Origin of the sequence: Streptomyces sp. NBC_01515 (genome assembly GCF_045040345.1) — a bacterium.
Lineage (GTDB): Bacteria > Actinomycetota > Actinomycetes > Streptomycetales > Streptomycetaceae > Streptomyces.
Window position 1 is genome coordinate 3,309,025 of record NZ_CP109416.1, and the last position, 115,343, is coordinate 3,424,367.

Here is a 115,343-nt window from a genome sequence, read left to right on the forward strand (position 1 = left end):
TGGAGCGGCTCTACGGCTCGGCCCCGAGGACTGGTCGGACTCGCTGCTGGACGGTGTCGTACGGCTGCATCTGTCGGGCTATCTGCTGTTCTCCGAGCCGGGCCGGGCGTTGGCGGACGCGGCGGTGGAGTCGGCACGCGCGCGTGGGGTGCCGGTGAGTCTGGATCCGGCGTCGGCGGGGTTCCTGGTGGAACTGGGCGTCGACCGCTTCCTCACACTCGTCGAGGGGGTCGACGTCCTACTGCCGAGCCGTGACGAGGCGTGCCTGCTCACGGGGTTGCCCGACCCGGCGGACGCGGCGGCCAAGCTGAGCCGCCATGTCCCCCTGGTGGTCACCAAGCAGGGCGCCGAGGGAGCCCTGGTCGCCCACTCCGGCACGGTCCACGCACGCGTACCGGCCGAGCCGGCTGTTCCCCTGGACACCACGGGCGCGGGGGACGCCTTCACGGGGGCGTTCCTCGCGACGCTGCTGACGGGCGCCGATCCGGAGGAGGCGGCGAGGGAGGGGTGCCGGGCGGGGGCTCGGGCGGTGGAACTGGTGGGAGGGCGACCGCCTGGGCGGGGGTGAGGGGTGGGTGTCGCGTCAGGCTGTGGTGAGCGGAGAGGTGAGGTCGTCGACCGGCCAAGGGCGCTGGGTGGAGGGTCAACGGTGATTCGGTCAATGGCGTTGGGTGCGAGGCCAGTTGTGGATGGCCCAGTGATGTCGGGCAGAGGGGCGGCTGTACGGGGCTGACAGCCACCGGTGTCGGATGGCGGCCCCGCTCGCACCGGGCGGATGTCTGCCGAGCCGGGCAAACGGCCACCTCGGCCGGGAACGCCTGCGGCCCCGGACACAAACAGCAGCCCCTGCCGCGCAGGCGACGACAGGGCCGAGCGGAAGGTCACCCGAGCCGGACAAGCAGCGGTAAGGGCCGGGCCTACGGCACCCCGTCACCCTCGCCGTTGAAGTCACCGGGCGGCGCGCGCCGGAACGACCGGAGACACGTGCCGGGCCGGCCGTGAACCTGCGTCGAACCCGTGACGACCGGCGTTGAACTCACCGGCGGCCAAGCCGACACCCAGCACTGCCAACCCCAGCGCTGCCAACCCCAGCGCTGGCTACCCGGGTGCTCAATGCCCCTGTGCTCACTGCCCCAGTACCGGCAACGCGTCACCACACCCTGAAGCAGCCGCCGTCTCCCCCGCCCACCCGGCGCCGACTCCCGCCCCCCGTCTACGCCTTCCTCCCCCAAGCCGAGATCATCGGCGCCGTAGCCAGATCCATCGTGCCGGAGGCGACGTTGGCCAGGTGGCGGTCGATGTCCTCGTCCGTGGCCAGGCCGGCGGTGACGAGTTGGTCGCGGATCTGGCGGACCGTGGCGGACTCCAGGGCGGCGCAGGCCGGTGAGGTGACCGGGAAGTACGCGTCGGCCTCGACGCGGCGCAGGCCGGCCTCGCGGAGCAGGCGTGGGAGTCGGCGGCCGTAGGAGAGGTCGGCGCCGCGGTCGGCGAGGAGCTTGCGGAAGCCGTGCCGGAGGCGGTTCGCGAGTTGTTGCTCGGGGCCGTGTTCGTCGGGGCAGAGCAGGGGCTGGAGGGCGGGGTCGGCGTCCTCGATCAGGAGGCGGCCGCCGGAGCGCAGGGACTTGATCATCGAGTGCAACGCCCGTTCCCGGTCCGGCACATGGACGAGGACGAGCCGGGCGTGCACGAGGTCGAAGCCCTCCCCCGGCGGTTCCTCGGCGCCCACGTCATGGACGCGCACTTCGATCGGCGGGCGGGCTGCCGAGGCGACCTGGGACGTGTCGATGTCGGTCGCCACGACCTTCCCCGTCGGGCCGACCTTCTTGGCCAGCCAGGACACCACCGAGGTGCCGCCCACGCCGACCTCCCAGACGCGCCAGCCGGGTCCGACGCCGAACCCCTCCAGGTGCCGGAACGTCGTGGGGTCGAAGAGCGTGGCGAAGGCGTCGAAGCGCTGTCCCGCCTCGGACTGCCGGTTGTCGAGGAGATACCCGTCGGATCGCGTCATGCCGCGATCATCCCAGTTGCCCCGCTTGTCGGAAGGGGGCGACGCTCCGGTTGTCGGGAGGGGCGAAGCTCCGGTTCCGGCGCGGGCGAAGCCCAGCCCAGCGCACCCTTGTCGCGACCGCGCACCGGTTCGTCCACAGCTGGGTCCACGGCTTCGTCCACAGCCGGGAACAAAGCGGAGGATTCCGTTCCCACAGGCTTACCCGCGGCTCACGTCGGCCTGGCAAACTGGCACGCCAAGGCGCAGAAATGCGATGCGAGGGGATCCACCCAAGGAGATCCGGATGTCCATGGCAGGGAATCTTCGGAAGGTCACGGGCCTCGGCAGGGTCGGCGGCCTCCGCAAGGTGGTGCGGCTGGCCCGCCGGCACCCGCGGGTCGACCTGAGCCACCACGCCCGGTCACCGCTGGGCTCCTCGGTGGTGAAGTGCGTCACCTATCAGGACGGCGTCCGCGTCCCGGTCGCGGGCGACCTGGTGGACACCGTCGAGCGGGTGCGCAAGAAGGAGGACGGCTTCGTCTGGCTCGGCCTGCACGAGCCGACGAACGAGGAGTTCGCGGGCATCGCCGAACTCTTCGACCTGCACCCGCTGGCGGTCGAGGACGCGATCGAGGCGCATCAGCGCCCGAAGGTGGAGCGCTACGGCGAGACGCTGTTCGCCGTGTTCAAGACGGTCTGCTACGTCGAGCACGAGAAGCTGACGGCGACGAGCGAGGTCGTGGACACCGGCGAGATCATGGTGTTCGTCGGCGCCGACTTCGTGATCACCGTGCGGCACGGGCGGCACGGCTCACTGGGGCCGCTGCGCGAGGAGTTGGAGTCGAATCCGCGGCAGCTCGCCAAGGGACCGGCCGCGGTGCTGCACGCGATCGCGGACCATGTGGTCGACGACTACCTGAGCGTCACGGACTCGGTGCAGGCGGACATCGACCAGGTCGAGACGGACGTGTTCGCGGAGAACGGCGCGCGGGCGGACCCGGGCCGTATCTACCAACTCAAGCGTGAACTCCTGGAGTTGAAGCGGGCGGTCGTCCCCCTCAGCCGCCCGTTGGAGGAACTCGCCACCCGGCCGATGCGGGTGATCGGACCGGAGATACAGGCCTACTTCCGGGACGTCTCCGACCACTTGCTGCGCGCCAAGGAGCAGATCGCCTCCTTCGACGAACTGCTCAACTCGATTCTGCAGGCGCACCTCGCCCAGGTGACGGTCGCGCAGAACGAGGACATGCGGAAGATCACGGCCTGGGCCGCGGTGATCGCCGTACCGACGATGGTGTGCGGTGTGTACGGCATGAACTTCGACCACATGCCGGAGCTGCACTGGCGGTTCGGCTATCCCCTGGTCATCGGCGTGATAATCGTGGCGTGTCTGGCGCTGTACCGGGGCTTCCGGCGCAACGGCTGGCTGTGAACGGCAGCCGCTGAACCGGAAACGATCCGGCGGATCAGCGCCCGGAAACGATCCGGCGGTTCAGCGCATGCCGCTCCGGGCGTAGACGCTCTCTACCCAGCCGGCGAGCTGTTCCTCCGTCAGATGCTGGGCCAGGTCGGCCTCGCTGATCATGCCGACGAGGCGTTTGTTCTCGATGACGGGGAGCCGGCGGATCTGGTGTCCCTGCATCTCCTGGAGCACCTCGCCGACATCGGCGCCGGAGTCGATCCAGCGGGGTGTGCCCTGGGCCATCTCGCCGGCGGTGATCTTGGCCGGGTCGTGGCCCATGGCCACACAGCCGACGACGATGTCCCGGTCGGTGAGGATGCCGCAGAGCCGTTCGTTCTCGTCGCTGATGGGCAGGGCCCCGACGCCCAGTTCGCGCATCAGCTGGGCGGCGCGGTCCAGGGTTTCATGGGCGGGGATCCACTGGGCGCCCCGGTGCATGATGTCTCCGGCGGTGGTCATGAAGTACCTCCCGGTGCCGGACGGCCGGCGCGGCACAGAACGTTCCGCTAGTCCCGGCGCCCTACATTCTCGCCGCGCGGCCGGGGGAACGCACCCGGACGGTCACGACTTCCGGTGTGCCGGACCCGGTGAATCCCGTGCCACCCCGGGTCCCAGGGGACTCACCGAGTCCGTGGCTCAGCCGTTCCACGCCGGGTGACGTGGGTCGTCGGCGCGCACCAGGACGTCCGCCGTGCCGGCCGGGTCGGTCTCGTCCTCGTAGCGCTCGAAGGCGGGGAGGGTCCAGTGCTCGGGCTCGGGGGTACGGCGGCGCAGGGCGCCCGTCGAGAGGAGGACATGGACGGTCAGATCAAAAGGAAACCAGTGCCGAAGGAGGAGCGGGCCGTGCAGCAACAGGACGGCGCCGGGCGGGAGTTGGACGTAGGGGCTGCGGGTGGCGCGGTCGGCGACCGGGTCCCACAGGTCGGGCAGGACGCGGCCGTCGCCGTCCGGTTCGAGCGGGCCGAAGACCTCACGCCACAGGGCACGGGTGTCGAACCAGCCGTCGTAGTACGCCTCGACGTCCTGGCGCCCGTACTCCAGACGCAGCGAGGCGGGGCGCAGAAACCCCTCGGTGCCGACGACGAGCGAGGAGCGGCCACGGACGCGCAGCGCCTCCGAAACGCGCTCGGCGAGATCGCCGGGGTGACCCGCCGGGGCGCCGTCGAAGGCGACACGCGGCCAGGGGCTGCCGTCGGCCGGCTTCAGGTCGAGCAGACGCTCAGCGAGAAGGTCGCCGAGCCGGTCCCAGGTGATCGCTTCCAGTCGCACAGGGCCCATGATGCGGCAGGCGCCGATCAGGATGCGTCGGGCCGATGGCGCCGACGGGCCGCGAGGAGGTGCGGGAGGTGGGTCTCGCTCCAGGCGCGGACGGCGGGAGAAACAGGAGAGAGAGGCGCGCGGCAGGAGGGAATGCTTCGCATATGGCTCGCACGACTCGCACGACTCGCATGACTGACATAGCTCGTACGACACCCCTCGCGACCCCATCGACCCGTAATGGACTGCTCGTTGTTCAACCGCTCAGGAAGCGGCACTGTGCCGGGTGTCGTCGGGGGCCGTTGGCGTTGCTGGTCGTGGAGGGTGGTGGGCCGCGGTGTCTCGACTGTGTGGATCTCGGGCATCTGGTGTTTCTGCCGCGCGGCGACACGGCGTTGACGCGCAGGGCGCGGGAGGAGAGTGGGCTGTCGGCGGTGGTGGTGCGGTTCGACCGGCGTCGGGGCCGGTACGAGCGGCAGGGCGCTCTCGTCGAGGAGGCGGGGCTCGCGCGGGCCGAGGAGCGGTGTCTCGCGGACGCGGAGGCGCGACGGCGGCGCCGGGCGCGGGACGCGGTGCGGCGGGCCGCGGAGGACGTGCGGTTCACGGAGGCGTTCGCGGCGGAGATACGACGCCTGTTCCCCGCCTGTCCCGAGGCGCGGGCCCGGGCCGTCGCCACGCATGCCTCGGCGCGGGGCAGCGGGCGGGTGGGGCGGAGTGCGGCGGGGCGGGCGTTGTCCGAGGGCCCGGTGGTCTCGGCGGTGGTGGCTTCCGTACGGCATGTGGACACGCCCTACGACCAGTTGCTGATGAGTGGGGTGCCGCGACATGAGGCGCGGCGGCGGATCTCGGTGGGGGTGGAGGGGGTTCTACGGGGGTGGCGCGAGAGCGGGGTTCAAACGGAGATGAGGGAGGAGGTGGAGGCGGATGTCCGGGCGAACGCGGAGGCCGGGTGAGGAGGTCGGCGGGGAACCCGGTTGCCCAGCATGCCGTCGTCACCTCAGAGGGTGCCGCCGTCGGCCCGAAAAGTGTCGTCGTCGGCCCGAAAGGTGTCCTCACCGGCCCGGAGCCTGGCTTCACCGACCCCGAGGGCATCACCACCGACCCGAAAGGCACCGTCACCGACCCGAAAGGCGCCGTCACCGCCCCGGAGCGTGCCGCCACCGCCCCGCAGGGTGCCGTCACCGCCCCGGAAGGTATCGATACCGCCCCGAAGGGCCCCGTGGACGACCGCGTATGCCCCGGCGATTCTCGGCCATGGTGGCCCGGTCGGGGGCGGGGTTGACTTGTCCCGGTGGTCGGTGGTGGGCAGGATCTCGGGTCTACGGGCGGGAGTTGATGTCGGCATGATCGGTGAACCGTATGTGACGCTGACGGTTCTGGGGGTGCTCGTGACCGGCGTGATGGCCGGGGTGTTCTGTGCCTTCTCCGTGCTGGTCATGCGGGGGCTGGCCGGGTTGCCGCCCGCGCAGGGGGTCGCGGCGATGAACGCGATCAACACGGCGGCGATGACGCCGGCCTTCATGCTGCTGTTCGCCGGTTCCGCGGTGGTGTGCGCGGTGATCGCGGTGGTGACGTTCGTGCTGTGGCCGGATCAGGGGACCGTGGAGTTGCTGCTGGGCAGCGCGCTGTATCTGTTCGGCGCGTTCGGGCTCACCCTCGTCGCGAACGTGCCCCGCAACGAGGCGCTGCTGAAGCTGGACCCGGGGACGCCGGAGGCCGCCGCGTACTGGCCGTCGTACGTGCGCGAGTGGACGATGTGGAATCACGTCCGCGCGGTCGCCTCGGCCGCCGCCGCGCTGGTGTACATGCTGGCTCTCACCTGAGAGAAACCGCATGATCACCTGAGCGGGCGCTGGTGAGGGCCCGCGGGGCCGCCCGCGGAACCAGGTGAGAAAGCCGTCTCGCCCCACTCTGCGCACCCGGCCGAGGGGCCTTATCGTGGCTGAAAGAGTGCCGCCCGATGACGCACGGCCTGTCGTACGCGGACGCGAGGAAGACGGCCATGGCCGATCCCAAGGGTTTTATGACCACTCCGCGCGAGGAGTGGCCCCGCAGGCCTGTAGAGGAGCGGGTGCGCGACTGGGACGAGGTGTATGTCCCGGGCGCGCTGCTGCCGATCGTCACGAAGCAGGCCGACCGGTGCATGGACTGCGGTGTCCCGTTCTGCCACGACGCGTGCCCGCTCGGCAATCTGATCCCCGAGTGGAACGATCTGGTCAGCCGGGACGACTGGCGCGCGGCGGCCGACCGGCTGCACGCCACCAACAACTTCCCCGAGTTCACCGGGCGGTTGTGCCCGGCGCCGTGTGAGGCGGGATGTGTACTCGCCATCAACCAGCCCGCCGTCACCATCAAGAACGTCGAGGTCGCCATCGCCGACCGCGCCTGGAGCGACGGTTTCGCGCCACCTCGGCCACCGGACCGGCTGTCGGGGCGGACCGTCGCGGTGATCGGCTCCGGGCCCACCGGCCTCGCCGCGGCACAGCAGTTGACGCGGGCCGGGCACACGGTCGCCGTGTACGAGCGGGACGACCGGCTCGGCGGCCTGATGCGGTACGGCATCCCCGAGTTCAAGATGGAGAAACGGCATCTGGAACGACGGCTTGAGCAGATGCGCGCCGAGGGCACCAAGTTCCGTACGTCGATGACGGTCGGGCGGGACATCGGGGCGGCCGAACTGCGGGCGCGCTACGACGCGGTGGTGATCGCCACCGGAGCAACGGCGTGGCGTGAACTGGCCGTACCAGGGCGGGAGTTGACCGGCATCCACCAGGCGATGGAGTACCTGCCGCTGGCCAACCGGGTGCGCGAGGGCGACTTGGCGGCCTCTCCCCTGTCCGCCGCCGGGAAGCATGTCGTGATCGTCGGCGGCGGCGACACCGGGGCGGACTGCCTCGGCACCGCGGTGCGTGAAGGAGCCGCGTCCGTAACGCAGTTGGACATCTACGCCCAGCCGGACGCCGAGCGCGACGAGGACGTGGAGCCGTGGCCGACGTATCCGAAGATCTACCGGCTCTCGGCCGCGCACGAGGAGGCGCGGGACTTGGAGACGGCTCCGGCGGCGGACGCGGACGCGCGGCTGTTCGCGGCCTCGACGCTCCACTTCGAGGGGGACGGGGACGGGCACGTGCGGTCCCTGCACCTGGTCGAAGTCGACGCGCAGCGGCGGCCGTTGGACGGTTCCGGGCGCAGCCTGCCCGCCGATCTCGTGCTGCTCGCCCTCGGGTTCTCCGGGCCCGACCGGGAGGACGGGCTCATCGATCAGCTGAGGTTGGCCATGGCGCCGCGCGGCACGATCACCCGGGACGCGGACTTCGCGACGAGTACGCGGGGCGTGTTCGTCGCGGGGGACGCGGCGCGCGGGCAGTCGTTGATCGTGTGGGCGATCGCGGAGGGACGGGCGGTGGCGGCGGCCGTCGACCGCTATCTGACGGGAAGTTCCCAACTCCCGGCGCCCATCGGGCCGTACGACCGCCCGATGACCGTGTGAGACAGCGGAGGCGGCGGAGGCAGAGGAGGGAGAGGAGGGAGAGGTCGAGATATCTCTGCTGCCGGATGAGCAGGCGTACGTCCGTCCTCGCTCCTGCGGATGAGGCGGGGCGTACTGCGCCGGTACGAGTCGCCGGTCGGGTTCTCCTCCCGGCTCACGAAATCGTCCGGTGGCGGGCGGGAAAGCGGCTTCCGGCCGACCTGTAGGCCAACGGCGGTGGGATCATCGGCGTAGGAGGCGAGTCGCGGTCGGCCCGGAGTGGGGTCGGGCGCCGCGGCGCCCCCATCCTTCGTTCCGTCGTCAGGCGCAGGGCCACCCCCGCGCGTCCCCCCTGTTGGCGGTCGGTCCTGGAGGGTGTTGATGACGACGCTCGACGAACGTCATGGCGAGGACGCGCGGGAAGCGGCGGGGGCGTACCGCCCGGACGCCGCCGTCCCCCTCGACCAACTCACGGCGACAGAGCCCCTGTTCGCCGGTTCCAAGGCGGCGAACCTCGCCCGCGCGGCCCGGGCCGGACTCCCCGTGCTTCCCGGGTTCGTGATCCCCGAGGGCGCGGGCGACGACCCCGCCGCCCTGCGCCGCGCCTGGCGGGACCTCTCCGATTCCGGCGCGCGCCCCCTCGTCGTACGGTCCTCCTCCCCGCAGGAGGACACCGAACAGTCGTCCCTGGCGGGGCAGTTCGCCTCCGTGCTCGATGTGCGCGGGTGGTCCGACTTCTGTACGGCCGTGCGGACCGTGCTCGATTCGGCGCACCGGCCCGACGGGTCCACCGCGCCGATGGCGGTGCTGGTGCAGCCGATGCTGACGGCGCGGGTCGGCGGGGTGATGTTCGGTGCCGACCCCGTCGAGGGGCGTGCCGACCGGATGCTGGTGAGCGCGGTGCGTGGCGGTCCGGACAGCCTGGTCAGCGGTGAACAGGCGGGCACCAACTACTGGTTGAGCCGTCGGGGCCGACTGCTCCGCACCGAGCCGCCGACCGCCGACGCGCTGCTCACCCCCTCCGAACTACGGCGGTTGGCCCGGCTCGCGCGCCGGGCGCGGCAGGTGTTCGGGGGGCCGCAGGACATCGAGTTCGGGTTCGCCGGAGATGAAGTCGGGGGCGAGGGCGCGGGCGGGAACCACAACAGGGTCGGGGGTGAGCGGCTGTGGTTGTTCCAGAGCCGACCGATCACCGCCATGGCCGCGCGGCCGTCACGCGGGGCACGGCTCCTCGGGCCGGGACCGGTCGCGGAGACGCTGCCGGGCCAACTCCAGCCGCTGGAAGAGGACTTGTGGGTCACACCGATGGCCCATGGGCTGACCGCCGCACTCGACATCGCGGGCAGCGCGCCGCGTCGGCTGCTGCGGACGGCGCCCGTGGTCACGACGGTGGGCGGATGGGCCGCGGCCGATCTACGGCTGCTCGGCGCGGCCCCGCCCACGCACCGGTGGCTGGCCCTGCTCAACCCCGCGCCGGGAGCGCGGCGGCTCGGCGCGGCCTGGCGGGTCGGCCGACTCACCGCGGCGCTGCCCGGGTTGGCCGCGGACCTCGTGGCGGACATCGACCGCCGACTCGCCCAGATCCCGGCCCCCGGCGAACTCCCCGGCCCCGACCTGGCCGCCCAACTCCGCTGGACCCGCACCGCCTTGGTCTCCCTGCACGCCCAAGAGGCCCTCGCCGGAGCCCTGTTGCACGAGCCGCCCAAGTCCCGCACGGCAGCGGGCGCGGCCCTGACCGCCCTCGCGGAGACGCGGGCCCTGGGCATCCCGGACGAGCGGGCAACCGCCGTAGCGCCGACCGTGCTGGCGCTCACGGCACCGAGCCTGCGGGGGCACGGGCGCTTGCCGCAGGGCGCCCCCGCAGGCTCGGTGCCGGGTTCCGCGTTCACATCGGCCCATGACACCAACGACCCCTCACCCTCACCCCCAATCTCCCCCTCTCCCTCGCCGACACCCGCAAGCCACCACTCCCCCACCCCCCTCACCGCCTCCCGCGCCCCCGCCCTCCCCCCAAGAGAATCCCTCCGCCTCCGCATCCGCTGGGTCCAGGAGCTACAGGTACGGCTCGTGCGAGAGGCCGCGCGACGGCTCGGTCCGGCCACCGCGGAGCGCGTAGGGCTGCTGCGCTGGCCGGAGTTGGCCGCCGTACTCGATGGCGAGCCCCTGCCCGGTGATCTCCACGCGCGCGTGCCGCAGGCCGAGTCGCCGCCGTTGCCGGACGCCTTCCGGCTGGCGGCGGAGGGCACGGTGGTCGCCGAACGCACCGGCGGCAAGGCCGACGGTGACAGTGACGGCCGGGGCGTGTCCGGCGGGCGGGCCGTCGGGACGGTCTGGGACGGGACCGGGCCGCGTCCCCCGGACGCCGTGCTCGTCGTCCGCACCCTCGACCCCGCGCTCGCCCCGCTCCTCCCCGAACTCACCGCGCTGGTCGCCCAGACCGGCAGCGCGTTGTCCCATCTCGCGTTGCTGGCAAGGGAGTTCGGGTTGCCCGCCGTGGTCGGCGCGGCCGACGCGGTACGACGCTTCCCACCCGGTTCGCGCGTCGCCGTCGACGGCACCACCGGTGACGTACGGCCGGGCGAGGTACGAACGGGAGAGATGCGAACGGGAGAGGTGCTGACGGGCAACGAGCGGACAGAGGGAGACGGACGATGAGGCGGATCGCGTACGTCTTCGGGAGCCTGGCCGCCGCCGGAGCGGGGACCTATCTCATCGTCTACCTGTACCGCTGGCAGTGGCAGCGCGCCATCCTGTGCGGAATCCTGCTGCTGGTCGTCGAAGTCATGCTGCTCGGCATCGTGCTGCTCGCCCGGCTCACCCGGATCGAGGAGCGGGTGAAGGAAAGCGACGCCAGGCAACGGGAGTTGACGGCACGTCAGGAGGACGTGCTGGCCCGGCTGCGGCAGGGGTCCGTCGAGCGCGAGGGCGCCCGCTTCCGCTGGCTGGAGGAGGACACCGCCGACCGTACGTACGTCTTCGTGCCCGTCCTCATGGTCACCGGGGTGCTGCTGTCCGGGCTCGCCTGGGTGGTGCAGCGGATCGCCTCCGCGACCGGGCGCCCGGCCGAACGGCGCCTCGCGGGGCGCCTCGCCGTCCTCACCGCCCCTGAACCGGGCGCGGTAGTGGGCGAGTTGGAGGACCGGCCCGCGCTGGGCCGGCGCTCCAAGGGCCGCGTCGCCCGCACGGCCGTCGTCGGTGTCGTCGGGGCCGCGCTGCTCGCCGCGCTGGTCGTCGGACTCGCCGATCTCACCCAGACCCGGGAGCAGAGCGCGAGCGGCTCGGAGGCGACCTCGGTGCTCGTCCAAGTCGACGTGCGGGGCGGGGACATGACGGCCGAACGACAGGCGCTCGCCGCCCAACAGGTCTGGGAGCGCTGCCGGGACTCCACCTCCGTGCCGCTGAACCACGCCACGCTCGGCAGCCTCGGCGACGGCATGTTCGCCGGGGTCGTACGGCCCGCGCTCGCCGAACACGACCGTATGCGGCTGCGCGGCTGTCTGGAGGACGCGGCCCTCGACCGCGCCCACCTCACGGTGATGGGCATGGGCGACACGGACGCGGACGACGACTGACCCCACACGCAATCCGGACGTACGATGCCAAGGCGCCCCCGTCCCCGAGCACCCCGGGTCGCCCATGGCAACCGTTCTCGCATCCTCGCCCCGACTCCGCCCGCCCAGACGCGCGTTGAGGCTGCTCCTCGCCGTCGCCCTCGGCTATGTCGCCCTGTGGGCCACCGGCGCGCTGGGCATCCTCGCGTTGTCGTACTGGGCGCGCGAGGAGACCCCGCCGCCTCCGGGGACCCGTACCGTGCAGGGCATTCATCACTTCCAACCCGTGGACACCGACGGGAAGTTGTGGCGAGGCGCCGCTCCCTCGCCCGGCGGCTACCGGGAGTTGGCCCGCCTCGGCTTCACCACGGTCGTGGATCTGCGGGCCGAGGACCTGAGCGCGGCGCAGCTCGCCGAACCGGGCAGGGCCGGGCTGGACGTCGTACGGCTGCCCATTCGGGACGGGCAGACGCCGACTCCCGCGCAGGTGGGGCGGTTTCTCGATGTCGTCGCGTCGGCGGGCGGGCCGGTGTTCGTGCACTGCGGTGCGGGGGTGGGCCGTACGGGGACGATGGCGGCGGCGTATCTCGTGCGGACCGGGGAGGCGTCGTCGGCGCGGGCGGTCCGGCGGAATCTCGCCGTCGGACCGCCGTCGATCGAGCAGGTCTACTACGCGCTGAGCCTCGGTACGGGCCCGGGCCGGCTGGCGCAACCGCCGTTGCCGGTGGTCGCCGTCAGCCGGCTGGTGGACGCGCCACGGCGCATGCTGTCGTGGTTCTGAAACAGCACGTCAAGGGCCTCAGGGCTTGCGGCCCACCGCCCCGTAGCCGGGAATCGTGCCGTCGTCCTGGCCCGGTACCGGTGCGCCCAGTTCCGGATGCCACCGGTCGACCACCGCCACCCCCGGCTCGACCAGGTCGAGGCCGGCGAAGAAGCGGGCGAAGCCGGTGCGGGAGCGGAGGGCCACGGTGCTGCCCGCCGCCGTGAGCCGCTCGACCGCCGCCGTCGACTCCTCCGGGGTGAAGTCGGCGGTGGCGTGGGTCATCATCAGGTAGCTGCCGGTGGGGAGTTGGGACAGCAGGCCGTGGACCAGATCGTGCGCGCCGTCCTCGTCGGGGACGAGGTGCAGCAGCGCGACGAGGGACAGGGCGACGGGCCGGGTGAGGTCGAGGACCTGCCGAGCGCCCTCGATGATCACGTCCGGCTCACGCACGTCGGCCAGCAGATACTCGGTCGCACCCTGGGGTGTGCCGCGCAGCCGGGCCGCCGAATGAGCCAGCGCGACCGGGTCGTTGTCGCAGTAGACGACCCGTGCGTCGGGCGCGACGGCCTGCGCGACCTGGTGCAGGTTCGGCTCGGTCGGGATGCCGGTGCCGATGTCCAGGAACTGCCGTACGCCGTGTTCGGTGAGCCAGCGGGTGGCCCGGTGTGCGAACGCGCGGTTGACACGTGCCATGACCGGCACCCTCGGGTCGAGGGCGAGCATCTGGCGGCCCATCTCGGCGTCGACGGGGTAGTTGTCCTTGCCGCCGAGGTACCAGTCGTGCATGCGGGCGGGGTGGGGTCTGCTGGTGTCGATCCCGACGGTCTCGTCGAGCCTGTCGGTGGGCCGCACGGTCATGGCGTGCTCCATAAGGTCGTACAGAGGATGGTGCGGCAATATGTGATCAAGTCAGTACCAAAATAAGGAGGTTCGGTAAGGAAAAAGCATTCAGCACAGGTCCGTCAGGAGAGCAGGAAATCCGCCTCGCCCGCTTTCGCCCCCTCGATGAAGGCCGTCATCTCGTCGGTCGTGTAGATCAGGGCCGGCCCGTCCGGGTCGGTGGACTGGCGGACGGCGATCCGGCCGTCGGCGAGCTTCATCGCCTCCAGGCAGTTGCCGCCGTTGCCGCCGCTCCACGGCTTGTGCCAGCCTTCGCTTCCCAAGTCCCGCGCGGGCATACCGTTGTAGACGCTCATACGCGGCTTGATGCGATCCATTCACAGCTCCTTGCGGAGATCCTTGAGGATCTCCTTCGTGCGATGTGCCGTAGCGGCCTGTGCCGCCATGCGGTCCATGACCTCAAGGTGGGTTCCCACCTCTTCGCGCGAGTCCAGATAGACGGCGCCGGTCAGGTACTCGCTGTAGACCATGTCCGGCAGTTCTGACATGGCAAATCGGAACAGCACGAAGGGCCCGTACGTGCCCGGGTGCGGCCCCGAGGAGAACGGGGCGACCTGCAGGGTCACGTTGGGCAGCTTCGTGGCGTCGAGCAGTTTGTCGATCTGGGCACGCATGACCTCGGGGCCGCCGACCGGGCGGCGCAGGACGGTCTCGTCCATGACGACCCAGAAGCGGGGCGCGTCGGGACGGGTGAGCAGGCCCTGGCGCTGCATGCGCAGGTCGACGTGGCGCTCGATGTCGTCGGGCTCGGTCTGGCCGATGGCACCGGACTTCAGCACTCCGCGCGCGTAGTCCTCGGTCTGCAGCAATCCGGGCACGAAGTGCGGTTCGTACGACCTGATGAGCGCGGCCGCGCCCTCCAGGCTGACGTGCATCGAGAACCAGCCGGGCAGGATGTCGTGGAAGCGCTGCCACCAGCCGGGCCGGTTCGCATCCTCGGCGAGTTGGACGAAGGCCTCGGCCTCCTCGTCGGAGACGCCGTAGGACTTCAGGAGGAGCTGGAGGTAGGGGATCTTGAGGGAGACCTCCGCCATCTCCATGCGGCGGACCGTGGCGGGGGCGACGCGGAGGACGCGGGCGGCCTCCTCGCGCTTGAGTCCCGCTCGTTCCCGCAGGTCCAGCAGGCGCCGGCCGAGGACGACCTGGCCGACCGTCGGTGCGGACCGCGGCTCGCTCACGCTCCACCTCCACGAATGAGTCACGAATGAGTGATGAGTCCTGACAGCTGGGTACCGGGTACTGACTTGAGTGCCGAGCAATGGCTTGAGTACTGACAGCGCATGCGTCCGTACAGTCCGTCGAGAGGGTTCTCACGGACCTACGAACCGATCCCGGCCCGACGTACCGATCCCGGCGAACCGAATCCTGACAGGCCTGCGGCGCCATTCGAAGACTCATTCGAAGATCGGGACAGACCTCCGGAGATCCCAACTGGCGCCGCGCGACTTTCTGTTGCGAGCAGTGTGCCACGACCGTCCAGACCGTCATACGGCACTCTGCATTTTTCATAGTGACACTTGCCAAGTGTTCACGGCGGGGCGATAGTGGCAAGCGTGATTCCGTCCGCGCCCTTAGGAACAGACGCCGCCGCAGGCCGCCTCGGTCTCGGTGCCGCCGCGGGAGCCGTCCCTGGTGGCGCCGCTGCCGAGCGCCGGTTCCGGTTCGAGCTGGCCGCACATCCGGGTTCCCCTGCCCAGGCGAGACGCCTGACACGGGCCCGGCTGTCCGGCTGGTCCGTCTGCGAGGACACCTGCGACACGGCGGTACTGGTCGTCTCCGAGCTGGTCACCAACGCGATCGTGCACACCGCGAGCAGCCACATAGTCTGCGAGCTGCACGATGGCGACGACCTGGTGCGGATAGCCGTCCGTGACGAGGGCTGTGCTCCCGGTGAGCCTCGCCCGTCGCCGCAGCGGCCGGATGAGGAGCACGGGAGGGGACTGCTTCTCATCGACGGGCTCTGCCGGGCCTGGGGCGCCCAGGAACACGGACCCGGCCTGCTGGTCTGGGCCGACCTGCCGCGGCAGGCGGACCCGGCGCAGGGCCACCACCCGGCCCCCGTCCACGACAGTTCCGTACCGCTCAACGACCTGGGTTGGGGCGCACGACCCAAGCCGGGTCCGTCGGGCGGTTCGGGCGACGAGGACGAGGCGACGGCACACTTCGGGGCCTTCGAGGATCTGGGCGTATTTCCGGGGCGGGGGCATGGGGGTGCCTCCGGCAGCGGGCATGGGGGTGCCGGCGACTTCGGAAATCCGGATCTCGGCGGCTTCGGGGGCCGGGAGCACGAAACCGGAGGCGGCCCTGCTCGTGGTGGGGCCGGCTCCGGTACGCGGGGCCGGGAGGGCGCGGGCCACTTCGGGGGCCTCGGTCAGGAGACCACGGGTCTCTTCAGGGGCCGGGGACACCAGGACGCCGGCGACCTCCCGGACTCCGCGGAGAACGGGGAATCCGGTGGGTTCGCGGATTCCGGCGGGTTCAGGGACACCGGCGGGTTCAGGGAAACCGGTGGACTCGGGGACTTCGGTACGGGGGTCGAATGGGTGTGAGCGGCGGGTCTCGTCCCGGCCAGGTGCTCAGTATCGACACGCTGGTCCGTCTGGGGCGTGCGCTGCACGGGCCCGGTGCGCCGCGCCGTCTGGCCGTTCCCGAGGGCATGACGGCTCCGCTCGGCTGCGACGCGGTGGCGGTGCCCGCGCGTTTCGGACCGCTGGTTCTGCCCCGGCTGCCGCGCGTCGGCTGTGTCTACGCCGACGAGGCGCACTGGTGGTGGATCGTTCCGTCCGACTCGGATTACGCGCTGGACTGGCCTGCGCCGGCGCGGTACACGACGGGGGCGCTGGTTCCGGACTCGCCTCGCGCGCCGGGTCTCATTCACAGGCCGGACGGGAAGCTGCCGTATACGCCGCCGATTCCGTTGTACCTGGCGGTTTGTCGGGTTACGGGGACTACTCCTTCTTGGTCGCGGCCCATCAGCGCGTAGCGCTCCGCGGGTTGAGCGGATTTTTCTGCGGGTTCGGTGGGGCTGGTCGCGTGGTTCCTCGGGGTGGGCGGTTTTGTCTGCGGGCCGGTGGGTTGGTCGCACAGTTTCCCGGGGTGGATCGTTTTTGTCTGCGGGCCCGGTGGGGGCTGGTCGCGCAGTTCCCCGGAGTGGGCGGTTTTGTCTGCGGGCCGGTGGGGCTGCTCGCGTAGTTCCCCGGGGTGGATGGTTTTTGTCTGCGGGCCCGGTGGGGGCTGGTCGCGCAGTTCCCCGGAGTGGGCGGTTTTGTCTGCGAGCCAGTAGGGCTGCTCGCGTAGTTCCCCGGGGTGGATCGTTTTTGTCTGCGGGCCCGGTGGGGGCTGGTCGCGCAGTTCCCCGCGCCCCTTTTGGGCGCGATGCGCCCGGCCGTCGGGCCAAGTGGGCGTCTTCCCGGTGCGCCTGTGCGTCCGCGCCGCACATCGACAGGGTCCCGCCCTGCTCTCGACGAGCGCCGCCCCTCCCCGCGCCCATCCGCGCGGCACAGCCACACACCGACACTGCCCCGCCTCGTATTCGACAGGCGGCGCCCCTCCCCGCACCCAACCCCGCGACACAGCCACACACCGACACAGCCCCGCCTCGCTTTCGACGAGCGCCGCCCCTCCCCGCACCACCCACGCGGCACAGCCACACACCGACACAGCCCCGCCTCGTTTTCGACGGGCGCCGCCCCTCCCCGCACCCGTCCGCGCGGCGGAGCCGCATATCGGTACGGCGCTGCCGCTCCGGCTTCCCGGCGTACGCCCGCGCGTCTCCGTCCCTCCCTCCCGCGCTCTCCCCCGCAACCGCCCCACCCCGCGATAGTGGCCGTTCGTCCACGATCGGGGGAGGTCGGCGGTGGGGAGCAAGGGGCAGGGGGAGTCGGGGCCGGGGGAGGCGTCCGCTTCGGAGCGGCTGCTCTTTGGTGGGCCCTTGCGGTATGACACGGGGTGGAGTCAGCACAATGACGCGTTTCTGGAGCTGAGCTTCCGGTCGATGGTGACGCGGTTGCCGGCGATGCTGCGGTCGAGTTTCCGGCTGGCGTGGCAGGCCGATCCACGGGCCGCGCGGGTCGTGCTGGGCGCCGAGGCGTGCCGGGGTGCCACGCAGGCGGTGAGTCTGCTCGCGGTCAACAGCGTGCTGGGGCGGCTGATCACCGGCGGCGCCATCGCGGACCGGCTGCGCGGTGCCGTCCCCGCGCTGATCACGATGGCCGCCGTGATGCTGGTGGGCGCGCTGCTGCGAGCCGCGTCGACGTACGCGACCGGGCGGCTCGAACCGAAGGTGGAACGCGTCGCCACCGAGCTGTATCTGGAGCGGGCGGCGGCCGTGGAGCTGGCCGCGATCGAGGACCACGCGTTCCACAAGCTGCTGGACACCGCGCAGTACGGCGCCATGTCGGCCCGCCGCATGATCTCGTACGCGACGAACGTCATGAACGCGCTGATCTCGCTGATCGCGGCGGCGAGCGTACTCACCGTGCTGCACCCGGCGCTGCTCCCGCTGCTGGCGACGATGACGCTGCCGAGCGCGTGGGGCGCGCTGACGAACGCGCGGCGCCACTACGAGTCGTTCCACACCTGGGTGCAGCACGTCCGCGCCGGCCGCCTCATCGGTTCACTGCTCACCGAGCCGGAGGCGGCCCCGGAGATCCGCGTGCACGGCGTCGGGCCGTTCCTGCTGCACCACTTCCACGAGATGTCGGAGAGCGCGGAGGCGGAACAGGCCCGGCTGGCCCGGCTCACGGCCCGCACCGGGCTGATCGCGGCGACCTGGACGGGCCTCGCGACGGCGGCGACGTACGCGACGCTGGGCGGGCTGCTGCTGTCCGGGGCGATGGCGCTCTCGGTGGCGGGTACGGCGGTGATCGCGATCCGCACCGGTTCCGCGAGCCTCGACACGCTCGTGCTGGCGGTGAACCAGCTGCACGAGGAGGCCCTGTTCGTGGGCGATCTGCAGAAGCTGTACGAGGAGGCGACCGGGTGGGCGATCCCGGTCGGCGGAGCGGCGCTGCCCGAGGAGCCGGGGGAGATCCGCTTCGAGAACGTCACGTTCAGCTATCCGGGCGAGGCCACCCACCCCGCGCTCGACGACGTCTCCCTAGCCCTGCCGCTCGGCCGGATCATCGCGCTGGTCGGTGAGAACGGCTCCGGCAAGACGACCCTGGTGAAGCTGCTGGCCGGGCTGTACCAGCCGGACCGGGGCCGGATCCTGTGGGACGGCGTCGACGCGGCGGGCGCCGACCGGCAGCAACTGGCCGACCGGATCGCGATGGTGGCGCAGAACTTCAAGCGCTGGCCGTTCACCGCCCGCGTCAACGTGGCCGTCGGACGGTCAGCGGCGCCGCTCACCGACGAGCGGGTGGCCGACGCGGTCGCCGAGGCCGGTGCGCAGGACGTGGTCGCGGATCTGCCGCGCGGTCTGGACACGCTGCTGGCCCGGAACTTCAGCGGCGGGCACGAGCTGTCGGGCGGTCAGTGGCAGCGGCTCGGAATCGCGCGGGCCGCGTACCGCAGGGGCCGCATCCTGATCGTGGACGAGCCGACGGCGGCCCTCGACGCCCAGGCCGAGCTGGAGGTCTTCGAGAAGATCCGCGCGCTGGCCGGCACCGGGCAGACGGTCGTGCTGATCACGCACCGGCTGGCGTCCGTACGCCACGCGGATCTGGTCCATGTCCTGGATCAGGGGCGGCTGGTGGAGTCCGGGACGCCCGACGAGCTGCTCGCGAGCGGCGGGGTGTACGCGGAGCTGTACGCGCTCCAGGCGGACCAGTTCACGGTGAAGGTGCCCGCCCCGAAGGCGGGCTGACCTCTCAGGCGGCGACGTCCACGACGTCGCCGCTGCGCACGATGACCAGGAACGCGTCGGTCGCGATGTCCATGACGACCTCAGCGTGCAGGCCCTCCAGACGGCGCGCCTGCGCGAACTCCTCCGCCGGCCACGAGCCACGCGGCCCGCCGGCGGGAAAGCTCTCAAGCACCGTTCGCCCGTTCACCCATTACCTCCCTGTCGTGCTGAACTCGCAGAGCTTCGTGAAGCCTCGTCAAGGAGACCGTCATGAAGCCTCATGGAGTTAAACGCCGACAGTACGGTGAACGGCTCGCGAAGTGACGGTACTGAGACATAGTCGACACCCGGCCGCGTACTTTCTCCGCACTTTCCGTATCAGTCCTCGTACTCGTCGTGATAAAGCACGCGTGCGCTGCCGGCGGGCGCCCCGAGCGCCGACGCGCGCCCCTTGGGCTCCTCCCACTCCTCCTGCCGCCCCAGTGCGGTCAGATCCAGGAAGGTGGTGGTCGAGCCGAGCCCGTCGAGCCCGCGCTCATAGGCCGAGTAGGTGTGGAACACCCGGTCGCGGTCCCGCAGGAAGCAGCTGACGCCCGGCCGCTCGACGGGTTCCCCGTCTCCGACGAACGTGACCTCGAAGTCCCAGTTGAAGTCCCCGCCGAAGGACGAGTACCAGGGCAGCGTCCACCCCATCCGCGCCTTGAACGGCAGGATCTTCGTGTACGGCGCCCTCGACACGGCGGCGAACGTCGTGCCGCGCGCCTTCAGATGGGCGAGATGCCCGATCTGGTCGAGGAACGCCGAGCAGCTGCGGCAGCCCGCGTCCCACTCGGGCGCGAACATGAAGTGGTAGACGACGAGTTGGCCGCGCCCCTCGAAGAGGTCGAGCAGCGTGGCCTTCCCGTCGCCGCCCTCGAAGAGGTACTCCTTGTCGATCTCCACCATGGGCAGCCCGCGCCGCTCGGCGTTGAGCGCGTCCCGCGCGCGCGTGGCCGCCTTCTCCTTGACCAGCAGTTCCTCGCGCGCAGCGCGCCACTGCGCACGCGAGACGATCTCCGGAAGCGACATGGGGGCCCTCCTGTGACAACGGTCCGTTGAGGGGTGGACCGGAGGGAGGACCGGAACTCATCGCCGCGTCGGAAAGTTTCTCGGAGAGATCTTCAGAGGGCCGGGGATGTTCAGCGGGTCGGGGGACGTTCAGAGGGTCGGGAGATGGTCAGAGGGACTTCGTCGCGTACGTCACCGGCAGCGCGAGCAGTCCCCGGGCGCGCAGCGAAGGCCGCCACCGCACCTCGCCCTCCTCCACCCCCAACTCCAGCCGCGGGAACCGCTCCAGCAGCGCGGCCAGCGCGATCTCCGTCTCGGCACGGGCCAGCGGTGCGCCCAGGCAGTAGTGGATGCCGTGCCCGAGCGCGAGATGCCCGGAGGTGTCACGGGAGAGGTCGAGCCGGTCGGGCTCGGCGAACCGGTCCGGATCACGGTTCGCGGCGGACGCGGACACCCAGACCGTCTCCCCGGCGGGAATGGTGACCCCGCCGATGGTGACGTCCTCGACCGGGAAACGCCGGATGGCGAGCAGCGCGGGCCCTTCGTACCGCAGGAACTCCTCTACGGCGGCCGGGAGTCGGCCTGGGTCCGCGCGCAACGCGGCCAACTGCTCGGGGTGTTGCAGCAGGGCGAGCACGGCGTTGCCGATGAGCTGGACGGTGTTCTCGTACCCGGCGAAGAGGATGAGGAAGGCGAGGGACATCAGCTCGTCCTCGCTGAGCCGGTCCCCTTCGTCGCGCACGGCGATCAGGTCGGAGAGAAGATCGTCGCCGGGCTCTTCCCGTTTGTCGGCGAGGAGTTGGGTGAAGAAGCCGAGCATCGCGACGACCGCGTGCTTGCCGGCCCCGGGCGGTGTCCCCGGGGCGGGCGCGACGAGGGTGTCGGTCCACACCCGGAAGTCCCGGCGGTGACCGGCGGGCACGCCGAGCAGGTCGCAGATGACGGTGATGGGCAGGGGCGCCGCGTAGGAGGCGATGAGGTCGGTGTCGCCCTTCTCCCCGAGCGCGTCGAGGAGTTGGTCGGCGGTGCGCCGAATGGGCTTACGGAGCTGCTCCGTTCGGCGCGGGGTGAACGCGCGGCCGACCAGGCGCCGGATGCGGGTGTGGTCCGGCGGGTCCATGTTGAGGAGGTTCGCGTCGAGCGCGGGCGGCAGCGAGAACCCCTTGTAAGTCCCGGCCGTGGCATGCCTCTTGTCCAGCGAGAGCCGCGGATCGGCCAGCGCCGCCCGCACGTCGTCGTACCGGGTGACGAGCCACGCGGGGGTGCCGTCGGGGCCGGCGATGCGATGCACGGGGGCGCTGTCGCGCAGGCGCCGGTACACGTCGTACGGGTGGTCGAGAAGGCCGTCCGCGAGATCCATGCGCCCAGCGTAGAGGCGCGGCTCAGGTGTCGTATTCCTGGATCCGCCGACCGTGGCTCCGGTCCACGAGGGCGGGCAGTCGCTCCCCCAACTCCCGTACGACAGCGGGCACATCGAGCGTGAGCAGCTCGCGGTCGCGCATGAGAACCCGGCCGTCGACGATCGTGGTGCGCACGTCGGCGGAACGGGCGCTGTGCACGAGGGTGGCCGCGAGATCGTGGACGGGCTGGGTGTGCGGCCCGGTGAGATCGACGAGGACGATGTCGGCCCGGCGACCCGGCGCGATGGACCCGATCGAGTCACCCAGTCCGACCGCCCGCGCACTCTGGAGCGTTGCGTGGTGCAGCGCTTGACGGGACGTCAGCCACCGCGGGTCGCCCTCGGCGGACTTCTGGATCAGCGACGTGAGCGCCATCGACTCCCACACATCGAGGGAGTTGTTGGAGGCGGCACCGTCCGTGGCGAGTCCGACCGGTACGCCGATGGCACGCAGGGCGCGGATCGGAGTGGTGTCCGGCCAGGCGAACTTGAGGTATCCCCGGGGCGCGGTGGCCACTGCCGTACGGCCGCTCGCGCGCTCCAGGACGGGGAGGTCGCGGTCGATGATGCCGGTGCCGTGGGCGATGAGCAGGTCGGTGTCCAACAGGCCCGCGCGGTCGAGGACTTCGATGGGGGTGACGCCGTGGCGGGAGAGGCTGGTGTCGGTCTGGTCGCGGTTCTCGGCGGCGTGGAGGTGGACGGGGAGGCCGTGTTCCAGGGCGAGTCGGGCGGTGGCGGCGAGGTCGGCGTCGGTCACCGTGTAGGGGGCGTGCGGGGCGAGGGCGGTGGTGATGCGGCTGTCGGCGGTGCCCCGGTGCCGTAGCGCGAACTCCAGTGATTTCTCCCGGCCTTGAGGACCCTGGGAGGAGAAGTAGGTCTCGCCGAGATGCGCGCGGATCCCGCACTCGGCGACGACGGCCGCCACCGTGTCCATGGAGAAGTAGTGGTCGGCGAAGCAGGTGACCCCGGCGCGGATCATCTCGGCGCAGGCGAGCCGCGCCCCCAACTCCACGTCTTTTTCAGTGAGGTTGGACTCGACGGGCCACACGACGTCGTTGAACCACTCCTCCGTGGGCAGGTCCTCGGCGAGCCCGCGCAACGCGACCATCGGGGCGTGGGTGTGGCAGTTGATCAGCCCCGGCAGGGCGACCTGGCCGCGCGCGTCGATGCGTTCGACGGCGGCGAGGCCAACCACGTCCGTCACGTGCGCCGCGCTTGTCACCGACTCGACGCGCCCGTCCCGTACGACGATCGCGGCGTCCTGCTCGAAGCGGATGCGTTCCTGGTCGTCGTGGACGAGGACGGTGCAGCCGGTGATCAGCAGATCTGCGGGAGAGTGGCTCACTCTCCCAACGTACGACGTGGTCATCGCCCCGCGTGAGCCGAACCGCGCATCCCGGTGTTGCGCTGTCGCTCGCCGCCCCGGACCAGCACGCTTGCCTCACCACCAAGGCTTCTGGCACACGACCAAGGCTTCACGACCAAGGCTTATGGAAGGGGCCCCGCATGCTCCTCGGCACCTGGAATCTGGAGAACCTGTTCCGTCCCGGCGGCCCGTCCGGACCCAAGGACAAGGCCACCTACGAGACGAAGCTCGCCTCCCTCGCCGCCGTGATCACGGAACTGGACCCGGTGCTGCTCGGCGTCCAGGAGGTCGGCGACCCGGCGGCGCTCGACGACCTCGCCGGGATGCTGGACGGCGAATGGCACACCGCCACCTCCGCGCATCCGGACGTCCGGGGCATCCGCGTCGGCTTCCTCAGCCGTACGGAACCGCGGGTCGTCGCCGACACGAACACGTTCCCGGCTCACCTGCGCCCGGTGCAGTCGGACGACTCGGGCGCCGAGGAACCGAACGCGGGCCGGGGTTTCCTGGCGGTGGAGGTCACGACGGCGACCGGCCCACTGACGGTGGCCGTCGCCCATCTCAAGTCGAAGCTGCTGACCTACCCCGGCGACCGTTTCTTCCCGCACGACGAGGGCGAACGCGCCCGCTACGGCGCCTACGCCCTCTACCGCAGGGCCGCCGAGGCGACGACCCTGCGCGCGCTGGCCGACGAACTGCTCGCCGGTGAGGGCCGTACCCGGGACGTGGCCGTGCTCGGCGACATGAACGACGAGGTGCAGGCCGCGACCACCCAGATCCTGCTCGGCCCGCCCGGTTCGGAGATCGGCACGCCGGGCTACGACCGGGCCGACCAGGGCGACGCGGTCCGCCTGTGGGACGTGGCCCCGCTCATCCCGGCCGACCAGCGCTACTCCCGGATCAACTCCGGGCGCCGCGAGCTGATCGACCACATCCTGCTCAGCCAGCACCTGGTCCACCGGGTGACGGCGGCGGGGACGGGACTGCCGGGTGAGAGTGCGCCTCAACTGCCGTCGGTGGGGCCGGATCCCGCGGAGCGGCGGGAGGCGCCGGGGTCGGATCACGCGCCGGTGTGGGTGCGGATGAACTGACGGGGTCGGTCCAAGTGCCTAGACGGCGATGGTCAGTTCGATGGCACGCAGCCCGACGCGCCCCCGTCCCCGCTCGAACTCCTCCAGCAGCTCGGTGAGTTGCTGGATGTGGCGGGACGTGAGCCGCCCCGTGTCGTCGAGATGGACGGCGCAGGCGGTGGTCGTGTCCACGAGCCGTTCGAGGACGGCCGCGACCTCGTCGGTGCCCTCGGTGTGCCGGGCGAGGGCGGGGAGTTCGGCGGCCGAGACGGCGATGGCGCGGCGGGCCTCGGCGAGCGTGCGGTAGGCCTCTCGGCGGAGGGTCCAGCGCTCGGCACGGTCGTCGGACTCGTTGAGGACGTGCACGAGGTAGGCGTGCGCGGCGGCGCCCGCGGCGGCGAGCCGGGCGCGTACGCCCCCGCCGCGCTCCCCCGGCATCGGCAGATGCCCGACGATCAGCACGATCGCGCAGGCCAGCAGCGTCTCCCCGATCCGGCCGGCGGAGGCCTGCGGCTCCCCGCCCACCATCACGAGGGAGAGCACGAGAACGGTGACGACGGCGGTCTGCGCGGCGAAGTGCCGGGTGGCGACGGGAATGAGCGCACCACTGAGCGCCACGAGCGCGACAAGCCCCTCGGGCCGGGGCAGCACGGCGGCGAACCCGGCAAAGAGAAGCGCACCCAACACGGTCCCCGCCGCCCGGCTCAGCGCCCGGGAGGCGAGCGGCCCGAGGTCGGGCTTGACGAGGAAGACAGCGGTGGCGGGCAGCCAGTACCAGTGCTCGTGCTGCCCGTACCAGCGGGCTTGGTGCAGTGCCTGCGCGACGGCGACACTGGCCCCGAAACAGAGCGCGACCCGCACGCCGTACTCCCGCCCCCCGGCCCCAAAGGCCTTGCGGAGCAGATCAGTTGGCGTACGCCGACGCGTGTGCAGACTCGATTCGCTCCCCTCCGCCTGGTCGAAGGCATCGGCGGCCTGCAGCAGCGCGTCGTCGAGGGCGCGCAGCGCGGGCGCGGAACGGTTGGGCGCGGGCAGCGGCCCGGTGGCCGCGTTGTCACGCACGGCGGCGGCGAGCCGACGCGGCCCTTCACCCGCCCGTGCCGACACCGCCTCCCCCGCCCAGGCGATCGCGGTCGCGGCCTCGGCGAGCGGCAGGGCCGCGGCGTACTGCCCGTGCAGCCGCCGCTCGGCCGCCGAACTGGCGTACCGCCGCAGCCGCGGCCCGGCGAGCGCGTCCTGCGCGTGATCGAGCGCGGCGGTCAGCGCGGCGCGGCGCCCCGTCGCCTCCGCCCCGCCACTGGCGTCGAGCAGCGCGGCGATCGCGTCGTACACGGCGGCTACGGCGTGCCGCTCGCCGTCGAACCGGTAGTCACCGGCGATGGCCCCGGGCGTGGGCAGCGCCAGCCGCAGCAGGACCAGCCAGGCGGCCCCGGCGAGAAAGGCGAGGGCCCGCTCCCACCCCGGTTCGGGCAGGGGCATCCCGGCGCCGATGGCGGAGGCGACAAGCAATTGCGTACCGGCACCGGAAGCGACGGGCCCGATGGCACTGAACCCACCGGCGACCAGGCCGATCCCGGTGAACAGAAGCGTCAGCGCGACGGCCCCGACATGCGCGCCGGTGTACGTCCCGATCAGTAGCCCGGCGGCTCCGGCCAGCGCGGGGCCCCCGAGTCGCTTGACGGAGGCCCGCCGGCTCCCGGGCCGGTCGTTGATCCCGGCGAGCATCGCCCCGAGCGCGGCCAGCACTCCGAGTGACGTACGCCCGACGAGCACGGCGACCATCAGCAGCGGCCCGGCGGCCAGCGCCCCTCGTGTGACCGCGCTCCAGGGGACCGGCCCGCGCTGGGCACGGAGCGTGTGGGCGAGCCAGGGCGGAAGCGAGAACGCGTCGGTACGACGGGACACAGGGCTCCTGTCTTGACGAGGGCGGGGTGTGCCTTCGGGCGACGGTGGCCGGGGCGGTAGCCGTGGTGTCCACGGTAGTTCCCGACCTTGTGCGGAACGGGCCGTGCGCATTTCGGGGATGTGAAGGTTGACCGGAAGCGCGCTTTCTTTATGAACGCAACGCTGAGAACAGCACTCCCACGTCGGCAACCGCACGCCGCTCCAAAAACCGCTTCGCGTTCGTCACCCACTCCCCCGGCGGTGCCGAGCCAACGCCCGGCGGCGGGCCGATTGTCAGTGGCGCGCGCTTCACTGGAGTGGTCACTGAGGGTCACCACGGGGGAGCGGTCGATGGCGGCGCACGAGACGAATGAGAGCGGGCAGGGACAGGAGCAGGGGCGGGACGCGGAGGGTGGCGGCGACGCGCATGCCACTCGTACGCATCTTTCGGCCGCCGGGTTGCGCGCGCGGGGATGGACCGTCGGGATGGTGCGTCAACTGCTCGGTGAACCTGACCTGTTGCGGGTCAATCCGCACTTCCGAGCAGCTCCGCGAATCCGCCTGTACTGCGTCGAGCGGGTCGAGGCCGCTGAGCGGAGTGAGGAATTCCGGGCCGTTGCGGCGGCTGCCGCGCGGAGGTCGGCCGCGGCGCGGGTCGCCGCTCGGCGCAGGCGGCGGGAGGTGCTGGCGCGGATCGCGGCGGAGCCGATCGACGTACCGCGGTTGGCTCCGCAGAAGTTGGCGGCGCTTGCGGTTGAGCACCGCGATCGACGGGACGGGGAGCGGGCGTACGAGCGGCGGGGGACGCTGCCGGATGGCGCCGCCGTCAGGGGTGGGAGTGCCGATGTCGCCGACGTGCCCGACCGGTGGAAGGTCGACTATCTGCTGCACCGACTGGCCCGCCACGACGAGTTGCTGAACGGGCTGCACGGGGGTGCGGGGTGGGTCGCGGCGGAGGAGTTGCTCCGGCGGCGGGTCTACGCGGCCATCACCGAGGCGTACCCGCTCCTTGCGCAGGAGTGCGAACGGCGACTGTCCGGCGGAAATTCGGATGCGGGCGCCTCGTGCATGTGATCGGCTGACGCCCGCACTGCGCCGACCACCGACGGCCGACCGCCGACTATCGGCCTCCGGTGACCGATCGACCGATTCCTGGGAGACCCCGTGCTCGAACGCGTCACCGTCCCCACCCTCTTCCCGCCGCCCACCTACTCCCACGCGACCGTCGTCGAAGCCGGTACGAAGCTCGCCTTTCTCGCCGGGGCGGTGCCGCTCGACGGCGAGGGCAAGGTGGTCGGGGTGGGGGACGCGGTGCGGCAGGCCGAGCAGGTGGTGGTGAATCTCGGGGAGCAACTGCGCGCGGTCGGGAGCGACTTGGGGCATGTCGTCGCTACGGACGTGTACGTCGTGAGTAGCGAGCCCTCGGTATTGTCCGCCGTGTGGGAGGTGGTCGAGGCGTCCGGGCTCAGTGCGGGGCCGCATTCGTCCACGCTCGTCGGCGTGGCCTGTCTCGGGTACACCGGGCAGCTCGTGGAGATCACGGCGACGGCCGTCGTGCCGGAAGAAGCGCCGGCAGAGGAAGAGGTGTCTCAGTCGTGAATCCCGGCTCCGAGGCCGCCGTCACGCTGCGGCGGGCCACCGCACCCGATGCGCGGCCCGCCGCCGATGTGTGGCTGCGTTCGTTCGCCGCCGCGCTGCCGACCGTCGTCAGTCCGCGGTCCGCCGATGACGTGCGGGACTACTTCCGGGACGTCGTCGTGCCGTTGCGGGAGATCTGGGTGGCCGATGCGGGGGACGACGGCGGTGGGGTCGTGGGGCTGATGGTGATCAACGGGGACGAGTTGTCGCAGCTGTATCTCGAACCGGACTGGCGCGGGCGGGGGCTCGGGGACCGGTTCGTCGAGCTGGCGAAGGAGCGGAGTCCGGGGGGCCTGGAGCTGTGGACGTTCCAGGTGAACAAGCCCGCGCACCGGTTCTACGAACGGCACGGCTTCGTCGCCGTCGAGTTCACGGACGGGAGCGGCAACGAGGAGCGGGAGCCGGATGTGCGGTACGTGTGGGAGCCCAAGCCGTAAGCCGCCCGGTCACCCGGTCACCGGGTCGCCAAGTCATGGGTCAGGGGCGGGCGTTGCGGGCCAGTTCTAGGGCGTTCGAGGGCCACCACTGGCCTGCGGCCGGGCCGCCTCGGCAGGTGCCGTCGGACTCGCCGGGGCGTTTGATCCACAGGTAGGCGTCGAGGAGGGGGTTGTCCGTGCGGGTGGTCGGCGGGGTGCCGAGGGCGCGGCCGGGGGGATTGCACCAGGCGTCGGTGCCGGCGTAGGGGCCGTTGCCGTTGCGGCTGGTGTCGATGACGTAGTGCTTGCCGGCGAGGTCTTTGGAGAGTTGGTCGCCGTACGTCGAACTCGCCTGGTTCGTCTGGTAGTTGGAGACGTTCAGGGCTACGCCGTCGGCTCGGTCGACCCCGGACGCCTTGAGCGCGGCGACCAGTCGCCAGGCCTCGGGGATCCAGCTGGAGTTGCCCGCGTCGACGTAGACGTGCGTGTGCGGTTGGCGTTTGAGGTGGTCCACGGCGTAGGCGAGCAGTGCGTAGCGTTCGCTCGCGGTGACCCGGGTGCACCCCGCGACCACCTGGGCGACCGCGTCCGGTTCGACGATCACGTAGGCGCCCCGGTCGCCGAGGGCGGTCGCGAACTCGTCGATCCAGGTGCGGTAGGCGGCCGCGGTGGGGGCGCCGCCCAGGGAGTACTGGCCGCAGTCCCGGTTCGGGATGTAGTACGCGACGAGTACGGCGGTGCGGCCGGCCTGGGTGGCGGCGGTGGTGCGGGCGCGGACGAGTGGGCCGGGGTTGGGGCCGTTGAGCCACTCGGCTTCGGGTCTGGCGGCGATGCGGTCCATCAACGCGGCGTCGGCTGTTCGGCCGGCCCCTCGCCATGTCGCCGCCTGCTGTGCGGCTCGGGAGTCGGGGGCGGTCCAGAACGGTTCCGGTACGTCACGGGTCGCCCCGGCGCAGCAGAGTCCTGCGAGGAGGGTGGCGAGGAGGGCTCGACGTACCGGGGTGGGCAAGGTGCCTCCGTTCTTGCCGCGAGGGGGTAACCGGGCGGCGACTTGTTCCTCCCGGAGTTTGCGGGGCGCTGGAGACTGACCCGGTGCGTGACTTGGCAGGGCGGGGGAAGATCACCCCGACGGGGGTGTGGTGCGGCGGGGGGGGAGCGGCGCGGTAGGGGGTACCGGGATCTGTCGTTTCGCGGGTGCCGCGCCGTCGTGGCTGGTCGCGCAGTTCCCCGCGCCCCTAAAAGCCACTGCACGCGCCCGTGCGACTGCCGCGCCGTCGTGGCCGGTCGCGCAGTTCCCCGCGCCCCTAAAAGCCACTGCACGCGCCCGTGCGACTGCTGCGCCGTCGTGGTTGATCGCACAGTTCCCCGCGCCCCTAAATGCCGCCGCCCCGCCCGTGCGACTGCTCCGTCGGCGTGGCTGGTCGCGCAGTTCGCCGCGCTCCTGAAAAGCCACTACCTCGGGCCCCTTTAGAGCATGGCCCCAACCAACCCGTACCCCTGAGACTCGGCCCAACTGAGCCGCTTTTCAGGGGCGCGGGGAACTGCGCGAGCAACCCCCACGCACCCGCACTCCGAACTCAACCCAGCAACCCGGACCGCACCCCCACCCCCTCAGCACCCCCACCCCCTCAGCGCCCCCACCCCCTCCTCTTCACCACCGGTCGACCAAAACTCCCCACCCGACTCGTCCTCAACCCCAACCCCACCAACGACTCGGCCAACTTCACCCCCGCCCCCACCCCGTCCACCACAGGCAACCCCAGCTTCTCCCCCACCACCCGCTGCAACCCCGTCATCCCGGCACACCCCAGCACCAACACCTCCGCCCCGGCCGCACACACCCGTTCCGCCGCCGCGAGGAACGCCGCCTCCGTGCGGGCCTCGTCGCCGCCCAGGTCGAGGACGCTCAGCCCCGTCCCCACCACCGCCGCGCAGTTCCGGCCGACCCCCGCCAGCTCCAGGCTGTCCTCGATCTGCCCGCAGGAGCGTTCCAGCGTAGTGACGACGCCGTAGCGTCGGCCGAGCAGGCAGGCCAGGTGGGCGGCCGCCTCGGTGATGTCGACGACCGGTACGTCCACCAACTCCCGGACGCCTTCCCGCCCGTGCTCCCCGAAGCCGGCCATGACGACGGCGTCGTAGGCAGGGCCCTCGTACGTCCGGAGGAGGTCCATGACGGCCGCCGCCGAGAGGTAGCTGTCCAGCCAGCCCTCCGCCGACTCGGGGCCCCACTCCGGGGTCAGGCCGGTCACGGTGGTGCCCGGGCCTGCTGCGGCCCGGGCACCTCGTACGATCTCCTCGGTCATCGCCTGCGTGGTGTTGCAGTTGGTGACGACGATGCGCACGCTGGTCAGACCTCCAGGGGCTCGGGAACGGGCTCGGCGGCGGCTCGATCGGTGCGGCAGATCAGTAGGTACAGGCCCGCGCCCAGCGCCGTACCGATGAACCACGAGTACGGGGCCACGTCGCTGAACGTCTTCACCAGCGCGAGCACCGCCGCTACCGCCGCCGCGGGCAGGAACGCCGCGAGGGCCTTGGGGTTGACGCCGCCCCGGTAGTAGTAGCGGGAGCCCGGGGTCGCGTCGAACAACGCCTGCGTATCGACCCGGCCGCGCTTCACCCAGTAGTAGTCGACCATGATCACGCCGAACAGCGGGCCCAGGAAGGCGCCGAGGCCGCCGAGGAAGTAGTTGACGACCGTGGGGTTGGAGAAGAGGTTCCACGGGGTCACGACCAGCGCGGCCACCGTGCTGATCATGCCGCCGATCCTGAAGGTGATCTTCTGCGGCCAGACGTTGGCCAGGTCGTACGCCGGCGAGACGAAGTTGGCCACGATGTTGACGCCCATGGTGGCGACGGCGAACGTCAGCGCACCCAGCACCATCACCCAGGTGTTGCCGACCTTGGCCACCAACTCGGCCGGATCCGTGATGGCCTGGCCCCAGACCTCCAGCGAGCCGGCCGTGACGATCACCGAAACGACCACGAACGCGGTGGAGTTGATGGGCAGGCCCCAGAAGTTGCCGCGGCGGACGGTCTTGTAGTCCGGCGCGAAGCGGGAGAAATCGCAGAAGTTGAGCATCAGCGTGCCGTAGGTGGCGAGGATCAGGCCGATCGCGCCGAACCACTGGCGCCACTGCTCGCCGAACGAGACCGGGTGCGGGGTCGAGGTGAGGGAGATCGACCAACCCGCCTTCGCCAGTACCCAGATGGCCAGCGCGATCATCACCAGCCAGATCGCGGGGCCGCAGAAGTCCTGGAACTTCCGTACGGATTCCATGCCCTGACTGATGATCACCGCCTGGATCAGCCACAGCGACACGAAGGAGACCCAGCCGAGGGCGTCAAGTCCCAGGAAGGAGTGGTGAGTCCAGGATTCCAGGCCCGGCCACGCGGCCAGCAGCATCACGTTGACGGCGACGGAGGCGAGGTAGGTCTGGATGCCGTACCACATGATGGCGATCACGGCCCGGATGAGCGCCGGGATGTTCGCGCCCCACACGCCGAAGCTGATGCGGCTGACGACCGGGAACGGGACGCCGTGCGCCTGCCCGATCCTCCCCATCCAGTTCATGCCGACGTAGATGAGCACGAAGCCGACGAGCAGGGCGGTGAAGACCTGCCAGACGTTCATGCCGAGGACCAACAGGCCTGCGGCGAACGTGTAGTTGCCGAGGTTGTGGACGTCCGACATCCACATGGCGAAGAGGTCGAAGACCTTCCAGTTGCGCTTGTCGGCGGGGGCGAGGTCTTCGTTGGTGAGCCGTGGGTCGGGGACGAACGCTGGTGTGCCGGTGACTTCGGCACGGTCGGCGAGGGACACGGGGCCTCCAGGGCGAGGGGACGGGAGGGGCGGGCAGGACGGCTTCCGGTGTCGTTTGGTATACCAAACTGCCGTCATGGTCCTCCCGTCAACAGTTCCGACCGATGTCTCCGCTGTTAACGCTCCGTAAAAGACCCTCGGAGTCGGCGAAGATAGCCCCATGAGCTCCACGACAGCGAAGATCGAACCCCTCGGAGCGGTGCGCGAGCGCGTCCTGGCCACCCTGCGGCAGGACGTCATCGCCGGTCGCCTCCGCCCCGGTGACCGGCTGGTGGAGCGCGAGCTGGCCGAGCGCTTCGGCATCTCCCGGGTGCCGGTCCGCGAGGCGATCCGCGCGCTGGTCGCCGAGGGGTTCGTCCACTTCGAGACCCCGCGGCGCACGGTCGTCCGCCGTCTCACCCCGAACGACGTGCGGGAACTCTTCGAACTGCGCGAGGCCCTGGAGGTCTACGCGGCCGGGCTCGCCGCGTCCCGCGCGACACCGGAGGAACTGGCCGAGGTGCGGGAACTCCTCGACCGTGCGGCCGCCGCGACCGAGGCGGGGGACGCGGAGGTGATCACGGACATCAACAGCCGCCTGCACGACAGCATCGTGGCGATCGCGGGCAACACGCTGCTGACCGCCGCGCTGGAACCCGTCGCCGGGCGACTGCGCTGGATGACCCGACGGAACGAGGAGTGGCCCCAACTCCTCGTGGAACACCGCGAGTTGTACGAGGCGATCGCGTCCGGTGACCCGGACCGCGCCCGCGCGCACGCACTGGCCCACGTGCGGACCAACTACCGTTCCACGGTCCGGCACCTGTTCGAGGACGACGCGCAGCAGTAGGCAGAGGGAGCGAACATGATCAGCAGACGTGGCCTGTTGAGCGGGGCCGCGCTGGTCGGCGTCGGGGCGATGGCCGGCGGATCGCAGAGGGCGGGGGTGGCCGTGACGGACGTGACGCCGGACACTCCGTTCACGCCGGCCGGGACGCCGCATCTGGCGCAGGCCGAGCAACTGGTGAGATATCAGCGGTTGTTGGCAGCCGGGTATCTGGTGGACGGGCTGGTGGGGCACTGGGCGCTGGACGGCTCGGGCGCGGACCGTTCCGGCCGGGAGCATCCCGTCACGCTCGGCTCCGGCGCGACCTGGACGACGCTGCGCGCGGGCGGCGAGCTGAGCCTCGACGGGGCGTCCGGGGCGTACGCCGCCACGGGCTCGGTCCTGGACACGACACTCCCCTTCACCGTGTCGGCATGGGTGCGGCTGGCGAGCGAAGCCGACCCGGCGACCATGCACACGGCGGTGAGCCAGGACGGGACGACCACCAGCCGCTTCCTCCTCCAGTACGACAACACCGTCTCCACCTGGGCCTTCAAGGTCCGCGGCGAGGACCAGACGACCGAGGCCTCCGCCGTCGCCACGTCACCGGCCGGTCTCGGCAACTGGACCCAGTTGACCGGCGTCTGGGACGGCACGGAGATCCGGCTGTACGTCGACGGGCAACTGCAGGGCAGCGCCGCGACCTCCCTGTCCTGGGCCGCGCCCTCCGGCTTCTCCATCGGCCGGGCCCGCTTCGACGGCGCGCCCGTCAACCGGTTCAAGGGCGCGATCGACGACGTACGGGCGTACGCCCGCGCCCTGACCGCCGACGAGATCGCCGTCGTCAGCGGCCGTACGGCCCGCGAGAACAACGTCTACCTCAAGGGCTCGGCAGCGAAGCTCACTTGGGGCCTCCCCGGCGACCCGGCGAGCTGGGTCGCCCGCGCCCGCTGCGCGTCCTTCGTCACCGGTGTCCTCAAACACACCTACGGCTGGGCGGGCGCCGACTACTTCCTCCAGTACTTCCAGGAGAAGGGCCCGGAGGCCGCCGACTACTGCGCGGCCTTCCTGAACGGCACCGCCGGCCCCCGCTTCCAGCGCGTCCGCAAGGTCGCCGACCTCCAGCCCGGCGACATCATCGCCGTCGACTACAACGGCAGCGACCCCGACAACACCGGCCACATCGTCATGGTCCGCGAGGTCAAGGGCGTCTTCAGCGGCACCGCCGACTTCACCGGCGAGACGCAGTACGCCGTCGAGATCGTCGACTGCACCTCCGCCCCGCACGGCGTCTACGCCCTGACCAACTACCCCAAGTACCCGGACACCCGCATGGTCGGCAGCGTCCCCGGTGAGAACCTCCAGGGCGTCGGCATCGGCCACATGATGTTCTACGCCTCCGACACCACGGGCGAATTCTCGCGGTACCGGTGGAGCGTCAACTCGTCGAAGAAAAGCGGGACTTACGACGTGACGGCCCGACCCGTGGCGGCGGCGCGAGTCGGCTGACCAACTGGGCTAACGGCGGGCGTACTTGTCCGTCGCCGCCACCAGCGCCTCCGCGACACCGGGCGCGCTCGCGTTGTGCCCGGCCTCGTCCACGACCACCAACTCGCTGCCGGGCCAGGCGTGATGGAGCCGCCAGACGACACCGAGGAGATTGCCGAGGTCGAGGCTGCCCTGGACGAGGGTGCCGGGGATGTCCTTGAGAAGGGGCGCGTCCCGCAGTACGACACCGTCCTCGTTTCCCTCTCTCAGGAAGTGGTCGCTACCGAAGTAGTGCGTGACGGTCCGCGCGAAGCACATCCTGAACTCCGGGTCCTCGTACCGCTTTTCGGAGCGCGGCGGCGCCGGGACGATCGCGGTCTCCCAGTCCGTCCAGGCGCGTGCGGCCCGCTCCCGCACCGCGCGGTCGGGCGACTCGATGAGCCGGTTGTAGGCGGCGGCTAGGTTCCCTTCGCGCTCCGCGACGGGGAGTTCGGAGACGAACGCCTCGAACGCCTCCGGGAAGAGCTTCCCAAGTCCCCTGGTCAGCAAGGCCACTTCGGGATTCGACCCGGTGGCAACGCACGTCAGCACCAGCTCCGACACCACACCCGGATGCGTCTGCGCGTACCGCAGCCCGAGTACCGACCCCCACGACGCGCCCCACACCAGCCACCGTTCGATCCCCAACTCCCGCCGCAGCAGCTCCAGATCGGCGATGAGGTGGGCCGTCGTGTTCACGCTCATGTCGGTGTCGTACGCGCTCGCGTGCGGCGTGGAGCGTCCGCACCCGCGCTGGTCGAGCAGCACGATCCGGTAGGCGGCGGGGTCGAAGTACCGCCGGGGGTAAGGGGAACAGCCCGACCCGGGGCCACCGTGCAGCACGACGGCGGGCTTGCCGTGCGGGTTTCCGCAGGTCTCCCAGTAGACGTGGTTGCCGTCGCCGACGTCGAGCATGCCGTGGTCGTACGGTTCGATCTCCGGATACAGGCCCATCCCGCGACCCTAACCTCGTTACGGTTCCGGCGACTCCGGCTCGCTACGGCGTGGTCGGCAGCCCCGCCGCCGCGGCCGCCGTGCGCAGGACGTCCCGCAGCATCGCGGGGGTGAGCTTGCCGGTGAAGGTGTTGCGCTGGCTGACGTGGAAGCAGCCGAAGAGGTCGAGGCCGCCGAGGGAGACCCGGGCGCCGTGCCCGAACGCGGGCCGTGGGCGCGGGACTTGCCACCCCGCCGCCGCGAACGCGGGCAGCGCCGCCTGCCAGCCGAAGGCGCCGAGGACGACCACGGCCCTCAACGTCGGCCGCAGCAGGGTGAGTTCCTCGACCAGCCAGGAACGGCAGGTGTCGCGTTCCTCGGGGGTGGGCTTGTTGGCGGGCGGGGCGCAGCGCACCGGTGAGGTGATGCGCACGCCGTACAGTTCCAGGCCGTCGTCGGCGCTCACGGCGGTCGGCTGCGAGGCGAGCCCGATGTCGTAGAGGGCCTCGTACAGGACGTCCCCGGAGCGGTCGCCGGTGAACATGCGGCCGGTGCGGTTGGCGCCGTGCGCGGCCGGGGCGAGGCCGATGATCAGGAGCGACGCGTCGGCGGGGCCGAAGCCGGGTACCGGGCGGCCCCAGTACGTCCAGTCGGCGAAGGCGGCGCGTTTGGTGCGGGCGACCTCCTCGCGCCAGGCGACCAGGCGGGGGCAGGCCCGGCAGCCGGTGATCCGGTGGTCGAGGTCGGACAGGTTCATCTCGCCACCGTACGGCTCAGGTGAGGATCGCGCCGAACGCCACGAACCCGCAGATCATCAGGAACAGCAGCGCCAGCAACGGCCATACGAACCGCAGGTACTTGTCGTAGCCGACCTTCGCCAGCGCCACCCCGCCGATGGTGACGGCGGTCGTCGGCACCCAGAGGTTCATCCAGCCGCTGGCGGCCTGCCAGGCGGTGACGACGACCGCGCGGGAGACCCCGGCGAAGTCGGCGAGCGGGGCGAGGATCGGCATGGCGAGCGTCGCGTGGCCGGAGGTGGACGGGATCAGGAAGGCGAGCGGCAGGTTCACGACGAAGACGATGATCGCGAAGACGCCGGACGAGGTGCCCTTCACGATGCCCTCGATGGAGTGCAGCACCGTGTCCGTGATCTTCGAGTTGTTCATGATGACGGTGACCCCGCGCGCCAGCACGATCACCAGTGCCGGCGAGATGAAGTCGGCGGCCCCCTGGATGATCATCGAGCTGAGCTTCTGCTCCCCCATCCGCGCCACCAGCCCGATCAGCACGGCCGCGCACAGGAACAGCGCCGCCAACTGCGGGAAGGACCAGCCGAGTTCGAAGCCGTACGGTGTCGCGTCCGCGTCGCCGGTGAGCGCGCTCGCCCAGGGCACCACCGAGAAGATCATGAAAGCGAAGACCAGGCCCATGGTGACCAGAACCGCCTTGTGGAGCCCGGTGAGTTGGGGTTCCTCGGCGGAGGCGGAGGCGGACCCGGAGTCGGCGGTGGCCTCCTGGTTGTTGTCCCGGTCGCCGGGCAGGAACCCGGTGATCGACCGCTCGGGGTTACGCCGCACGCGGCGCGCGTACCGGATGACGTACGCCACCGTCACCGCCGTCAGCACCACCCACATCACGAACCGCAGCACGATGCCGTCGCCGAGCGAGATGTCCGCGGCGGAGGAGGCGACGCCGGTCGCGAAGGGGTTCACCGTCGAGCAGAGCACGCCGATCCCGGCGCCGAGGATGATCGTGCCGACGGCGACCATCCGGTCGTAGCCGAGTGCCAGCATCAGCGGCACGATCAGACCGTAGAAACCGAGGGTCTCCTCGGCGAAGCCCTCGACCGTGCCGAGGATCGAGAAGACCACCATGATCCCGGCGATGAGCAACGCACCGCGCTCGCGCAGCCGGTGGGCGAGCCGGCCGATGCCCCGGTCGAGGGCGCCGGTCGCGAACACCACCGTGATGAACGCCCCGATGGCGAGCACGAAGAGGAACACGCCCGCGCTGCCGTACAGTTCACCGGCCAGATCGGGTCCGACCTGGCCGGTCTTCTCGTCCTGGACACCGTAGAGGCCGTTGACGGGCGCGAGGAACAGGTCGTCGAGGCGGTCGACGAAGCTCTGCCCGGAGTCGACGCGGTGGTAAGTGCCCTGGATCGGGGCGCCGGAGGCGTTGCGGTCGTACTGCCCGGACGGCACGAGGAACGCGAGCAGCCACACGGCGATCGTGACCACCGCGAGGACGGTCAGCGCGCTGGGGAAGGTGAACTTCGGCTTGTGCGGCGGCTGTTCGGTGGTCCGCAGGTCGTCGGCGGTACTCATACGGCCGCCGCCCCACCCTGACTCCGGCTCCGGAAGTCGGCCGCGTATCGCTCGACGAACGCGCACATCGCGACGACCGTGTTCCGCAACTCCGAGAACAACACCCGCTCGTTGGGCGCGTGCAAATTGCACATGCTGTCCTGCGCGCCGAAGAGCAGCACCTCGGCGTCGGGCACGGCACGGTAGGCGGGCCCGCCGGTCGCGGCCTCGTAACCGGGGCCGGTGTCGCCCGGGGTGACGGTGAGCGAAACACCGAAGGGCGTAAGCGAGTTGAGGTGATCGACAAGCCGGGCCCGCGCCTCGTGGGGATCCTGGAGCGGGTGAAACCGGAGGTTCAGCTTGGCCCGCGCATACGGCACGACCGCCGAGGCCGCGTGATCGACACCGGCCCCGCGCAACAACCCGACGAGCAGGTCATGCGCTTCCCGCACCGGCTCGGCCGGAAACCCGGGAAAGGCCACGGCCGGAATCGCGGCGAGCCGCACGAGGTCGGCCCGGAGCCCGTCCATCAACGCGTCGACCTTTGCTGCGATGTCGTGCACGTCCGACCCCTTGTCTCCACGCCTCTACGACCTCTACGCCGACTGCGGCCTCTACGACCTCGGGAAACAGCCTCTGCGGTACGGGGTGGGGGTGCATCCGGGGTGGGCCAGGGGGGTGCCGGACGGGGGCGCGACCCGGGGGGCTGGACGGGGAGTGGGGATCAGGGGGTCTCTGTAGCCTGGCGGCGCTGTGTGTCGGGGGAGCTGATCGCGGCGAACGGCCTGTCCGTGGGCACGCGCCGGAGTCGCTGCCGCAGCCTCTGCCTCCGCCTCTGCCGTGGCCACGCGCCGGAGCGAGGGCCAAGGCCGCGCCGGAGCCAGGGCCGAGGTCAGAGCCCGCAGGCCCGGCGTAGCAACGAGCGTCCGTGTTCAGGTCGGCGGCCGAAACCCGCCGGAGCCGTCCGCCTCGGGGTACTAAAGTCCAACCATGGCTTCCGAGGGTGCGGACGAGACCGACGGCGACAACGGAACCGGCGCGACCACGACGAGCCGGAACACCGACGCGCCCCGGAGCCCCGCGACCGAGCCGCACAGCGACGCCGTGGCCGCGGCCAAGGCCGCCGGTCCCGCCAACGGTGCGGGCGTCCGCGTCGACAGCTGGATCTGGTCCGTCCGCCTGGTCAAGACCCGTTCCATGGGCGCCGCCGCCTGCAAGGGCGGCCACGTCCGGGTCAACGGTGAGCGGGTGAAGCCCGCCCACTCCGTCCACGTCGGCGACGAGGTGCGGCTCCGTCACGAGGGCCACGAGCGTGTCGTCATCGTGAAGCAGGTCATCCGCAAACGGGTCGGCCCTCCGGTCGCCGCCCAGTGCTACGTGGACAACTCCCCACCGCCCCCGCCCCGCGAGGCCGTCGCCCCGGCCGGCATCCGCGACCGCGGCACCGGCCGCCCCACCAAACGCGACCGCCGCGACATGGAGCGCCTGCGCGGCACCCCCGGCGCCGGCCTCGACCCCGCCGCGGCTCCCGATCCCCACCGGGACCGGGACACCCGCCGCGACACACGCCGCGGTACCCGACGCGACCCGCAACGGTGACAACCGGCCCGGGCCCCTCGGCCCACCGGACGCCACCGTCACCCCGTGCTCAGCAATAGCAACAGCCACAGCCGTAGCCGTAGCTGTGGCCGTAGCCGTTAGCCGTACCGCACGGATCACGCCCGTCGTCGCACCACTCGCAGCAACTCCGCGTTCTGCCCCCGCCGTGCCCAGGCGATCAGGGCGAGCGGGATGATGAGGATCAACGGTGTCGCCGCGTTCTCACCGTGGAACGCGGTCATCTGCACGACGAACGCGCCCACCATCAGCGCACTGAGCGCCGTCGCCGCCACCGACTGCAGCACCGGGACCAACAGCCCTATCGCACCGGCCAGTTCGAGCGCGCCGATGGTGTACATCGCCCCGCTCCCCCAGCCGATCTTGTCGAAGGACTCCACGGCCGCCGAGTTCGCGATCAGCTTGGGCAGCGCACTCGCGAGGCCGTAGAACAGGGCGAGCAGCACCTGGAGGGCGCGCAGCGCGATCCGGGCCCGGCGCCCGCGGGTGGTCGCGGACTCGGCGACGACGGTGCGGGACCTCGCCGAAGCCGCCGAGGTCTCCGAGGGCGTCGAGGGCGCGGGGGCCAGGGAGTTGGCGGAAGCGGCGGAGGCTACGGAAGCGGCGGTCTCGGACATGAGGTTCTCCTGTGGGAAGCGGTGGAGCGCTGGGAAGCGGTCCGTGTTGCTGTCACAGGGGTAGACCGGCCCGCGCCCTCGAACTCATCGCCGCCGCACGCGATTTCCTCCGCTAATCCGCCGCCGCCACCGCCCTCACCCATATCCGGTCCGGTGTCAGATAGCTGTCAACCCTCAGTCCCGCCTCCGCCAGCGCCTCCTCGAACTGGTCCTTCGTCAACGGCCGGGACAGGAACGTCTGGGTCCAGACCGCGTCCGGGAACACATACTCCGCACGCACCGAGTCGACCCCGTCCCCGACCGGCTCCGCCGACACCATCCGCACGGTGAAGCCGCTGGGGTCTGCCCGCTCGCGCGGCACGTTCGCGTGGAAGTCCTCGCCCTCCCGCTGGATCAGCACACAGCCGCCCGCCGCGACATGCCGTACGCAGGTCCGCAGCAGTCCGCGCCGCACCTCGGCATCCCCGGCGTGCACCAGGAACGACGCGAGCAACACCACGTCGAAGGTCTCTCCCAGATCGAGGTGCTCGATCGGGCCGCATATCGTTCGCGCGCCCCGGACCCGCTCCAGCATCTCGGCGGAGTCGTCAACCGCTGTGACCTTGAACCCGCGTTCCAGAAGGGGGTGGGTCATCCGCCCTACCCCGCTGCCCAGCTCCAGGATGCGCGCACCCGCCGGCACGGCCGCCGTGATGATGTCCGGTTCCTCTCCCACGGGAAGCCGCGAGTACAGCTCCACCGCGCAGCCGTCCGGGGTGATCGCCCCGGGCCCTGTCCCCTCGTACCCCTCACGCATTTCGATTCGCATGCCCGTCCAACGGCCCGCGTCCGCACGCCCGTTCCCGACTCGCACTGGTTCACCCGTACGAGTCAATTCCCTTCAGAGAGGCAACCGTTGGGGGTCGGAGCCGAGCCAGAACTCAGAGCGGAAACCACCCGTGTCCGATGTACCAGTGCCCGCCCGCCCGCAGATGGTCCCCGACGGCCCGCTCCACGGACGTACCCCGCGGCAGGCTCTCCACCGCCAGATCGGGATGCCCGAAGACGAACTGGACGGGCTCGGTGTCGGCCGGCTCCGTGTCCTCGCGGATCACTCGGAACCGCTCCTGGAAGCGGACGATGTTGGAGTCGGCGAAGAGGTACCGCTTCAACTGCGGGTCGAGCAGCCAGGAGTGGCAGGTCGCGACCTCGTGACGCTCCTCGGGGAAGTGCCGGGCGAAGAACGCGCGGGCCAGTTCCAGCGAGCGCTCGCACGCGGCCGGGGTGAGCGGCCCGGAGAAGTCGGGGATGTGCAGGTTCAGGCAGGGCGTCCCCGGCGCCACGTCCAGCCCCGCCTCGGTGAGCGCCTGCCCACTGCGCTCGCCGAGCCGCGCCCGCTCGAACTGCAGCCGTCCCAGCTGGTACAGCTCGCCGCGGAAGTGCGGGACGAGCCACTGCGGGAACGGCAGCCCTGCCCCGCCGAACCGTCTGTGGTGCACCGCGATGTTGCGCCCCAGGTCGGCGAGGGTGCGCCGGGACACGTCGGCGGGGATGTCGCGTTCGCGGTGGTACGCGCGCGTGTAGGGCAGCGCGGCGACGAACACGTACACGGGGAAGTAGGCGCCGATCTCGGGCGGGGCCTCGGGCAGCCGGGCCAGGAGCAGCTCGGTGAGCCGGGTCCAGTGGCCGTGCTCGCCGATGTCCTTCACCAACTCGCCGACGCACTCCTCCAGGAGCCGCGTCGCTTCGGTGTCCCGCGTCAACACCCGGCGCAGTCGCACCAGTTCGTTGATGTCCTCATGGGGTACGGCGAGGTCGAGCAGGACCTCGGGCAGTTCGTCGGCGTCCGGCAGCACGGTGCGCTTCCCCTCCCTGTGGAGCCTTGTGGAGCCCTGTGCGGAGCCCTGTGCGGAGCCCTGTGCGGAGCCCTGTGCGGAGCCCTGTGGAGAACGTCCGAGCCGAAGAGTACGTTGCAAGGAGGAGTAGTGATCCTGATGCGTACAGGCAGTGAGCCGACGACAGCGCGCAGTCCGCTCCGGACCCGGTTCTGGCTGAGCGTCTGGGGGCTGGTCTGGACGATCTTCGGTACGGTCGCGTTCGCACTCACCGGCCGCCCCGGGTGGGCGGCGGCCTGCGCGGTGCTGTGGCTGATCGTCACGATCGACATGGCCATGATCCTCAGACACATGCGCCAGGGCCCGCACTACCAGCCGGGCCCGGACGTCCCGCCGTACCGGCCGCCGGAACACCGCCACCCGTGACTTACCGGGGCGCGATCTACAGGGATGCGCCTACTCCTCGAACCGGGCCGCCTTCAGATACTGCGGTTTCGGATCGAGCGCGGCGGCCAGCCGGAAGTGGCGCTTGGCCTGGTCGGCGCGGCCCTGTCGCTCGTAGGTGCGGGCGAGCGCGAAGTGCGCGAAGGCGTTGTCCGGCTCACGCTCCAGGACGATGGTGAACTCCAGCTCGGCCGGCCGCAGTTGCGCGGCCGCGAAGAAGGCACGCGCGCGCAGCAGACGCGCGGCCGTGTTCTCCGGGTGCGCGCCGATGACGCGGTCGAGCAGCTTCACCGCGCCCCGCGGGTCCCGCGCGTCGAGCAACTGCTCGGCGGCGCGGAAGTCGATGACGTGCGTCTCCGGAGTACGTCCGGTCGTTCCGCTGTTCTCGGGCACGGCAAAGTCCTTCCCTCACTCGGACGTTTCAACGCCCACAGAAAGGGCCGCTATTCCTGGGGTGGCTGCTGGGGCGCGTGCGCCCTGCGCACGAGTTCGACCCATACGTCCCGTACGCGCCGCTCCAGCGCCTCCAGGGGTACGTCGTTGTCGATGACGATGTCCGCGATGGCGAGCCGCTTCTCGCGGGTCGCCTGGGCGGCCATACGCGCGCGTGCGTCGTCCTCGGTCATCCCCCGCAACCGGACCAGCCGGTCGAGCTGGGTCTCGGGGCTCGCGTCGACGACGATCACCAGGTCGTACAGCGCGGCGAGGGCGTTCTCGGCGAGGAGGGGAACGTCGTGGATCACTACGGAGTCGTCGGCCGCGGCGGTTTCGAGTTCGCGGGAGCGCCTGCCGACCAGGGGGTGCACGATCTCGTTGAGGACGGCCAGCTTCTCGGGGTCGGCGAAGACGATGGAGCCCAGCTTCGGCCGGTCCAGGCCGCCGTCCGGGCCGAGCACGTCCTCTCCGAAGGCCTCGACGACCGCCGCGAGCCCGGGAGTTCCGGGCGCGACGACCTCGCGCGCGATGCGGTCGGCGTCGATCAGCACGGCGCCGTACCCCACGAGCAGCCGCGACACTTCACTCTTACCGGCACCGATGCCCCCGGTGAGGCCGACCTTCAGCATGAGCCGAAGCCTACGGCCTGTCACTGACAGGGCACGCGGCGACCGGCAGTCACCCGGTGATCGTCGGCGACCGCCCAGGACCGGTCCCCGGGACAGGCCCTAGTTGTCGCCCTCGCGCTCCGCCAGGAAGCGCTCGAACTCCTGCCCGATCTCGTCCGCCGACGGGATCTCGACCGGCTCGGCGAGCATGTTGCCGCGGCTCTCGGCGCCCGCGGCGGCGTCGTACTGGTGCTCCAGGCCCTGGACGAGCGCCACGAGCTCCTCGTCGCCCTCCTGGATCTGGCGGTCGATCTCGGTCTGGGTGCGGTGGGCCTCGGTGCGCAGGGAGTGCGCGATGCCCGGGAGGACCAGTCCGGTACCGGCCGTGATGGCCTCCAGGACGGTCAGAGCCGCGTCCGGGTACGGGGACCGGGCGATGTAGTGCGGGACGTGCGCGGCGACGCCCAGGACGTCGTGACCGGCCTCCATGAGGCGGTACTCGACGAGCGCCTCGGCGCTCCCGGGGACCTGCGCCTCGTCGAAGGGGCTGCGGTGCCCGGGGACGAGGTCGTTGCGGTTGCCGTGCGGGGTGACGCCCACGGGGCGGGTGTGCGGGACGCCCATGGGGATGCCGTGGAAGTTCACGGACAGCCGGACGCCGAGCCGCTCCACGATCTGCTGGACGGCCGCCGCGAAGCGCTCCCACTCCACGTCCGGCTCGGGGCCGGAGAGGAGCAGGAAGGGGGCTCCGGTGGCGTCCTGGACGAGTCGCACGTCCAGGGTGGGCTCTTCGTAGTCGGTCCAGCGGTCCCGCTTGAAGGTGAGCAGCGGGCGGCGGGCCCGGTAGTCGACGAGCCGGTCGTGGTCGAAGCTGGCCACGAGCTGGTGGGGCAATGTATCGAGCAGACGTTCGACGATCTGGTCGCCTGTCTCGCCCGCGTCGATGTATCCGTCGAAGTGGTAGAGCATGACAAGACCGGCCGACTCCTGTGCGAGCGCCATGTCGACGACTGCCAGGCCCTTCGGCTCCCATGCGTACAAACCCTGCGGATCAAGCACAGTGACCGCTCCTCCTCGTGTTCGTACTGCACAACGCCCTCCAGGGCATGGGCATTCCCGCCCATGCCCCTGATCAGGCACCTCTTACGGGCTTTTCATGCGCCGCTCCCCTGTGTCACCGGGAGAGTGTCCACGTCACGAGGACAGCACGCGCGCGTGGAGTGCGGTCACGGCCTTGCGGGCGGAGGAGAACGCGCCGTGCTGCCAGGCGTCGGTGTAGCTGAGCCAGTCGCCGGCGAAGTAGACGCGTCCCGTGGGGTCGTTGAGCGGCTTGTAGCGGACGTCGTCGGGGCCACCCGGGGTGTCGTGCCATGCGGCCTCCAGGTGGGGCGTCTGACGCCAGTGGTGGGAGAAGGACGATGCCAGTTCGCTGCGGTACTTCTCCCCGTAGATCTTCACGCCCGCCGCCACCGCACGCTCTTCCCGCCCCTTGGGGGTGAGCTTCGCGTAGGAGTCCGCGTTGTCGTCGTAGTTGTAGTACCCGATCAGGACGCCTCGCTCACCGTGGAAGCCGTAAGAAGGGTGCCAGATGTGGGTGACGTCCTGGTCGGTCTCGGTGATACCGCCGTAGATCCGGTGATCCAGTTCCCACCATCGGGACTTGTACTCCAGGCCGATCTTCGCGGCGGACGACGGAGTGATCGCCTCCAGTGCGGTCTGGACGCCGGTGCCGAGGTTGTGCGGGATCTTGGCGAGGATGTTGGGCGGCAGGGCGCCGACGCAGTAGTCGGCCTCGACGACCTTCGTACGGCCGCCCTGGGTGTAGGTGACCGAAACGCCACTCCCCTTGTCGGTGATTTTCGAGACGGCCGCTCCGGTGCGGATGCGATGTGCGCCGATCGCCCGGGTGAGGGCCTTCGGTATCTGGTCCATGCCGCCGACCGGCTGGAACATCAACATGGCCTGGTCGAAGCCGAATTCGAAGGAGAAGTAGCGGCCGACACCGCTGGCGAAGACCTCGGAGGCGGAGGGCACGTCCCCGAGCAGCACACCGGGAGTGCCCGCGGCGGCCGGAATGGTCGAGTACCCGCGGAAGTCACCGCCTTCATAGGTCAGTTTGTCCCCGAGTTCTCCCCATCCCTTGAGGAACTCGACGAGCTTCTCCTGGTCGGTGGCGGTCAACTCCTTGTCCAGGGCGCCCCTGTCGGTGGCCTTGGCGAGCAACTCCGAGACGTAGCCGTAGACATCGGCCTTGGCGGTGCGGTAGCGCTGGGGCCTGGTCATGCCGGTGGACTCGTTGTAGATGTACGCGTCCGCGTTGACGTTGGTGAACACCTCGATGGGGACGCCGAGTTCACGGCAGTAGTCGAGGGTGACCATCCACTGCGGGATCCGCGCGGGGCCGCAGTTCATGTAGTGGCCGTCGGCGAAACGGGCGGTCTGCCGGTTGCCGTAGAGGTCCATCGTGGTGTCGCCGCCGCGGACGGTGAAGTTGCGGCCTCCGGTACGGTCCCTGGCCTCCAGGATCGTACAGTCGTAGCCGGCCTTGCCCAGTTCGTACGCCGTGGTCAGTCCGGCGATGCCACCGCCGACGATGACGACCTTGGCCGCGCCGCGTCCGGTGAGATGGAAGTCGCCGGCGCTCAGGACACGGAAGGGCTGTTCCCGCTGGGCGGCCTGCGCGGTGGGGGCGAGCCCGAGGGCTCCCATGGTCGCGAACATCGTGCCCGCGCCACCGGTGAGACCCACGTTCCGCAGAAAGGCACGACGGCTCTGGTTACTTGCCAAGGTCCGGCTCCCCTTTTCCGATCATGAATGACCGAGGAAGCGTCCCAACGACCCGTTACGCCACGGCAGTTACTGATGTATCCCGCACGTTTCTGCAAGGCTGAGGTAAAGCGCCCCTTCAGGGGCGCGGGGCTGTATCGATATGTGGCTCCGCCGAGTGGTCGCGACCGGCCACGACGGATCCGCAGCCGAAGTACGTCCGGACACGACTGAGGGACCGCACCCCGAAAGGTACGGCCCCTCAGTTCAAGAGCTACTGCTCAGGTGATCAGCTCTGGCCGCCGGCCAGCTTCTCACGCAGGGCAGCGAGCGCCTCGTCGGACGCCAGCGCACCGGAGGTGTCCGCACCCTCGGAGGAGTACGAACCGCCACCGCCACCGCCACCGCCGGCCGCGGCCGGAGCCGCACCCGCCGTGTCGACGCCCTCGGCCGCCGCCTGGGCGTCGGCCTCGCGGGACTTGATGACCTGCGCCTGGTGCTGCTCGAAGCGCTGCTGCGCCTCGGCGTACTGGGTCTCCCACACCTCGCGCTGGGATTCGAAGCCTTCGAGCCAGTCGTTGGTCTCGGGGTCGAAGCCCTCGGGGTAGATGTAGTTGCCCTGGTCGTCGTACGACGCGGCCATGCCGTACAGCGTCGGGTCGAAGTCGACCGTGGCCGGGTCGGCACCGAAGGCCTCGTTGGCCTGCTTCAGCGAGAGGCTGATGCGACGGCGCTCAAGGTCGATGTCGATGACCTTGACGAAGATCTCGTCGTTGACCTGGACGACCTGCTCCGGGATCTCCACGTGGCGCTCGGCCAGCTCGGAGATGTGCACCAGACCCTCGATGCCCTCGTCCACGCGGACGAACGCACCGAACGGAACCAGCTTCGTGACCTTGCCGGGCACGACCTGGCCGATCTGGTGGGTGCGGGCGAACTGCTGCCACGGGTCTTCCTGGGTCGCCTTCAGCGACAGGGAGACGCGCTCGCGGTCCATGTCGACGTCGAGGACCTCGACGGTGACCTCCTGGCCGACCTCGACAACCTCGGAGGGGTGGTCGATGTGCTTCCAGGACAGCTCGGAGACGTGGACCAGACCGTCGACGCCACCCAGGTCCACGAAGGCACCGAAGTTGACGATCGAGGAGACCACACCGGAACGGACCTGACCCTTCTGGAGGGTCGTGAGGAACGTCTGGCGCACCTCGGACTGGGTCTGCTCCAGCCAGGCACGGCGGGACAGGACCACGTTGTTGCGGTTCTTGTCCAGCTCGATGATCTTGGCTTCGAGCTCCTTGCCCACGTAGGGCTGGAGGTCGCGGACACGGCGCATCTCGACGAGAGAAGCCGGCAGGAAGCCACGGAGGCCGATGTCGAGGATGAGACCACCCTTGACGACCTCGATGACGGTACCGGTGACGATGCCGTCCTCTTCCTTGATCTTCTCGATGGTGCCCCACGCACGCTCGTACTGTGCGCGCTTCTTCGAGAGGATCAGGCGGCCTTCTTTGTCCTCCTTCTGGAGAACAAGGGCTTCGATCTCGTCGCCGACCTTGACGACCTCGTTCGGGTCGACGTCGTGCTTGATCGAAAGCTCGCGGCTCGGGATGACACCTTCGGTCTTGTAACCGATGTCGAGGAGAACCTCGTCCCGGTCAACCTTGACGATGACGCCATCGACGATGTCACCATCGTTGAAGTACTTGATCGTCTCATCGATAGCGGCGAGGAATGCTTCCTCGTCACCGATGTCGTTGACCGCAACCTGCGGGGTGGTGGCGGTGGTCTCGGTGCTGCTCGTCATGTGGGAAAGGGCTCCGGTACGGACATTGAAGTCGTAGGTACTGCTCACGCCGAGAGCCGTTTTCGCTTCGCTCTGCAGAAGGGCCGGACAGCCAAGGAAGCGCCGATCCGGAACACCAGGTGCCCGGTGGCGCCTCGAAAACCGAGGGGTCATACATACAGATGCGAGCGCAACCTGCTACGTCTGAGGTGCGCAGGCCCGTAGCGCAACTTGTAGCATACGGGGGCAGCCAGGCAGGGTCAATGCGCGAAGGCGCACACCCGGGGCGGATCGCCGCATACCCGGCACAAAACGTGTCCCGCGAGGCCACGCAGGCCTGAACCACCCCTTCAGTGACGCCGCCGGGGACAGCCGCACCGTAGAGGTGACGGAAGAGTACGACGAGGGAGCCGATCATCCAAGAGCCCGATGCGTTCGAGCCGGAAGCCACCCGACGTGATGCCGACGTCACCGAGAGTTCCCGGGCCAACCGGGGCTGGTGGGACCGGAACGCGGACGACTACCAGGTCGAACACGGCACGTTCCTCGGCGACGACCGCTTCGTGTGGGGCCCCGAGGGCCTCGACGAGGTGGAGGCCGAACTCCTCGGCCCGCCCGAGGAGCTGAAGGGCAAGGACGTCCTGGAGATCGGCGCCGGCGCGGCCCAGTGCTCGCGTTGGCTGACCGCCCAGGGGGCACGCCCGGTCGCCCTGGACCTCTCCCACCGCCAGCTCCAGCACGCGCTGCGGATCGGCGGATCGTTCCCTCTGGTGTGCGCCGACGCGAGCGCGCTGCCCTTCGCGGACGCCTCCTTCGACCTGGCCTGCTCGGCGTACGGGGTGCTGCCGTTCGTCGCCGACCCGGTGCTGGTGCTGCGCGAGGTGCGCCGGGTGCTGCGGCCCGGCGGCCGGTTCGTCTTCTCGACCACGCACCCGATCCGCTGGGCGTTCCCCGACGAGCCGGGCCCCGAAGGCCTGACGGTCTCCGCCTCGTACTTCGACCGCACGCCGTACGTCGAGCAGGCCGACGACGGCAGCGCGGTCTACGTGGAGCACCACCGGACGATCGGTGACCGCGTCCGGGACATCGTGGCGGCGGACCTGCGCCTGGTGGACCTGGTCGAGCCGGAGTGGCCGTCCTGGAACACGGCCGAGTGGGGCGGCTGGTCGCCCCTGCGCGGCAACCTCATCCCCGGGACGACGATCTTCGTGTGCGAACGCGACCGCGAGGACACCTGAGGGGCCTGAACAACTGAGGGGCTGAAACTGACCGCGGGCATGCGCGCGTAGAGGTCGTTTCGCACGGCGTACGACACTGGGGTCGTGATCCGCTACGACGCCCTCGACGCGCTGCCCGTCCGCAGTGCCCTGCCCGGACTCGACGCCGCCCTGGAGGCGGGCGGTGCGGCCGTGCTCGTCGCGCCGCCCGGCACCGGCAAGACGACGCTGGTGCCGCTCGCGCTGGCCGGGCTGCTCGGCGAGGGGCCCGCTCGGCGGGTGGTCGTCGCCGAGCCGCGGCGGATCGCGGCGCGGGCGGCGGCCCGGCGCATGGCGTGGCTGCTGGGCGAGAAGGTCGGCGAGAGCATCGGCTACACCGTGCGCGGCGAGCGGATCGTCGGACGGCACGCGCGCGTGGAGGTCGTCACGACCGGAGTGCTGCTCCAACGGCTGCAACGCGACCAGGAGTTGACGGGCGTCGACGCCGTGGTCCTGGACGAGTGCCACGAACGCCACCTCGACGCGGACACGGTGGCCGCCTTCCTGGTCGACGTACGGGAGGCCCTGCGGCCCGAGTTGCGGCTCGTCGCGGCGTCCGCGACCACCGACGCGCAGGGCTGGGCCCGGCTGTTGGGCGACGCGCCGGTGATCGAGGCGGAGGGTGTCGCGTACCCGGTGGAAATCGTCTGGACGCCTCCACCACGTCCCGTACGGCCGCCGCACGGCATGCGCGTGGACCCGGCGCTGCTCACGCACGTGGCGTCGACGGTACGGCGGGCGCTGGGCGAGCGGGACGGGGACGTGCTGTGTTTTCTGCCCGGGGTCGGGGAGATCGCGCGCGTGGCCGGGCAGTTGGGCGACCTGGGCGGGGCCGAGGTGCTCCAGGTGCACGGGCGCGCACCGGCCGCCGTACAGGACGCGGTGCTGTCCCCGGGGGCGCGGCGGCGGGTGGTGCTCGCGACGTCGGTGGCGGAGTCCTCGCTGACGATTCCTGGTGTACGGGTGGTCGTCGACTCGGGGTTGGCGCGGGAGCCGCGGGTCGATCACGCGCGCGGGCTGAGCGCGTTGGCGACGGTACGGGCGTCGCAGGCGGCGGGGCGGCAGCGGGCGGGGCGGGCCGGGCGTGAGGCGCCGGGAGCGGTGTACCGGTGTTGGGCCGAGGCCGAGGATTCCCGTCTGCCGCGTTTTCCGGCGCCGGAGATCAAGGTGGCCGACCTGACGGCGTTCGCGCTTCAGGCGGCGTGCTGGGGGGATCCTGGGGCGTCGGGGCTGGCGTTGCTCGATGCGCCTCCCTCCGGGGCGATGGCTGCGGCGCGGGGTGTTCTGGCGGCCGTGGGTGCCGTCGACTCGGGTGGGCGTGCCACGTCACGGGGTGTGCAGTTGGCTCGGCTGGGGCTGCATCCCCGGCTGGGGCGGGCCCTGTTGGACTCGGGCCCGGCCGGCGCCGAGGTTGTCGCGCTGCTCAGTGAGGAGGCGCCGCGGGCCTACGGTGACGATCTCGCCGGGGCTTTGCGGCTTGCCCGGCGTGGAGGGGACGCCTATGCCGGTCGGTGGCGTGCGGAGGTTCGGCGGCTGCGGGCCGTGGGGGCGGAGATTTCCCACCGACCCACCCGAAACCCTGCGCCGGCAAAGGTGAACGTCGAGGCTTCGGCAGGTGCCGCACATGACGACGCGCTCGTCGGTCTCGTCGCCGCCCTCGCCTACCCCGAGCGGGTCGCCAAAGCCGACGGTGGCTCCTATCTCCTCGTCTCCGGCACCCGTGCCGAAGTCGGCGACGCCAGTGCCCTGCGCGGGGCGCCCTGGATCGCGGTCGCCGTGGCGGACCGGCCGATCGGCAAGGGGCACGCACGCGTGCAGCTCGGGGCCGTTGTCGACGAGGAGGCCGCCCGGTTCGCGGCCGGGGCGCTGCTCAGCGAGGTGGACGAGGTCCACTGGGCCGGCGGCGATGTCGTGGCCCGGCGCGTCGAGCGGCTCGGGGCGGTCGAGTTGGCGGTGCGGCCTCTGAAGAACGCCGATCCCGTTGCCGTACGGGACGCGCTTGTTGAAGGGCTGCGGCAGGAGGGGTTCGGGCTGTTGCGGTGGTCCGCCGATGCTCAAGTGCTGCGGCAGCGGCTGGCGTTCCTGCACTTGAATGCCGGGGAGCCCTGGCCCGATGTGTCCGACGATGCCTTGCACGCGCGCGTGGACGAGTGGTTGGAGCCGGAGTTGGGGCGGGCGCGGCGGCGGGGGGATCTGGGGCGGATCGACGCGGGGCAGGGGCTGCGGCGGTTGTTGCCGTGGGCCTCGGGGGACGCGGGGCGGTTGGACGAGTTGGCTCCGGAGCGGTTTCTCGTGCCGAGCGGGTCCAGGATCCGGATCGACTACGGGAATCCCGAACAGCCCGTGCTCGCCGTGAAGTTGCAGGAGATGTTCGGGCTTCACGAGTCGCCGACCGTCGCCGGGGTGCCCGTGCTCGTGCATCTGCTGTCCCCCGCCGGGCGGCCCGCCGCCGTCACCGCCGACCTCGCTTCCTTCTGGAAGGACGGCTACAAGGGCGTGCGGGCCGAGTTGCGGGGGCGGTACCCGAAGCATCCCTGGCCGGAGGATCCGGCCGCCGCCGAGGCCACGCGGTTCACCAACGCGCGGCTCAGGCGGTGACCGGTTCCGGTTCCTGGACCTCGGAGGGGGCGGGGTCTCCGGGGCGCCTGCCGCGGGCCTCCAGGTAGAGGGAGAGGGCCAGCAGGAGGAGGCCGAGGGTCAGGAAGCCCCAGGGGAGGTAGGAGACCATCAGGAGGACGAGGGTGCGGTTGGACTTCACCAGGGCGACGGTGTGCTTGATGTAGTCCTCGCGCATCTTCACGTCGCCGGCGAACGCCGTCACCTTGTCCCGGCCCCCCAGGAGGGTGCCGCCGCGCAGCTCCTCCTTGTGGATCTCCTCGCCGTTGACCGGTGCTCCGGTGACGGGTTCGACCCAGAACTTGCGGACCGTGGTGTACCAGCGGGTGGTTCCCGTCTTGGCGACGGACTCCGGGGTGATGCCCTTCACGGGCATGGTCCTGGGGAAGGGGACCTTGGTCCAGGGGATGGTCTGCTCGAAGTAGTAGACCTTGACGCCGCGGAAGTTCTGGGTGCCCTTGTAGTGGATGGGGTTGGTGGTGCGGGTCTGCGCGTCGAAGTACTCGTAGTCCCGTTTCTGCGTCAGGAACGGCCACTTGAACTCGATGCCGTCCCGTTTCACCGGGTCGCCGTCGACCATCTCGCCGGTGGCGTGGACGGGGTCCTGGGTGTGCGCGTCGAAGATGTAGCGCTCAGGGATGGAGGACACCATCTTGCCGTCGGGTCCCTGGACGTAGGACAGGCCGTCCCAGACGACGACGTCCCGGCCTGCCGTCTTGTCGATCTTCTTGGCGGCTTCCACGTCGCCCTTCAAGGTCTGCACGATGGTGACCTTGGGGACCGTCTTGGCCTGCATGGTGCCGTAGTCGAGGAGGGTGGCGTTCTTCGCCTCCAGGACCATGTCCTGGTACTGGTTCGCCGGGATCTTGGCCAGGCGCGGGAAGGCGTACCAGCGCAGCAGCGGGGACAGCGCCGTGAAGAACACGGCGAGGGCGAGCAGGATCAGGCTGGCCTTGCGGCGCATCTCGGCCTCCTTCCCTGGCGGTTGAGCGCACCCGTAACGGGCTCGCGTAAACGCTTGCGCAAGCGTTTACGGGTGCGCGGGAACCGTCGTCAGCAGCGGTTTCGGGGAGGTCTTGCCCATCGGTGAGCCCATCGCGGTGATGGTCAGGACCAGCGCGAACGCGAGCACGAGTCCGGTCGCGGCGGCGATCAGAGCGCGCATGCCGGGCCTCCCGACAGACAGAAACCGAATGGATTCAGGAACTGATAGGTCGTCAGGTCCGGCACCGTAGCAACGCACGGGCGAGATGAGAACACGTTGCACACGCACGACGTACGGACACGACGAGGGCGCCCGCCCGCCGAAGCGGAAGGGCGCCCTCGTCCTACGGTCGTGCGGCCGGACTACGCGCTCGGTGACGCGGACGGACTCGGGCTCGGGCTCGCGCTCGGGCTGGACGAGGAGGTGTCGGCCGCCGCCACGGTCAGTTCGACCGTGAGGGTCGCGCCGCCCGTGGTGGTGATCTGGAGCAGGAAGGTGCCGGTGGTGTCGTCGGCGTACAGCTTCGGCAGCTTGAGGAGGCCGTCGGCGTCCGTGGCCAGGCCCGTGAGGGTGCGAACGGTCTTGCCGTCCGCGTCCTTGAAGTAGGGGCCCTTGTCGTTCTCGGTGGCGTCGTCGGCGGCCTTGATCAGGGTCGCGGTGGCGGCGACCTTGTCGGCGACCGCGCCGTTCTCCGTGGCCTTCACCTCGACCTGGTCGGCGAACTCGCCGCCCGGGGTGCAGGTCAGCGCCGTGGTGCCGGTGCGGACGAGGGTGTCGGCGACGCGGGGCGTGACGCTGGCCGTGTAGTCGAGACCGGCGATCGTACGGCCGACGACGGTCGCGCGGACGGTGAAGTCACCGGTGGTCTCGCCGGCTTGGAGGGCGGGGGCGACGGCCACACCGGAGGCGTTGGTGGTGACCGCGGCGACCTTCTCGCCTCCGGTGAACGTGGCGTCCGTGGTCCCGACGATCGTGAACCGGATCCTGACCTTGCCGACAGCCTTGCCGGCCGAGGTCTCGGCCTTGGTGCTGATCTTCTTGCTGAACTGGTCGCCCGCGATCGCCGTGAGCTTCGCCGTACCCGCGTCCGCCAGCTTGGCCACCGTGTCGGTGGGGGTCGGCGTGGGCGTGGGCGTCGGGCTGGGCGTCTGCGTCGGGGTGCCCGGCGTGGAGGGGCTCGTCGGGGTGCCCGGCGTGGAGGGGGTCGACGGGATGGTCGGAGTCGACGACGAGGGCGGAGTCGTAGGACTGGACGGGGAGTTGTCGTCGCTGCGGCCCGACGGCACGGTGCCCGTGCCGTCCGGGACCGAGTGGGTGCCCTTGCGGTAGTACTCCAGCCAGGACAGGACCGTGTTCAGGTAGTCCGTCGAGTTGTTGTAGCTGAGGATCGCGCTGCGCAGACCCGCGTCGGTCGACAGGTTCCAGTCGTTGCGGCACAGGTAGTGGCCGGCGGCGAGGGCGGCGTCGTAGACGTTGTTGGGGTCCTTGACCCCGTCGCCGTTGCCGTCGCGGCCCGCCCAGGCCCAGGTGGACGGGATGAACTGCATGGGCCCGACGGCCTGGTCGTACGTGCTGTTGCCGTCGTACAGACCGTGGTCGGTGTCCTTGATGAGCGCGAAGCCGTTGCCGTCGAGCGCGGGACCCAGGATCTTGGAGGTCGTGGTCCCGTCGGCGTCGACCTGGCCGCCACGGGCCTGGCCGGACTCCACCTTGCCGATGGCGGCGAGGAGTTGCCAGGGCAGGTTGCAGCCGGGCTTGGAGGAGGCGAGTTCGGTCTCGGCCTTCTTGTAGGCGTCGAGGACGGTCGCCGGGATGCCGGCCTCGGCCTCGCCGACCGAGACCGGGGTCCCTATGGAGGGCGACTGACTGCTGCTCGGGCTCGGGTTGGGGCTGCTCAGGGGCGGGAGGTCCGTGTAGTACGGGGAGTCTCCGGTGGCGCTGTGGTCGGTGCTCCCGTCGGGCGTCGCCTGGCCGGTGGCGAGCGTTCTGTGGCCGCCGGTCACCGCCGGAGCCTGGGACGCGGACAGTGCCGCGACCGCTGCCGCGGCCACCGCCGTCGTCGCCGCACCCTTGCGCAGCCGCCTGCCGAAATGCGCCGTCATGGAGTGAACCCCTCCCAGGGACGCCCGAGCGCCCGTCCTTGTCTGTTGCCTCTGCGCCTGTTGTGACGGTCGACCCGCCTCGCAGGTTGCCCTCGTGGTGCTTTTCGGATGGTGTGTACTTCTGTTCCGGTGCCTCCGCCCGCCCGTGCTCCCCTGCGCGGGGACCCAGGCGACCCTACGACAACTTGCTTTGCACGGGCACCCGTTCGTGACCGTTATTCACCGCCTGGCCATATGCCGATGTCTCCTACGGGGAGCACTGTTGCCGTTCACTTTGAGTCATGCCGCCGCCGTACTGCCCGCCGTGCGCGGCGACGGAAGGGGGCGCGGCCGTCTCGTACCGGCGGTGCTGGTGGCGGGTTCCTTCGCCCCCGACATGACGTACTACGCGGCGAGCGCGGTCCCCGGAGCGATGGAATTCGGGGAGGTCACACACTCCTTCCCGGGCGTCTTCACGGTCGACGTCGCGATCACCTGGGCGACGGTCGGCCTCTGGCTGCTCCTGCGCGAACCCCTGGTGGCCCTGCTTCCGCGCGCCCGCCGGCCCCGGACGGCGACCCTGTTGCGCTGCGGTGCTCCACGCGCGCGTGCGACCCCGTCACTGGCCGCGTGGTGGTACGTCTCCGCGGTCCTCGGCGGCCTGACCCACGTCGTGTGGGACGCGTTCACCCACCACGACCGGTGGGGCGTACGCCTGTTCCCCGTCCTCGACCGGGAGTTGGGCGGCAGGCCTCTCTTCTCGGCCCTGCAGTACGGCAGTTCGGCGCTCGGCGCGCTGCTGATCACCGCGTTCGTGGTACGTGCGCTACGACGGGTTCCGGCCACCGAGCCGGTGGGTGTGCCCGTGCTGTCGGTACGGGACCGGTGGGCGGCCGGGATCGTCCTGGCCGCCTGCGTCCTGATCGCGGCGGCGGAACGGGCGTCGACCTGGTGGGCCTACTGGGGCTCGACGGCAACCCCCTGGGACCTGATCCCGACCGTGTGCTTCGGCGCGGGGGCGGGGCTGGTGCTGGGGGTGCTCCTGTACGCGATCGGCGTCCGCGTGTGGCGTCCGGCGACGACAGGGGTGCCTGGCGAGCCGGACGGAGTCAGCGCGGGGCGGAGCCGTCGGGCCGGCTCACGCTGAGCACGGTCACGCGGAGGGCCGAGGGGCGGCGCGAGGCCACACGGTCACGCGGAGCCGTCGGGCGGGGTCACGATGAACACCGTCATGGTGTGCGCGGCGGGTGACCTCGGGAGCCGGCTGAGGACGAGGTCCAGGTAGCCGCGCCCCAGCTCGGCCCAGAGCCGCCAGACGGGGGTGCCGGTGGGGGTGGTGGCGGGTCCCTGGGGGTGTCTGGCCTGTTCTCGGGGGTCTACGGCCGTGTCGTCCCGGAACGTGAGGCGCTGCCGGAGTCCTGCGGCCGTGTGCCGGACGGCCATCGCGAGGTCGGCGGGAATGCGGGCGGTGCTTGCCCTGGCCGCGAAGGGCGCAACCGGCGGTCGAGGCGCGCCCTTCGCGCCGGCGGCACCCGCTGCCTGTATCTGAGTCCGCACCCGACCCGTCCGGCGATGGAGCATGCGTATACCCATGCCCGCATCCTTACGGTCGCCGGGGGCGGGGGGCGCTTCCGGCGGGGCCACGCGGGTGACGGGCCCTCCGGGGGTTGGGCGGGGGTTGTGCGGGGGGTTTCTGTGGCCGGGGTGGGTCTGTGCCGGGCGGGGTGGGATGCGGGCGGCCCGGGAGCGGGGGCGCGCCGGCTGGGGAAGGAAGCGGTGCGAGTGCCCTGCGGGCGGCACGAGACAGGTTGAGGTGGGCTCGGCACCGCCGGGATGGGTTGTGGTGGGTGCTCACCGTTGCGGCGGGAATCTGTTGCGGCCGGGTCCAAGAGGGGGGCGGCACGGGTGAGGCACGCTGCGGTAAGCGCTCGCGACATTACGGCGGAGTCTTCGTGCAGGCCGGGTCCAAGAGCGGAGGCTCGGCACGGGTCAGACGCGCCGCAGTGAACGCTCGCAGCGTCACGGCGGAGTCCTCGTGCAGGCCCGGTCCAAGAGCCGAGGCTCGGCACAGGTCAGACGCGCCGCAGTGAACGCTCGCGCCATCACGGCGGAGTCCCCGTGCAGGCCGGATCCAAGAACAGAGGCTCGGCACGGGTCAGACGCACCGCAGTGAGCATTCGCGGCATCACGGCGGAGTCCTCGTACAGGCCGGGCCAAAGAACCCCGGGCCGGGCAGCGCGGTACCGGCGGCTGCGCCGTGGTGAGCGTTCGCGGTGTCGCGGCGGGATTTTCGTGCGGGTGGACTGCGGAGGCGGGTCTCCACAGGCGGTGCGGGGTGCGGTGCGGGGGCCTGATCCACGGGCCCCTCTCAGGCCGCCCGCGCAGCACCGCGTCCCACCCCGGCCGGCACACACCCATCCCCGGCCGGGGAAACCCCCCGCGCATCCCCGCCCGACCGCCGGAGGCTAGTGCGCGGCCGACTCCCAGTCCGGGCCCACTCCCACCGAGACGTCCAGCGGTGCCCGGAGGTGGACCGCGCCGGCCATCGCGTGGCGGACGAGTTCCTCGGTGGCCGTTCGTTCGCCGGGGGCGATCTCCAGGACGATTTCGTCGTGGACCTGGAGGAGCATGCGGGACTTGAGGTCGGCCTCGCGCAGGGCGGTGTCGACCTTGAGCATGGCCATCTTGACGATGTCCGCCGCGGTGCCCTGGATCGGGGCGTTGAGCGCCATCCGCTCGGCGGCCTCGCGGCGCTGGCGGTTGTCGCTGTTGAGGTCGGGGAGGTAGCGGCGGCGGCCGAAGAGGGTCGCCGTGTAGCCCGTCGCCCTCGCCTCGTCGACCGCGCGGCGCAGATAGTCCCGCACACCGCCGAAGCGCTCGAAGTACGTGTCCATCAGGACCCGCGCCTCGCCCGCGTCGATGTTCAGCTGCTGGGAGAGGCCGAAGGCGGACAGGCCGTAGGCGAGGCCGTACGACATCGCCTTGATCTTGCGGCGCATCTCCGCGTCGACCGCGGAACCCTCGACCGAGAACACCTGGGAGGCGACCGTGGTGTGCAGGTCCTCGCCCGAGGTGAACGCCTCCAACAGGCCCTCGTCCTCGGAGAGATGGGCCATCACGCGGAGCTCGATCTGGCTGTAGTCCGCCGTCATCAGGGACTCGTAGCCCTCGCCCACCACGAAGCCCCTGCGGATCGCCCTGCCCTCGTCCGTGCGGACCGGGATGTTCTGCAGGTTCGGGTCCGTGGAGGAGAGGCGGCCGGTCGCGGCCACCGTCTGGTTGAACGTGGTGTGGATGCGGCCGTCCGTAGCGATCGTCTTGATCAGGCCCTCTACGGTGACGCGCAGCTTCGCCTGTTCGCGGTGGCGGAGCATGATGACCGGCAGTTCGTTCTCCGTCTGGTTGGCCAGCCAGGCGAGAGCGTCCGCGTCGGTCGTGTAGCCGGTCTTCGTCTTCTTCGTCTTGGGCAGGCCGAGTTCACCGAAGAGGACTTCCTGGAGCTGCTTGGGCGAGCCGAGGTTGAACTCGTGCCCGGCCGCCGCGTGCGCCTCCTTCACCGCCTGCTGCACGGCCCCGGCGAACATCTGCTCCATGGCTTCGAGGTGTGCCTTGTCGGCCGCGATGCCGGACCGCTCCAGGCGGGCCAGCAGGATCGAGGTGGGCAGCTCCATGTCACGGAGCAGGTCCGCCGCGCCGACCTCCTGGAGGCGCTCCCCGAAGGCGTCCCCCAGGTCGAGGATCGCGCGGGCCTGCACCATCAGGGCGTCCGCCTCGGCGCCGTCGTCCGCGCCGAAGGCGAGCTGGCCGTCGGCCGTGGCGGCGGGGGCCAGTTCGCGGCCGAGGTACTCCAGGGACAGCGCGTCCAGGTCGAAGGAGCGGCGGCCGGGCTTGACCAGGTAGGCGGCGAGCGCGGTGTCCATGGAGATGCCGGCGATCGTCCAGCCGTGCTCGGCGAAGACCCGCATCGCGCCCTTGGCGTTGTGGAACACCTTGGGACGCTCGGCGTCGGACAGCCAGGCCGCGAACGCGTTCTCGTCGCTCTCGTCCAGCTCGGCGGGGTCGAACCAGGCGGCCGCTCCCCCGGCGGTGGCGAGCGCGACCTCGGTCACCGAACCGGAGCCGAGCGCCCAGGTGTCGACGGTGGCGACACCGAGCGGCTCGGTGCCGTAGTCGGCGAGCCAGCCGGTCAGTTCGCCGGTGCCGAGGACCGAGCCGTCGACCGCCACGCCGCTCTCGGCGGGCGGGGTCGCGTCGGCCTCCTCGTTGCCCGGGTCGACGGCCAACAGGCGCTCGCGCAGGGAGGGGTTGCGGATCTCCAGGGTGTCGAGAACCATCGCGAGGGCCGTGCGGTCGTACGGAGCGCGCTCCAGGTCGACGACCGTCTTGGGCAGTTCGACGTCCTTGACCATCTCGGTGAGGCGGCGGTTGAGCTTGACCGCGTCCAGGTGGTCGCGGAGGTTCTGCCCGGCCTTGCCCTTGACCTCGTCGACGCGCTCCACCAACTCGTTGAACGAACCGAACTGGTTGATCCACTTCGCGGCGGTCTTCTCGCCGACGCCGGGGATGCCCGGGAGGTTGTCGGACGGGTCGCCGCGCAGCGCCGCGAAGTCCGGGTACTGGGCGGGCGTCAACCCGTACTTCTCGACGACCTTCTCCGGAGTGAACCGGGTCAGCTCAGAGACGCCCTTCGTCGGGTACAGGACCGTGGTGTGGTCGGACACCAGCTGGAACGAGTCCCGGTCGCCGGTGACGATCAGCACGTCGAAGCCCTCGGCCTCGGCCTGGGTGGCGAGCGTGGCGATGACGTCGTCGGCCTCGAAGCCGTCGACCGCGAACCGGGACACGTGCATCGTGTCGAGCAGCTCGCCGATCAGCTCGACCTGGCCCTTGAACTCGTCCGGGGTCTTGGAGCGGTTCGCCTTGTACTCGGTGAACTCCTCGGAGCGCCAGGTCTTGCGGGACACGTCGAAGGCCACCGCGAAGTGCGTGGGCGCCTCGTCGCGCAGGGTGTTGGCCAGCATCGACGCGAAGCCGTAGATCGCGTTCGTCGGCTGGCCCGTCGCGGTGGTGAAGTTCTCCGCGGGCAGCGCGAAGAACGCGCGGTAGGCCAGCGAGTGCCCGTCCATCAGCATCAGCCGTGGACGGTCTCCGCCGGAGGTGTTCCCGGAGGTCTTGTCGGTCTTCTTCGATGCTGTCTCTGCCACGACCCCGATCCTGCCACGCCCCACTGACAGTCGGAGTCACGGTCGCCGCGTCGGAGGTCACGGTCGCGACGACGGGCTCGCGACGACGGTGGCGGAAGCCGCTGCCGCGACGGCGGGAACGGCGGCCGGAATCGTCGTGGGCCTCGGCGCGGAGGCGGGGCGGGGCGAAGGCAGTCCCCGCGGAAGGCGAGTCCACGGAAGGCGAAGGCGGTGAGCCCGGTCGCCTCGCGGCAACAGTCGTAGGAGAAGCGGTCCCCGTGGCCGCGCGGCCACGCGCGCGTGCAGAGGTCACCGTCGCGCGGCGTGCAGAGATCACCGTCTCCGCAGCGGAGAGGAGCCGGACAAACCCGCCCCGCCCCTCGCCCCCCACCACCACTCCCCGCCCCACCTCACACCCGCCGCCCGCGTCCCACCCCCGAACTCATAGATCCCACGAACCGACCTCGGCGTTGTCACTGCCCCGTGCGAGGATCGGAGATGTAGCGCACATGTGCCAGTGAAGGAGGGCCCGCGATGGCCACGAAGCCGCCCAAGGGTGATCCGGTCCAGGACGCCCCGCAGGTCAGCGAGCCCAAGCACGCCGCGGCCGGACTCCCTGCGATCGGGCACACGTTGCGTATCGCCCAGCAGCAGATGGGGGTCAGGCGCACCGCGTTGACGCTGCTGCGGGTCAATCAGAAGGACGGCTTCGACTGCCCGGGCTGCGCCTGGCCGGAGCCGGACCACCGGCACGCGGCGGAGTTCTGTGAGAACGGCGCGAAGGCGGTCGCCGAGGAGGCCACCCTGCGCCGGGTCACCCCGGAGTTCTTCGCGGCCCACCCGGTGGCCGATCTCGCGACCCGCAGCGGGTACTGGCTGGGCCAGCAGGGGCGTCTGACGCATCCCATGTATCTCCCCGAAGGGGCCGAGCACTACGAACCGGTCTCCTGGGAGCGTGCCTTCGACATCGTCGCGGAGGAGATCGCCGCCCTCGGCTCCCCCGACGAGGCGCTGTTCTACACCTCGGGCCGGACCAGCAACGAGGCCGCGTTCCTGTACCAGTTGTTCGCGCGGGAGCTGGGCACCAACAACCTGCCCGACTGCTCCAACATGTGCCACGAGTCCAGCGGTTCGGCCCTGAACGAGACGATCGGCATCGGCAAGGGCAGCGTCCTGCTGGAGGACCTCTACCAGGCCGACCTGATCGTCGTCGCCGGACAGAACCCGGGGACCAACCACCCGCGCATGCTCTCCGCCCTGGAGAAGGCCAAGGCCAACGGCGCGAAGATCATCAGCGTCAACCCGCTGCCCGAGGCGGGCCTGGAGAAGTTCAAGAACCCGCAGACCCCGCAGGGCATGCTCAAGGGCGCCGCCCTCACCGACCTGTTCCTGCAGATCCGCATCGGCGGCGACCAGGCCCTCTTCCGCCTCCTGAACAAGCTCATCCTGGAGACGGATGGTGCGGTCGACCAGTCCTTCATCGAGGAACACACCCACGGCTACGAGGAGTTCGCCGCCACCGCGCGGGACGCCGACTGGGACGAGACGCTCCTCGCCACCGGGCTGACCCGCCCGGAGATCGAGAAGGCCCTGGAGATGGTCCTCGCCTCCGAGCGCACCATCGTGTGCTGGGCGATGGGCCTCACCCAGCACAAGCACGCCGTCCCGACCATCCGCGAGGTCGTCAACTTCCTTCTGCTGCGCGGCAACATCGGCCGCCCCGGCGCCGGCGTGTGCCCGGTGCGCGGCCACAGCAACGTGCAGGGCGACCGCACGATGGGCATCTTCGAGCGCCCCGCGCCCGCCTTCCTGGACGCCCTGGAGAAGGAGTTCGGCTTCGCCCCGCCGCGCGAGCACGGCTACGACGTCGTCGCCGCGATCCGCGCCCTGCGCGACGGCGACGCGAAGGTCTTCTTCGCCATGGGCGGCAACTTCGTGTCCGCGTCCCCCGACACCGAGGTCACCGAAGCGGCCATGCGGCGCGCCAGCCTCACCGTGCACGTGTCGACGAAGCTCAACCGCTCGCACGCCGTCACGGGCGCGCGTGCCCTGATCCTGCCCTGCCTGGGCCGCACCGAGCGCGATCTCCAGGGCGGCGGCGAGCAGTTCGTGACCGTCGAGGACTCCATGGGCATGGTGCACGCCTCGCACGGCCGGCTGGAGCCCGCGAGCAAGCACCTGCTGTCCGAGCCGGCCATCGTGTGCCGCCTGGCCCGTCGCGTCCTCGGCGCCGAATCCCGCACGCCCTGGGAGGAGTTCGAGAAGGACTACGCGACGATCCGCGACCGCGTCGCCCGCGTGATCCCCGGCTTCGAGGACTTCAACGCGCGCGTGGCCCACCCCGGAGGCTTCGCCCTCCCGCACGCCCCGCGCGACGAACGCCGCTTCCCCACCGCGACCGGCAAGGCCAACTTCACCGCCGCGTCCGTCGAGTACCCCGAACTCCCCGAAGGGCGCCTGCTGTTGCAGACACTGCGCTCGCACGACCAGTACAACACCACGATCTACGGCCTCGACGACCGCTACCGGGGCATCAAGAACGGCCGCCGGGTCGTCATGGTCCACCCCGACGACGCCGCCCGGCTCGGGGTCGCCGACGGGTCGTACGTCGATCTGGTCGGCGAGTGGAAGGACGGCGTGGAGCGGCGGGCGCCCGGTTTCCGGGTCGTGCACTATCCGACGGCCCGGGGCTGCGCGGCCGCCTACTACCCGGAGACCAACGTCCTGGTCCCCCTGGACGCCACCGCCGACACCAGCAACACCCCGGCCAGCAAGTCGGTCGTCGTACGTCTGGAACAATCGGCCACCGACTGAGCGTTCGCTCAGTCGTCGGTCAGGTGCACCAGCCGGACGCAGGACGAACGGAGTCGGCCCCATGGGCGAGCAGCAGCACGGGAAGTTCCCGCAGGACGTCATCGACGAGTACTCGGCCCTCGGCGTCGACCTCGTCGCCCTCTTCTCCGCGGGGCACCTCGGGACCCGGATGGGCGTGGAGATCGTCGAGGCGTCCGCCGAGCGCGTCGTCGGCACCATGCCGGTCGAGGGGAACACCCAGCCGTACGGACTGCTGCACGGCGGCGCCTCCGCCGTCCTGGCCGAGACCCTCGGCTCGCTCGGGTCCATGCTGCACGGCGGCAGCACGAAGCTCGCCGTCGGCGTGGACCTGAACTGCACGCACCACCGGGGCGCCCGCTCCGGCCTCGTCACCGGCGTCGCCACTCCCGTGCACCGGGGCCGCTCGACGGCGACGTACGAGATCGTGATCAGTGACGAGGACGGGCGACGGGTGTGCACCGCGCGGCTGACCTGCATGCTGCGGGACATCAGGCCGGGCGACCCGGTCCCCGCACCCACCGCGAACTGACGTCCCCGCGCGAACCGGCCCCGGACCGGAGGATCTTGACCCCGAGAATGTGACACTCACGGCCGTGAGTGTCACATTCTCCGAGGAACACCCCCGTGGCCTCGCCTGTCACGAGCCCCCGTCTTCCGCACCCCCGTCCGCTCCCCTACCGTTTCCCCATGAGGCTGCCGGCATGAGCGGTATCGGGCCCGTCGAATCCGTCGACTCGCCGGAGAGGGACGGGAGTTACGAAGTCATCGGGGGTGACTCGCCCCGCCTGAGCGACCATTGGCACATTCTGCCGCGGCGCACCCGCACGGCCATGCTCGCGGCGGGCACGGTCGCCGCCGCGGCCGTCGGAGCCGTCCTCCTGCCGCCCTTCCACGACGGGCGGCAGGACGACCCGACCCCGCCCGTCCCATGGCCCGCGAACATCACCGAATGGCGCTACACCGGGCTCGCCCAGACCACCGACACCCCCACCACGACCGGCTTCTTCCGCTTCGCCGTCACCGTGGACAGCGGACCCCCCGTCGCCATCCGCGTCATTGGCGCCGCCTTCGACGGACTCACCGCCCAGGCCGTCCCGGCCCCCTCCTTCACCGTCCGCACCGGCGCGACCCGCCGCGTCACCGTGGAGATCTCGGTTTCCGACTGTTCCGGACTGCCCCTGAACGCGGACCTCGCCTTTCTGGACGTAACGCTGCGTAACACGCGCGCAATACAACACCACAGTTTCATCTTCGGCAGCGCCTACTCCAAGGACCTTTCCCAGCTCCTCCACAGGGCCTGCGGCACGACAAAGGCCAGGCCAGGCCCACGGCCAAGCGGAAGTGCAGGTTCTCAAAATGTGGACCGCGGCTGAATTCCGCCAAACCGGCCGAGACCCACCCTCCGCGATGCCCGCCAACCTGCACGTCATAACAAGAAAGTCACAAGCCAGCGCACGACGATGCCCATGCCCACAGACCGGGCTTAGAGTCACGGCCAGTCACCGCTCCATCGGGAGTTGGGTACCAGCGCAGCACCTTGCCGCTCCACACCGGAGCGACTGTGCCTGCGGAAAGGACTGATTGTGCGACAGCGTTCTTTGGTGATACTGACCTCCGTTCTCACGACCGGAGCTCTGACCCTCACCGCGTGCGGCTCCCGGGACAGCGGCAGCAAGAGCGACAGCGGGTCGACCACCCTGACCATCGGTGTCGACGCCCCCCTGTCCGGCGAGAACTCCACCACCGGTCTCGGCATCCAGTACGGCGTCCAGATCGCCGTCGACGACGCCAACAAGAACAACTGGGTCCCCGGCGTCAAGTTCAAGGTCAAGGCCCTGGACGACAAGGCCCAGCCGGCCACCGGCCAGTCCAACGCCACCGCCTTCACCGGCCAGAAGGACGTGGTCGGCGCCGTCGGCCCGCTGAACTCCGGCGTGGCCCAGTCGATGCAGCAGGTGTTCGCCTCGGCCAACATGGTCGAGATCTCCCCCTCGAACACCAACCCGGCCCTGACCCAGGGCAAGGACTGGGCGACCACCAAGACGCGGCCGTACAAGACGTACTTCCGCACCGCCACGACGGACGCCCTGCAGGGTGCCTTCGCCGCCGACTACGCGTACAACGGCCTCAAGAAGAAGAAGGCCTTCGTCGTCGACGACAAGCAGACCTACGGCGCCGGCCTGGCCGGGATCTTCAACAGCGCCTTCAAGAAGCTCGGCGGCTCCATCGCGGGCACCGACCACGTCAACACCGGCGACACCGACTTCAGCTCGCTCGTCACCAAGATCAAGAACTCCGGCGCCGACCTGCTCTACTACGGCGGCCAGTACGACGAGTCGGAGAAGATCACCAAGCAGCTCAAGGGCGCCGGCGTCAAGATCCCGCTCTTCGGCGGTGACGGCATGTTCGCCACCACCTACATCCAGACCGCGGGCAAGGCGGCCGAGGGCGACCTCGCCACCTCCGTCGGTGTCCCCGCCGACACCCTGCCCGCCGCGAAGCAGTTCATCGCGACCTACAAGGCCAAGGGCTACAAGGGTGACTACGGCGCCTACGGTGCCTACGCCTACGACGCCGCCACCGCCATCATCAAGGCCGTGAAGGCGGTCAAGGACGGCAACAGCGACAAGCTGCCCTCCGGCAACGACCTCCGCTCCAAGGTCGTCGACGCCGTACAGAAGTCCGACTTCGAAGGCATCTCCGGCAAGGTCGCCTTCGACCAGTACGGCGACACCACGAACAAGCAGCTCACCGTCTACCAGGTCACCAACGGCGCCTGGAAGGCCGTGAAGACCGGCACGTTCAACGGCAGCTGACCTCAGCAGCTCCAGCACCACCGCACCACGGGCCGCGCGGAAGGAGGATCCCGACCGCGCGGCCCGTTGTCACACCCCCCCACCCCCAGGCACGCGATCTGTGCACACGACCACCAGCGACAATGGAGGCCACGCGGTGAACACCCTGCCGCAGCAGCTGGCCAACGGGCTGCTCCTAGGCTCGATGTACGGGCTGATCGCCATCGGCTACACGATGGTGTACGGCATCGTCCAGCTCATCAACTTCGCGCACGGCGAGATCTTCATGACCGGCGCCTTCGGCGCCCTCACGGTCTACGCCTACATCCTGCCCAGCGGCACCTCCATGGTGGTCGCCGTACCACTCATGCTGATCGGCGGCGGGATCGTCTCCGTCCTCGTCGCGGTGGGCGCCGAACGATTCGCCTACCGCCCCCTGCGGCAAGCACCTCGGCTGGCGCCCCTGATCACCGCCATCGGCCTCTCCCTGTCACTCCAGGAACTCGTCCGGAACTTCTACCCGGGCGCCGACAAGGCCCGCTCCTTCCCCAGCCTCGACGGCAACCACGACATCGGCTCCGTCACCATCTCGGACGCCGACATCTTCCTGGTCATCGCCGCCATCGTGTGCATGTCCGGCCTCGCCTGGTTCGTCCGCAAGAGCCGCACCGGCCGCGCCATGCAGGCCACCGCGCAGGACCCGGACACCGCCCAGCTCATGGGCATCGACACCAACCGCATCATCGTCATTGCCTTCGCCATCGGTGGCTTCTTCGCCGCCGTAGCAGCCGTCTCCTACGGCCTGAAGTACGGCAACATCGACTACCGCATGGGCTTCCTGATGGGCCTCAAGGCCTTCACCGCGGCCGTCATGGGCGGCATCGGCAACATCTACGGCGCCATGCTCGGCGGAGTCGTCCTCGGCGTCGCCGAGACCCTCGCCTCCGCCTACATCAGCAAGATCCCCGGCATGGAACAGCTCGGCGGCTCCAGCTGGGCCAACGTCTGGGCCTTCTGTCTCCTCATCCTCGTACTGCTGTTCAGGCCACAGGGCCTGCTCGGCGAACGCGTCGCGGACAGGGCGTGATCACATGACCGAGACGACCGAGACCCCCCAGACGCCGGCCACCGCCCCCGCGGAACAGCGCGGCCTCATCCCGCTGCCCCTCGCGGCCTCCCGCGCCCTCCTCCTGGGCGGCGGCATCCTCACCACCGCCTCCACGTTCCTCCGCTGGACCTGGACCTCCGACTTCCCCGGCGACCTCACCGTCAACGGCTACCCCGGCGGCCTCCAGGTCCTCACCCTTGTCGCGGGGCTCCTCACCGCGTTGTTCGCCCTCGCCGCCTACGGCGTCCGCGGACTCGGCTGGCTCCTGCCCGCCCGCAACAACGCACCCCTCGTCCTCACCGCACTCGGCGGCTTCGGCGTCACCTGGTACACCGTCATCGCGATCGCCGCGAAACTCGGCGGCATCGCCAACTGGGAACCCGGCACCTACCTCGCCGCCGTCGCCTCCCTGCTCCCCGTCATCGGCGCCCTCGCCCTCCCGCAGGACGCCACCGACACCACCAAGGAAGCACTCAAGGCGTACATCACCAAGGCCGACCGCGTCCCGGCACCCCAGGCCACCGCCCCCTGGATCCAGCGACTGACCATCACGATCGTCGCCGCCCTCGCCCTCACCGTCTTCGCCTACGGCATCGACGCCGAGGACCAACTCTTCGTCGGCTTCCTCATCGTCGTCGTCTTCACCGCCTGGGCCCTGCAGACCGCCGGTCTCTTCGACCGCTTCAGCCGCCTCACGGCCCAGAACCGCAGCTTCGCCCTCGCCATGGGCTTCGTCGCCGCGATCGGCTTCCCCTTCACCCAGACCAACGACCACTACGCCAACCTCGGCGTCAACATCCTGATCTTCGGCACGGTCGCCCTCGGCCTCAACATCGTCGTCGGCCTCGCCGGACTCCTCGACCTCGGCTACGTCGCCTTCCTCGGCGTCGGCGCCTACACCGCCGCCCTGGTCTCCGGCTCCGAGTTCTCCAAGTTCTCCGGCGTCCAGTTCCCCTTCTGGGCCGCCGCCCTCACCGGCGCCGCCGCCAGCCTGATCTTCGGCGTCCTCATCGGCGCCCCCACCCTGCGCCTGCGCGGCGACTATCTCGCCATCGTCACCCTCGGCTTCGGAGAGATCTTCCGCATCTCCGTCAACAACATGGACGGCGTCTCCGGCCCCGACATCACCAACGGCCCCAACGGCATCCCGTCCATCCCCGACCTGTCGTTCTTCGGCTTCAACTTCGGCCAGAACCACGACATCGCCGGATTCACCATCGGCCGGTTCGCCAACTACTACCTGCTCATGGTCCTGATCAGCGCCCTCGTCGTCACGATCTACCGCCGCGCCTCGGACTCCCGCATCGGCCGCTCCTGGATCGCCATCCGCGAGGACGAGACCGCCGCCACCGCCATGGGCATCAACGGCTTCCGCGTCAAGCTCATCGCCTTCGCGCTCGGCGCCACCCTCGCCGGCCTGGCCGGCACGGTCAGCGCCCACGTCACCTACAGCGTGGTGCCGAACCCGTACCAGTTCGCCGGAGCGGCCCCGCCCAACTCCGCGTTCCTGCTGGCCGCCGTCGTCCTCGGCGGCATGGGCACCGTCTCCGGACCCTTCCTCGGCGCCGCCCTGCTCTACCTGCTCCCGGAGAAGCTCGTCGCCCTCCAGGACAAGTCGCTCCTCGCCTTCGGCATCGCGCTCATCCTCCTGATGCGCTTCCGCCCCGAGGGGATCATCCCCAACCGTCGGCGCCAGCTCGAATTCCACGAGACCGGCCAACTCGACGTACCGGACACCACGACCCTGACCGACGAACCGGCCATCACCAAGGCAGGGGCGTAGAGAGCCATGACGACACCTGTACTCGAAGCCCGTGACGTCACCATGCGCTTCGGCGGCCTCACCGCCGTCCGCTCCGTCGACTTCACCGTCAACGCCGGCGAGATCGTAGGCCTCATCGGCCCCAACGGCGCCGGCAAGACCACCTTCTTCAACTGCCTCACCGGCCTCTACGTCCCCACCGAGGGCACGGTCTCCTACAAGGGCACGGTGCTTCCCCCGAAGCCCCACCTGGTCACCCAGGCCGGCATCGCCCGCACCTTCCAGAACATCCGTCTGTTCGCCAACATGACGGTCCTGGAAAACGTCCTCGTCGGCCGCCACACCCGCACCAAGGAAGGCCTCTGGTCGGCCCTCCTGCGCGGCCCCGGCTTCAAGAAGGCCGAAAAGGCGAGCGAAGAACGCGCCATGGAACTCCTGGAGTTCATCGGCCTCGCCCACAAGCGCGACCACCTGGCGAGGAACCTCCCCTACGGCGAGCAGCGCAAGCTGGAGATCGCACGCGCCCTGGCGAGCGAGCCGGGCCTGCTCCTGCTGGACGAGCCGACCGCCGGCATGAACCCCCAAGAGACGCGCGCCACCGAAGAGTTGGTCTTCGCAATCCGCGACAAGGGCATCGCCGTCCTCGTCATCGAGCACGACATGCGCTTCATCTTCAACCTCTGCGACCGCGTCGCCGTCCTCGTCCAGGGCGAGAAACTCGTCGAAGGCACCTCCGACGTAGTCCAGGCCGACGAACGCGTCGTAGCCGCCTACCTCGGCGAACCCTTCGAAGGCGCCCCCGAGGAAACCCCGGCGGAAACTCCGGAGACTCCGGCAGCGGCGGAAACGGCGGACCCGGAAGCGGAGAGCACCACCAGCACCAAGGGAGAAGCCCAGTGACCGCACTGCTAGAGGTCGAGGACCTCAGGGTCTCCTACGGCAAGATCGAAGCCGTCAAGGGCATCTCCTTCAGCGTCGAGGCCGGCCAGGTCGTCACCCTCATCGGCACCAACGGCGCCGGCAAGACCACGACCCTGCGCACCCTCTCGGGCCTGCTGCAGCCCTCGGGCGGCAAGATCACCTTCGACGGCAAACCGCTCAACAGCGTCCCCGCCCACAAGATCGTCGCCCTCGGCCTGGCCCACTCCCCCGAAGGCCGGCACATCTTCCCCCGCCTCACCATCGCGGAGAACCTCCAGCTCGGCGCCTTCCTCCGCAAGGACAAGGAAGGCATCGAGAAGGACATCCAGCGCGCCTACGACCTCTTCCCCATCCTCGGAGAACGTCAGAAGCAGGCGGCGGGCACGCTGTCCGGCGGCGAGCAGCAGATGCTGGCGATGGGCCGCGCGCTCATGTCCCAGCCGAAGCTCCTCATGCTGGACGAACCGTCCATGGGCCTCTCGCCCATCATGATGCAGAAGATCCTGGCGACGATCGTCGAGCTCAAGGCATCGGGCACGACGATCCTCCTGGTCGAGCAGAACGCCCAGGCGGCGCTCTCCCTCGCTGACCAGGGCCACGTCATGGAGGTCGGCAACATCGTCCTCTCCGGCACGGGCGAGGACCTCCTGCACGACGAGTCGGTACGGAAGGCATACCTCGGCGAGGACTGAGGCTGAGGTAGCTTTCACCGTTTTTCCACGACGAGGCCCGCGCCCCCTGTTCCGGGGCGCGGGCCTCGTCGTACGTACGGCCGTGGGTCGGTGTCAGCCCTTGGAGGACTTCTTCTCGTCGGCGTCCTGGATGACCGCCTCGGCGACCTGCTGCATGGACATCCGGCGGTCCATCGACGTCTTCTGGATCCACCGGAACGCGGCCGGCTCGGACAGCCCGTACTCGGTCTGCAGGATCGACTTCGCACGGTCGACCAGCTTGCGGGTCTCCAGCCGCAGCGTGAGGTCGGCGACCTCCTGCTCCAGCTGCTTCAACTCCGTGAAGCGGGACACCGCCATCTCGATCGCGGGCACGACGTCACTCTTGCTGAAGGGCTTCACCAGGTACGCCATCGCACCGGCGTCCCTCGCCCGCTCGACGAGGTCGCGCTGCGAGAAGGCGGTGAGCATCAGCACGGGCGCGATGCCCTCTTCGGCGATCTTCTCGGCGGCGGAGATACCGTCCAGCTTGGGCATCTTCACGTCGAGGATCACCAGGTCGGGCTTGTGCTCACGGGCCAGCTCGACGGCCTGCTCACCGTCACCGGCCTCACCGACGACGGTGTACCCCTCCTCCTCCAGCATCTCTTTGAGATCGAGCCGGATCAGGGCCTCGTCCTCGGCGATGACGACACGGGTCGTCAGCGGAGGCACGTGCGACTTGTCGTCGTCGGGCGCGTCTACGGGCTGGGGCGACTCGGGGGCGGTCACGGGGGCTCCTCGTTCAGGGCACGGGGGTAGTGCTGACAAGAGCCTACCTAGCTGCGATAAGGTAGGGGCACAGCGGGAGACCGCTGACCTTGGTTTCAGGGGAAGCCCCGGTAGTCCAGCGGTAGAGACAATGGATTCAAAACCCATCAAGCGTCGGTTCGAATCCGACTCGGGGCACTTTTCCTTCACATCGAAGGACGCAATCTGAGGCGGAGGTTCACGTTCGCGTGAACCTCCATTTTCCGCTGCGTGTCGCCGCCCGCACTTGCGTCGGTGTGGGCGAACCGGGGTTATCACGGGCCCGTCAGCCATAACCCGAAGGGGAATTGGCAGCGGTACACGGGGTGGTTCGACGCCAATTCGGCTCGCCTTGAGCACAGGAATTCGTCCGTGGCGGCGATCCCCGTTTCGCCGCCACTCTCCTCGGCCGTCGCGCATTCGCCGAACCCGACGAGAAGCAGTCAATCGTCGCGCCGTAGACGCTACTTGAGACCTACTTCGGGCTGTCGTCCTCGCCTACGTGGTGGACGCGGACGAGGTTCGTCGAGCCGGCCACTCCGGGGGGCGAGCCGGCCGTGATGACGACGATGTCGCCCTTCTGGCAGCGGCCGTGCTTGAGGAGGAGTTCGTCGACCTGGTCGACCATCGCGTCGGTGGAGTCGACGTGCGGGCCGAGGATGGTCTCCACGCCCCAGGTGAGGGTGAGCTGGGCGCGGGTGGCCGGGTCCGGGGTGAAGGCCATGACCGGGATCGGCGAGCGGTAGCGGGACAGGCGGCGGACCGTGTCGCCGGACTGGGTGAAGGCGACGAGGAACTTCGCGCCGAGGAAGTCGCCCATCTCGGCGGCGGCTCGGGCCACCGCGCCGCCCTGGGTGCGGGGCTTGTTGCGTTCGGTCAGCGGGGGCAGGCCCTTGGCGAGGATGTCCTCCTCGGCGGCCTCGATGATGCGGGCCATGGTGGTGACGGTGGCGATGGAGTACTTGCCGACGCTGGTCTCGCCGGACAGCATCACCGCGTCCGTGCCGTCGATCACGGCGTTCGCCACATCGCTCGCCTCCGCGCGCGTGGGGCGGGAGTTCTCGATCATCGAGTCGAGCATCTGCGTGGCGACGATGACCGGCTTGGCGTTGCGCTTGGCCAGTTTGACGGCGCGCTTCTGGACGATCGGGACCTGTTCGAGGGGCATTTCGACGCCGAGGTCGCCGCGGGCGACCATGATGCCGTCGAAGGCGGCGACGATGTCGTCGATGGCCTCGACCGCCTGGGGTTTCTCGACCTTGGCGATGACGGGGAGGCGGTGACCCTCCTCGTCCATGATGCGGTGGACGTCGTCGATGTCCTTGCCGCTGCGGACGAAGGACAACGCGATCACGTCGAAGCCCGTGCGCAGGGCCCAGCGGAGGTCGGCCTCGTCCTTGTCGGAGAGGGCCGGGACGGACACGGCGACTCCGGGGAGGTTCAGGCCCTTGTGGTCGGAGACCATGCCGCCTTCGACGACCTTGGTGTGGACGCGGGGGCCGTCGACGGAGGTGACTTCGAGGCAGACCTTGCCGTCGTCGACGAGGACGCGTTCGCCGGGCGTGACGTCGGTGGCGAGACCGGCGTAGGTCGTCCCGCAGGACTGGCGGTCGCCTTCGGCGCCTTCCTCGACGGTGATGGTGAAGGTGTCTCCGCGTTCAAGGAGTACGGGTCCTTCGGTGAAGCGGCCGAGTCGGATCTTCGGGCCTTGAAGGTCGGCGAGCATTCCGACACTGCGGCCGGTCTCCTCGGAGGCCTTTCGCACGCGCTGGTAGCGCTCCTCGTGTTCGGCGTGGCTGCCGTGGCTGAGGTTGAAGCGGGCTACGTCCATTCCGGCCTCGACCAGGGCTTTGATCTGGTCGTACGAGTCGGTGGCGGGGCCCAAAGTACAGACGATTTTTACTCGGCGCATGGTTTGAGCCTAGGCCTTACCGGCGGGTAGGGAATTGGCCGTGCATGACTACTCAACAACCTTTGGGTGAAGGCTTATTGACAAGGCTTGAATGTGCGGCGGGCTGCTCCGATGAGCGTTCGCATGGTCGAATTAAAGGGTGGGCTTACAGGCGCGGCGGTGCCATCGTGAAGCGTGCGTTGACCTGGGCGTAGACGTGCTGCCGTTGGGGTTCGAGGTCGAGGGGCGCGGCAGCGGCGTCCTCGCCTCCGCCGCCGGCGAAGGACATGGAGCGCATACGGCCCGCGGGTGCCGCGTAGGTCTGGGCGTTCTCGGCGCCGATGTCGGCCAGCTCCACCAGTGCGGCCAGCGTCGTACCCAGCGCTTCGGCGTATTCGCGGGCGCGTTGGACGGCTTCGCGTACGGCTTGCTGGCGGGCCTGGCGGTGGACGGGTGAGTCGGGGCGCAGGGCCCACCAGGGGCCGTCGACGCGGGTGAGGTCGAGGTCGGCGAGGCGGGTGGTGAGTTCGCCGAGGGCGGTGAAGTCGACGAGTTCGGCGGTGATGTTGACTCGGCCGTGGTAGCGGTGGACGCGTTCGCCGCGGCCGTGCTTGGTGAGTTCGGGGGTGATGGAGAAGCCGCCGGTCTCCAGGCGTTCGACCGCTTCGCCGTAGCTCTTGACCAGGTCGAGGACGGTGGCGTTGCGGTGGGTGAGGTCGTCGAGGGCGGTGCGGCGGTCGGTGCCGCGGGCGGCGACGGTGATGCCGATGCGGGCGATCTCGGGGTCGACTTCGAGGCGGGCCTCGCCGCGGACGGCGATGCGGGGGGCGTCGGGGGTGCCGTAGGGGACGGGGGGTTGGGGTTCGTCTGTGGGCGTGGTCATGCGTCCCACTGTGTCATTCACCGGTGGGTCACAGCTTGTGGTGGTCACCAGATCGAAACCTGCGGGGGCTGTTGCGCCAGGTAAGAAACAGGTCAGAATCTACGCGCGTCGTTGACCGTTTCCCGAGGAGATCCAGACATGCCCTTGAACCGCCGGAAGTTCCTGAAGAAGTCCGCCGTGACGGGTGCGGGGGTCGCGCTGGCCGGTGCGGCGGCGGCTCCGGCGGCGCAGGCCGCGGAGCGGAAGAAGCCGGGTCGGCACGCGAAGCGGTACTCGCTGACCGTCATGGGCACGACGGATCTGCACGGGCATGTCTTCAACTGGGACTACTTCAAGGACGCGGAGTACGCGGACGCCAAGGGCAACGCGATGGGGCTGGCGCGGGTGTCGACCCTGGTGAACCAGATCCGCCAGGAGAAGGGGCGCCGGAACACGCTGCTGCTGGACGCGGGCGACACGATCCAGGGCACCCCGCTGACGTACTACTTCGCGAAGGTGGACCCGATCACCGCCAAGGGCGGGCCGGTGCATCCGATGGCGCAGGCGATGAACGCGATCGGGTACGACGCGGCGGCGCTGGGCAACCACGAGTTCAACTACGGCATCGAGACGCTGCGGAAGTTCGAGGACCAGTGCCGTTTCCCGCTGCTCGGCGCGAACGCGCTGGACGCGAAGACGCTGAAGCCGGCGTTCCCGCCGTACTTCATCAAGAAGTTCCAGGTGCCGGGCGCTCCGCCGGTCAGGGTCGCGGTGCTCGGGCTGACCAATCCCGGTATCGCGATCTGGGACAAGGCCTATGTGCAGGGGAAGTTGACGTTCCCGGGGCTGGAGGAGCAGGCGGCGAAGTGGGTGCCGAAGCTGCGGTCGATGGGGGCGGATGTCGTCGTCGTGTCGGCGCACTCCGGGTCGTCGGGGACGTCGTCGTACGGTGATCAGCTGCCGTACGTGGAGAACTCGGCGGCGCTCGTCGCGCAGCAGGTGCCGGGGATCGACGCGATCCTCGTGGGCCACGCGCACGTGGAGATACCGGAGTTGAAGGTCACGAACACGGCGACGGGCAGGACCGTCGTGCTGTCCGAACCGCTGTGCTACGCCGAGCGGTTGAGCGTGTTCGACGTCGAGTTGGTCTTCGATAAGGGGCGTTGGACCGTCGAGTCGGTCGCGGCGTCGCTGCGGGACGCGAAGACGGTCGCGGACGACCCGAAGATCACGCGGCTGCTGAAGGACGAGCACGCGCTGGTCGTGGAGTACGTCAACCAGGTGGTCGGTACGGCGACGGCGACGCTGACGACGGTCGACGCGCGGTACAAGGACGCGCCGATCATCGACCTGATCACCAAGGTCCAAGAGGACGTGGTGAAGGCGGCGTTGGCGGGGACGGCGTACGCGTCGCTGCCGGTGATCGCGCAGGCGTCGCCGTTCTCGCGGACCTCGGAGATCCCGGCGGGCAAGGTGACGATCCGGGATCTGTCGGGTCTGTACGTGTACGACAACACGCTGGTCGCGAAGCTGCTGACGGGTGCTCAGGTGCGGGCGTACCTGGAGTACTCGGCGGAGTACTTCGTGCAGACGGCGGCCGACGCGGTCGTCGACACGGAGAAGTTGACGAACGCGAACGGCCGTCCGGACTACAACTACGACTACGTGTCCGGGTTCTCGTACGACATCGACGTCGCGCAGGCTGCGGGCTCGCGGATCAAGAACCTCACCTACAACGGTGCGGCGCTGGACGACGCGCAGCAGTTCGTGCTGGCGGTGAACAACTACCGGGCGAACGGCGGCGGTGCGTTCCCGCATGTGGCGTCGGCGACCGAGGTGTGGTCGGAGTCGACGGAGATCCGGACGCGGATCGCGGAGTGGGTGACCGCGAAGGGTGTGCTGGATCCGGCCGACTTCGCCTCGGTGGACTGGAAGTTGACGCGGAACGGGACGCCGGTGTTCTAGGGGTTCCTGTTTTCCCGGGTGGGGGTCCGGCGGTTCTGGTTGCCGCCGGGCCCCTTCTCAGCGTCCTTCTACGAGGGGGGTGAGGATGCGGGCGGCGTGGCGGGCCGTGGGGATCTGGACCTGGGGGTCGAGACCGAACGTGGTGAAGGCGGTTCGGCCGGGGAGGGAGTAAGGCTCCTTGCCCGTCAGGGAGTTGAGGATGGTGGCGCTGCGCCAGGCTGCGAGGCCGAGGTCGGGGGCGCCGACGCCGTGGGTGTGGAGTTCGGCGTTCTGGACGTAGACCTGGCAGCCGGCGCCGGTGACGGACGGATCCAGGACGAGCCTGAACTGGTCGTCGATGCGCGGGCGTTCGGCGCTGTCGCGGCGCAGGTAGGGGTCGAGTCCGGCGAGGATGCGGTCGAGGGGGCGTTCGCGGTAGCCGGTGGCGAGGACGACGGCGTCGGTGGTGAGGCGGGAGCGGGTGTTCTGCTGGACGTGTTCCAGGTGGAGTTCGACCTTGGTGGTCGCGATCCTGCCCGCCGTACGGACACGGACGCCGGGGGTGAGGACGGCGTCGGGCCAACCGCCGTGCAGGGTACGGCGGTAGAGCTCGTCGTGGATGGCGGCGATGGTGCCGGCGTCGATGCCCTTGTGGAGTTGCCACTGCGAGGTGACGAGGCGGTCGCGGACTCCTTCGGCGAGGGCGTGGAAGTAGCGGGTGTAGTCCGGGGTGAAGTGCTCCAGGCCGAGCTTGGAGTACTCCATGGGGGCGAAGGCCTCGCTGCGGCCGATCCAGTGGAGCTTCTCGTGTCCCGCGGGGCGGTGGCGGAGCAGGTCGAGGAAGACCTCGGCGCCGGTCTGTCCTGAGCCGATGACGGTGATGTGGTCGGCGGCGAGAAACGTTTCGCGGTGGGCGAGGTAGTCGGCGGCGTGGATGACGGGGACGCCCGGCGCTTCGACGAGGGGCTTGAGCGGGTCGGGGACGTAGGGGGCGGTGCCGACGCCGAGGACGATGCTCTTGGTGTACGTCCGGCCGAGGGCTTCCGCCTCCCCGTCGCTGTCGAGCTGGGTGAAGTCGACCTCGAACACATCGCGTTCGGGGTTGAAGCGGACGGCGTCGACCTGGTGGCCGAAGTGGAGTCCGGGGAGGCTCTCCGCGACCCAGCGGCAGTAGGCGTCGTACTCGGCGCGCTGGATGTGGAAACGCTCGGCGAAGTAGAAGGGGAAGAGGCGGTCGCGGTCCTTGAGGTAGTTGAGGAAGGACCAGGGGCTGGCGGGGTCGGCGAGGGTCACCAGGTCGGCCAGGAAGGGGACTTGGACGGTGGCGCCGTCGATGAGCAGGCCGGGGTGCCAGTCGAAGCCGGGGCGCTGTTCGTAGAAGACGGTGTCGAGTTCGGCGAGGGGGTGGGCGAGGGCGGCCAGCGAGAGGTTGGACGGTCCGATGCCGATGCCGACCAGGTCGCGGGGTGCTTCGGGTTCCGGGCGTGGGGGGTTGGGGGTCCGGGGGTGACCCGTCGGGGGGTGGCTCATCGGGGGGTGTTTCCTTCCACCAGTTTCAGGAGGGCGGCCAGGTCGTCGGGCCGGGTGTGGGGGTTGAGGAGGGTGACCTTGAGCCAGAGCCGGCCGTCGAGTGCCGCCCGGCCGAGGACGGCCCGTCCGTCGGTGAGGAGTTGGCGGCGTACGGCGGCCACGGCGTCGTCGGTGGCGTCGGTGGGCCGGAACAGGACGGTGCTGATGACGGGCGGGTCGTACAGCTCGAAGCCGGGGTGGTCGCGGATGAGGGCGGCGAACTCCCGTGCGCGGGCACAGACTTGGTCGACGAGGGCGCCGAGTCCGGTGCGGCCGAGGGTCTTCAGGGTGACGGCGAGCTTGAGGACGTCGGGTCTGCGGGTGGTGCGCATCGAGCGGCCGAGGAGGTCGGGGAGGCCCGCCTCGGTGTCGTCGTCGGCGTTGAGGTAGTCGGCGCGCTGGGTGAGGGCGGCGAGGTCGCGGGGGTGGCGTACGGCGAGGAGGCCGGCGGCGACGGGCTGCCAGCCGAGTTTGTGCAGGTCGAGGGTGACGGTGTGGGCGCGGTCGAGGCCGGCGAGTTTGTCGCGGTGGCGGTCGCTGAAGGTGAGGCCTCCGCCGTAAGCGGCGTCGATGTGGAGGCGGGCGCCGTGGGCCGCGCACAGGCCGGCGATCTCGGGGAGCGGGTCGATGAGGCCGGCGTCGGTGGTACCGGCGGTGGCGGCGACCAGGACGGAGCCGCGCGGGCCCGGCAGCGCGGTGAGGGCCTCGTCGAGCGCGGCGGGGTCGAGGGTGCCGGTGGGGGTGGGGACGACGACGGGGTCGGGCAGGCCGAGGAGCCAGGCGGCGCGGGGCAGGGAGTGGTGGGCGTTGCTGCCGCAGACCAGTTGCACGCTGCCGCCGTTGGCTTCGCGGGCGAGCAGCAGGGCGAGTTGGTTGGCTTCGGTGCCGCCGGTGGTGACGAGGGCGTCGGCGAGGCCGATCTCGTGCGCGAGGGTGCGGGTGACGAGGGCTTCGAGGGCGGAGGCGGCGGGGGCCTGGTCCCACGAGTCCAGCGAGGGGTTCAGCGCGCTGACGGCGAGGTCGGCCGCAGTGGCGACGGCGAGCGGCGGGCAGTGCAGGTGCGCCGCGCACAGCGGGTCGGCGGGGTCGGCGGCGCCTTCCGCGAGCGCGTGCACGAGGGCGCGCAGGGCGTCGGGGTCGCCGTCGTCGGGGAGTACGTCCCCTACGGCGTCCCGCATGCGGGCGGCGACCGCGTCGGGGCCGCCCGCGGGGAACGGGCCGCCGCGGGCCCTGCGCCCGGTGCGGAGGGCGTCGAGGACGGTGTGGAGCAACGGCCTTAGGGCGTCGGGCCCCTCGGGGCCTGAGGCGAGGGGGGCGTTGCTCATGCTGTCCTCCGGGGCGCGGGGCATGGGGAGTTCCAGCTTGTACCTGGATGAGTCGACGCGCCCGGGGAGAACAACGATCGGAACCCGAAAGGGTGTTGTTCAGTGCCGGTGAAGGGTGTTGTTCAGTGCCCGGTGTTGGTGCGGGCGTTGTTCAATGCCCGGCGTTGGTGTGGGTGCCGGCGTTGCTGGGGGCTGCGCCCCCAGCCCCCCGCTTCGGCCCTGAAGGGGCCTCGTCCTCAAACGCCGGACCGGCTGGATTGCACCCCCTGTACCTTCAAGGCCCGCCCCAGGTCGTCGAGTTGGTCGACCAGCTTGCGGCGGAGGGACGGGGTGAGGTCGGCGTCGCGGAGGCATTCCTCGCCGAGGCTGAGGGTTTCGGGGTCGACGGCGTGGGCGGGGAAGGCCCAGCGGCCGGCGGCGTCGGCGATGGCGGGGCCCCGGCGGGTGGCGAGGGCTACCGCGTCCGTGAAGAAACGGGGCACGTAGTCCCGTACCAGGTCGGCCTGTTCGGGTTGCCAGAAGCCCTGGGCGGTGGCGGTGAAGAGGTAGTTGGAGAGGTCGTCGGTGGTGAACATCGCCTCCCAGGCCGTGCGTTTGGCCTCGGGGTCGGGGAGGGCGGCGCGGCAGCGGGCGGCGCCTTCCTGACCGGTGGCGGACGGGTCGCGCTCCAGCTCGGCGGCGATCGCGGGCTCGTCGGTGGCGCCGAGGACGGCGAGGCGGGCCAGGACGCGCCAGCGCAGCTCGGGGTCCAGCTCGGGGCCGCCGGGGACGGTGCCTTCGGTGAGCCAGGCGGCGATGGTGTCGGGGTGGGCGGCGACGTCGATGAAGTGGCGTACGGCGATGAGGCGCAGGCCGGGATTGGAGCCGTCCTCGGTGCGGCGGATGAGGTCGCGGCACAGGGCGGTGAGGGTGGCGAGGGCGACCGGGCGGGCCTCGGGGGTGAGGTAGCGGTCGGTGACCTGGGCGGAGGCGAAGGCGAGGACGCCCTGGACGAGGGCGAGGTCCGTCTCGTGCGGGAGGTGGGCGCGGGCGGCGTCCAGGTAGGCGGAGGCGGGGAGTTGGCCGTCGCGGACGCTGTCGCGCAGGGCGTTCCAGACGACCGCGCGGGTGAGGGGGTCGGGGAGGCCGGAGAGGCTGGTGCGGACGGTTTCGAAGGAGTCGGGGTCGAAGCGGACCTTGGCGTAGGTGAGGTCGCCGTCGTTGAGGAGGAGCAACGCCGGGCGCTTGCCCAGGGGTTGGGGCTCGCTCTGGGGCACGTCGAGATCGATGCGCTCGCGCAGGGTGAGGCGGCCGGTGTCGCCGGGGTCCTGGTCGTACAGGCCGACGGCGATGCGGTGCGGGCGGCTGCCCGCGCGGTCGACGGTCAGGGTGTACGTGCCGTCGTCGGCCCGGGTGACGGTGGGGGTGAGGGTGTCCACGCCCGTCGTGCTCAGCCACGCGTCCGCCCAGGCGTGGACGTCGCGTTCGGTGCCCGAGGCGAGGGAGTCGATGAAGTCGGCGAGGGTGGCGTTGCCGAACTTGTGGCGGGCGAAGTGGGTGTTGATGCCGGCGAGGAAGTCCTTCTCGCCGAGCCAGGCCACCAACTGCCGTAGCGCGGAGGCGCCCTTGGCGTACGAGATGCCGTCGAAGTTGAGGAGGGCGGAGGCGGTGTCGTCGACGTTCTCGGGGGCCACGGGGTGGGTGGAGGGGCGCTGGTCGGCGTCGTAGCCCCAGGCCTTGCGGACGACGCCGAAGTCGGTCCAGGTGTCGGTGAAGCGGGTGGCCTCGGTGAGGGTCTGGTAGCCCATGTACTCGGCGAAGGACTCGTTCAGCCAGATGTCGTCCCACCACTGGAGGGTGACGAGGTCGCCGAACCACATGTGGGCCATCTCGTGGGCGATGACCATGCCGCGGGTCTGCCGCTCGGTGTCGGTGACGGCGGAGCGGTAGATGAACTCGTCGCGGAAGGTGACCAGGCCGGGGTTCTCCATGGCGCCCGCGTTGAACTCGGGGACGAAGGCCTGGTCGTAGGAGTCGAAGGGGTAGGGCTCCTCGAACTTCTCGTGGTAGCGGTCGTAGCACTGCCGGGTGATGTCGAGGATCTCGTCGGCGTCCGCGTCGAGGTGGGGGGCCAGGGAGCGGCGGCAGTGGATGCCGAAGGGCAGGCCGCGGTGTTCGGTGCGGACCGAGTGCCAGGGGCCGGCGGCGACGGCGACGAGGTAGGTGGAGATGAGGGGGGTGGGGGCGGCCTGCCAGCGGCCTTCGCCGAGGTGTTCGGTGATGCCGTTGGCGAGGACGGTCCAGCCTTCGGGGGCCTTGATGGAGAGGTCGAAGACGGACTTGAGGTCGGGCTGGTCGAAGGCGGCGAAGACGCGCTGGACGTCCTCCATGAAGAGCTGGGTGTAGAGGTAGGTCTCGCCGTCGGTGGGGTCGGTGAAGCGGTGCATGCCCTCGCCGGTGCGGGAGTAGCGCATGCTCGCGTCGACGCGCAGTTCGTGCTCGCCCGCGGTGAGGCCGGGCAGCGGGAGCCGGTTCTCGACCAGGTGCTCGGGGTCGAGGGGGCGGCCGTCGAGGGTGACGGAGCGCAGCTCGGCGGGCTTGAGTTCGACGAAGGTGTCCGCGTCGGCACGAGCGGTGAACGCGATGACGGTGCGGGAGTCGAAGGTGTCCTCGCCCGTCGTCAGATCGAGTTCGATCGTGTAGCGGTGGACGTCGAGGAGCCTGGCACGGGTCTGCGCTTCGTCGCGCGTCAGTACGGACATGCAGGACATGCTGCCTGATGGCACCGACATGGCACAGGGGTGGTTCCGTACGCGGCTTATGTCCGGTCGGGCGCGGGCGTGGCGGCGGGCGCGGACGCGGTGTTCCGGTCGTCGCGCCGGTAGGGCACGCGCGCGTCCGGGTGGGGCAGGGCGGGGCGGGGTTCGTGCGGGTCCTTGAGGAGGGCGCGGAGTTCGCGGACCTCGCGTTCGAGGGCCTGGTGGCGCTGGTGGGTGTCGTAGAGGTAGCGGACCTTGGTGCGCAGGGTCCAGGGGTCGACGGGCTTCATGACGAGGTCGGCGACGCCGAGGGTGAAGGCGGCGGCGGTCGTCTCGGGGTCGGGGCCGAAGCCGGTGAGGAGGAGGACCGGGATGTGCTGGGTCTGCTCCAGGCGGCGCAGGTAGCGGACGACGTCCAGGCCGCTGACGCCGGGCATGCGCACGTCCAGCACAAGCAGGCCGACCCTGCCGCGGAGCACCTGCTTGAGCGCCTCGTCGCCGCTGGTGGCGCGGGCGAGCCGGTAGCCCAGCGGGGCCAGGGCGCTCTCCAGCGCGTACAGCGTGTCCTCATGGTCGTCGACGATGAGGATCTCGGCATCCGACGGCATGACCCGACGTCCCTCCCGCGTGGGACAACCAGCTTATGACGCAGGTGTTGACGGGGTGTGCCCGTCGACCGACAAGGAGCGCACAGCGCAGCATGGCCCCGAACTCGCCCCGCTGTCACGCCCCTTACCGGACGTGCGAGGTCAGTTCGCCGTGGGTGAACCGCCGTTCACGGCGTCCTCCGCGATGCGCTCGTGGTGGCGGATCACCTCGCCGATGATGAAATTCAGGAACTTCTCAGCGAACGCCGGGTCCAGCTTGGCGCTTTCGGCCAGCGCGCGGAGTCGTTCGATCTGGCGGGCCTCGCGGGCCGGGTCGGCGGGCGGCAGCCGGTGGGTGGCCTTGAGGACACCGACCTGCTGGGTGGCCTTGAAGCGTTCGGCGAGCATGTGGACGACAGCCGCGTCGATGTTGTCGATGCTGTCGCGCAGCCGGGCGAGCTCCTCGCGCACGGCGGGGTCGACGTCACCGGTTCCGTTGGTGCTGGTGGTCATGGGCGACCACCCTACGTGGCGTACGGCGACTCGATGATCGGCCCCTGTGTGGTGTGCGCCTATGTGGCGTGCGGCCACTCGATGATCGGTGGATCGGCCGGGTCGGGCACCTGGTCGCTCCAGCCGCCGGGGACGGTGCGGCCCTGTTGGGCGCGGAAGCGGACGGGGGGCATGCCGACGCGGCGGGTGAACAGGCGGCTGAAATAGGCGGGGTCGTCGTAGCCGACGCGGCGGGCGACGGCGGCGACGGGGAGTTCGGTGGCGGCGAGCAGCTCCTTGGCGCGGCCCAGGCGGATGCCGAGGAGGTAGTCCTTGGGGCTGCATCCGGCGCCCTGTCGGACGGCGGTGCGCAGGGCGGCGGGGCTCATGCCGTGCCGGGCCGCGTGGTCGGCGACGGTCAGCGGCAGGCAGGCGTCCCGGGCGAGGGCCTGGAGCACCGGGTCGCCGTCGGGGGCGAGGTCGGCGCGGGCGCGGCGCAGGGCGACCAGGAGTTCGTGGACGGCGGCGCCGGTCTCCACCTCCAGGAGGGGGTTGCCGCGGCGTGCGGCGCGGGCCATGCGCCCGATGACCGCGCGGGGTTCGGCCGCGTCCGAGAGGGCCACCACGGGCCGTTCCGGCTCGATGTAGCCGAGTTCGGTGTACGCCGTCGTCGCGGGCCCGGTGAAGTCGACGAACCCCTCGTCCCAGCCGCCGCCGGGGTCGGGCGCGTAGTGGTGCGGCACTCCGGGGGTGAGCCACAGCAGCGCGGGCGCGGTGACGGTCGTACGGCGGCCGTCGGGGCTCAGGTACCAGCCGCCGCCCGCGCTGATCACGACGGCGACGTGGTGGTCGAGGGTGCGCGGGCCGACGGTGGGCAGGGCGCCGTACTGGAGGCCCACGCCGAGGCAGGCGAGGCCGAGGCGGTGGTGGGCGGGTGTGGGCGTGAAGAAACGCATCCAGGTGTGGTACATCGGCGCCCCCTCACACGGTGCTCGGTCCGCTCGGTCCGCTCGGTCCGCTCGGTCCAAGTAGCGGTGATCTTTGTCCATGGACGTGATCGGCGCCAAGAGGAGAGAGTCGTCGGCATGAGTGAGTTCACCGTGGGCGACAGGGACTTTCTGCTGGACGGGCGGCCGGTGCGGCTGCTGTCCGGGGCACTGCACTACTTCCGGGTGCACGAGGCGAGCTGGGGGCACCGGCTGGCGATGCTGCGGGCGATGGGCCTCAACTGCGTGGAGACGTACGTCCCGTGGAACCTGCACGAGCCGGCGCCGGGCGACTTCCGGGACGTGGCGGCGCTGGGCCGGTTCCTGGACGCGGCCCGGGAGGCGGGCCTGTGGGCGATCGTGCGCCCGGGGCCGTACATCTGCGCGGAGTGGGAGAACGGCGGGCTGCCGCACTGGCTGACCGGCGAACTGGGGGCACGCGCGCGTACGCGTGACGCACGCTTCCTGGACCACCTGGAGCGCTGGTTCCGGCAGCTGCTCCCCGAGGTCGTGTCCCGGCAGCTCGACCGCGGCGGCCCGGTGATCATGGTGCAGATCGAGAACGAGTACGGGAGCTACGGCTCCGACGCGGTGTATCTGCGCCGCGTGGAGGAACTGTTGCGGGACCAGGGGGTCACGGTTCCGCTGTTCACCTCGGACGGTCCCGAGGACTTCATGCTGAACGGCGGCTCGGTCCCCGGTGTGCTCGCGACGGTGAATTTCGGGTCCCACGCGCGCGTGGCCTTCGAGACGCTGCGGCGGCACCAGCCCGAAGGGCCGTTGATGTGCATGGAGTTCTGGTGCGGCTGGTTCGACCACTGGGGCGGCGAGCACGTCGTCCGCGATGCCGAGGACGCGGCGGCTGCCCTGCGCGAGATCCTGGAGTGCGGCGCGTCGGTCAACCTCTACATGGCGCACGGCGGCACCAACTTCGCCGGCTGGGCGGGCGCCAACCGGGGCGGCGGCGCGCTGCACGAGGGCCCGCTGGAGCCCGATGTGACGTCGTACGACTATGACGCGCCGATCGACGAGTACGGGCGCCCCACGGACAAGTTCTGGCGCTTCCGCGAGGTGCTGGCCGCGTACGCGGACGGCCCGCTGCCCGAACTCCCGCCCGCCCCGGCGGTGTTGGGCCGTCCGGCCGAGGTGGACTTGACCGGCTGGGCTCCCCTGGCCGACGTACTGGAGGCACGCGGCGGGCCGGAGACCGAGGGACCCGTGCCGCCGACCTTCGAGGAACTGGACGTCGACCGCGGAATCGTCCGCTACGAAGTGACCGTTCCGGGACCGCGCGCACCGTATCCGCTGACCGCGCGCGGGCTGCGGGACCTCGCGGTGGTGTACGTCGACGGGGAGCGGGCCGGGGTCCTCATGGAGGGCGACGAGCAGCTCAAGGAGCCCGTCGCCGGGCACGCGCGCGTGCAGCTGTGGGTGGAGTCCCTGGGGAGGGTCAATTACGGGCCGCGGCTCGGGGAGGCGAAGGGGATCACCGGGGGGCTGTTGCACGAGCGGCAGTATCTGCACGACGTACGCGCGCGTGGGCTGCGGTTGGACGCGCTCGACTCGCTGGACTCGCTGGACGACGTCGAGGGGGTGCCGCTGCGGGAGCTGCCCGCGGACGGCTCCCCCGGGCTGTACCGGGGCACCGTCGAGGTACGCGGCGCCGGGGACGCCCTGCTCGAACTGCCGGGCTGGACAAGGGGGTTCGTATGGATCAACGGGTTCAATCTGGGGCGGTACTGGTCGGCCGGGCCGCAACGGGAGTTGTACGTCCCCGGTGCCGTGCTGCGGGAGGGCGTGAACGACGTGTGGGTGCTGGAGCTTCAAGAGGCGCCGGTCCCTTCGGAGTTCGCCCTCGGACTGCGAGGCCTCTGAAGGGTCATCGGGCGACGGATACGGACCCGATCTCGACCACCCGCGCCCAGTCGGGCGGCGTGTCCGGCACGTAGTCGGGGTCGCCCTCGTCGTACGACGCCCCGTCCTCATGCAGGCGCGGGAACAGGCCCACCACCGTCCGGCAGGGCGGTCGCGACTCCGGCCAGGGTGTCTGGCCGTCGGTGAGGACGACGACGACGTCGGGACGGCCGCGCAGCGCCTTGGCGAAGCCGGTGCGCAGATCCGTACCGCCGCCGCCCACCAGGGGAATGCCCTCGGCGCGGCACAGCGGGTGCGCGAACTGCGCCGCCGCGTCGCACGGCACCACGGTGACCAGGTCGCGGCGCCCGCCCACGGCCCGGGAGATCGCGGCGACTTCGAGGAGCGCGCTGCCCAGCTCGGCGTCGCTGACCGATCCGGAGGTGTCGATGACCACGCACACCCGGGGCGGCCGGCGGCGCAGGCTCGGCAGCACGATGCCGGGCAGCGACGCCGAGCGGCGCGAGGGTCTGCCGTAGATGTAGTCCTCGCCCGCGCCCGGAGCGGAGACCGCCGAGCGGACCGCCGCCCCGAGCAACTCCCGCCAGGGCTGCGGCGGATGGAACGCCTCCTCCGCCCACCGCCGCCACCCGTCGGGGGCGGTGCCGGGGCGGCCGGTGATGCCCTGTGCCACCCGGAAGCGGACCGCGTCGCGCTGCTGCTCACTGAGACCGTGCGCGCCGTCCGCGCCCAGTTCCCACTCCCGGTCGAGGCCGTCGGCGCCGCTGCCGCAGTCCAGCCACGCCAACTCCTGCGTGCGCGGGCCGAGTTGGAACCAGCGCAGGTAGTCCTCCATCAGGTTCCCGGTGGGCAGCCCCAGCGTCCCCGGCCGGACCGCGCCTTCGGGGGTGACGAGGCCGTCGCCGTACGCGTCGTCGTTGATCTCCATGTCGGCGGCGATGTTCATCCGCAACCGCTCCCCCGGGCCGGTCAGTCCGCGCTCGCGGGCGACGCGGTCGCTGCGCCCGTGGTGGTCGCGGAGGAGGTGCGAGACCTCGTGGACCCAGACGCCGGCCAGGTCCTCGACGGACATCCGGTCCACGAAACCGGGCGAGACGTAGCAGCGCCAGTGCCGGTCGACGGCCATCGTCGGCACGTGCCGCGACTCGACCGTGTGGAGGGCGAAGAGGGCCGTGGCGAGGTAGGGGCGGACGCGGGCCGCGTAGAGGCGGGCGGCGAACAGCTTGTCGACGTCGAGAGCGCCCAGTCCAGTTGCTGCCGTCGTGCTCATCGGCCGCCCTTCACGGCCGTGGCGGCGCGGTCCGCCCGCTGCGACAGGGCCACCACTCCGGCGAGTCGCTCGATGGACGCGGGCACGTCCCAGTCGTCGCGGCGCAGCGAGGCGAGGGTGGTCGCGGGGACGACGACCAGGTCCGGGGCGCCGGTCTCCAACGCCCGGACCAGCACCGCCCACGCCGCGTCCCAGCGGGCCCGGTCGGGACGGTTGCGGACCGCGGCCACCACGCCGTCGAGCACGGCCTGGCGCAGATCCCCGCGCGCGGGCAGCTCCCCGGCCGTCGGGTCGGCGAGGAAGATCTCGGGGTCGGGAAGGTCCATCCGGTCCACGCAGGCCAGCAGTTCCAAGCCCGGACCGTCCCCCACCGTGCCCCTGACCAGCTGGGACAGCACCTCCCGCGAGGAACCGGCCGCGGTCGCGAACGCGATCAGGCTCATCGCCATCTCCCAGCTCCGGGGCGACGGCCAGGCGCCACCGCGCCGCGTCTCGCTGCTGGGCAGTTGGTGGACGAGCTTGGGCCGCCCGGTGAGCAGCCCGCACACCGCGCGGCGCGCGAAGTCCACGGCCTCGGGCAGCTTCTCCGGGTCGAGCCGGGGCAGGGTCGCCCGCGGCCAGGTCCCGCCGAGTCCGCGTACGACGACCTCGTGGTCGTGCGTCCAGTGCAGGTGCACGAACCGGTTCGCGAGCGGCGGGCTCAGCTCCCAGCCGTCGGCCGCCGAGGACCGCGGGTTGGCGGCGGCCACGATCCGCACCCCGGGCGGCAGCCGCAGCGCGCCGATCCGCCGCTCCAGCACCAGCCGCAGCAGCGCGGCCTGCACGGCCGGCGGCGCGGTGGACAACTCGTCCAGGAACAACAGCCCCCGCCCCGCCCGCACGAGCCGTACGGCCCAGTCCGGCGGCGCCATCGGGACGCCCTGCTCGGCCGGATCGTCGCCCACGACGGGCAGCCCGGAGAAGTCGGACGGCTCGTGCACGCTGGCGATCACCGTGGTCAACGGCAGGTCCAGCGCGGCGGCGAGCTGCGTCAGGGCGGCCGTCTTGCCGATACCGGGCTCGCCCCACAACAGCACGGGGAGGTCGGCGGCGACGGCCAGGGTCAGGGCCTCCAGCTGGGTGTCGGGGCGGGGTTCGGTGGCGGTGTCGCGCAGGAGGGTCAACAGGTCCTCGGCGACGTCGAGTTGGGCGGGTGAGGGGATGGGGTCGGCGGGGTTGAGGGCGGCGTACAGGGTGCGTGTGGGCATATGGGGTCACCTTTGGGGTTGAAGTGGGGCGTGGGTGAGGGCAGGGGCGAAGGCGCCCTGTGCGGTCAGTGGCCGGTGGTGCGGCGGGGGTTGGGCTTCTGGGCGCGGGAGAGTCCCGGGAAGAAGTGGCCGGATCGGGGTCCGGGTCCGGTCAGTCCCGCCCTGAACAGCCCGTACGCGAGCCGCCGTTCGGCCGCCGCGTGCAGTTCGTCCCGCAGCGCGCCACCGCGCAGCACGGCCTCGGGCCCGAGCAGCCCTTCTACGACGGCCAGCGCACCGGCGGTGTCGCCGTGGACGAGCCGTTCGCTGACGCCGGTGAGGCAGTCGGGGCGGCGATGGGCGTCGTCGATGGCCCGCAGACAGGGCAACGGCGTACCGGTCAGCGCGACCAGCAGTTCCTCGCGCCCGACCTCGACCGGATCGTGGTCCAGGGGCGCCAGGACGCCGTCCACCAGACCGATCCGGTGCAGGGCGCCCCGGCATTCGACCAGGTGCGGCCGAACCGCCCGGTCCGGCACCGGCGCGGAATCCTCCGGCGGCGGACGGCCCGGTACGAGCGCGGCGGCGACCAGCGGATGCAACTGATCGGCGTCGATCTCGCCGGTGCGGAGCAGCTCCAGATCGGGCAGCACCCAGGTCGCCGCGTCGGGCAGGACGGGTAGCGCGGCGGCACTGCCGTCCGTAGGCGCGGGGTCGAGCCGCAGGGTGTCCCCGGCCGGATCCGGGGTCAGCGCCAGCCGGTGCCGGGAACCGAGCCGTACGACGACGGGACCGGCCGCCCGCCCCTCCGCGCGGAGCAGGATCGCCGCCTCGGCCGCCCACCGGTCGACGGCGCAGCGGAGACCCTCCGGCACCGGCTCCGGAACCTCCAACTGGTCCGGTGTTTCCGGCCGTTCGGCCCCGGACCGGGCTCGCAGCTCACCGCTTCTCCCCGCGTCCCACAGATGCCGGTGCAGGTCGAGGCGGAACGAGCGGCTGGGCCGGGGATGCGGATGCCGGCGGGCGTCGGCGTCGCGGCGGGTGCCGTCCCACAGGGCGAGGCTGATCCGCTGGCCGCCGTCCGCCCAGGCCGGTGGCGTCCGGACCACGAGGTGCGGCGGGCCGGTGGCATCGTCGTCGGCGCCGTAGCGGACCAGGGTGAGGGTCAGTCCCGGGCGCAGCAGGCCGTCCGGGGCGATCCTCGGGAGGTGCCAGCGGAGCAGGTCGGGGGCGAGGCTGCGGAGGTCGGCGCGGACCCGGGCGGCGACTTCCCGGCCGTGGGCGCGCGCTACGGAACGTAGGTCGAGATCGACGTCGACGCGGGCGGCGGCGCAGGCGCCCGCCCAGTCACCGGCATCACGGCGGGCCGTGGCCGTCTCGATCATGGAGGGCGGCACGGCGAACTCGCGCACGCGCGGCCAGAAGGAACGCGGGGAATCCTCGTTCGCGGGGTGAAGGTGCATCAGCACTCACCTTGCGCGGACAGGACCCCCATTCTGTGAACAGAGTGAGTGGTCATCGCGGGGAGCATAACCGCCCCGTCCGCGATCTGCCAGGGAAATACGGGGGCGTGCTTCGGCGGGCACCGGCATACAGTGGATGCGGGTTCAGGGCGTCTCTGGGGGTTGTGGACGTGGCGGACGACGGACCGGTCGAGCACGGCTACCCGCACCTCGAGACGGTGCGGGACGCCATCACCGCGCTCTACAAGCGGTTGTCCTACGACACCGTCCAGACGTTCGCGACCAGCGTGGCCCCCGTCGACGTGGCGTTCGGCGACACGGACGACCTGCACCTGGGCGCGCAGCGGGTGGCCCGCGAGATGGTCCGGCACTACCGGCTCCCCGACGCCCGGCCGATCATCAGCTTCCGTGAGATGACCCATGCCGCGAACGTCGAACTCACCGCAGGGCCCGAGTACTTCATCGAGTTGAACGACCGGTTCCGCACGCACAGGCGGGACATCGGCGCGGCTCTCGCGCACGAGGTGATGCACGTCTATCTGCACCGCCTCGACCTGTCCTTCCCCGGCACCCGTGAGAACGAGATCCTCACGGACACGGCGGCGACGTATCTGGGCGCGGGGTGGCTGCTGCTGGACGCGTACCGGGAGGACTCGGCGTCCTCGCAGAAACTCGGCTATCTCACGCCGGAGGAGTTCGGGTACGTCCTCGCGAAGCGGGCCCTGGTCTTCGGCGAGGATCCCTCCGTGTGGTTCACCAGTCCCCAGGCCTACACGGCGTACGTCAAGGGCATGGCCCAGGCCCGGCGTGACGAGCAGCAGCCGCCGTTGACCGCGGCGGGGTGGGCGGGGCGGCGCCGGTACGCCCATGACCGACGGCATGCACCCGGGCCGGGTTCTCCTCAGTCAGGCGTGCCGTACGCCTTCAGCGGGGACCGGGGTGGCAGCCTTCGGGTGTCCTTCCCGTGCCCTACGTGTCATCAGCGCATCCGGGTGCCGGTGCGGGGGCGGGTACGGGCGAGGTGTTCTCTGTGCCGGACGGTGCTGGAGTGCGACACGTAGGTTGAAGTGCCGGGTGTGTTCAGGATGTTGACGAGGGCGGGCGGCGTCGCTGCGGGCGTCCTGGGGGCTCCGCCCCAGCCCCCGGGCCTATGCCCACCCACCGCCCGTGCGGGTCGGCTGAGAAGTGGACCAAGAAGCGCCCTCTTCGCTTACGCCCCGTAAACCGCCCCCGGAATCTCCGCCTCCCCCAGCAGCTTCAACATCACCTCCCCCACCTCCCCCACACCCCACCGCGCCCCCTTGTCCACACTCGGCCCCACCCTCCACCCCTCCATAACAGCGATCCGCCCACCCTCAGCCTCAAAAACCCGCCCGGTGACCCCAGCACTGGCCCCGGACCCCAGCCACACCACCAACGGCGACACGTTCTCCGGCGCCATCACATCGAACCCGGAGCCGGGCGCGGCCATGGTCTCCGCGAAGGTGTGTTCCGTCATGCGGGTCCGCGCCGCGGGGGCGATCGCGTTGACCTGGACTCCGTAGCGGGCGAGTTCGGCCGCCGCGACCAGGGTCAGGCCGATGATGCCGGCCTTGGCGGCGCTGTAGTTGCCCTGCCCGACCGAGCCCAACAACCCTGCCCCGCTACTGGTGTTGACGATCCGGGCGACCGGGGTTCGGCCCGCTTTCGTCTCCGCCCGCCAGTGCGCCGCCGCGTGTTTCAGGGGCAGGAAGTGCCCCTTCAGATGGACCCGCATCACCGCGTCCCAGTCGTCCTCGTCGAGGTTGACGAGCATCCGGTCGCGCAGGTAACCCGCGTTGTTCACCAGGGTGTCGAGCCGGCCGTAGGTCTCCAGCGCGGTCGCGACCAGGGACGCGGCACCCGCGGCCGTGGCGATGTCGCCACCGTGGGCCACCGCCTCGCCGCCCGCCGCGCGGATCTCGGCGACGACCTGTGCGGCCGGGCTGTCGGGGTCCGGGGTGCCGTCGAGGCCGACGCCGAGGTCGTTGACGACGACCCGGGCGCCCTCGGCGGCGAAGGCGAGGGCATGGGCACGGCCGAGCCCCCGCCCCGCGCCGGTGACGACGACGACCCGTCCGTCACAGATTCCGCTCATCTCGATCACCCTTCAACTCGCTTCCCTTTGTTGGCAGTTGCCGCGTCCAGGAACGCCGGTCGCTCCCCGCCCCCGTGCACCAGAAGGCTCGCCCCGCTGATGTAGGCGGCGGAGGGCGAGGCCAGGAAGACCGCCGCCGCGCCGATGTCGGAGGGGTCGGCGAGCCGGCCGAGCGGGACGGTCCGGGAGACGGCCTCGATCGCGTCCTCGCCGCCGTAGTGGAGGTGGGACAGCTCCGTGCGGACCATGCCGACGACGAGCGTGTTGACGCGGATGTCAGGTGCCCACTCCACCGCCATCGAACGGGCCAGGTTCTCCAGACCGGCCTTGGCCGCCCCGTACGCCGCCGAACCGGGCGAGGGCCGGCTGCCGCTGACGCTGCCGATCATCACGACCGAGCCCTTGGCCCGCTGGAGGTGTTCGTACGCGGCGAGGGACGCGGTGAGCGGGGCGAGGAGGTTCAACTCGATGATCCGCGCGTGCCGTTCGGCCTCCGCGTCGACGAGTGGGCGGTACGGCGCGCCGCCCGCGTTGTTGACGAGCACGTCGAGTCGGGGCAGCGCGGCGAAGAACTCCCGTACTGCGTCCGGGTCGCGGAGGTCGAGGGGCCTGAACTCCGTTCCCTCGACCGGGTCTTCGGGCGGTCTGCGGGCACAGGTCAGCACGTCGGCACCGGCCTCGACGAAGGCCCGTGCGATACCGGCGCCGACGCCTCGGGTGCCGCCGGTGACGAGGACGGTTCTGCCGGCGAGCGGGGCGTCACGCGAGTTGTCCACAGGGCGATCGTCGGCAGGGTGGTTGTCCACAGGGCCTCCCGCTCGGATTCTCCGGCTGCTAGCTTCGAAGCCTCGCACCTAACAAATGTTTGGTGGAAAGGTAGCTGATGCATCCATGGGTGTCTCCACCTCAACCTCGACAAAGGGGCCCGATAAAAAAGGCGTCGCCGTCGTCACGGTCGACTACCCACCGGTGAACGCGCTGCCGGTGGACGGCTGGTTCGCCCTGGCCGACGCCGTCCGCGCGGCCGGGCGCGACCCCGATGTGCGCTGTGTGGTGCTGGCGGCCGAGGGGCGGGGTTTCAACGCGGGCGTGGACATCAAGGAGATACAGGCGCGGGGGCGGTCGGCCCTGGTCGGGGTGAACCGGGGCTGTTTCGAGGCGTTCGCGGCGGTGTACGAGTGCGAGGTGCCGGTCGTCGCGGCCGTGCAGGGGTTCTGTCTGGGCGGGGGCATCGGGCTGGTCGGGAACGCGGACGTGATCGTGGCGAGCGAGGACGCCACCTTCGGCCTGCCCGAGCTGGACCGGGGCGCCCTGGGCGCCGCCACGCATCTGGCCCGGCTGGTCCCCCAGCACCTGATGCGCGCCCTGTACTACACCTCGCGCACGGCGACGGCGGCCGAGCTGCACGCGCACGGCTCGGTCTGGCGGGTCGTACCACGCGCCGAACTCCTGCCCTCCGCCCTGGAGTTGGCGGCCGAGATAGCCGCCAAGGACGGCGAGCTGATCCGCCTCGCCAAGTCCGCGATCAACGGCATCGACCCCGTCGACGTCCGCCGCAGCTACCGCTTCGAACAGGGCTTCACCTTCGAGGCCAACGTCAGCGGGGTGGCGGACCGGGTGCGTGACACGTTCGGAAAGGAGGGTGGTGAGCGGTGACCGACAAGACGATGACCGCCGACGAGGTCGTCTCCCGGCTGGCGAGCGGCATGACCCTCGGCATCGGCGGCTGGGGCTCGCGCCGCAAACCCATGGCCCTGGTACGGGCGTTGCTCCGCTCCGACCTCACCGACCTCACCGTCGTCTCCTACGGCGGCCCGGACGTCGGCATGCTCGCGGCGGCCGGCCGCATCCGCAAGCTGGTGGCCGCGTTCGTCACCCTCGACTCGATCCCCCTCGAACCGCACTACCGCGCGGCACGCGAGAGCGGGGCGTTCGAGCTGATGGAGGTCGACGAGGGCATGTTCATGTGGGGTCTGCGCGCCGCCGCGAACCGGCTGCCGTTCCTGCCGGTGCGCGCAGGCATCGGCTCGGACGTCATGCGGGTCAACCCCGGCCTGCGGACGGTCACTTCACCGTACGACGACGGGGAGACGTTCGTCGCGATGCCGGCCCTGCGCCTGGACGCGGCCCTGGTCCACGTCAACCGCGCCGACCGGCTGGGCAACGGGCAGTACCTGGGCCCTGACCCGTACTTCGACGACCTGTTCTGCGAGGCGGCGGACGCGGCCTACCTCTCCTGCGAACGGATCGTGGACACAGCCGAGTTGACGAAGGAGGCCCCGCCCCAGTCCCTGCTCGTCAAGCGGCTGAACGTGACCGGAGTCGTCGAGGCCCCCGGCGGCGCCCACTTCACCTCGTGCGCTCCCGACCACGGCAGGGACGAGGCCTTCCAGCGGCTGTACGCGACGACCCCCTGGGCGGAGTTCGCCGAGCGCTTCCTGGCCGGTGACGAACAGAGCTATCAGTCGGCGGTGCGGAACTGGCAGGAGGAGCAAGGGTGATGGACGTATCGCGTAGGGACGTACCGCGTACGGACGTACGGCGTGCCGAGTACTGCGTGATCGCCTGTGCGGAGGCGTGGCGTGACGCCGGGGAGATCCTGGCCAGCCCGATGGGGTTCATCCCGTCCGTCGGGGCCCGGCTGGCCCGGCTCACCTTCGCGCCGGATCTCCTGCTCACCGACGGCGAGGCGATGCTCGTCCGCCCGGACGGGACACCGGAGGGCTGGTTGCCGTACCGGCAGCATCTGGCCCTGGTGTCCGGCGGGCGGCGGCACGTGATGATGGGCGCGAGCCAGATCGACCGGTACGGCAACCAGAACATCTCGTGCGTAGGCGACTGGGCGCGCCCGAAGCGGCAGTTGCTCGGGGTGCGCGGGGCGCCGATCAACACGCTGAACAATCCGACCAGTTACTGGATACCCCGGCACTCACCCCGGGTGTTCGTGGAGAAGGTCGACATGGTGTGCGGGGTGGGGTACGACCGGGTCGCCGAGCACCTGGGGACGGCCCGCTTCCACCGCGTCCCCCGGGTCGTCTCCGACCTCGGTGTCTTCGACTTCGCGACCCCCGACCACTCGATGCGGCTGGCCTCGCTGCATCCGGGCGTCACAGTGGCACAGGTCAGAGAGGCGACGGGCTTCGAACTCGCCGTCCCGGACGAGGTGCCGTCGACCCGCGAACCCACCCCGGACGAGTTGCGGCTGATCCGTGAAGTGATCGACCCGGCCGACACCCGGCTCAGAGAAGTGAGTTCGTGATGGAGACCGCGCTGACCCGGCTGGTCGGGGTCCGGCATCCGATCGTGCAGACGGGGATGGGGTGGGTGGCGGGACCGCGCCTGGTGTCGGCCACGGCGAACGCGGGCGCGCTGGGCATCCTCGCCTCCGCGACCATGACCACCGACCGGCTCCGGGACGCGGTCCGCGAGGTCAAGTCCCGTACGCGGGAGCCGTTCGGGGTGAATCTGCGCGCGGACGCGACCGACGCCGGCGACCGGGTGCGGATCATCATCGAGGAGGGCGTACGGGTCGCGTCCTTCGCGCTCGCGCCGTCCGCCGAGCTGATCGCCGAGCTGAAGGAGGCGGGGGTCGTCGTGATCCCGTCGATCGGGGCGCGGCGGCACGCGGAGAAGGTCGCGGCGTGGGGCGCGGACGCGGTGATCGTGCAGGGCGGGGAGGGCGGCGGCCACACCGGGGAGGTGGCGACGACGGTGTTGTTGCCGCAGGTCGTGGACGCGGTGGACATACCGGTCGTAGCTGCCGGCGGCTTCTTCGACGGGCGGGGCCTGGTCGCGGCGCTGGCCTACGGAGCGGCGGGCGTCGCCATGGGCACCCGCTTCCTCCTCACCTCGGACTCGACGGTCCCGGACGCGGTGAAGGCGGCCTATCTGGCGGCGACGGTCAAGGACGTCACGGTCACGAGAGCGGTCGACGGCCTCCCCCACCGCATGCTCCGCACCGAACTGGTCGACGCCCTGGAGAACTCCGGCCGTACGAGAACCCTGCTCCAGGCGATACACCGGGCAGCGGGCTTCCGCCGCCTGTCCGGCCTGACCTGGCGACGGATGATCCGCGACGGCCTCGCCATGAAACACGGCAAGGACCTGACCTGGAGCCAGGTGCTGCTCGCCGCGAACACGCCGATGCTGCTCAAGGCGTCGATGGTGGACGGGCGCACGGACCTCGGGGTGATGGCCTCCGGGCAGGTCGCCGGGGTGATCGAGGATCTGCCGTCGTGTGCGGAGCTGGTGGCGCGGGTGATGAAGCAGGCCGACGAGGTGCTGTGGACGCTGGTCCGGGCCGACTCCTGAACCGCCCCTCAACTGATGGGCGCCTCACAGCCGTTCGATGATCGTCACGTTGGCCTGGCCGCCGCCCTCGCACATGGTCTGGAGGCCGAACCGGCCGCCGGTGCGCTCCAGTTCGTGCAGGAGGGTGGTCATGAGCTTGACGCCGGTCGCGCCGAGGGGGTGGCCGAGGGCGATCGCACCGCCGTTGACGTTGACCTTCTCCGGGTCCGCGCCCGTCTCCTTCAGCCAGGCGAGGACGACGGGCGCGAAGGCCTCGTTGATCTCGACGAGGTCGATGGCGTCGATGGAGAGGCCGGTCTTCTTCAGGGCGTGGGCGGTGGCCGGGATGGGGGCCGAGAGCATGCGGATGGGGTCCTCGCCCCGGACGGAGAGGTGGTGGACGCGGGCGCGGGGCGTCAACCCGTGTTCGCGTACCGCCCGTTCCGAGGCCAGCAGCATCGCCGCCGCGCCGTCGGAGACCTGGGAGGAGCACGCGGCGGTGATGGTGCCGCCGTCGACGACGGGTTTCAGGCCGGCCATCTTCTCCAGTGAGGTGTCCCGGCGCGGGCCCTCGTCGACCGCGACCGCGCCGTAGGCGACCGTCTCGCGTTCGAAGCGGCCCTCGTCGATGGCGCGCAGGGCACGCCGGTGGGAGCGGAGGGCGAACTCCTCCTGGTCCTGCCTGCTGATGCCCCACTTCGCGGCGATCATCTCGGCGCCGGCGAACTGGTTGACGGGCCGGGTCCCGTACCGCGCGCGCCAGCCCTCGCTGCCCGCGAAGGGGCCGTCGGTGAGGCCGAGCGGTTCGGCGGCCTGGCGGGAGGCGAAGGCGATGGGGATGAGGGACATGTTCTGGACGCCGCCCGCGACGACGAGGTCCTGGGTGCCGGACAGCACGCCCTGCGCCGCGAAGTGCACGGCCTGCTGGGAGGACCCGCACTGCCGGTCCACCGTCACGCCCGGCACCTCCTCGGGCAGCCCGGCCGCCAGCCAGGCGGTCCGCGCGATGTCCCCGGCCTGCGGCCCCACCGCGTCCAGACACCCGAAGACGACGTCCTCGACGGCGGCGGGATCGATCCCCGAGCGCGTGACCAGTTCCTTGAGCACATGCGCCCCGAGGTCGGCCGGATGCACCCCGCTCAGCCCTCCCCGGCGCCGCCCGACCGGCGTACGGACCGCTTCGACGATATAGGCCTCGGCCATGCCAACTCCCCATCCAGACCTGTGAGTTATGTGCGTACGGCGATCCCGTCCAGCACCATCGACAGGTACTGCCGGGCGATCTCCTCCGCGCTGTGCTGTCCGCCCGGCCGGTACCAGGACGCGGCGACCCACACCGTGTCCCGGACGAACCGGTAGGTGAGCCGGACGTCGAGGTCGGCCCGGAAGACCTGGGCGGCGACCCCGCGCTCCAGCGTGGACAGCCACGCCTTCTCGAACTTGCGCTGCGACTCGGCGAGGAACGCGAACCGCTCCTGCGCGACCAGGTGCTTGCTCTCCTTCTGGTAGATCGCGACGGCGGCGCGGTGCCGGTCGATCTCCCGGAACGACTCGGTGACCAGGGCCTCCAGCGTCTCCCGCGGGCTCAACTCGGCGTCCAGGACGGTGTCGTAGCCGCCCCAGAGTTCGTCGAGGAAGGTCCGCAGGATCTCCTCCAGCATCGATTCCTTGGAGTCGAAGTGGTAGTAGAGGCTGCCCGCGAGCATGCCCGCGTGGTCGGCGATCTTCCGTACGGTGGTGGCGTTGTACCCCTGCTCGGCGAAGACCTCGGCCGCCGTGTCGAGGAGTTCACGACGGCGGGCCGGAGCGGCGGTCACCGGGGGTTTCTTCTTGGTCGGCACGGCACCATTGTCGTGCCAGAGCCTTGGTCTCTCACGCCGCTACGCATGCTGACTGCTCACCGAGACGACCTCGCCGGTCATGTACGAGGAGTAGTCCGAGGCCAGGAACACGATCACGTTGGCCACCTCCCAGGGCTCCGCGTACCGCCCGAAGGCCTCACGCGCGGTGAGTTCGGCCAGCAGCTCGGGTGTCGTCACCTTCACCAGGTGCGGGTGCATGGCGAGGCTCGGCGAGACCGCGTTGATCCGCACCCCGTACCCGGCGGCCTCGATCGCCGCGCACCGGGTCAGCGCCATCACGCCCGCCTTGGCCGCCGCGTAGTGCGCCTGCCCGGCCTGGGCGCGCCAGCCGACGACGGAGGCGTTGTTGACGATCACCCCGCCGCCGCTTTCGCGCATCGCGCGCAGGGCCGCCCGGGTGCACCGGAACGTGCCGTTCAACGTCACGTCCAGCACCCTCGACCACTGCTCGTCGGTCATGTCGACGAGGTCCGAAGTCCCGCCCAGGCCGGCGTTGTTGACGACGACGTCCAGCCGCCCGTGCGCGGCGACGGCCGCGTCGAACAGGGCTTGCACCTGGGCCTCGTCGGTCACATCGCACGGCAGCGCGGCGACCGACTCCGACCCGAACTCACCGGCCAGCTCGGCCTCGTACTCCTTCAGCCGCCGCGTGTGCGCGTCGCTGATCAGCACCCGCGCACCCTCCTCAAGGAAGCGGCGCGCGGTGGCCCCGCCGATGCCCGCGCCGGCGGCGGCGGTCACGACGGCGGTGCGCCCCTTCAGCAGCCCGTGCCCGGGGACGTATGCCGGACTCTCGACGCCTGTCATACGGCCACGCTAACCTACCAAACACTTGTTAGGGAAGGATGGGCGGTCAATGGACCTGGACTTCACGCCCGGCCAGGAGGCGTTCCGCGCCGAGGCCCGCGCCTGGCTGCGCGCACACGTGCCGACCGTCCCGCTCCCCTCCCTGGAAACGGCCGACGGCTTCGCCGCGCACCGCGCCTGGGAGGCCCGACTCGCCGCGGACCGTTGGTCGGTGGTGTCCTGGCCCGAGGAGTACGGCGGCCGGGGCGTGGACATCGTGCGGTGGCTGGTCTTCGAGGAGGAGTACTACGCGGCGGGCGCGCCGGGCCGGGTCGGCCAGAACGGCATCAACCTGCTCGCCCCGACCCTCTTCGACCACGGCACACGGGAGCAACGCGCGCGCGTGCTGCCCTCGATGGCGACCGGCGAGGTGGTGTGGGCCCAGGCGTGGTCGGAGCCGGAGGCGGGATCCGACCTGGCCTCGCTCACCTCGCGCGCGGTGCGCACGGGCGGGGGCTGGCTGTTGAACGGCCAGAAGACCTGGTCGTCACGGGCGGCCTTCGCGGACCGCGCCTTCGGCCTGTTCCGCAGCGAGTTGGACACCCCGAAGCCCCAACAGGGCCTGACCTACCTGATGTTCGACCTGCGCGCACCCGGCGTCACGGTCCGCCCGATCGGCCGCCTGGACGGGAAACCGGCCTTCGCGGAACTCTTCCTGGACGAGGTGTTCGTCCCCGACGAGGACGTCATCGGCGAGCCGGGCCAGGGCTGGCGGGTCGCCATGTCGACGGCGGGCAACGAGCGAGGGCTCACCCTCCGCTCCCCCGGCCGTTTCCTCGCCTCCGCCGACCGCCTCCTCAACCTCTGGCGCGCGCAGGGCAGTTCGCAGACTATGCGCGACCAGGTGGCCGACGCGGTGATCGGCGCCCGCGCCTACCAGCTCTTCACCTACGCCAACGCCTCCCGTTTCCTCGACGGCGAGTCCATCGGCCCGGAGTCCAGCCTGAACAAGGTCTTCTGGTCCGAGTACGACATCGCGCTGCACGAGACGGCCCTCGAACTGCTCGGCGAGGAAGGCGAGTTGGCGGACACCGACTGGGCCGAGGGCTATGTCTTCTCCCTCGCGGGCCCCATCTACGCCGGTACGAACGAGATCCAGCGCGACATCATCGCCGAGCGCCTGCTCGGCCTGCCGAAGGGCCGCCGCTGATGCGCTTCCTCCTCGACCCCGAACAGCGGGCGTTCGCCGACTCGTTGAACGCGATGCTGACGGCGGCGGACACCCCGTCGGTCGTACGGTCCTGGAGTCGCGGCGAGCATGCGAGCGGGCGGGCGCTGTGGCGCCGTATCGCGGGGGCGGGGGTGTTCGCGCTGGCGGTGCCCGAGGCGTACGAGGGGCTGGGCCCCCTGCCCGTCGAACTCGCCGTGGCGTTCGTGGAGTTGGGGCGGCACGCGGTTCCGGGACCGTTGGTGGAGACGGTCGCGGCGGCGGCGTTGCTGACCGCCCTGGACGACTCGGCTCCGGCCAAGCGGCTGCTGCCCGCGCTGGCCTCCGGCGAGTCGACGGCAACGCTGGCGACGGGGCGGTACGCGCTGGACGCGGACATGGCGGACGTACGGCTGGCAGCCCGGGCGGCAAGGACGGCGCGGGATCCGATGGGACAGGCCGCCGAGTTGCGGCTCGGACCCCCGCCCGGGCACACAGTCTCGGCGGCCGAGCCCTACGCGTCCCTCGACCCCGCCCGCCGTCTCTTCTCCACCCCCACCGGCGGTGAACTCCTCGCCGTCGGCCCGCACGTGGCCGCCGCCGTCGCCCATGCCCTCACCTGGGCCCGGCTCGCCACCGCCGCCCAAGCTCTCGGTGTCGGGCTCGCGTTGCTCGACAGGACCGTGGCCTACGTCAAGCAGCGCAGCCAATTCGGGGTCCCCATCGGCTCGTTCCAGGCGGTCAAGCATCAACTGGCCGATGCGAAGGTCGCGTTGGAGTTCGCGCGCCCGCTGCTTTTCGGCGCCGCGCTCACCATGACGGAGTCGGACGTGGCCGCGGCCAAGGTCACGGCGTGCGAGGCGGCGTACAGGACCGCCCGTACGGCACTTCAGCTGCACGGCGCGATCGGCTACACCGCCGAGTACGACCTGTCGCTGTGGCTGACCAAGGCCCGTTCCCTGCGCGGGAGTTGGGGCAGCCCGGGCGAATGCCGGGCCGCCGTACTCGGTGTTCCCAGTGACGTCAGTGGTGATGGTCGCCGCTGGTGAGTTCCTTGTACTCCTCCGCCGTCGGCTTCGGGATGCGGGCCTCGGGGCCGAACATCGCCTTGGCGAGCCGGGCCCGTACCCGCTGACCGCCCTTGACCTGCCGCTCGACACCGTTCGCGTCGACGAGCGGGCCGATCGCGTACGGCGGTTCCTGCTCGTGCTGGGTGAGCGTGAACCGCTCGTCCGGGGTGAGGGGTTCGTGGACCTCGACGTACTCGCCGTGCGGCAGCATCTTGATGAGGCCGGACTCGCGGCCGTGCAACACCTTGTCCCGGTCCCGGCGTTGGAGCCCGAGGCAGACCCGCTTGGTGATCAGGAACGCGGCGACCGGCATGACGAAGAAGGAGACCCGCACGAACCAGGTGATCGCGTTGATGGAGAGATTCAGATGCGTGGCCACGACGTCGTTGCCGCCGCCGATCAGCAGCACCGCGTACAGGCTGAGCCAGGCGACCCCGAGCCCGGTGCGCACGGGCATGTTGCGCGGCCGGTCCAGGATGTGGTGTTCGCGTCTGTCGCCGGTGATCCAGGCCTCGATGAACGGGTAGGCGCCGATGGCGGCGAGGATCAGCGGGAAGAGCGTGAAGGGGATGAAGACGCCCAACTCCAGTGTGTGGCCCCAGGCGTTGAGCTCCCACCCGGGCATGACCCGGATCAGCCCCTCGGAGAAACCGAGGTACCAGTCGGGCTGGGCGCCGGTCGTCACCAGGTCCGGCCGGTACGGCCCGAACGCCCACACGGGGTTGATGCTGGCGATCCCGCCCATGATCGCGAGGACACCGAAGACGAGGAAGAAGAAGCCGCCCGCCTTGGCCATGTAGACCGGCAGGAACGGCATGCCGACCACGGACTTCTGGTTGTGTCCGGCCCCGGGATACATGGTGTGTTTGTGGTAGAAGACCAGGATCAGGTGCGCGACCACCAGGCCCAGCATGATCCCCGGCAGCAGCAGGACGTGGACCGGGAAGAGCCGCGAGATGATGTCGTGTCCCGGGAACTCCCCGCCGAAGAGGAACATCGACATGTACGTGCCGACGATCGGCACGGACAGGATCGCGCCGTCCGCGAAGCGGATGCCGGTGCCGGACAGCAGGTCGTCGGGGAGCGAGTAGCCGGTCAGCCCGGTGATGATGCCGAGGAACAACAGGGTCCAGCCGAACACCCAGTTGATCTCGCGCGGCTTGCGGAACGCGCCGGTGAAGAACACCCGCATCATGTGGATGAGCATGCCGGCGATGAAGACGACGGCCGCCCAGTGGTGGATCTGCCGGATCAGCAGCCCGCCGCGCACGTCGAAGCTGATGTCGAGCGTGGACGCGAAGGCCCGGGTCATCGGGATGCCGTTCAACGGCGCGTACGAACCGTGGTAGATGACCTCGACGCCGCTCGGCTCGAAGAACAGGGTGAGATAGACGCCGGTGAGGATCAGGATGATGAAGCTGTAGAGGCAGATCTCGCCCAGCATGAAGGACCAGTGGTCCGGGAAGACCTTGCGCATATTGGACTTGGCGATCGCGTACAGCCCGAGCCGCCCGTCGGCCCAGTCGGCGAGCTTCTCCCCTTTTCCGGCCGCGTCGGGCCGTCCGGCACCCACCGCTCCGTTCACCGATCGTGCGCCGTCCATACGTTGGCCGCCCTCCCCGTCGGATCACCCCACAGGGTGCCACGAGGTCCCGGCTAAGCCAACGGTGCGTCAGCGGGCAATGACAGCCCGATCACGGCGGTACGACCCCGGGCGTGCAGCACCGCCTCCTCATCGCCCAACCGCACGGCGTCGTACGGCCCGAGGGTCAGCCCGGCCACCTCGGCGGTCCCGTCGAGCGCCACCAGCAGAGCACCCGCGCACACGCGCAGCCGCCCGCGGACGACGGCCACCGTGGGGGCCGTAGAACCCGCGCCCCGGCGCCACATGACGTTGAGGTTGACGACCGGCCCGTCCAGCAACCGGCAGTCGGTCGGTACGTCGCCTCTGAAGTCCCGTGGTTCGTAACGGGTGTTGACGATCCACCGCTCTCCGCCGACGGTGAGATCCATGCCGGCGCCCTCGACGACGGTCAGGGTGCGGTCGACGTCGGGGAAGGCCGAGAACGGGCCGTCCGCCGCGACCTCGGCGAGGCTCACCCGCCATGCGAAGGCGTCCATGCCCGCGCCTTCGGGCCAGGCGGCGATCTCGCGCGTGACACCGCCACCGTTCTTCCAGGGCACGGCGGTTCGGGCCGAGGCGGGCAGGGCGCGGGTCACTGGACGAGCCCCCGCTCCCGTGCCGCCGCCAGCCACTGCGGGAACTCGCCCACCAGCCGGTCGTAGAGCTCCGCGTCGGACATCCTCAGCGGATCCGAACCGGCGTGGAAGAAGCCCGCGTTGTCGACCTCCCGCTTCTGCGGCACCGCCAACTCGTCGAGTTTGCGCAGGAATTCGAACTGCTTGCTCTTCGCGTCGCCGAACCCGACGAACTGCCAGAACAGCGGGAGCTTCGCCGCCTTGCACAAGTACCGTTCCGCGGCGAGCTTGTTGACGGGTCCGCCGTCGGTCTGGAAGACGACGAGGGCGGGGTCCTTGGCGCCGCTGTCGAGGTAGTGGTCGATGACGGCGTCCATGGCCAGGTGGTAGCTGGTCTTGCCCATGTGCCCGAGCCCGGCCACGATCCGTTCGATACGCCCCTGGTGGTCGGCGAGGGCGATGTCCGTGACGGCGTCGACGTCGGTCGAGAAGAATACGACCGGCACGGTCCCGTCGTCGTCGAGGTGCGCCGAGAGGCCCAACACCCGGTCGGCGAGCGCCTGCACGCTGCCGTCCTTGTAGTACGGCTTCATGGAGCCCGAGTAGTCGACCACGAGATACACGGCGGCCCGCTGCCCGTCCAGGCCGTGCCTGCGCAGCGAGACTCCGGCGCTCTTGTACAGGCTGACCAGCGCGGGCGCGGTCTCCTCGACCTTGCTGAGCGAGATCGCGGCCACGGGGGCTCCCTTCGGATCACGGCGAAAGGATCGAGGTTACGCCACGGAGGTCAGGCATTCGCAATGTCCCCCCAACCCTCGGAATAAGGGACGTAACCGCACTTACGCTGGGCCCCATGAAACGCGCCGGCGTCCTGATGCTCGCCGCCGTGCCCGTCGCCATAGCCGCGACGGCCTACGGCCTCTCACCCAACGCCCACACCGACCCGCGGCCCACGCACCCGTCCGCCGCGACCGAACGCAGAGCGCCCGAGGGCCTGGCCGCGCCGGCCATGAAGAACCTCGCCCAGGAGCTGGTGGCCAGCGCCGAGAACTCCACCCTCGACTGGCGCAGCGCGTACGCCTACATCCAGGACATCGGCGACGGACAGGGCTACACCGCGGGCATCATCGGCTTCTGCACCGGCACCCACGACCTGCTCGTCCTGGTCGAGCGCTACACCGCGGCCCACCCGGACAACGGCCTCGCCCGCTACCTCCCCGCCCTGCGCAAGGTCGACGGCACGGCCTCCCACGAGGGCCTGGACCCCGGCTTCCCGGCCGCCTGGCGCGCCGAGGCGAAGGTCCCGGCCTTCCAGGCGGCGCAGGACGCGGAGCGCGACCGCATCTACTTCGACCCGGCGGTCAGCACCGCCAAGCGCGACGGCCTGGGCCTCCTCGGCCAGTTCATCTACTACGACGCGATCGTCTTCCACGGCCCCGGCACGGACGGCTTCTACGGCATCCGGGAGCGCGCGATGCGGCAGGCGAAGACCCCGGCGGAGGGCGGCTCCGAGAAGGCGTACCTCAGCACCTTCCTCGACGTCCGCCGCGCCACCATGCGCGCCAAGCACCCCGGCATCGACACCACCCGCATCGACACGGCCCAGCGGAAGTTCCTGGAGGAGGGGAACCTGGAGCTGCGGACGCCGCTGGTGTGGAAGGTGTACGGGGAGACGTACAAGGTGCCGTAGAAGAGCGGGAGTCGGGCCCGGACATACGGCGACGCCCGCCGGGTCCGGTCGGGGACAAGGCAGGCGCCGTCTCGTGCTCCGCACGCCTTTGTGCGGACGTCTTTTGATGAACCGTCAGACCATCAACGCCCGGTCCGTCGGCCGGATCGGTGCCGGCAGTTCGCTGGCGCCGGTCAGGAAGCGGTCGACTCCGCGTGCGGCCGAGCGGCCCTCCGCGATCGCCCAGACGATGAGGGACTGGCCGCGGCCCGCGTCACCGGCGACGAAGACGCCGGGGACGTTGGTCTGGAAGTCGGCGTCGCGGGCGATGTTGCCGCGCTCGTCGAGGCTCAGGGCGAACTGGTCGACGAGGCCGTTCTCGCGGTCGGGGCCGGTGAACCCCATGGCCAGCGTGACCAGTTGGGCGGGGATCTTGCGCTCCGTGCCCGGCTTCTGGGTCAGCTTGCCCTCGACGAACTCGACCTCGACGAGGTGCAGCCACTGGACGTTGCCGTCCTCGTCGCCCTCGAAGTGGGTGGTGTTGACGGAGTAGACCCGCTCACCGCCCTCCTCGTGCGCGGAGGTCACCTTGTAGAGCATCGGGAAGGTCGGCCAGGGCTGCGCGACCGCGTTCCGCTCGTCGCCCGGTCGGGGCATGATCTCCAACTGGGTGACGGACGCGGCCCCTTGGCGGTGCGCCGTACCGACGCAGTCCGCGCCGGTGTCGCCGCCGCCGATGACGACGACGTGCTTGCCCTCGGCCGAGATCGGGGCGGTGACGTAGTCGCCCTCCTGGACCTTGTTCGACAGGGGCAGGTACTCCATCGCCTGGTAGACGCCGGTCAACTCCCGCCCGGGGACCGGGAGATCACGGGCGGTGGTGGAGCCGGCGGCGATGACGACCGCGTCGTAGCGCTTGCGGAGGTCGGTGGCCTTGAGGTCGCGGCCGATCTCGACGCCGGTGCGGAAGCGGGTGCCCTCCGCGCGCATCTGCTCGATACGCCGGTTGATGTGCCGCTTCTCCATTTTGAACTCGGGGATGCCGTAACGGAGAAGGCCCCCGACGCGGTCCGCGCGCTCGTAGACGGCGACGGTGTGGCCCGCCCGCGTGAGCTGCTGGGCGGCGGCGAGGCCCGCCGGGCCCGAGCCGATGACCGCGACGGTCTTGCCGGAGAGGCGCTCGGGGGCCTGCGGGGCGACGTCGCCCGTCTCCCACGCCTTGTCGATGATGGAGACCTCGACGTTCTTGATGGTGACCGGCGGCTGGTTGATGCCCAGCACGCAGGCCGCCTCGCACGGCGCGGGGCACAACCGCCCGGTGAACTCAGGGAAGTTGTTCGTCGCGTGCAGACGCTCCGACGCGGCCGTCCAGTCCTCGCGGTAGGCGTAGTCGTTCCACTCGGGGATCAGGTTCCCCAGCGGACAGCCGTTGTGGCAGAACGGGATGCCGCAGTCCATGCACCGGCCGGCCTGCTTGCCGATGATCGGCAGCAGCGAACCGGGGACGTAGACCTCGTTCCAGTCCTTGAGACGGACGTCCACGGGGCGGGACTTGGCGACCTCGCGCCCGTGGTTCAGAAAGCCCTTCGGGTCAGCCATTGATCGCCGCCTCCATCATCTTCTCGGTGATCTCGGTCTCGGAGAGACCCGCGAGCTCGGCGGCTTCCTTGGCGGCGAGCACTGCCTTGTACGCACTGGGGATGATCTTGCTGAAGCGCTCCACGGACACGGTCCACTCGGCGAGCAGCTTCTCGGCGACCGTGGAAGCGGTCTCCTCGGCGTGCCGGCGCACCACGTCGTGCAGCCACCGCTTGTCGTCCTCGTCCAACTCCCCTACGGCGCCCGCGTTCCCGACGTTGACGTTGTCGGGGTTCAGGTCGATGACGTAGGCGATGCCGCCGGACATGCCCGCCGCGAAGTTGCGGCCGGTCTCGCCCAGGACGACCGCCCGGCCGCCGGTCATGTACTCGCAGCCGTGGTCGCCCACGCCCTCGGAGACCACCGTGGCACCGGAGTTGCGGACACAGAACCGCTCGCCGGTACGGCCGCGCAGGAACAGCTCGCCGCCGGTCGCGCCGTAGGCGATGGTGTTGCCCGCGATGGTGGAGAACTCGGCGAGGTGGTCGGCGCCCCGGTCGGGGCGGACGATGACCCGGCCGCCCGAAAGGCCCTTGCCCACATAGTCGTTGGCGTCACCCTCAAGCCGCAGCGTGACACCGCGCGGGAGGAAGGCGCCGAAGGACTGGCCCGCCGAGCCGGTGAAGGTGATGTCGATGGTGTCGTCGGGCAGACCCGCGCCGCCGAACTTCTTCGTCACCTCGTGGCCGAGCATCGTGCCGACCGTGCGGTTGATGTTGCGGATCGCGACCTGCGCGCGGACCGGCTGGGCGTCGGTGGCGCTGGACGCGGCGAGGGCGTCGGCGGCGAGCTTGATCAGCTCGTTGTCGAGCGCCTTCTCCAGACCGTGGTCCTGCTTGATGACCTGGTGGAGGGCGGCGCCGTCCGGGAGTTCGGGGACGTAGAAGAGGGGGGCCAGGTCCAGGCCCTGCGCCTTCCAGTGGTCCACGGCTCGCTCGACGTCCAGCGTTCCCGCCTTGCCGACGGCTTCCTCGATGGTGCGGAAGCCCAGCTCGGCGAGGATCTCGCGGACCTCTTCGGCGATGAACCGGAAGAAGTTCACGATGTATTCGGCCTTGCCGGCGAACCGGTCGCGCAGCACCGGGTTCTGCGTGGCGATGCCGACCGGGCAGGTGTCGAGGTGACAGACGCGCATCATGACGCAGCCGGAGACGACGAGCGGCGCGGTCGCGAAACCGAACTCCTCGGCGCCGAGCAGCGCCGCGATGACGACGTCACGGCCGGTCTTCAGCTGACCGTCCGTCTGGACGACGATCCGGTCGCGAAGTCCGTTGAGCAGCAAGGTCTGTTGGGTCTCGGCGAGGCCCAACTCCCAAGGTCCACCGGCGTGCTTGAGAGACGTCAGCGGCGAGGCGCCCGTACCGCCGTCGTGGCCGGAGATGAGGACGACGTCCGCGTGCGCCTTGGAGACACCCGCGGCGACCGTGCCGACGCCGACCTCGGAGACCAGCTTCACGTGGATCCGCGCCTGCGGGTTCGCGTTCTTCAGGTCGTGGATCAGCTGGGCGAGGTCTTCGATGGAGTAGATGTCGTGGTGCGGCGGCGGCGAGATGAGGCCGACACCGGGGGTGCTGTGCCGGGTCTTGGCGACCCACGGGTAGACCTTGTGGCCGGGCAGCTGGCCGCCCTCGCCGGGCTTGGCGCCCTGGGCCATCTTGATCTGGATGTCGTCCGCGTTGACCAGGTACTCGGAGGTGACGCCGAAGCGGCCGGAGGCGACCTGCTTGATGGCGCTGCGCCGGGCCGGGTCGTAGAGCCGGTCCGCGTCCTCGCCGCCCTCACCGGTGTTGGACTTGCCGCCCAGCTGGTTCATGGCGATGGCGAGCGTCTCGTGCGCCTCCAGGGAGATGGAGCCGTAGGACATGGCGCCGGTGGAGAAGCGCTTGACGATGTCGGAGACGGACTCGACCTCGTCGATGGAGATCGACGGGCGGTCCGACTTGAAGCCGAACAGGCCGCGCAGCGTCATCAGCCGCTCGGACTGCTCGTTCACGCGGTCCGTGTACTTCTTGAAGATGTCGTAGCGGTTGGTGCGCGTCGAGTGCTGGAGGCGGAAGACCGTCTCCGGGTCGAACAGGTGCGGCTCGCCCTCGCGGCGCCACTGGTACTCGCCGCCTATGTCGAGGGCGCGGTGCGCGGGCGCGATGCCGCTGGCCGGGTACGCCTTCGCGTGCCGGGCGGCGACCTCCTTGGCGATGACGTCGATGCCGACGCCGCCGATCTTGGTGGCCGTACCGCTGAAGTAGCTGTTGACGAACTGCTCGTCCAGGCCGACCGCTTCGAAGACCTGGGCGCCCCGGTAGGAGGCGACGGTCGAGATGCCCATCTTGGACATGACCTTGAGGACGCCCTTGCCGAGCGCGTAGATCAGGTTGCGGATGGCCTGCTCGGCCTCGATGTCGGTGAGGAAGGTGCCCGCGCGGACGAGGTCCTCGACGGACTCCATCGCGAGGTACGGGTTCACGGCCGCGGCGCCGAAGCCGATGAGCAGGGCGACGTGGTGGACCTCGCGGACGTCACCGGCCTCCACCAGCAGGCCCACCTGGGTGCGCTGCTTGGTGCGGATGAGGTGGTGGTGGACGGCGGCGGTGAGCAGCAGCGAGGGGATCGGCGCGTGCTCGGCGTCGGAGTGCCGGTCCGAGAGGACGATCAGGCGGGCGCCGTTCTCGATGGCCGCGTCGGCCTCGGTGCAGATCTCGGCGAGCCGGGCGGCGAGGGAGTCGCCGCCGCCGGAGACCCGGTACAGGCCGGAGAGGGTCGCGGCCTTCATGCCGGGCATGTCGCCGTCGGCGTTGATGTGGATGAGCTTGGCCAGCTCGTCGTTGTCGATCACCGGGAAGGGCAGGGTGACGCTACGACAGGAAGCGGCCGTCGGCTCCAGCAGGTTGCTCGCCGGCCCGAGGGACGAGCGCAGGGAGGTCACGAGCTCTTCCCTGATCGCGTCCAGCGGCGGGTTGGTGACCTGCGCGAACAGCTGGGTGAAGTAGTCGAAGAGCAGACGCGGCCGGGCGGAGAGCGCGGCGATCGGCGAGTCGGTGCCCATCGAACCGATCGGCTCGGCACCGGCCTTGGCCATCGGCGCGAGGATGACGCGCAGCTCCTCCTCGGTGTAGCCGAAGGTCTGCTGGCGGCGGGTGACCGAGGCGTGGGTGTGCACGATGTGCTCACGCTCGGGCAGGTCGGACAGCTCGATCTCACCGGCTTCGAGCCAGTCGGCGTACGGCTTCTCGGCGGCGAGGCCGGCCTTGATCTCGTCGTCCTCGATGATGCGGTGCTCGGCGGTGTCCACGAGGAACATGCGGCCGGGCTGGAGGCGGCCCTTGCGGACGACCTTCGCGGGGTCGATGTCGAGGACGCCGACCTCGGAGCCGAGGACGACGAGGCCCTCGTCGGTGACCCAATAACGGCCGGGGCGCAGGCCGTTGCGGTCGAGGACCGCGCCGACCTGGGTGCCGTCGGTGAAGGTGACGCAGGCCGGGCCGTCCCAGGGCTCCATCATCGTGGCGTGGAACTGGTAGAAGGCACGGCGGGCCGGGTCCATGGAGTCGTGGTTCTCCCACGCCTCCGGGATCATCATCAGCACCGAGTGCGGCAGCGACCGCCCGCCGAGGTGAAGGAGTTCCAGCACCTCGTCGAAGGACGCGGAGTCGGAGGCCTCGGGCGTGCAGATGGGGAAGATCCGGTCGATCTTCTCCTGGTCTCCGAAGAGGTCGGAGGCGATCTGGGACTCGCGGGCCGCCATCCAGTTGCGGTTGCCCTTGACCGTGTTGATCTCGCCGTTGTGCGCGACGAAGCGGTACGGGTGGGCGAGCGGCCACGACGGGAAGGTGTTCGTGGAGAACCGGGAGTGCACGAGCGAGATCGCGGAGGCGAAGCGCCGGTCGGACAGGTCCGGGAAGAAGGGCTCCAGCTGACCGGTGGTGAGCATGCCCTTGTAGACGATGGTCCGCGCGGACAGCGACGGGAAGTAGACGCCGGCCTCACGCTCGGCGCGCTTGCGCAGCGCGAAGGCCTTGCGGTCGAGGTCGATGCCCTGGCTCTGCCCGTCGCTCACGAAGAGCTGACGGAACAGCGGCATGGTCGAACGGGCCGTGGCACCGAGGAGTTCGGGCGCGGTCGGAACCTCACGCCACCCGAGCACCGTGAGGCCTTCTTCTACGGCGATCGTCTCGACCTGCGAGACGATCGCGTCGGCGCCGTCCTCGGGCAGGAAGGCGATGCCGACCGCGTATCCACCGGCGGCGGGGAGGTCGAATCCGGCCACCTCGCGGAGGAAGGCGTCCGGCACCTGGGACAGGATGCCCGCGCCGTCGCCGGAGTCGGGCTCGGCACCCGTCGCACCGCGGTGCTCCAGGTTGCGCAGCACGGTGAGCGCCTGCTCGACCAGCGCGTGGCTCGCCTCGCCGGTGAGGGTGGCCACGAAGCCGACGCCACAGGCGTCGTGCTCGTTGCGGGGGTCGTACATACCCTGCGCGGCAGGGCGAGCATCCATGAAGGACCAGTTCTGGCCATTCGCGGTGTGCTGGGACGGCTGGCGCGGCGTACGCATCGGCTCTCCCGTCGTCGTCGTGGCATATGCATGGGCATAGGGACGACGTTGGCCCTCTGCGAGTTAGCGCAAATTTCGTGCAGGTTACATGATGGAGCGGTTCTCGGGAACCGGATACTCCGTTCCAACATGCGGACGCCACGGGGTCGTGGCGCGGCACCGCACAAGCGGTGAAGGTGAAGGGGACCAAAGCAGACAGATCGATGTCCGTCGGTCCAGGGCAGAGGGAGCGTCGTAGCCCATCCCGCGGGTGCGCCGGGAGCGTCATTGCCCACAGCGCTTACGGCTCATGCCCAATGGTTAAGCGTTCGAAACCAGCGAGTAACGGCTACTTATGCGAACCAGCGCATAAGTGCGCGCCGACCTATCCTACGACCGTTCCGAACAGGGTGCCCAGGGCGTACGTCACACCGGCCGCCGCACCCCCCAGCGCGAGCTGCCGCACCCCGCTGAACCACCAGGTCCGCGCGGTCACCCGGGCCACCACCGCACCGCACCCGAACAACCCGACGAACGCGAGCAGCAGCGCCGGCCACAGCGAGGTCGCCCCGAGCAGGAACGGCAGTACGGGAAGCAGCGCCCCCAGCGCGAACGCCCCGAAGGACGACACGGCGGCGACGAGCGGCGAGGGCAGATCACCGGGGTCGATCCCCAACTCCTCCCGGGCGTGTATCTCCAGGGCCTGCTCGGGATCGCGCGAAAGCTGCCGGGCGACTTCACGGGCCAGCACGGGCTCGACCCCGCGGGACACGTACAGCGAGGCAAGCTCCCCTTCCTCATCCTCCGGGTGCCTGCGCAGCTCGCGCCGCTCGACCTCCAACTCGGCCTCGACCAGCTCGCGTTGGGAGGCGACGGAGGTGTACTCGCCGGCCGCCATGGAGAAGGCACCGGCGGCGAGCCCGGCCAGCCCGGTGATGACGACGGTCTGATGACTGACGGCACCGCCGACGACACCGGTCATCAGGGCGAGGTTGGAGACGAGACCGTCCATCGCGCCGAACACCGCGGGGCGCAGCCAGCCGCCGTTCACATCCCGGTGGGTGTGGTTGTCGCGGTGCGCCTCGTGGAGCGTCGCCTCGGTCTCGATGATGGCCATGCGGTGATCCCCCAGGAGGTTCAGGAACTAAGGAGCCAAGGAACTAAGGAACTAAGGAAAGGCTAACTTTGGACATGTTCTACTCTTTGACAACACTCAACATACGACTTTCATTTCAGGCCCACCAGCAAGGAAAGGCTGGGCTAACCTGCGGCTTTACCCTCGAACGCTCATACGTGCGGTGAGCCAATCAAATGTCGACCGGGTGACGCTGCACTCCGTCAGGCTCTGCCGAAGGCCTCCCGTGGGAGACATCCGCAAAGGGTTCCGCGCCCTGAGGCGCCCTGAGGGAACCCCGTAGGAGAGGCCGCGTATGGCATCGATCGCCTGCATTCCCCCGGTCCCGGCGCCCAAGAACGCCACCGAACTCCGCGAACGGGCGCGCGGCGCGCTGCTCGGCCTGGCGGTGGGAGACGCCCTGGGCGCACCGGCGGAGAACATGAAGCCTTCCGAGATCCGCGCCCGTTGGGGCCGCATCACGGGCTACGTCGCGGAGAACCCGGCCGGCACGGACGACACGGAGTACGCGATCTTCTCCGGCCTCCTCCTCGCCCGCCACGGCTCGGCCCTCACGCCGACCCATGTGGAGGCGGCCTGGCACGAGTGGATCGCGGACCGCGACGAGGGCCCGTTCCGGGGAGCGGGCTTCAGCGAACGCGGCACCCTGGAGAACCTCCGCCGAGGCCTGGCCGCCCCCATCTCGGCCCAACACCGCCACGCCTGGAGCGACGGCCTGGCCATGCGCGCGGCCCCCTTCGGCGTCTTCGCGGCGGGCCGCCCGGCGGAGGCGGCCCGTCTCGTCGCGATCGACGGTTCGGTGAGCCACGACGGCGAGGGCATCTACGGCGGCCAGGCGGTCGCGGCGGGCGTGGCCGCGGCGATGGCGGGAGCGCCGACGATCGCGGTAGTGGCATCAGCCCTGGCGGTAGTCCCCGACGACTCCTGGACGGCCCGCTCCCTCCGCCGAGCGGTGGCGGTGGCCCACCGAGGCGAACGAGCGGTCCGCTCCGCGGTGGTCATCGGCGGCTACCCCTGGACCGACCTGGCCCCGGAGGCGGTAGCCCTCGCCTTCGGCGCATACGCGGCAGCGGACGGCGACTTCACGGAATCGGTCCTCACGGCGGTGAACATGGGCCGCGACGCGGATACGACGGCTGCGGTGGCGGGCGCGCTGGCAGGCGCGACCCGGGGAGCCTCGTCGATCCCGCTCGACTGGGCAGCGGCGATCGGCCCGGCACGGGGAAGCTGCCTACCGGCGATGGCGGGCCATCACGTGCTGGACATCGCGGAGTTGCTGGTACCTGGGGAGGGCGGGAAGTGGGGCGCGGGGGGTGCGGCACGAGGCGAGCAACGGGATCAGCAGGAGTACGTGCTGGCGGCGGATGAGGACGAGGTGCAGTTGTGAGGGAGCAGGAGAGCGGGGCCGGCGTCTCGGGGCCGATCGCGTACGGGGCTGAACTCGCGGCGGCGGAAGGCGAGTTGGCTTCGCAGGCACCACCCACGGCCACCCTCCATGTCCGCGCGCCCCACCTCACCCCGCTCAAGGAGCCGGCGACCAAGGGCAAATCCACCCCACTCAACGGGACAGCCGCGGACGGCGATTCCACCCCACAGGGGTCACCCGCACCCGACGACGAAAGTTGTACGGGCGGTGCGGGTGGGAGCTCAGAGGCCGATGGCGGAGCCGAGGCTGTTCGCAAGGCTCGCCGTATCGAGGGGCTGCTCCTCGGGCTGGCCGCAGGGGACGCCGCCGGTTGGCCCGCCGCACGGCACCGAGCCGCTCGCATGCCCGAGTGGACCCGCCGCCTCACCCGTGAGCTGGACACCTTCGCCGAACAGAACGCGACCACCACCCTCCCCGTCCCCATCGCCCTGAACCAACCCCCCGAGCCTCTACGCCTGGGCCCCTCCGACGACGCCGAATGGGCAGCGTTCGCCGCGGAAGCCGTACTAAGAGCCGGCGACGACACAGTCCTGGGCGACCTCAGCAGGGAACGCAGAACCCGCGCCGCGATCGACCTCACCTGGAACGCCATCGCCAGCGAGGTCGCCGCAGCGGCGGACCGCGCCCCGGAAGTCGAGTCCGCCGTACTCCCCCTCCGCGCCCGCATCTCGGTAAGGGCCGGCCTGGGCAACCTCGCAGCCGGCCTACGCCCACCCGCCACCGGCCACGACAACCCCCACTACTTCGACGACGCGGCCTGCGTAAGAGCCTGCGTACTGGCAGTAGCGCACCCCGGCGACCCCCAACGCGCCGCCGCCCTCGCCGAGTTCGACGCCCACTACACCCAGGACGGCGACGGAGTCCACGGCGCCAGAGCCATGGCGGCGGCCCTCTCCCTCGCCCTGGTCGGTGCGGACGTGGACGAGTGCGTGGCAGCGGCCCTCGCCGAACTCCCCGAGGCCACGGAGATCGGCCGCAACGCCCGCCACGCCCTGAAGTTGGCCCAGGACAGCGACAACGCCTTCGCCCTGATCCCCCTCCTGGAACACCAGATCGTCGACCACGTCTACAGCTACGGAATCGCGGCCGCCGAAACCGTCCCGGTAGCCCTCGCGTTGGCGACAGCGGCCCGCGGCCGTATCGCGGAAGCGGTCCCCGCAGCGGCCTGCCTCTCCCGGGTCGCCGACTCGGCACCGGCCCTGGCAGGCGCCCTCACCGGAGCACTGAGCGGCGGCGAGGCAATCCCGTCGACCTGGCGGGACGCCTGCCGCACCCTCTCCGGCTGCGCCCTCCCCCGCCTCACCGGCACGGACCTCGTAGAACTCGCCGAACTCCTGGAAGCCACACAACCGCCCCCACCAGGAGGATGATTCGGTGCATGCCACCCAAAGAACTCAAAGAACCTAAAGAGCTGGAAACCAGCCTCGAAGAGAGGATCACCGGAGCCCTGGTGGGCGCCGCAGTCGGCGACGCCCTCGGCGGCCCCGTAGAGGGCTACTCCCCCGACCAGATCCTCGAACGCCACGCGGGCCGCGTCCACGGCATCGTCGGCCCCTGGAACGGCGAAGCCTGGCGCACCGCCCGCCCCATCGCCCCCTACCACAAGGGCGACGGTCACGTCACCGACGACACCTTGATGACCCACGCTCTCGTACGGGTCTACGCCCAGGTCCGCGACCACCTCGACGCCTACTCCGTCGCCGACCACCTCGTCCCGGACCTGATGCGGAACCCGCGCTGGATCCCGGAGTTGGAGGCGGAGGCCATCCCCCTCCACCGCATCTTCCTCGCCGAGAAATGGCTCGCGACCCGCCTCCACTACGGCCACATCGACCCCCGCGAAGCAGGCGTCGGCAACATCGTCAACTGCGGTGCGGCGATGTACATGGCCCCGGTCGGCCTGGTCAACGCGGCCCATCCGGCGGCCGCTTACGCCGAGGCCCTCGACATCGCGGGCGCCCACCAGTCGTCGTACGGCCGAGAGGCGGCCGGTGTCTTCGCGGCGGCGGTGGCCGCGGCCTGCGTACCGGGCGCCACCCCCGACTCGGTCGTGGCCGCCTGCCTCGCCCTGGCGAAGGACGGCACCCGCACCGCCATCGAGCAGGTCTGCGAAGTGGCCGCCCGTTACTCGGACTTCGAGTCGGCGCTGGTCCCCCTACGGGAGGCGATCACGCCGTACGACACGGTCGGCCCCGACTACCGCGCCCCCTCCCTGGACGCCCGCCGCCCCTCCCGCACCAAGGCGATCGAGGAACTCCCGGTCGCCCTGGGCATGTTGGTGGTCTCCGGCGGCGACTACCGCCACGCGGTGCTGGGTTCGGTGAACTACGGCCGGGACTGCGACTCGATCGCGACGATGGCCGGCGCGGTGGCCGGCGCCCTCGGTTCCACGGTCCCGCAGGACTGGTCGAAGACGGTCGCGGAAGCCAGCCGCCTGGACCTCTGGGAACCGGCCGCCACCCTCACCGCCGTCACCCGCGAGCTCTTCGAACGCGATGTCCTCCGACGCCGTGCCCACGAGGCCGCGTTCACCGAGATCGTAGGGCTGAAGTGCTCCGACTGACCTGGGTCCAGCCGGAGGATCTACTCGGCCACGAGCTGTGCCAGGCCGCCCAGGACGGACGCGAACCGTCCGCGATCGCGGCCCGCTGGCGAGCGGCGGGCGGAGCGGAGGCACCGGAACGGGCGGGCGCGTCGGCCCGACCCCCCACCCGTTAC

The 115,343-nt window shown here is 70.7% G+C and carries 98 protein-coding genes, 1 tRNA gene and 1 pseudogene (2 of these 100 only partly in view); 46 read left to right on the top strand and 54 right to left on the bottom strand.

Annotated features, from left to right (window positions below):
- Window positions 1–568, top strand: the 3' portion of a protein-coding gene (locus tag OG407_RS14645) for a carbohydrate kinase family protein (protein WP_405858274.1). The gene continues 347 nt to the left of window position 1, outside the view; 568 of the gene's 915 nt are visible here — the last part of the coding sequence; its start codon lies off the left edge, out of view; it ends in the stop codon at window positions 566–568.
- Window positions 569–1,213: 645 nt separating this feature from the next.
- Here OG407_RS14645 and OG407_RS14650 read toward each other — a convergent pair.
- The gene (locus OG407_RS14650) at window positions 1,214–2,008 is read right to left on the bottom strand and encodes a methyltransferase domain-containing protein (RefSeq protein ID WP_405858276.1); all 795 of its coding nucleotides are present in this window, start codon (window positions 2,006–2,008) and stop codon (window positions 1,214–1,216) included.
- Window positions 2,009–2,291: 283 nt separating this feature from the next.
- Here OG407_RS14650 and corA point away from each other — a divergent pair, with 283 nt between their 5' ends.
- A complete protein-coding gene (gene corA / locus OG407_RS14655; protein WP_405858278.1) occupies window positions 2,292–3,419 on the top strand; it encodes a magnesium/cobalt transporter CorA in 1,128 nt (375 codons plus the stop codon).
- Window positions 3,420–3,479: 60 nt separating this feature from the next.
- On the opposite strand, the gene OG407_RS14660 is transcribed toward corA, so the two are convergent.
- Window positions 3,480–3,908, bottom strand: coding sequence for a CBS domain-containing protein (locus OG407_RS14660; protein WP_019060469.1), 429 nt, complete (start codon window positions 3,906–3,908; stop codon window positions 3,480–3,482).
- A 177-nt stretch (window positions 3,909–4,085) separates the two neighbouring features.
- Window positions 4,086–4,727, bottom strand: coding sequence for a uridine kinase (locus OG407_RS14665; RefSeq protein WP_328684014.1), 642 nt, complete (start codon window positions 4,725–4,727; stop codon window positions 4,086–4,088).
- A 170-nt stretch (window positions 4,728–4,897) separates the two neighbouring features.
- Here OG407_RS14665 and OG407_RS14670 point away from each other — a divergent pair, with 170 nt between their 5' ends.
- From OG407_RS14670 to OG407_RS14695, 6 genes are all read left to right on the top strand, one after another.
- A complete protein-coding gene (locus OG407_RS14670) occupies window positions 4,898–5,659 on the top strand; it encodes a DUF2293 domain-containing protein (RefSeq protein WP_405858280.1) in 762 nt (253 codons plus the stop codon).
- 390 nt (window positions 5,660–6,049) lie between these two features.
- Complete coding sequence (locus OG407_RS14675) at window positions 6,050–6,529, top strand: DUF1772 domain-containing protein (RefSeq protein WP_403599519.1); 480 nt, start codon at window positions 6,050–6,052, stop codon at window positions 6,527–6,529.
- Window positions 6,530–6,708: 179 nt separating this feature from the next.
- Window positions 6,709–8,196 carry a glutamate synthase subunit beta gene (locus OG407_RS14680; protein ID WP_405868411.1) on the top strand — a complete coding sequence of 496 codons (1,488 nt, stop codon included), beginning with the start codon at window positions 6,709–6,711 and terminating at the stop codon, window positions 8,194–8,196.
- Window positions 8,197–8,556: 360 nt separating this feature from the next.
- The gene (locus tag OG407_RS14685; protein WP_405858282.1) at window positions 8,557–10,830 is read left to right on the top strand and encodes a PEP/pyruvate-binding domain-containing protein; all 2,274 of its coding nucleotides are present in this window, start codon (window positions 8,557–8,559) and stop codon (window positions 10,828–10,830) included.
- Window positions 10,827–11,747 (top strand): hypothetical protein, encoded by a 921-nt coding sequence (locus OG407_RS14690; RefSeq protein ID WP_405858284.1) that lies wholly within the window; start codon window positions 10,827–10,829, stop codon window positions 11,745–11,747. The genes OG407_RS14685 and OG407_RS14690 overlap by 4 nt, the downstream gene beginning before the upstream one ends.
- A gap of 64 nt (window positions 11,748–11,811) precedes the next feature.
- Window positions 11,812–12,507, top strand: a complete 696-nt coding sequence (locus OG407_RS14695) for a fused DSP-PTPase phosphatase/NAD kinase-like protein (protein WP_405858286.1) — start codon at window positions 11,812–11,814, stop codon at window positions 12,505–12,507.
- An 18-nt stretch (window positions 12,508–12,525) separates the two neighbouring features.
- Here OG407_RS14695 and OG407_RS14700 read toward each other — a convergent pair whose 3' ends face one another.
- The 3 genes from OG407_RS14700 to OG407_RS14710 all read right to left on the bottom strand — a co-directional run bounded on the left by OG407_RS14700 (window position 12,526) and on the right by OG407_RS14710 (window position 14,567).
- A complete protein-coding gene (locus OG407_RS14700; protein WP_405858288.1) occupies window positions 12,526–13,347 on the bottom strand; it encodes an SAM-dependent methyltransferase in 822 nt (273 codons plus the stop codon).
- A gap of 104 nt (window positions 13,348–13,451) precedes the next feature.
- On the bottom strand, window positions 13,452–13,706 hold the full coding sequence (locus tag OG407_RS14705) for a DUF397 domain-containing protein (RefSeq protein WP_019060458.1): 255 nt from the start codon (window positions 13,704–13,706) through the stop codon (window positions 13,452–13,454).
- Window positions 13,707–14,567, bottom strand: coding sequence for a helix-turn-helix domain-containing protein (locus tag OG407_RS14710; protein WP_405858290.1), 861 nt, complete (start codon window positions 14,565–14,567; stop codon window positions 13,707–13,709). It lies immediately after the preceding gene.
- Window positions 14,568–14,933: 366 nt separating this feature from the next.
- On the opposite strand from OG407_RS14710, the pseudogene OG407_RS14715 reads away from it, so the two are divergent.
- The 3 genes and pseudogenes from OG407_RS14715 to OG407_RS14725 form a co-directional block, all read left to right on the top strand.
- A pseudogene (locus OG407_RS14715) lies at window positions 14,934–15,542 on the top strand (ATP-binding protein); the annotation flags it as partial.
- A 386-nt stretch (window positions 15,543–15,928) separates the two neighbouring features.
- Window positions 15,929–16,372 (top strand): hypothetical protein, encoded by a 444-nt coding sequence (locus OG407_RS14720; RefSeq protein WP_403595605.1) that lies wholly within the window; start codon window positions 15,929–15,931, stop codon window positions 16,370–16,372.
- 1,011 nt (window positions 16,373–17,383) lie between these two features.
- Window positions 17,384–19,195, top strand: coding sequence for an ABC transporter ATP-binding protein (locus tag OG407_RS14725; protein WP_405858292.1), 1,812 nt, complete (start codon window positions 17,384–17,386; stop codon window positions 19,193–19,195).
- 4 nt (window positions 19,196–19,199) lie between these two features.
- Here OG407_RS14725 and OG407_RS14730 read toward each other — a convergent pair whose 3' ends face one another.
- The 4 genes from OG407_RS14730 to OG407_RS14745 form a co-directional block, all read right to left on the bottom strand.
- Window positions 19,200–19,382: a hypothetical protein gene (locus OG407_RS14730; RefSeq protein WP_328684005.1), complete on the bottom strand. Its 183-nt coding sequence runs from the start codon at window positions 19,380–19,382 to the stop codon at window positions 19,200–19,202.
- Between the two features lie 170 nt (window positions 19,383–19,552).
- The gene (locus tag OG407_RS14735) at window positions 19,553–20,242 is read right to left on the bottom strand and encodes a DUF899 domain-containing protein (RefSeq protein WP_365307596.1); all 690 of its coding nucleotides are present in this window, start codon (window positions 20,240–20,242) and stop codon (window positions 19,553–19,555) included.
- Window positions 20,243–20,390: 148 nt separating this feature from the next.
- Window positions 20,391–21,581, bottom strand: coding sequence for a cytochrome P450 (locus tag OG407_RS14740; protein ID WP_405858295.1), 1,191 nt, complete (start codon window positions 21,579–21,581; stop codon window positions 20,391–20,393).
- Window positions 21,582–21,603: 22 nt separating this feature from the next.
- Complete coding sequence (locus OG407_RS14745; protein WP_405858297.1) at window positions 21,604–22,989, bottom strand: amidohydrolase; 1,386 nt, start codon at window positions 22,987–22,989, stop codon at window positions 21,604–21,606.
- A 137-nt stretch (window positions 22,990–23,126) separates the two neighbouring features.
- Here OG407_RS14745 and OG407_RS14750 point away from each other — a divergent pair, with 137 nt between their 5' ends.
- Entirely contained in the window at window positions 23,127–24,077 is a 951-nt protein-coding gene (locus OG407_RS14750; protein ID WP_405858299.1) for an endonuclease/exonuclease/phosphatase family protein, read from the top strand.
- Between the two features lie 18 nt (window positions 24,078–24,095).
- On the opposite strand, the gene OG407_RS14755 is transcribed toward OG407_RS14750, so the two are convergent.
- Window positions 24,096–25,961: an FUSC family protein gene (locus tag OG407_RS14755; protein WP_405858301.1), complete on the bottom strand. Its 1,866-nt coding sequence runs from the start codon at window positions 25,959–25,961 to the stop codon at window positions 24,096–24,098.
- A gap of 330 nt (window positions 25,962–26,291) precedes the next feature.
- On the opposite strand from OG407_RS14755, the gene OG407_RS14760 reads away from it, so the two are divergent.
- From OG407_RS14760 to OG407_RS14770, 3 genes are all read left to right on the top strand, one after another.
- Window positions 26,292–27,014, top strand: a complete 723-nt coding sequence (locus OG407_RS14760; RefSeq protein ID WP_405858303.1) for a hypothetical protein — start codon at window positions 26,292–26,294, stop codon at window positions 27,012–27,014.
- A 90-nt stretch (window positions 27,015–27,104) separates the two neighbouring features.
- The gene (locus OG407_RS14765) at window positions 27,105–27,539 is read left to right on the top strand and encodes a RidA family protein (protein ID WP_405858305.1); all 435 of its coding nucleotides are present in this window, start codon (window positions 27,105–27,107) and stop codon (window positions 27,537–27,539) included.
- Window positions 27,536–28,015 (top strand): GNAT family N-acetyltransferase, encoded by a 480-nt coding sequence (locus OG407_RS14770; RefSeq protein ID WP_405858307.1) that lies wholly within the window; start codon window positions 27,536–27,538, stop codon window positions 28,013–28,015. Before OG407_RS14765 ends, OG407_RS14770 begins: the two co-directional genes overlap by 4 nt.
- 40 nt (window positions 28,016–28,055) lie before the next feature.
- Here OG407_RS14770 and OG407_RS14775 read toward each other — a convergent pair whose 3' ends face one another.
- The 3 genes from OG407_RS14775 to OG407_RS14785 form a co-directional block, all read right to left on the bottom strand.
- Window positions 28,056–29,003 carry a glycoside hydrolase family 6 protein gene (locus tag OG407_RS14775; RefSeq protein WP_405858309.1) on the bottom strand — a complete coding sequence of 316 codons (948 nt, stop codon included), beginning with the start codon at window positions 29,001–29,003 and terminating at the stop codon, window positions 28,056–28,058.
- A gap of 619 nt (window positions 29,004–29,622) precedes the next feature.
- Window positions 29,623–30,336, bottom strand: coding sequence for an aspartate/glutamate racemase family protein (locus OG407_RS14780; protein WP_405858311.1), 714 nt, complete (start codon window positions 30,334–30,336; stop codon window positions 29,623–29,625).
- A gap of 5 nt (window positions 30,337–30,341) precedes the next feature.
- Window positions 30,342–31,814: an NCS1 family nucleobase:cation symporter-1 gene (locus OG407_RS14785; protein ID WP_405858313.1), complete on the bottom strand. Its 1,473-nt coding sequence runs from the start codon at window positions 31,812–31,814 to the stop codon at window positions 30,342–30,344.
- Window positions 31,815–31,974: 160 nt separating this feature from the next.
- Between OG407_RS14785 and OG407_RS14790 the strand changes: the two genes are divergently transcribed.
- Together OG407_RS14790 and OG407_RS14795 are read left to right on the top strand one after the other, a co-directional pair.
- Window positions 31,975–32,643, top strand: coding sequence for a GntR family transcriptional regulator (locus OG407_RS14790; RefSeq protein ID WP_405858314.1), 669 nt, complete (start codon window positions 31,975–31,977; stop codon window positions 32,641–32,643).
- 15 nt (window positions 32,644–32,658) lie between these two features.
- Window positions 32,659–34,128 carry a LamG domain-containing protein gene (locus tag OG407_RS14795; RefSeq protein WP_405858316.1) on the top strand — a complete coding sequence of 490 codons (1,470 nt, stop codon included), beginning with the start codon at window positions 32,659–32,661 and terminating at the stop codon, window positions 34,126–34,128.
- 9 nt (window positions 34,129–34,137) lie between these two features.
- Here OG407_RS14795 and pip read toward each other — a convergent pair whose 3' ends face one another.
- Genes pip through OG407_RS14815 form a run of 4 tightly spaced genes read right to left on the bottom strand, consistent with a single transcriptional unit; the run spans window position 34,138 to window position 37,948 of the window.
- On the bottom strand, window positions 34,138–35,100 hold the full coding sequence (pip, locus tag OG407_RS14800; RefSeq protein ID WP_405858318.1) for a prolyl aminopeptidase: 963 nt from the start codon (window positions 35,098–35,100) through the stop codon (window positions 34,138–34,140).
- Between the two features lie 43 nt (window positions 35,101–35,143).
- A complete protein-coding gene (locus OG407_RS14805; RefSeq protein WP_405858320.1) occupies window positions 35,144–35,836 on the bottom strand; it encodes a uracil-DNA glycosylase in 693 nt (230 codons plus the stop codon).
- 16 nt (window positions 35,837–35,852) lie between these two features.
- A complete protein-coding gene (locus OG407_RS14810; protein WP_405858322.1) occupies window positions 35,853–37,406 on the bottom strand; it encodes a YfcC family protein in 1,554 nt (517 codons plus the stop codon).
- Window positions 37,403–37,948, bottom strand: coding sequence for a hypothetical protein (locus OG407_RS14815; RefSeq protein WP_405858324.1), 546 nt, complete (start codon window positions 37,946–37,948; stop codon window positions 37,403–37,405). The genes OG407_RS14810 and OG407_RS14815 overlap by 4 nt, the downstream gene beginning before the upstream one ends.
- 427 nt (window positions 37,949–38,375) lie before the next feature.
- Between OG407_RS14815 and OG407_RS14820 the strand changes: the two genes are divergently transcribed.
- On the top strand, window positions 38,376–38,984 hold the full coding sequence (locus OG407_RS14820; protein WP_405858326.1) for an RNA-binding S4 domain-containing protein: 609 nt from the start codon (window positions 38,376–38,378) through the stop codon (window positions 38,982–38,984).
- A gap of 116 nt (window positions 38,985–39,100) precedes the next feature.
- Here OG407_RS14820 and OG407_RS14825 read toward each other — a convergent pair whose 3' ends face one another.
- The 3 genes from OG407_RS14825 to OG407_RS14835 form a co-directional block, all read right to left on the bottom strand.
- The gene (locus OG407_RS14825) at window positions 39,101–39,619 is read right to left on the bottom strand and encodes a DoxX family protein (RefSeq protein WP_405858328.1); all 519 of its coding nucleotides are present in this window, start codon (window positions 39,617–39,619) and stop codon (window positions 39,101–39,103) included.
- A 112-nt stretch (window positions 39,620–39,731) separates the two neighbouring features.
- Window positions 39,732–40,427, bottom strand: coding sequence for a class I SAM-dependent methyltransferase (locus tag OG407_RS14830; RefSeq protein ID WP_405858330.1), 696 nt, complete (start codon window positions 40,425–40,427; stop codon window positions 39,732–39,734).
- Window positions 40,428–40,539: 112 nt separating this feature from the next.
- Window positions 40,540–41,454 carry an acyltransferase domain-containing protein gene (locus OG407_RS14835; protein ID WP_405858332.1) on the bottom strand — a complete coding sequence of 305 codons (915 nt, stop codon included), beginning with the start codon at window positions 41,452–41,454 and terminating at the stop codon, window positions 40,540–40,542.
- 138 nt (window positions 41,455–41,592) lie between these two features.
- On the opposite strand from OG407_RS14835, the gene OG407_RS14840 reads away from it, so the two are divergent.
- Window positions 41,593–41,859 (top strand): DUF6343 family protein, encoded by a 267-nt coding sequence (locus OG407_RS14840; RefSeq protein ID WP_403595541.1) that lies wholly within the window; start codon window positions 41,593–41,595, stop codon window positions 41,857–41,859.
- Between the two features lie 30 nt (window positions 41,860–41,889).
- Here the strand turns inward: OG407_RS14840 and OG407_RS14845 are convergent, their stop codons facing one another.
- The 5 genes from OG407_RS14845 to rpsA all read right to left on the bottom strand — a co-directional run bounded on the left by OG407_RS14845 (window position 41,890) and on the right by rpsA (window position 47,490).
- Complete coding sequence (locus OG407_RS14845) at window positions 41,890–42,270, bottom strand: tetratricopeptide repeat protein (protein WP_405858334.1); 381 nt, start codon at window positions 42,268–42,270, stop codon at window positions 41,890–41,892.
- A gap of 50 nt (window positions 42,271–42,320) precedes the next feature.
- Window positions 42,321–42,941 (bottom strand): dephospho-CoA kinase, encoded by a 621-nt coding sequence (gene coaE / locus OG407_RS14850; protein ID WP_405858336.1) that lies wholly within the window; start codon window positions 42,939–42,941, stop codon window positions 42,321–42,323.
- 99 nt (window positions 42,942–43,040) lie between these two features.
- Window positions 43,041–43,979, bottom strand: coding sequence for a PAC2 family protein (locus OG407_RS14855; RefSeq protein WP_033287219.1), 939 nt, complete (start codon window positions 43,977–43,979; stop codon window positions 43,041–43,043).
- A 135-nt stretch (window positions 43,980–44,114) separates the two neighbouring features.
- Window positions 44,115–45,641, bottom strand: a complete 1,527-nt coding sequence (locus OG407_RS14860; RefSeq protein WP_405868413.1) for a flavin monoamine oxidase family protein — start codon at window positions 45,639–45,641, stop codon at window positions 44,115–44,117.
- Window positions 45,642–45,975: 334 nt separating this feature from the next.
- Window positions 45,976–47,490 (bottom strand): 30S ribosomal protein S1, encoded by a 1,515-nt coding sequence (rpsA, locus tag OG407_RS14865; RefSeq protein ID WP_365307624.1) that lies wholly within the window; start codon window positions 47,488–47,490, stop codon window positions 45,976–45,978.
- 392 nt (window positions 47,491–47,882) lie between these two features.
- On the opposite strand from rpsA, the gene OG407_RS14870 reads away from it, so the two are divergent.
- Together OG407_RS14870 and hrpB are read left to right on the top strand one after the other, a co-directional pair.
- Window positions 47,883–48,707: a class I SAM-dependent methyltransferase gene (locus OG407_RS14870; protein ID WP_405868415.1), complete on the top strand. Its 825-nt coding sequence runs from the start codon at window positions 47,883–47,885 to the stop codon at window positions 48,705–48,707.
- Window positions 48,708–48,791: 84 nt separating this feature from the next.
- Complete coding sequence (gene hrpB, locus OG407_RS14875) at window positions 48,792–51,323, top strand: ATP-dependent helicase HrpB (protein WP_405858338.1); 2,532 nt, start codon at window positions 48,792–48,794, stop codon at window positions 51,321–51,323.
- Here hrpB and OG407_RS14880 read toward each other — a convergent pair.
- From OG407_RS14880 to OG407_RS14890, 3 genes are all read right to left on the bottom strand, one after another.
- Window positions 51,313–52,305 carry a DUF3068 domain-containing protein gene (locus OG407_RS14880; protein ID WP_405858340.1) on the bottom strand — a complete coding sequence of 331 codons (993 nt, stop codon included), beginning with the start codon at window positions 52,303–52,305 and terminating at the stop codon, window positions 51,313–51,315. The genes hrpB and OG407_RS14880 overlap by 11 nt on opposite strands.
- Window positions 52,306–52,371: 66 nt before the next feature.
- Window positions 52,372–52,506 (bottom strand): SPW_0924 family protein, encoded by a 135-nt coding sequence (locus OG407_RS14885; protein WP_106437209.1) that lies wholly within the window; start codon window positions 52,504–52,506, stop codon window positions 52,372–52,374.
- A 182-nt stretch (window positions 52,507–52,688) separates the two neighbouring features.
- A complete protein-coding gene (locus OG407_RS14890; protein ID WP_405858342.1) occupies window positions 52,689–54,428 on the bottom strand; it encodes a lytic transglycosylase domain-containing protein in 1,740 nt (579 codons plus the stop codon).
- Window positions 54,429–54,690: 262 nt separating this feature from the next.
- Between OG407_RS14890 and OG407_RS14895 the strand changes: the two genes are divergently transcribed.
- Window positions 54,691–55,554 (top strand): DUF4184 family protein, encoded by an 864-nt coding sequence (locus tag OG407_RS14895; protein ID WP_405858344.1) that lies wholly within the window; start codon window positions 54,691–54,693, stop codon window positions 55,552–55,554.
- Between the two features lie 44 nt (window positions 55,555–55,598).
- Here OG407_RS14895 and OG407_RS14900 read toward each other — a convergent pair whose 3' ends face one another.
- Both OG407_RS14900 and polA read right to left on the bottom strand, forming a co-directional pair.
- The gene (locus OG407_RS14900; RefSeq protein ID WP_405858346.1) at window positions 55,599–56,000 is read right to left on the bottom strand and encodes a hypothetical protein; all 402 of its coding nucleotides are present in this window, start codon (window positions 55,998–56,000) and stop codon (window positions 55,599–55,601) included.
- A gap of 872 nt (window positions 56,001–56,872) precedes the next feature.
- Entirely contained in the window at window positions 56,873–59,611 is a 2,739-nt protein-coding gene (gene polA / locus OG407_RS14905; RefSeq protein ID WP_405858348.1) for a DNA polymerase I, read from the bottom strand.
- Between the two features lie 513 nt (window positions 59,612–60,124).
- On the opposite strand from polA, the gene OG407_RS14910 reads away from it, so the two are divergent.
- The 8 genes from OG407_RS14910 (at window position 60,125) to OG407_RS14945 (ending at window position 69,703) form a co-directional block, all read left to right on the top strand.
- The gene (locus OG407_RS14910; protein WP_405858350.1) at window positions 60,125–62,404 is read left to right on the top strand and encodes an FdhF/YdeP family oxidoreductase; all 2,280 of its coding nucleotides are present in this window, start codon (window positions 60,125–60,127) and stop codon (window positions 62,402–62,404) included.
- A 61-nt stretch (window positions 62,405–62,465) separates the two neighbouring features.
- The gene (locus tag OG407_RS14915) at window positions 62,466–62,954 is read left to right on the top strand and encodes a hotdog fold thioesterase (RefSeq protein ID WP_328683972.1); all 489 of its coding nucleotides are present in this window, start codon (window positions 62,466–62,468) and stop codon (window positions 62,952–62,954) included.
- Between the two features lie 172 nt (window positions 62,955–63,126).
- Window positions 63,127–63,798, top strand: a complete 672-nt coding sequence (locus OG407_RS14920) for a hypothetical protein (protein WP_405858352.1) — start codon at window positions 63,127–63,129, stop codon at window positions 63,796–63,798.
- 225 nt (window positions 63,799–64,023) lie between these two features.
- Window positions 64,024–65,241, top strand: coding sequence for a branched-chain amino acid ABC transporter substrate-binding protein (locus OG407_RS14925; RefSeq protein WP_405868417.1), 1,218 nt, complete (start codon window positions 64,024–64,026; stop codon window positions 65,239–65,241).
- A gap of 136 nt (window positions 65,242–65,377) precedes the next feature.
- Window positions 65,378–66,307, top strand: a complete 930-nt coding sequence (locus OG407_RS14930; RefSeq protein WP_405858354.1) for a branched-chain amino acid ABC transporter permease — start codon at window positions 65,378–65,380, stop codon at window positions 66,305–66,307.
- Between the two features lie 4 nt (window positions 66,308–66,311).
- Window positions 66,312–68,111 (top strand): branched-chain amino acid ABC transporter permease, encoded by a 1,800-nt coding sequence (locus tag OG407_RS14935; RefSeq protein ID WP_405858356.1) that lies wholly within the window; start codon window positions 66,312–66,314, stop codon window positions 68,109–68,111.
- 6 nt (window positions 68,112–68,117) lie between these two features.
- Window positions 68,118–68,990: an ABC transporter ATP-binding protein gene (locus tag OG407_RS14940; RefSeq protein ID WP_405858358.1), complete on the top strand. Its 873-nt coding sequence runs from the start codon at window positions 68,118–68,120 to the stop codon at window positions 68,988–68,990.
- The gene (locus OG407_RS14945; protein ID WP_327404825.1) at window positions 68,987–69,703 is read left to right on the top strand and encodes an ABC transporter ATP-binding protein; all 717 of its coding nucleotides are present in this window, start codon (window positions 68,987–68,989) and stop codon (window positions 69,701–69,703) included. The genes OG407_RS14940 and OG407_RS14945 overlap by 4 nt, the downstream gene beginning before the upstream one ends.
- 93 nt (window positions 69,704–69,796) lie before the next feature.
- Here the strand turns inward: OG407_RS14945 and OG407_RS14950 are convergent, their stop codons facing one another.
- Entirely contained in the window at window positions 69,797–70,453 is a 657-nt protein-coding gene (locus tag OG407_RS14950; RefSeq protein ID WP_019062225.1) for an ANTAR domain-containing response regulator, read from the bottom strand.
- Between the two features lie 104 nt (window positions 70,454–70,557).
- Between OG407_RS14950 and OG407_RS14955 the strand changes: the two genes are divergently transcribed.
- Both OG407_RS14955 and OG407_RS14960 read left to right on the top strand, forming a co-directional pair.
- Window positions 70,558–70,630 (top strand) — tRNA-Leu (locus OG407_RS14955).
- Window positions 70,631–70,726: 96 nt separating this feature from the next.
- Entirely contained in the window at window positions 70,727–71,032 is a 306-nt protein-coding gene (locus tag OG407_RS14960; RefSeq protein WP_405868419.1) for an alkyl sulfatase dimerization domain-containing protein, read from the top strand.
- Here the strand turns inward: OG407_RS14960 and pyk are convergent.
- Window positions 70,947–72,383, bottom strand: a complete 1,437-nt coding sequence (gene pyk, locus OG407_RS14965; protein WP_328683966.1) for a pyruvate kinase — start codon at window positions 72,381–72,383, stop codon at window positions 70,947–70,949. The genes OG407_RS14960 and pyk overlap by 86 nt on opposite strands.
- Window positions 72,384–72,528: 145 nt before the next feature.
- Entirely contained in the window at window positions 72,529–73,245 is a 717-nt protein-coding gene (locus OG407_RS14970; protein WP_405858361.1) for an SIMPL domain-containing protein, read from the bottom strand.
- Between the two features lie 138 nt (window positions 73,246–73,383).
- On the opposite strand from OG407_RS14970, the gene OG407_RS14975 reads away from it, so the two are divergent.
- Window positions 73,384–75,189: a bifunctional metallophosphatase/5'-nucleotidase gene (locus OG407_RS14975; RefSeq protein WP_405858363.1), complete on the top strand. Its 1,806-nt coding sequence runs from the start codon at window positions 73,384–73,386 to the stop codon at window positions 75,187–75,189.
- A gap of 57 nt (window positions 75,190–75,246) precedes the next feature.
- On the opposite strand, the gene OG407_RS14980 is transcribed toward OG407_RS14975, so the two are convergent.
- From OG407_RS14980 to OG407_RS15005, 6 genes are all read right to left on the bottom strand, one after another.
- A complete protein-coding gene (locus tag OG407_RS14980; RefSeq protein WP_405858365.1) occupies window positions 75,247–76,698 on the bottom strand; it encodes a lysine N(6)-hydroxylase/L-ornithine N(5)-oxygenase family protein in 1,452 nt (483 codons plus the stop codon).
- Entirely contained in the window at window positions 76,695–78,062 is a 1,368-nt protein-coding gene (locus tag OG407_RS14985; RefSeq protein WP_405858367.1) for a pyridoxal phosphate-dependent decarboxylase family protein, read from the bottom strand. Before OG407_RS14985 ends, OG407_RS14980 begins: the two co-directional genes overlap by 4 nt.
- Window positions 78,063–78,298: 236 nt before the next feature.
- Window positions 78,299–80,803, bottom strand: a complete 2,505-nt coding sequence (pepN, locus tag OG407_RS14990; RefSeq protein ID WP_405858369.1) for an aminopeptidase N — start codon at window positions 80,801–80,803, stop codon at window positions 78,299–78,301.
- A gap of 56 nt (window positions 80,804–80,859) precedes the next feature.
- Window positions 80,860–81,408: a two-component system response regulator gene (locus OG407_RS14995; RefSeq protein WP_405858371.1), complete on the bottom strand. Its 549-nt coding sequence runs from the start codon at window positions 81,406–81,408 to the stop codon at window positions 80,860–80,862.
- Between the two features lie 141 nt (window positions 81,409–81,549).
- Window positions 81,550–81,900: a chorismate mutase gene (locus tag OG407_RS15000; RefSeq protein WP_033286773.1), complete on the bottom strand. Its 351-nt coding sequence runs from the start codon at window positions 81,898–81,900 to the stop codon at window positions 81,550–81,552.
- Window positions 81,901–81,959: 59 nt separating this feature from the next.
- Entirely contained in the window at window positions 81,960–82,850 is an 891-nt protein-coding gene (locus tag OG407_RS15005) for a helix-turn-helix domain-containing protein (RefSeq protein WP_405858373.1), read from the bottom strand.
- A 114-nt stretch (window positions 82,851–82,964) separates the two neighbouring features.
- Here OG407_RS15005 and OG407_RS15010 point away from each other — a divergent pair, with 114 nt between their 5' ends.
- A complete protein-coding gene (locus tag OG407_RS15010; protein ID WP_405858375.1) occupies window positions 82,965–84,740 on the top strand; it encodes a glycoside hydrolase family 35 protein in 1,776 nt (591 codons plus the stop codon).
- A 4-nt stretch (window positions 84,741–84,744) separates the two neighbouring features.
- Here OG407_RS15010 and OG407_RS15015 read toward each other — a convergent pair whose 3' ends face one another.
- From OG407_RS15015 to OG407_RS15025, 3 genes are all read right to left on the bottom strand, one after another.
- Window positions 84,745–86,010, bottom strand: coding sequence for a DUF2201 family putative metallopeptidase (locus OG407_RS15015; RefSeq protein ID WP_405858377.1), 1,266 nt, complete (start codon window positions 86,008–86,010; stop codon window positions 84,745–84,747).
- A complete protein-coding gene (locus OG407_RS15020; protein WP_405858379.1) occupies window positions 86,007–87,257 on the bottom strand; it encodes an AAA family ATPase in 1,251 nt (416 codons plus the stop codon). Before OG407_RS15020 ends, OG407_RS15015 begins: the two co-directional genes overlap by 4 nt.
- Window positions 87,258–87,322: 65 nt before the next feature.
- On the bottom strand, window positions 87,323–88,699 hold the full coding sequence (locus OG407_RS15025) for a hypothetical protein (RefSeq protein ID WP_405858381.1): 1,377 nt from the start codon (window positions 88,697–88,699) through the stop codon (window positions 87,323–87,325).
- Window positions 88,700–88,869: 170 nt separating this feature from the next.
- On the opposite strand from OG407_RS15025, the gene OG407_RS15030 reads away from it, so the two are divergent.
- Window positions 88,870–89,760, top strand: a complete 891-nt coding sequence (locus OG407_RS15030; protein WP_405858383.1) for a hypothetical protein — start codon at window positions 88,870–88,872, stop codon at window positions 89,758–89,760.
- Window positions 89,761–89,909: 149 nt separating this feature from the next.
- On the opposite strand, the gene OG407_RS15035 is transcribed toward OG407_RS15030, so the two are convergent.
- Together OG407_RS15035 and OG407_RS15040 are read right to left on the bottom strand one after the other, a co-directional pair.
- Window positions 89,910–90,815, bottom strand: coding sequence for an SDR family oxidoreductase (locus tag OG407_RS15035; RefSeq protein WP_405858385.1), 906 nt, complete (start codon window positions 90,813–90,815; stop codon window positions 89,910–89,912).
- Between the two features lie 5 nt (window positions 90,816–90,820).
- The gene (locus OG407_RS15040) at window positions 90,821–91,591 is read right to left on the bottom strand and encodes an SDR family oxidoreductase (RefSeq protein ID WP_405858387.1); all 771 of its coding nucleotides are present in this window, start codon (window positions 91,589–91,591) and stop codon (window positions 90,821–90,823) included.
- 115 nt (window positions 91,592–91,706) lie between these two features.
- On the opposite strand from OG407_RS15040, the gene OG407_RS15045 reads away from it, so the two are divergent.
- The 4 genes from OG407_RS15045 to OG407_RS15060 are packed head-to-tail and all read left to right on the top strand — an operon-like array spanning window position 91,707 to window position 95,126.
- A complete protein-coding gene (locus OG407_RS15045) occupies window positions 91,707–92,471 on the top strand; it encodes an enoyl-CoA hydratase family protein (protein WP_405858389.1) in 765 nt (254 codons plus the stop codon).
- On the top strand, window positions 92,468–93,316 hold the full coding sequence (locus OG407_RS15050; RefSeq protein ID WP_405858391.1) for a CoA transferase subunit A: 849 nt from the start codon (window positions 92,468–92,470) through the stop codon (window positions 93,314–93,316). The genes OG407_RS15045 and OG407_RS15050 overlap by 4 nt, the downstream gene beginning before the upstream one ends.
- Window positions 93,316–94,074, top strand: coding sequence for a CoA-transferase subunit beta (locus tag OG407_RS15055; protein WP_405858393.1), 759 nt, complete (start codon window positions 93,316–93,318; stop codon window positions 94,072–94,074). The genes OG407_RS15050 and OG407_RS15055 overlap by 1 nt, the downstream gene beginning before the upstream one ends.
- Window positions 94,074–95,126 carry an NAD(P)H-dependent flavin oxidoreductase gene (locus tag OG407_RS15060; RefSeq protein ID WP_405858395.1) on the top strand — a complete coding sequence of 351 codons (1,053 nt, stop codon included), beginning with the start codon at window positions 94,074–94,076 and terminating at the stop codon, window positions 95,124–95,126. The genes OG407_RS15055 and OG407_RS15060 overlap by 1 nt, the downstream gene beginning before the upstream one ends.
- 24 nt (window positions 95,127–95,150) lie before the next feature.
- Here the strand turns inward: OG407_RS15060 and OG407_RS15065 are convergent, their stop codons facing one another.
- The 3 genes from OG407_RS15065 to OG407_RS15075 are packed head-to-tail and all read right to left on the bottom strand — an operon-like array spanning window position 95,151 to window position 97,774.
- Window positions 95,151–96,308, bottom strand: coding sequence for an acetyl-CoA C-acetyltransferase (locus OG407_RS15065; protein ID WP_405858397.1), 1,158 nt, complete (start codon window positions 96,306–96,308; stop codon window positions 95,151–95,153).
- Between the two features lie 26 nt (window positions 96,309–96,334).
- The gene (locus OG407_RS15070) at window positions 96,335–96,946 is read right to left on the bottom strand and encodes a TetR/AcrR family transcriptional regulator (protein ID WP_019062253.1); all 612 of its coding nucleotides are present in this window, start codon (window positions 96,944–96,946) and stop codon (window positions 96,335–96,337) included.
- Window positions 96,947–96,985: 39 nt separating this feature from the next.
- Window positions 96,986–97,774 (bottom strand): SDR family oxidoreductase, encoded by a 789-nt coding sequence (locus OG407_RS15075; protein ID WP_405858400.1) that lies wholly within the window; start codon window positions 97,772–97,774, stop codon window positions 96,986–96,988.
- A gap of 49 nt (window positions 97,775–97,823) precedes the next feature.
- Here OG407_RS15075 and OG407_RS15080 point away from each other — a divergent pair, with 49 nt between their 5' ends.
- Complete coding sequence (locus OG407_RS15080; RefSeq protein WP_405858402.1) at window positions 97,824–98,963, top strand: acyl-CoA dehydrogenase family protein; 1,140 nt, start codon at window positions 97,824–97,826, stop codon at window positions 98,961–98,963.
- Entirely contained in the window at window positions 98,963–100,009 is a 1,047-nt protein-coding gene (locus OG407_RS15085) for an acyl-CoA dehydrogenase family protein (RefSeq protein ID WP_405858404.1), read from the top strand. The genes OG407_RS15080 and OG407_RS15085 overlap by 1 nt, the downstream gene beginning before the upstream one ends.
- Here the strand turns inward: OG407_RS15085 and OG407_RS15090 are convergent.
- From OG407_RS15090 to OG407_RS15100, 3 genes are read right to left on the bottom strand one after another with little or no spacing between them, the layout of a single operon-like run.
- On the bottom strand, window positions 99,984–101,633 hold the full coding sequence (locus OG407_RS15090) for a cytochrome bc complex cytochrome b subunit (protein ID WP_405858406.1): 1,650 nt from the start codon (window positions 101,631–101,633) through the stop codon (window positions 99,984–99,986). The two genes, OG407_RS15085 and OG407_RS15090, sit on opposite strands and share 26 nt — an antisense overlap.
- A 53-nt stretch (window positions 101,634–101,686) precedes the next feature.
- A complete protein-coding gene (locus OG407_RS15095) occupies window positions 101,687–102,250 on the bottom strand; it encodes a HutD family protein (RefSeq protein ID WP_405858408.1) in 564 nt (187 codons plus the stop codon).
- The gene (locus tag OG407_RS15100) at window positions 102,247–102,966 is read right to left on the bottom strand and encodes a vWA domain-containing protein (protein ID WP_405858410.1); all 720 of its coding nucleotides are present in this window, start codon (window positions 102,964–102,966) and stop codon (window positions 102,247–102,249) included. Before OG407_RS15100 ends, OG407_RS15095 begins: the two co-directional genes overlap by 4 nt.
- A gap of 116 nt (window positions 102,967–103,082) precedes the next feature.
- Here OG407_RS15100 and OG407_RS15105 point away from each other — a divergent pair, with 116 nt between their 5' ends.
- A complete protein-coding gene (locus OG407_RS15105; protein ID WP_405858412.1) occupies window positions 103,083–103,919 on the top strand; it encodes a chitosanase in 837 nt (278 codons plus the stop codon).
- Window positions 103,920–104,033: 114 nt separating this feature from the next.
- Here OG407_RS15105 and OG407_RS15110 read toward each other — a convergent pair whose 3' ends face one another.
- The 3 genes from OG407_RS15110 to OG407_RS15120 form a co-directional block, all read right to left on the bottom strand.
- Window positions 104,034–105,497 (bottom strand): glutamate synthase subunit beta, encoded by a 1,464-nt coding sequence (locus tag OG407_RS15110; RefSeq protein ID WP_405858414.1) that lies wholly within the window; start codon window positions 105,495–105,497, stop codon window positions 104,034–104,036.
- Window positions 105,490–110,085: a glutamate synthase large subunit gene (gene gltB / locus OG407_RS15115; RefSeq protein WP_405858416.1), complete on the bottom strand. Its 4,596-nt coding sequence runs from the start codon at window positions 110,083–110,085 to the stop codon at window positions 105,490–105,492. The genes OG407_RS15110 and gltB overlap by 8 nt, the downstream gene beginning before the upstream one ends.
- A gap of 364 nt (window positions 110,086–110,449) precedes the next feature.
- A complete protein-coding gene (locus OG407_RS15120; protein ID WP_405858418.1) occupies window positions 110,450–111,181 on the bottom strand; it encodes a VIT1/CCC1 transporter family protein in 732 nt (243 codons plus the stop codon).
- Between the two features lie 313 nt (window positions 111,182–111,494).
- On the opposite strand from OG407_RS15120, the gene OG407_RS15125 reads away from it, so the two are divergent.
- The 4 genes in view from OG407_RS15125 to OG407_RS15140 are tightly spaced (at most 8 nt apart) and all read left to right on the top strand, a layout consistent with a single transcriptional unit that may run on beyond the window.
- A complete protein-coding gene (locus OG407_RS15125; RefSeq protein ID WP_403595413.1) occupies window positions 111,495–112,586 on the top strand; it encodes an ADP-ribosylglycohydrolase family protein in 1,092 nt (363 codons plus the stop codon).
- The gene (locus OG407_RS15130) at window positions 112,583–113,995 is read left to right on the top strand and encodes an ADP-ribosylglycohydrolase family protein (RefSeq protein ID WP_405858420.1); all 1,413 of its coding nucleotides are present in this window, start codon (window positions 112,583–112,585) and stop codon (window positions 113,993–113,995) included. The genes OG407_RS15125 and OG407_RS15130 overlap by 4 nt, the downstream gene beginning before the upstream one ends.
- Before the next feature lie 8 nt (window positions 113,996–114,003).
- Entirely contained in the window at window positions 114,004–115,188 is a 1,185-nt protein-coding gene (locus OG407_RS15135; RefSeq protein WP_405858422.1) for an ADP-ribosylglycohydrolase family protein, read from the top strand.
- Window positions 115,176–115,343, top strand: the 5' portion of a protein-coding gene (locus tag OG407_RS15140; protein WP_405858424.1) for an ADP-ribosylglycohydrolase family protein. Its footprint extends 1,206 nt past the window's final position; only the first 168 of its 1,374 coding nucleotides appear in the window; the start codon lies at window positions 115,176–115,178; the stop codon falls past the right edge of the window. Before OG407_RS15135 ends, OG407_RS15140 begins: the two co-directional genes overlap by 13 nt.

Coding starts and splice junctions, on each gene's coding strand:
- OG407_RS14900 (WP_405858346.1), bottom strand. CDS start 56,000: ATGGGTATACGCATGCTCCATCGCCGGACGGGTCGGGTGCGGACTCAG.
- OG407_RS14910 (WP_405858350.1), top strand. CDS start 60,125: ATGGCCACGAAGCCGCCCAAGGGTGATCCGGTCCAGGACGCCCCGCAG.
- OG407_RS15125 (WP_403595413.1), top strand. CDS start 111,495: ATGGCATCGATCGCCTGCATTCCCCCGGTCCCGGCGCCCAAGAACGCC.
- OG407_RS14860 (WP_405868413.1), bottom strand. CDS start 45,641: ATGTTCGCGACCATGGGAGCCCTCGGGCTCGCCCCCACCGCGCAGGCC.
- OG407_RS15080 (WP_405858402.1), top strand. CDS start 97,824: ATGGACCTGGACTTCACGCCCGGCCAGGAGGCGTTCCGCGCCGAGGCC.
- OG407_RS14660 (WP_019060469.1), bottom strand. CDS start 3,908: ATGACCACCGCCGGAGACATCATGCACCGGGGCGCCCAGTGGATCCCC.
- OG407_RS14735 (WP_365307596.1), bottom strand. CDS start 20,242: ATGTCGCTTCCGGAGATCGTCTCGCGTGCGCAGTGGCGCGCTGCGCGC.
- rpsA (WP_365307624.1), bottom strand. CDS start 47,490: ATGACGAGCAGCACCGAGACCACCGCCACCACCCCGCAGGTTGCGGTC.
- OG407_RS14825 (WP_405858328.1), bottom strand. CDS start 39,619: ATGTCCGAGACCGCCGCTTCCGTAGCCTCCGCCGCTTCCGCCAACTCC.
- OG407_RS14790 (WP_405858314.1), top strand. CDS start 31,975: ATGAGCTCCACGACAGCGAAGATCGAACCCCTCGGAGCGGTGCGCGAG.
- OG407_RS14840 (WP_403595541.1), top strand. CDS start 41,593: ATGCGTACAGGCAGTGAGCCGACGACAGCGCGCAGTCCGCTCCGGACC.
- gltB (WP_405858416.1), bottom strand. CDS start 110,085: ATGCGTACGCCGCGCCAGCCGTCCCAGCACACCGCGAATGGCCAGAAC.
- OG407_RS15020 (WP_405858379.1), bottom strand. CDS start 87,257: ATGCCCACACGCACCCTGTACGCCGCCCTCAACCCCGCCGACCCCATC.
- OG407_RS14985 (WP_405858367.1), bottom strand. CDS start 78,062: ATGAGCAACGCCCCCCTCGCCTCAGGCCCCGAGGGGCCCGACGCCCTA.
- OG407_RS14740 (WP_405858295.1), bottom strand. CDS start 21,581: ATGGATCTCGCGGACGGCCTTCTCGACCACCCGTACGACGTGTACCGG.
- OG407_RS14720 (WP_403595605.1), top strand. CDS start 15,929: ATGGGTGTGAGCGGCGGGTCTCGTCCCGGCCAGGTGCTCAGTATCGAC.
- OG407_RS14760 (WP_405858303.1), top strand. CDS start 26,292: ATGGCGGCGCACGAGACGAATGAGAGCGGGCAGGGACAGGAGCAGGGG.
- pip (WP_405858318.1), bottom strand. CDS start 35,100: ATGGGCCTGTATCCGGAGATCGAACCGTACGACCACGGCATGCTCGAC.
- OG407_RS15015 (WP_405858377.1), bottom strand. CDS start 86,010: ATGAGCACGACGGCAGCAACTGGACTGGGCGCTCTCGACGTCGACAAG.
- OG407_RS15010 (WP_405858375.1), top strand. CDS start 82,965: ATGAGTGAGTTCACCGTGGGCGACAGGGACTTTCTGCTGGACGGGCGG.
- OG407_RS14745 (WP_405858297.1), bottom strand. CDS start 22,989: ATGACCACGTCGTACGTTGGGAGAGTGAGCCACTCTCCCGCAGATCTG.
- OG407_RS15045 (WP_405858389.1), top strand. CDS start 91,707: ATGGGTGTCTCCACCTCAACCTCGACAAAGGGGCCCGATAAAAAAGGC.
- OG407_RS14685 (WP_405858282.1), top strand. CDS start 8,557: ATGACGACGCTCGACGAACGTCATGGCGAGGACGCGCGGGAAGCGGCG.
- OG407_RS14690 (WP_405858284.1), top strand. CDS start 10,827: ATGAGGCGGATCGCGTACGTCTTCGGGAGCCTGGCCGCCGCCGGAGCG.
- OG407_RS15090 (WP_405858406.1), bottom strand. CDS start 101,633: ATGGACGGCGCACGATCGGTGAACGGAGCGGTGGGTGCCGGACGGCCC.
- OG407_RS15035 (WP_405858385.1), bottom strand. CDS start 90,815: ATGAGCGGAATCTGTGACGGACGGGTCGTCGTCGTCACCGGCGCGGGG.
- OG407_RS14665 (WP_328684014.1), bottom strand. CDS start 4,727: ATGGGCCCTGTGCGACTGGAAGCGATCACCTGGGACCGGCTCGGCGAC.
- OG407_RS14890 (WP_405858342.1), bottom strand. CDS start 54,428: ATGACGGCGCATTTCGGCAGGCGGCTGCGCAAGGGTGCGGCGACGACG.
- OG407_RS15110 (WP_405858414.1), bottom strand. CDS start 105,497: ATGGCTGACCCGAAGGGCTTTCTGAACCACGGGCGCGAGGTCGCCAAG.
- OG407_RS14975 (WP_405858363.1), top strand. CDS start 73,384: ATGCCCTTGAACCGCCGGAAGTTCCTGAAGAAGTCCGCCGTGACGGGT.
- pepN (WP_405858369.1), bottom strand. CDS start 80,803: ATGTCCGTACTGACGCGCGACGAAGCGCAGACCCGTGCCAGGCTCCTC.
- OG407_RS14920 (WP_405858352.1), top strand. CDS start 63,127: ATGAGCGGTATCGGGCCCGTCGAATCCGTCGACTCGCCGGAGAGGGAC.
- OG407_RS14805 (WP_405858320.1), bottom strand. CDS start 35,836: ATGAACCTGTCCGACCTCGACCACCGGATCACCGGCTGCCGGGCCTGC.
- OG407_RS14980 (WP_405858365.1), bottom strand. CDS start 76,698: ATGAGCCACCCCCCGACGGGTCACCCCCGGACCCCCAACCCCCCACGC.
- OG407_RS14695 (WP_405858286.1), top strand. CDS start 11,812: ATGGCAACCGTTCTCGCATCCTCGCCCCGACTCCGCCCGCCCAGACGC.
- OG407_RS15085 (WP_405858404.1), top strand. CDS start 98,963: ATGCGCTTCCTCCTCGACCCCGAACAGCGGGCGTTCGCCGACTCGTTG.
- OG407_RS14700 (WP_405858288.1), bottom strand. CDS start 13,347: ATGACCGTGCGGCCCACCGACAGGCTCGACGAGACCGTCGGGATCGAC.
- OG407_RS15005 (WP_405858373.1), bottom strand. CDS start 82,850: ATGTACCACACCTGGATGCGTTTCTTCACGCCCACACCCGCCCACCAC.
- OG407_RS15135 (WP_405858422.1), top strand. CDS start 114,004: ATGCCACCCAAAGAACTCAAAGAACCTAAAGAGCTGGAAACCAGCCTC.
- OG407_RS15055 (WP_405858393.1), top strand. CDS start 93,316: ATGGACGTATCGCGTAGGGACGTACCGCGTACGGACGTACGGCGTGCC.
- OG407_RS14830 (WP_405858330.1), bottom strand. CDS start 40,427: ATGCGAATCGAAATGCGTGAGGGGTACGAGGGGACAGGGCCCGGGGCG.
- OG407_RS14750 (WP_405858299.1), top strand. CDS start 23,127: ATGCTCCTCGGCACCTGGAATCTGGAGAACCTGTTCCGTCCCGGCGGC.
- OG407_RS15025 (WP_405858381.1), bottom strand. CDS start 88,699: ATGCACCTTCACCCCGCGAACGAGGATTCCCCGCGTTCCTTCTGGCCG.
- OG407_RS14970 (WP_405858361.1), bottom strand. CDS start 73,245: ATGACCACGCCCACAGACGAACCCCAACCCCCCGTCCCCTACGGCACC.
- OG407_RS14650 (WP_405858276.1), bottom strand. CDS start 2,008: ATGACGCGATCCGACGGGTATCTCCTCGACAACCGGCAGTCCGAGGCG.
- OG407_RS15075 (WP_405858400.1), bottom strand. CDS start 97,774: ATGACAGGCGTCGAGAGTCCGGCATACGTCCCCGGGCACGGGCTGCTG.
- coaE (WP_405858336.1), bottom strand. CDS start 42,941: ATGCTGAAGGTCGGCCTCACCGGGGGCATCGGTGCCGGTAAGAGTGAA.
- OG407_RS14880 (WP_405858340.1), bottom strand. CDS start 52,305: ATGCGCCGCAAGGCCAGCCTGATCCTGCTCGCCCTCGCCGTGTTCTTC.
- OG407_RS14675 (WP_403599519.1), top strand. CDS start 6,050: ATGATCGGTGAACCGTATGTGACGCTGACGGTTCTGGGGGTGCTCGTG.
- pyk (WP_328683966.1), bottom strand. CDS start 72,383: ATGCGCCGAGTAAAAATCGTCTGTACTTTGGGCCCCGCCACCGACTCG.
- OG407_RS14995 (WP_405858371.1), bottom strand. CDS start 81,408: ATGCCGTCGGATGCCGAGATCCTCATCGTCGACGACCATGAGGACACG.
- OG407_RS14670 (WP_405858280.1), top strand. CDS start 4,898: ATGACTGACATAGCTCGTACGACACCCCTCGCGACCCCATCGACCCGT.
- OG407_RS14705 (WP_019060458.1), bottom strand. CDS start 13,706: ATGGATCGCATCAAGCCGCGTATGAGCGTCTACAACGGTATGCCCGCG.
- OG407_RS14915 (WP_328683972.1), top strand. CDS start 62,466: ATGGGCGAGCAGCAGCACGGGAAGTTCCCGCAGGACGTCATCGACGAG.
- OG407_RS14820 (WP_405858326.1), top strand. CDS start 38,376: ATGGCTTCCGAGGGTGCGGACGAGACCGACGGCGACAACGGAACCGGC.
- OG407_RS15065 (WP_405858397.1), bottom strand. CDS start 96,308: ATGGCCGAGGCCTATATCGTCGAAGCGGTCCGTACGCCGGTCGGGCGG.
- OG407_RS15000 (WP_033286773.1), bottom strand. CDS start 81,900: ATGACCACCAGCACCAACGGAACCGGTGACGTCGACCCCGCCGTGCGC.
- OG407_RS14935 (WP_405858356.1), top strand. CDS start 66,312: ATGACCGAGACGACCGAGACCCCCCAGACGCCGGCCACCGCCCCCGCG.
- OG407_RS14810 (WP_405858322.1), bottom strand. CDS start 37,406: ATGAGTACCGCCGACGACCTGCGGACCACCGAACAGCCGCCGCACAAG.
- OG407_RS15120 (WP_405858418.1), bottom strand. CDS start 111,181: ATGGCCATCATCGAGACCGAGGCGACGCTCCACGAGGCGCACCGCGAC.
- OG407_RS14725 (WP_405858292.1), top strand. CDS start 17,384: ATGGTGACGCGGTTGCCGGCGATGCTGCGGTCGAGTTTCCGGCTGGCG.
- OG407_RS14940 (WP_405858358.1), top strand. CDS start 68,118: ATGACGACACCTGTACTCGAAGCCCGTGACGTCACCATGCGCTTCGGC.
- OG407_RS14885 (WP_106437209.1), bottom strand. CDS start 52,506: ATGCGCGCTCTGATCGCCGCCGCGACCGGACTCGTGCTCGCGTTCGCG.
- OG407_RS15105 (WP_405858412.1), top strand. CDS start 103,083: ATGAAACGCGCCGGCGTCCTGATGCTCGCCGCCGTGCCCGTCGCCATA.
- OG407_RS15060 (WP_405858395.1), top strand. CDS start 94,074: ATGGAGACCGCGCTGACCCGGCTGGTCGGGGTCCGGCATCCGATCGTG.
- OG407_RS14795 (WP_405858316.1), top strand. CDS start 32,659: ATGATCAGCAGACGTGGCCTGTTGAGCGGGGCCGCGCTGGTCGGCGTC.
- corA (WP_405858278.1), top strand. CDS start 2,292: ATGTCCATGGCAGGGAATCTTCGGAAGGTCACGGGCCTCGGCAGGGTC.
- OG407_RS14680 (WP_405868411.1), top strand. CDS start 6,709: ATGGCCGATCCCAAGGGTTTTATGACCACTCCGCGCGAGGAGTGGCCC.